At 64.4% G+C, this 112676-nt stretch carries 100 protein-coding genes, 15 pseudogenes and 1 riboswitch (1 of these 116 only partly in view); of the genes and pseudogenes, 63 read left to right on the forward strand and 52 right to left on the reverse strand.

What is annotated here, in order from left to right:
- Window positions 1-358 precede the first annotated feature (358 nt).
- The 4 genes from ACVWW1_RS23335 to ACVWW1_RS23350 form a co-directional block, all read right to left on the reverse strand.
- Window positions 359-976 (reverse strand): peptidoglycan recognition protein family protein, encoded by a 618-nt coding sequence (locus ACVWW1_RS23335; protein ID WP_456660660.1) that lies wholly within the window; start codon window positions 974-976, stop codon window positions 359-361.
- A 36-nt stretch (window positions 977-1012) separates the two neighbouring features.
- The gene (locus tag ACVWW1_RS23340; protein WP_176529353.1) at window positions 1013-2227 is read right to left on the reverse strand and encodes a GGDEF domain-containing protein; all 1215 of its coding nucleotides are present in this window, start codon (window positions 2225-2227) and stop codon (window positions 1013-1015) included.
- A gap of 629 nt (window positions 2228-2856) precedes the next feature.
- Window positions 2857-3468, reverse strand: a complete 612-nt coding sequence (locus ACVWW1_RS23345) for a LysE family translocator (RefSeq protein WP_212313278.1) — start codon at window positions 3466-3468, stop codon at window positions 2857-2859.
- 135 nt (window positions 3469-3603) lie between these two features.
- Window positions 3604-4005 (reverse strand): response regulator, encoded by a 402-nt coding sequence (locus ACVWW1_RS23350; RefSeq protein ID WP_173638463.1) that lies wholly within the window; start codon window positions 4003-4005, stop codon window positions 3604-3606.
- Between the two features lie 156 nt (window positions 4006-4161).
- Here ACVWW1_RS23350 and ACVWW1_RS23355 point away from each other — a divergent pair, with 156 nt between their 5' ends.
- A complete protein-coding gene (locus tag ACVWW1_RS23355; protein WP_456657577.1) occupies window positions 4162-5028 on the forward strand; it encodes an SDR family NAD(P)-dependent oxidoreductase in 867 nt (288 codons plus the stop codon).
- A gap of 224 nt (window positions 5029-5252) precedes the next feature.
- Here the strand turns inward: ACVWW1_RS23355 and ACVWW1_RS23360 are convergent, their stop codons facing one another.
- From ACVWW1_RS23360 to ACVWW1_RS23375, 4 genes and pseudogenes are all read right to left on the reverse strand, one after another.
- A complete protein-coding gene (locus ACVWW1_RS23360) occupies window positions 5253-6101 on the reverse strand; it encodes an FRG domain-containing protein (protein WP_456657578.1) in 849 nt (282 codons plus the stop codon).
- 151 nt (window positions 6102-6252) lie between these two features.
- Window positions 6253-7059, reverse strand: coding sequence for a lytic murein transglycosylase (locus ACVWW1_RS23365; RefSeq protein ID WP_456657579.1), 807 nt, complete (start codon window positions 7057-7059; stop codon window positions 6253-6255).
- A 55-nt stretch (window positions 7060-7114) separates the two neighbouring features.
- Window positions 7115-8058: pseudogene (locus ACVWW1_RS23370) on the reverse strand (DUF817 domain-containing protein).
- Between the two features lie 70 nt (window positions 8059-8128).
- Window positions 8129-8539 carry an ester cyclase gene (locus ACVWW1_RS23375; protein WP_456657580.1) on the reverse strand — a complete coding sequence of 137 codons (411 nt, stop codon included), beginning with the start codon at window positions 8537-8539 and terminating at the stop codon, window positions 8129-8131.
- Between the two features lie 515 nt (window positions 8540-9054).
- Between ACVWW1_RS23375 and ACVWW1_RS23380 the strand changes: the two genes are divergently transcribed.
- From ACVWW1_RS23380 to ACVWW1_RS23390, 3 genes are all read left to right on the forward strand, one after another.
- A complete protein-coding gene (locus ACVWW1_RS23380; protein WP_456657581.1) occupies window positions 9055-11709 on the forward strand; it encodes a CHAT domain-containing protein in 2655 nt (884 codons plus the stop codon).
- Window positions 11703-11891, forward strand: a complete 189-nt coding sequence (locus tag ACVWW1_RS23385) for a CHAT domain-containing protein (protein WP_456657582.1) — start codon at window positions 11703-11705, stop codon at window positions 11889-11891. The genes ACVWW1_RS23380 and ACVWW1_RS23385 overlap by 7 nt, the downstream gene beginning before the upstream one ends.
- Window positions 11892-12006: 115 nt before the next feature.
- On the forward strand, window positions 12007-12243 hold the full coding sequence (locus ACVWW1_RS23390) for a hypothetical protein (protein ID WP_092124162.1): 237 nt from the start codon (window positions 12007-12009) through the stop codon (window positions 12241-12243).
- Window positions 12244-12343: 100 nt separating this feature from the next.
- Here ACVWW1_RS23390 and rpoD read toward each other — a convergent pair whose 3' ends face one another.
- Window positions 12344-14476, reverse strand: a complete 2133-nt coding sequence (gene rpoD / locus ACVWW1_RS23395) for an RNA polymerase sigma factor RpoD (protein ID WP_092124161.1) — start codon at window positions 14474-14476, stop codon at window positions 12344-12346.
- Window positions 14477-14729: 253 nt separating this feature from the next.
- A pseudogene (gene dnaG / locus ACVWW1_RS23400) lies at window positions 14730-16752 on the reverse strand (DNA primase).
- Window positions 16753-16962: 210 nt separating this feature from the next.
- Between dnaG and ACVWW1_RS23405 the strand changes: the two are divergent.
- Window positions 16963-17517, forward strand: a complete 555-nt coding sequence (locus ACVWW1_RS23405; RefSeq protein WP_207832606.1) for a chlorite dismutase family protein — start codon at window positions 16963-16965, stop codon at window positions 17515-17517.
- 5 nt (window positions 17518-17522) lie between these two features.
- Here the strand turns inward: ACVWW1_RS23405 and ACVWW1_RS23410 are convergent, their stop codons facing one another.
- The 3 genes from ACVWW1_RS23410 to ACVWW1_RS23420 all read right to left on the reverse strand — a co-directional run bounded on the left by ACVWW1_RS23410 (window position 17523) and on the right by ACVWW1_RS23420 (window position 19789).
- On the reverse strand, window positions 17523-17921 hold the full coding sequence (locus ACVWW1_RS23410; RefSeq protein ID WP_207832608.1) for a gamma-glutamylcyclotransferase family protein: 399 nt from the start codon (window positions 17919-17921) through the stop codon (window positions 17523-17525).
- A 150-nt stretch (window positions 17922-18071) separates the two neighbouring features.
- Complete coding sequence (locus ACVWW1_RS23415) at window positions 18072-18884, reverse strand: transglutaminase-like domain-containing protein (RefSeq protein WP_456657583.1); 813 nt, start codon at window positions 18882-18884, stop codon at window positions 18072-18074.
- A 2-nt stretch (window positions 18885-18886) separates the two neighbouring features.
- Window positions 18887-19789 carry a transglutaminase family protein gene (locus ACVWW1_RS23420; protein ID WP_456657584.1) on the reverse strand — a complete coding sequence of 301 codons (903 nt, stop codon included), beginning with the start codon at window positions 19787-19789 and terminating at the stop codon, window positions 18887-18889.
- Window positions 19790-19891: 102 nt separating this feature from the next.
- Between ACVWW1_RS23420 and ACVWW1_RS23425 the strand changes: the two genes are divergently transcribed.
- Window positions 19892-20689: an N-formylglutamate amidohydrolase gene (locus ACVWW1_RS23425; RefSeq protein WP_456657585.1), complete on the forward strand. Its 798-nt coding sequence runs from the start codon at window positions 19892-19894 to the stop codon at window positions 20687-20689.
- 146 nt (window positions 20690-20835) lie between these two features.
- Here ACVWW1_RS23425 and ACVWW1_RS23430 read toward each other — a convergent pair whose 3' ends face one another.
- The 4 genes and pseudogenes from ACVWW1_RS23430 to ACVWW1_RS23445 all read right to left on the reverse strand — a co-directional run bounded on the left by ACVWW1_RS23430 (window position 20836) and on the right by ACVWW1_RS23445 (window position 22818).
- On the reverse strand, window positions 20836-21018 hold the full coding sequence (locus ACVWW1_RS23430; RefSeq protein WP_456657586.1) for a hypothetical protein: 183 nt from the start codon (window positions 21016-21018) through the stop codon (window positions 20836-20838).
- A gap of 7 nt (window positions 21019-21025) precedes the next feature.
- Window positions 21026-22116, reverse strand: a pseudogene (locus tag ACVWW1_RS23435) (PepSY-associated TM helix domain-containing protein).
- Between the two features lie 282 nt (window positions 22117-22398).
- Entirely contained in the window at window positions 22399-22575 is a 177-nt protein-coding gene (locus ACVWW1_RS23440) for a hypothetical protein (protein ID WP_176529337.1), read from the reverse strand.
- 9 nt (window positions 22576-22584) lie between these two features.
- Window positions 22585-22818 (reverse strand): DUF6894 family protein, encoded by a 234-nt coding sequence (locus ACVWW1_RS23445; RefSeq protein WP_207832620.1) that lies wholly within the window; start codon window positions 22816-22818, stop codon window positions 22585-22587.
- Between the two features lie 179 nt (window positions 22819-22997).
- On the opposite strand from ACVWW1_RS23445, the gene ACVWW1_RS23450 reads away from it, so the two are divergent.
- Genes ACVWW1_RS23450 through ACVWW1_RS23465 form a run of 4 tightly spaced genes read left to right on the forward strand, consistent with a single transcriptional unit; the run spans window position 22998 to window position 27271 of the window.
- Window positions 22998-23672 carry a TetR/AcrR family transcriptional regulator gene (locus ACVWW1_RS23450; RefSeq protein WP_207832622.1) on the forward strand — a complete coding sequence of 225 codons (675 nt, stop codon included), beginning with the start codon at window positions 22998-23000 and terminating at the stop codon, window positions 23670-23672.
- On the forward strand, window positions 23669-26350 hold the full coding sequence (locus ACVWW1_RS23455; protein WP_456657587.1) for a molybdopterin-dependent oxidoreductase: 2682 nt from the start codon (window positions 23669-23671) through the stop codon (window positions 26348-26350). The genes ACVWW1_RS23450 and ACVWW1_RS23455 overlap by 4 nt, the downstream gene beginning before the upstream one ends.
- On the forward strand, window positions 26347-26820 hold the full coding sequence (locus tag ACVWW1_RS23460; protein ID WP_456657588.1) for an FAD binding domain-containing protein: 474 nt from the start codon (window positions 26347-26349) through the stop codon (window positions 26818-26820). The genes ACVWW1_RS23455 and ACVWW1_RS23460 overlap by 4 nt, the downstream gene beginning before the upstream one ends.
- A complete protein-coding gene (locus ACVWW1_RS23465; protein ID WP_456657589.1) occupies window positions 26795-27271 on the forward strand; it encodes an FAD binding domain-containing protein in 477 nt (158 codons plus the stop codon). The genes ACVWW1_RS23460 and ACVWW1_RS23465 overlap by 26 nt, the downstream gene beginning before the upstream one ends.
- Before the next feature lie 27 nt (window positions 27272-27298).
- On the opposite strand, the gene ACVWW1_RS23470 is transcribed toward ACVWW1_RS23465, so the two are convergent.
- The 3 genes from ACVWW1_RS23470 to ACVWW1_RS23480 all read right to left on the reverse strand — a co-directional run bounded on the left by ACVWW1_RS23470 (window position 27299) and on the right by ACVWW1_RS23480 (window position 30099).
- Complete coding sequence (locus ACVWW1_RS23470; RefSeq protein WP_092126760.1) at window positions 27299-27916, reverse strand: LysE family translocator; 618 nt, start codon at window positions 27914-27916, stop codon at window positions 27299-27301.
- A 202-nt stretch (window positions 27917-28118) separates the two neighbouring features.
- Window positions 28119-28652 (reverse strand): hypothetical protein, encoded by a 534-nt coding sequence (locus tag ACVWW1_RS23475; protein WP_456657590.1) that lies wholly within the window; start codon window positions 28650-28652, stop codon window positions 28119-28121.
- A 7-nt stretch (window positions 28653-28659) separates the two neighbouring features.
- Window positions 28660-30099: an LVIVD repeat-containing protein gene (locus tag ACVWW1_RS23480; RefSeq protein WP_456657591.1), complete on the reverse strand. Its 1440-nt coding sequence runs from the start codon at window positions 30097-30099 to the stop codon at window positions 28660-28662.
- 120 nt (window positions 30100-30219) lie between these two features.
- Here ACVWW1_RS23480 and ACVWW1_RS23485 point away from each other — a divergent pair, with 120 nt between their 5' ends.
- From ACVWW1_RS23485 to ACVWW1_RS23500, 4 genes are read left to right on the forward strand one after another with little or no spacing between them, the layout of a single operon-like run.
- The gene (locus tag ACVWW1_RS23485) at window positions 30220-30534 is read left to right on the forward strand and encodes an ArsR/SmtB family transcription factor (protein WP_028333124.1); all 315 of its coding nucleotides are present in this window, start codon (window positions 30220-30222) and stop codon (window positions 30532-30534) included.
- Window positions 30527-30991 (forward strand): SRPBCC family protein, encoded by a 465-nt coding sequence (locus ACVWW1_RS23490; protein WP_456657592.1) that lies wholly within the window; start codon window positions 30527-30529, stop codon window positions 30989-30991. The genes ACVWW1_RS23485 and ACVWW1_RS23490 overlap by 8 nt, the downstream gene beginning before the upstream one ends.
- On the forward strand, window positions 30984-31451 hold the full coding sequence (locus ACVWW1_RS23495) for an SRPBCC family protein (protein WP_456657593.1): 468 nt from the start codon (window positions 30984-30986) through the stop codon (window positions 31449-31451). The genes ACVWW1_RS23490 and ACVWW1_RS23495 overlap by 8 nt, the downstream gene beginning before the upstream one ends.
- A 32-nt stretch (window positions 31452-31483) precedes the next feature.
- Entirely contained in the window at window positions 31484-31999 is a 516-nt protein-coding gene (locus tag ACVWW1_RS23500) for an SRPBCC family protein (RefSeq protein ID WP_456657594.1), read from the forward strand.
- Between the two features lie 3 nt (window positions 32000-32002).
- On the opposite strand, the gene ACVWW1_RS23505 is transcribed toward ACVWW1_RS23500, so the two are convergent.
- The 6 genes and pseudogenes from ACVWW1_RS23505 to ACVWW1_RS23530 all read right to left on the reverse strand — a co-directional run bounded on the left by ACVWW1_RS23505 (window position 32003) and on the right by ACVWW1_RS23530 (window position 37831).
- Complete coding sequence (locus ACVWW1_RS23505; RefSeq protein ID WP_456657595.1) at window positions 32003-32806, reverse strand: DUF2189 domain-containing protein; 804 nt, start codon at window positions 32804-32806, stop codon at window positions 32003-32005.
- A gap of 84 nt (window positions 32807-32890) precedes the next feature.
- Window positions 32891-34503: pseudogene (locus tag ACVWW1_RS23510) on the reverse strand (acyl-CoA synthetase).
- 56 nt (window positions 34504-34559) lie between these two features.
- The gene (locus tag ACVWW1_RS23515) at window positions 34560-36083 is read right to left on the reverse strand and encodes an FAD-dependent oxidoreductase (RefSeq protein ID WP_456657596.1); all 1524 of its coding nucleotides are present in this window, start codon (window positions 36081-36083) and stop codon (window positions 34560-34562) included.
- A gap of 49 nt (window positions 36084-36132) precedes the next feature.
- Complete coding sequence (locus ACVWW1_RS23520) at window positions 36133-36600, reverse strand: hypothetical protein (RefSeq protein ID WP_456657597.1); 468 nt, start codon at window positions 36598-36600, stop codon at window positions 36133-36135.
- 15 nt (window positions 36601-36615) lie between these two features.
- On the reverse strand, window positions 36616-37071 hold the full coding sequence (locus ACVWW1_RS23525) for a GatB/YqeY domain-containing protein (protein ID WP_456657598.1): 456 nt from the start codon (window positions 37069-37071) through the stop codon (window positions 36616-36618).
- Between the two features lie 58 nt (window positions 37072-37129).
- Entirely contained in the window at window positions 37130-37831 is a 702-nt protein-coding gene (locus ACVWW1_RS23530; RefSeq protein ID WP_207832646.1) for an alpha/beta fold hydrolase, read from the reverse strand.
- A gap of 162 nt (window positions 37832-37993) precedes the next feature.
- On the opposite strand from ACVWW1_RS23530, the gene carA reads away from it, so the two are divergent.
- The 4 genes from carA (at window position 37994) to ACVWW1_RS23550 (ending at window position 41683) form a co-directional block, all read left to right on the forward strand.
- Window positions 37994-39187, forward strand: coding sequence for a glutamine-hydrolyzing carbamoyl-phosphate synthase small subunit (gene carA, locus ACVWW1_RS23535; protein ID WP_456657599.1), 1194 nt, complete (start codon window positions 37994-37996; stop codon window positions 39185-39187).
- Between the two features lie 185 nt (window positions 39188-39372).
- On the forward strand, window positions 39373-39870 hold the full coding sequence (locus ACVWW1_RS23540) for a PaaI family thioesterase (RefSeq protein WP_456657600.1): 498 nt from the start codon (window positions 39373-39375) through the stop codon (window positions 39868-39870).
- A gap of 128 nt (window positions 39871-39998) precedes the next feature.
- Window positions 39999-41099, forward strand: coding sequence for a mandelate racemase/muconate lactonizing enzyme family protein (locus ACVWW1_RS23545; protein ID WP_456657601.1), 1101 nt, complete (start codon window positions 39999-40001; stop codon window positions 41097-41099).
- Between the two features lie 62 nt (window positions 41100-41161).
- Complete coding sequence (locus tag ACVWW1_RS23550; protein WP_456657602.1) at window positions 41162-41683, forward strand: hypothetical protein; 522 nt, start codon at window positions 41162-41164, stop codon at window positions 41681-41683.
- A 172-nt stretch (window positions 41684-41855) separates the two neighbouring features.
- On the opposite strand, the gene ACVWW1_RS23555 is transcribed toward ACVWW1_RS23550, so the two are convergent.
- Window positions 41856-42434, reverse strand: a complete 579-nt coding sequence (locus ACVWW1_RS23555; RefSeq protein WP_456657603.1) for a Dps family protein — start codon at window positions 42432-42434, stop codon at window positions 41856-41858.
- An 86-nt stretch (window positions 42435-42520) separates the two neighbouring features.
- Here ACVWW1_RS23555 and ACVWW1_RS23560 point away from each other — a divergent pair, with 86 nt between their 5' ends.
- From ACVWW1_RS23560 to ACVWW1_RS23575, 4 genes are all read left to right on the forward strand, one after another.
- Entirely contained in the window at window positions 42521-43210 is a 690-nt protein-coding gene (locus ACVWW1_RS23560; protein WP_456657604.1) for a class I SAM-dependent methyltransferase, read from the forward strand.
- 504 nt (window positions 43211-43714) lie between these two features.
- The gene (gene carB, locus ACVWW1_RS23565; protein WP_456657605.1) at window positions 43715-47179 is read left to right on the forward strand and encodes a carbamoyl-phosphate synthase large subunit; all 3465 of its coding nucleotides are present in this window, start codon (window positions 43715-43717) and stop codon (window positions 47177-47179) included.
- Window positions 47180-47376: 197 nt separating this feature from the next.
- Window positions 47377-47850 carry a transcription elongation factor GreA gene (gene greA / locus ACVWW1_RS23570; protein WP_157113323.1) on the forward strand — a complete coding sequence of 158 codons (474 nt, stop codon included), beginning with the start codon at window positions 47377-47379 and terminating at the stop codon, window positions 47848-47850.
- A 341-nt stretch (window positions 47851-48191) separates the two neighbouring features.
- Window positions 48192-48587, forward strand: a complete 396-nt coding sequence (locus tag ACVWW1_RS23575; protein ID WP_456657606.1) for a DoxX family protein — start codon at window positions 48192-48194, stop codon at window positions 48585-48587.
- A 372-nt stretch (window positions 48588-48959) separates the two neighbouring features.
- Here ACVWW1_RS23575 and ACVWW1_RS23580 read toward each other — a convergent pair whose 3' ends face one another.
- The 5 genes from ACVWW1_RS23580 to ACVWW1_RS23600 form a co-directional block, all read right to left on the reverse strand.
- On the reverse strand, window positions 48960-49490 hold the full coding sequence (locus ACVWW1_RS23580; protein ID WP_420831870.1) for a hypothetical protein: 531 nt from the start codon (window positions 49488-49490) through the stop codon (window positions 48960-48962).
- 260 nt (window positions 49491-49750) lie between these two features.
- Complete coding sequence (locus tag ACVWW1_RS23585; protein ID WP_456657607.1) at window positions 49751-49951, reverse strand: hypothetical protein; 201 nt, start codon at window positions 49949-49951, stop codon at window positions 49751-49753.
- A 180-nt stretch (window positions 49952-50131) separates the two neighbouring features.
- Window positions 50132-50716 (reverse strand): protein-S-isoprenylcysteine O-methyltransferase, encoded by a 585-nt coding sequence (locus ACVWW1_RS23590; RefSeq protein ID WP_456657608.1) that lies wholly within the window; start codon window positions 50714-50716, stop codon window positions 50132-50134.
- 198 nt (window positions 50717-50914) lie between these two features.
- On the reverse strand, window positions 50915-51457 hold the full coding sequence (locus ACVWW1_RS23595; RefSeq protein ID WP_456657609.1) for an SGNH/GDSL hydrolase family protein: 543 nt from the start codon (window positions 51455-51457) through the stop codon (window positions 50915-50917).
- A gap of 86 nt (window positions 51458-51543) precedes the next feature.
- Window positions 51544-52449: a thioesterase domain-containing protein gene (locus tag ACVWW1_RS23600; RefSeq protein WP_456657610.1), complete on the reverse strand. Its 906-nt coding sequence runs from the start codon at window positions 52447-52449 to the stop codon at window positions 51544-51546.
- A 247-nt stretch (window positions 52450-52696) separates the two neighbouring features.
- Here ACVWW1_RS23600 and ACVWW1_RS23605 point away from each other — a divergent pair, with 247 nt between their 5' ends.
- The gene (locus tag ACVWW1_RS23605; RefSeq protein WP_456657611.1) at window positions 52697-53902 is read left to right on the forward strand and encodes a hypothetical protein; all 1206 of its coding nucleotides are present in this window, start codon (window positions 52697-52699) and stop codon (window positions 53900-53902) included.
- A 114-nt stretch (window positions 53903-54016) separates the two neighbouring features.
- Here the strand turns inward: ACVWW1_RS23605 and ACVWW1_RS23610 are convergent, their stop codons facing one another.
- Window positions 54017-54496, reverse strand: a complete 480-nt coding sequence (locus ACVWW1_RS23610; RefSeq protein ID WP_092124130.1) for an Lrp/AsnC family transcriptional regulator — start codon at window positions 54494-54496, stop codon at window positions 54017-54019.
- Window positions 54497-54779: 283 nt separating this feature from the next.
- On the opposite strand from ACVWW1_RS23610, the gene trxB reads away from it, so the two are divergent.
- The 3 genes from trxB (at window position 54780) to dapA (ending at window position 58114) form a co-directional block, all read left to right on the forward strand.
- Window positions 54780-55745 carry a thioredoxin-disulfide reductase gene (gene trxB / locus ACVWW1_RS23615; protein WP_207832664.1) on the forward strand — a complete coding sequence of 322 codons (966 nt, stop codon included), beginning with the start codon at window positions 54780-54782 and terminating at the stop codon, window positions 55743-55745.
- A gap of 2 nt (window positions 55746-55747) precedes the next feature.
- The gene (locus ACVWW1_RS23620; protein WP_029081982.1) at window positions 55748-56668 is read left to right on the forward strand and encodes a LysR family transcriptional regulator; all 921 of its coding nucleotides are present in this window, start codon (window positions 55748-55750) and stop codon (window positions 56666-56668) included.
- A 531-nt stretch (window positions 56669-57199) separates the two neighbouring features.
- Window positions 57200-58114, forward strand: coding sequence for a 4-hydroxy-tetrahydrodipicolinate synthase (gene dapA, locus ACVWW1_RS23625; RefSeq protein WP_456657612.1), 915 nt, complete (start codon window positions 57200-57202; stop codon window positions 58112-58114).
- 163 nt (window positions 58115-58277) lie between these two features.
- On the opposite strand, the pseudogene ACVWW1_RS23630 reads toward dapA, so the two are convergent.
- A pseudogene (locus ACVWW1_RS23630) lies at window positions 58278-60672 on the reverse strand (heavy metal translocating P-type ATPase).
- A 65-nt stretch (window positions 60673-60737) separates the two neighbouring features.
- Between ACVWW1_RS23630 and ACVWW1_RS23635 the strand changes: the two are divergent.
- Window positions 60738-61013 (forward strand): metal-sensitive transcriptional regulator, encoded by a 276-nt coding sequence (locus ACVWW1_RS23635; protein ID WP_092124125.1) that lies wholly within the window; start codon window positions 60738-60740, stop codon window positions 61011-61013.
- 160 nt (window positions 61014-61173) lie between these two features.
- Here ACVWW1_RS23635 and ychF read toward each other — a convergent pair whose 3' ends face one another.
- From ychF to ACVWW1_RS23655, 4 genes and pseudogenes are all read right to left on the reverse strand, one after another.
- Window positions 61174-62271 (reverse strand): redox-regulated ATPase YchF, encoded by a 1098-nt coding sequence (gene ychF / locus ACVWW1_RS23640; RefSeq protein WP_456657613.1) that lies wholly within the window; start codon window positions 62269-62271, stop codon window positions 61174-61176.
- Between the two features lie 132 nt (window positions 62272-62403).
- Entirely contained in the window at window positions 62404-63009 is a 606-nt protein-coding gene (gene pth, locus ACVWW1_RS23645) for an aminoacyl-tRNA hydrolase (RefSeq protein WP_456657614.1), read from the reverse strand.
- Window positions 63010-63064: 55 nt separating this feature from the next.
- Window positions 63065-63790, reverse strand: a complete 726-nt coding sequence (locus tag ACVWW1_RS23650; RefSeq protein ID WP_176529303.1) for a 50S ribosomal protein L25/general stress protein Ctc — start codon at window positions 63788-63790, stop codon at window positions 63065-63067.
- A 342-nt stretch (window positions 63791-64132) separates the two neighbouring features.
- Window positions 64133-64397 (reverse strand): annotated as a pseudogene (locus tag ACVWW1_RS23655) (accessory factor UbiK family protein).
- Window positions 64398-64574: 177 nt separating this feature from the next.
- Between ACVWW1_RS23655 and ACVWW1_RS23660 the strand changes: the two are divergent.
- The 7 genes and pseudogenes from ACVWW1_RS23660 (at window position 64575) to ACVWW1_RS23690 (ending at window position 70811) form a co-directional block, all read left to right on the forward strand.
- Window positions 64575-65311 (forward strand): annotated as a pseudogene (locus tag ACVWW1_RS23660) (dienelactone hydrolase family protein).
- 15 nt (window positions 65312-65326) lie between these two features.
- Window positions 65327-66169 carry a prolipoprotein diacylglyceryl transferase gene (gene lgt, locus ACVWW1_RS23665; protein ID WP_456657615.1) on the forward strand — a complete coding sequence of 281 codons (843 nt, stop codon included), beginning with the start codon at window positions 65327-65329 and terminating at the stop codon, window positions 66167-66169.
- 85 nt (window positions 66170-66254) lie between these two features.
- The gene (locus ACVWW1_RS23670; RefSeq protein ID WP_173640581.1) at window positions 66255-67313 is read left to right on the forward strand and encodes a class I SAM-dependent methyltransferase; all 1059 of its coding nucleotides are present in this window, start codon (window positions 66255-66257) and stop codon (window positions 67311-67313) included.
- On the forward strand, window positions 67310-68077 hold the full coding sequence (gene pgeF / locus ACVWW1_RS23675; protein WP_456657616.1) for a peptidoglycan editing factor PgeF: 768 nt from the start codon (window positions 67310-67312) through the stop codon (window positions 68075-68077). Before ACVWW1_RS23670 ends, pgeF begins: the two co-directional genes overlap by 4 nt.
- Before the next feature lie 287 nt (window positions 68078-68364).
- Window positions 68365-68931 (forward strand): hypothetical protein, encoded by a 567-nt coding sequence (locus ACVWW1_RS23680; RefSeq protein WP_456660846.1) that lies wholly within the window; start codon window positions 68365-68367, stop codon window positions 68929-68931.
- A gap of 128 nt (window positions 68932-69059) precedes the next feature.
- Complete coding sequence (locus ACVWW1_RS23685; protein WP_456657617.1) at window positions 69060-69680, forward strand: hypothetical protein; 621 nt, start codon at window positions 69060-69062, stop codon at window positions 69678-69680.
- A 177-nt stretch (window positions 69681-69857) separates the two neighbouring features.
- The gene (locus ACVWW1_RS23690) at window positions 69858-70811 is read left to right on the forward strand and encodes a ribose-phosphate pyrophosphokinase (protein ID WP_171948021.1); all 954 of its coding nucleotides are present in this window, start codon (window positions 69858-69860) and stop codon (window positions 70809-70811) included.
- A 58-nt stretch (window positions 70812-70869) separates the two neighbouring features.
- On the opposite strand, the gene ACVWW1_RS23695 is transcribed toward ACVWW1_RS23690, so the two are convergent.
- Both ACVWW1_RS23695 and ACVWW1_RS23700 read right to left on the reverse strand, forming a co-directional pair.
- Window positions 70870-71676 (reverse strand): SDR family NAD(P)-dependent oxidoreductase, encoded by an 807-nt coding sequence (locus ACVWW1_RS23695; RefSeq protein ID WP_207832682.1) that lies wholly within the window; start codon window positions 71674-71676, stop codon window positions 70870-70872.
- Between the two features lie 109 nt (window positions 71677-71785).
- Complete coding sequence (locus tag ACVWW1_RS23700) at window positions 71786-72367, reverse strand: 6,7-dimethyl-8-ribityllumazine synthase (RefSeq protein WP_173638518.1); 582 nt, start codon at window positions 72365-72367, stop codon at window positions 71786-71788.
- Window positions 72368-72445: 78 nt separating this feature from the next.
- Window positions 72446-72600, reverse strand: a riboswitch (FMN riboswitch).
- A 444-nt stretch (window positions 72601-73044) separates the two neighbouring features.
- Here ACVWW1_RS23700 and ACVWW1_RS23705 point away from each other — a divergent pair.
- Both ACVWW1_RS23705 and proC read left to right on the forward strand, forming a co-directional pair.
- Window positions 73045-73546, forward strand: a pseudogene (locus ACVWW1_RS23705) (YbjN domain-containing protein).
- Between the two features lie 195 nt (window positions 73547-73741).
- A complete protein-coding gene (proC, locus tag ACVWW1_RS23710) occupies window positions 73742-74572 on the forward strand; it encodes a pyrroline-5-carboxylate reductase (protein ID WP_456657618.1) in 831 nt (276 codons plus the stop codon).
- Between the two features lie 171 nt (window positions 74573-74743).
- Here the strand turns inward: proC and ACVWW1_RS23715 are convergent, their stop codons facing one another.
- The 5 genes and pseudogenes from ACVWW1_RS23715 to ACVWW1_RS23735 form a co-directional block, all read right to left on the reverse strand.
- On the reverse strand, window positions 74744-75154 hold the full coding sequence (locus ACVWW1_RS23715; RefSeq protein ID WP_456657619.1) for a thioesterase family protein: 411 nt from the start codon (window positions 75152-75154) through the stop codon (window positions 74744-74746).
- A 56-nt stretch (window positions 75155-75210) separates the two neighbouring features.
- The gene (locus tag ACVWW1_RS23720; RefSeq protein ID WP_044538952.1) at window positions 75211-75414 is read right to left on the reverse strand and encodes a tautomerase family protein; all 204 of its coding nucleotides are present in this window, start codon (window positions 75412-75414) and stop codon (window positions 75211-75213) included.
- 123 nt (window positions 75415-75537) lie between these two features.
- A pseudogene (locus tag ACVWW1_RS23725) lies at window positions 75538-76227 on the reverse strand (ATP phosphoribosyltransferase regulatory subunit); the annotation flags it as partial.
- Between the two features lie 138 nt (window positions 76228-76365).
- Window positions 76366-77089: pseudogene (locus ACVWW1_RS23730) on the reverse strand (ATP phosphoribosyltransferase regulatory subunit); the annotation flags it as partial.
- A 221-nt stretch (window positions 77090-77310) separates the two neighbouring features.
- The gene (locus tag ACVWW1_RS23735) at window positions 77311-78390 is read right to left on the reverse strand and encodes a branched-chain amino acid aminotransferase (RefSeq protein ID WP_456657620.1); all 1080 of its coding nucleotides are present in this window, start codon (window positions 78388-78390) and stop codon (window positions 77311-77313) included.
- 329 nt (window positions 78391-78719) lie between these two features.
- On the opposite strand from ACVWW1_RS23735, the gene ACVWW1_RS23740 reads away from it, so the two are divergent.
- From ACVWW1_RS23740 to ACVWW1_RS23750, 3 genes are read left to right on the forward strand one after another with little or no spacing between them, the layout of a single operon-like run.
- Window positions 78720-79268: a MarR family winged helix-turn-helix transcriptional regulator gene (locus ACVWW1_RS23740; RefSeq protein ID WP_092124108.1), complete on the forward strand. Its 549-nt coding sequence runs from the start codon at window positions 78720-78722 to the stop codon at window positions 79266-79268.
- Window positions 79269-79270: 2 nt separating this feature from the next.
- Window positions 79271-79993 (forward strand): response regulator, encoded by a 723-nt coding sequence (locus ACVWW1_RS23745; RefSeq protein WP_171948219.1) that lies wholly within the window; start codon window positions 79271-79273, stop codon window positions 79991-79993.
- Window positions 79994-80002: 9 nt separating this feature from the next.
- The gene (locus ACVWW1_RS23750; protein WP_456657621.1) at window positions 80003-81388 is read left to right on the forward strand and encodes an ATP-binding protein; all 1386 of its coding nucleotides are present in this window, start codon (window positions 80003-80005) and stop codon (window positions 81386-81388) included.
- Here the strand turns inward: ACVWW1_RS23750 and ACVWW1_RS23755 are convergent, their stop codons facing one another.
- The 3 genes from ACVWW1_RS23755 to ACVWW1_RS23765 form a co-directional block, all read right to left on the reverse strand.
- Entirely contained in the window at window positions 81389-83446 is a 2058-nt protein-coding gene (locus ACVWW1_RS23755) for a TonB-dependent siderophore receptor (protein WP_456657622.1), read from the reverse strand. It abuts the gene before it with no gap.
- A gap of 902 nt (window positions 83447-84348) precedes the next feature.
- Entirely contained in the window at window positions 84349-84879 is a 531-nt protein-coding gene (locus ACVWW1_RS23760) for a DUF3617 domain-containing protein (protein ID WP_097671589.1), read from the reverse strand.
- Between the two features lie 43 nt (window positions 84880-84922).
- A complete protein-coding gene (locus ACVWW1_RS23765) occupies window positions 84923-85222 on the reverse strand; it encodes a hypothetical protein (RefSeq protein ID WP_176529291.1) in 300 nt (99 codons plus the stop codon).
- Between the two features lie 166 nt (window positions 85223-85388).
- Between ACVWW1_RS23765 and ACVWW1_RS23770 the strand changes: the two genes are divergently transcribed.
- The 4 genes from ACVWW1_RS23770 to ACVWW1_RS23785 all read left to right on the forward strand — a co-directional run bounded on the left by ACVWW1_RS23770 (window position 85389) and on the right by ACVWW1_RS23785 (window position 88158).
- Window positions 85389-85865 carry a hypothetical protein gene (locus ACVWW1_RS23770; RefSeq protein ID WP_176529290.1) on the forward strand — a complete coding sequence of 159 codons (477 nt, stop codon included), beginning with the start codon at window positions 85389-85391 and terminating at the stop codon, window positions 85863-85865.
- Between the two features lie 177 nt (window positions 85866-86042).
- A complete protein-coding gene (locus ACVWW1_RS23775; RefSeq protein WP_224924588.1) occupies window positions 86043-86666 on the forward strand; it encodes a ribonuclease T2 family protein in 624 nt (207 codons plus the stop codon).
- Between the two features lie 158 nt (window positions 86667-86824).
- Window positions 86825-87685, forward strand: a complete 861-nt coding sequence (locus tag ACVWW1_RS23780) for a 23S rRNA (adenine(2030)-N(6))-methyltransferase RlmJ (RefSeq protein ID WP_456657623.1) — start codon at window positions 86825-86827, stop codon at window positions 87683-87685.
- Between the two features lie 260 nt (window positions 87686-87945).
- Window positions 87946-88158: a cold-shock protein gene (locus ACVWW1_RS23785; protein WP_016844477.1), complete on the forward strand. Its 213-nt coding sequence runs from the start codon at window positions 87946-87948 to the stop codon at window positions 88156-88158.
- 274 nt (window positions 88159-88432) lie between these two features.
- Here ACVWW1_RS23785 and ACVWW1_RS23790 read toward each other — a convergent pair whose 3' ends face one another.
- Window positions 88433-89056, reverse strand: a complete 624-nt coding sequence (locus ACVWW1_RS23790; protein ID WP_456657624.1) for an outer membrane protein — start codon at window positions 89054-89056, stop codon at window positions 88433-88435.
- 264 nt (window positions 89057-89320) lie between these two features.
- Between ACVWW1_RS23790 and uvrC the strand changes: the two genes are divergently transcribed.
- The 7 genes and pseudogenes from uvrC to ACVWW1_RS23825 all read left to right on the forward strand — a co-directional run bounded on the left by uvrC (window position 89321) and on the right by ACVWW1_RS23825 (window position 96374).
- The gene (gene uvrC, locus ACVWW1_RS23795; RefSeq protein ID WP_456657625.1) at window positions 89321-91411 is read left to right on the forward strand and encodes an excinuclease ABC subunit UvrC; all 2091 of its coding nucleotides are present in this window, start codon (window positions 89321-89323) and stop codon (window positions 91409-91411) included.
- A gap of 192 nt (window positions 91412-91603) precedes the next feature.
- Entirely contained in the window at window positions 91604-92218 is a 615-nt protein-coding gene (pgsA, locus tag ACVWW1_RS23800) for a CDP-diacylglycerol--glycerol-3-phosphate 3-phosphatidyltransferase (protein WP_016844474.1), read from the forward strand.
- Window positions 92215-92466, forward strand: a complete 252-nt coding sequence (gene moaD, locus ACVWW1_RS23805) for a molybdopterin converting factor subunit 1 (protein WP_212313445.1) — start codon at window positions 92215-92217, stop codon at window positions 92464-92466. The genes pgsA and moaD overlap by 4 nt, the downstream gene beginning before the upstream one ends.
- 8 nt (window positions 92467-92474) lie before the next feature.
- Entirely contained in the window at window positions 92475-92942 is a 468-nt protein-coding gene (locus tag ACVWW1_RS23810) for a molybdenum cofactor biosynthesis protein MoaE (RefSeq protein ID WP_456657626.1), read from the forward strand.
- Window positions 92942-93914, forward strand: a pseudogene (gene prmB, locus ACVWW1_RS23815) (50S ribosomal protein L3 N(5)-glutamine methyltransferase). The gene ACVWW1_RS23810 and the pseudogene prmB overlap by 1 nt, the downstream one beginning before the upstream one ends.
- A 176-nt stretch (window positions 93915-94090) precedes the next feature.
- Window positions 94091-95503 (forward strand): EAL domain-containing protein, encoded by a 1413-nt coding sequence (locus ACVWW1_RS23820; RefSeq protein ID WP_456657627.1) that lies wholly within the window; start codon window positions 94091-94093, stop codon window positions 95501-95503.
- A 15-nt stretch (window positions 95504-95518) separates the two neighbouring features.
- A pseudogene (locus tag ACVWW1_RS23825) lies at window positions 95519-96374 on the forward strand (TIGR01459 family HAD-type hydrolase).
- 226 nt (window positions 96375-96600) lie between these two features.
- On the opposite strand, the gene ACVWW1_RS23830 reads toward ACVWW1_RS23825, so the two are convergent.
- Entirely contained in the window at window positions 96601-96996 is a 396-nt protein-coding gene (locus tag ACVWW1_RS23830; RefSeq protein ID WP_016844467.1) for a response regulator, read from the reverse strand.
- A 214-nt stretch (window positions 96997-97210) separates the two neighbouring features.
- Between ACVWW1_RS23830 and ACVWW1_RS23835 the strand changes: the two genes are divergently transcribed.
- The 8 genes and pseudogenes from ACVWW1_RS23835 to arfB all read left to right on the forward strand — a co-directional run bounded on the left by ACVWW1_RS23835 (window position 97211) and on the right by arfB (window position 107318).
- Complete coding sequence (locus ACVWW1_RS23835) at window positions 97211-98206, forward strand: bifunctional riboflavin kinase/FAD synthetase (protein ID WP_456657628.1); 996 nt, start codon at window positions 97211-97213, stop codon at window positions 98204-98206.
- 17 nt (window positions 98207-98223) lie between these two features.
- Window positions 98224-98752 (forward strand): annotated as a pseudogene (locus ACVWW1_RS23840) (sugar O-acetyltransferase).
- A gap of 412 nt (window positions 98753-99164) precedes the next feature.
- The gene (ileS, locus tag ACVWW1_RS23845) at window positions 99165-102179 is read left to right on the forward strand and encodes an isoleucine--tRNA ligase (RefSeq protein ID WP_456657629.1); all 3015 of its coding nucleotides are present in this window, start codon (window positions 99165-99167) and stop codon (window positions 102177-102179) included.
- A 160-nt stretch (window positions 102180-102339) separates the two neighbouring features.
- Window positions 102340-102838 (forward strand): annotated as a pseudogene (gene lspA / locus ACVWW1_RS23850) (signal peptidase II).
- Window positions 102839-102938: 100 nt separating this feature from the next.
- Window positions 102939-103670 (forward strand): hypothetical protein, encoded by a 732-nt coding sequence (locus ACVWW1_RS23855; RefSeq protein ID WP_456657630.1) that lies wholly within the window; start codon window positions 102939-102941, stop codon window positions 103668-103670.
- A gap of 149 nt (window positions 103671-103819) precedes the next feature.
- Complete coding sequence (locus tag ACVWW1_RS23860) at window positions 103820-105211, forward strand: M16 family metallopeptidase (RefSeq protein ID WP_456657631.1); 1392 nt, start codon at window positions 103820-103822, stop codon at window positions 105209-105211.
- Window positions 105212-105261: 50 nt separating this feature from the next.
- Window positions 105262-106572: a M16 family metallopeptidase gene (locus tag ACVWW1_RS23865; protein WP_456660661.1), complete on the forward strand. Its 1311-nt coding sequence runs from the start codon at window positions 105262-105264 to the stop codon at window positions 106570-106572.
- Between the two features lie 326 nt (window positions 106573-106898).
- Window positions 106899-107318: an alternative ribosome rescue aminoacyl-tRNA hydrolase ArfB gene (arfB, locus tag ACVWW1_RS23870; protein WP_456657632.1), complete on the forward strand. Its 420-nt coding sequence runs from the start codon at window positions 106899-106901 to the stop codon at window positions 107316-107318.
- Between the two features lie 160 nt (window positions 107319-107478).
- On the opposite strand, the gene ACVWW1_RS23875 is transcribed toward arfB, so the two are convergent.
- Window positions 107479-107787: a hypothetical protein gene (locus ACVWW1_RS23875; protein ID WP_207832718.1), complete on the reverse strand. Its 309-nt coding sequence runs from the start codon at window positions 107785-107787 to the stop codon at window positions 107479-107481.
- Window positions 107788-108161: 374 nt separating this feature from the next.
- Here ACVWW1_RS23875 and ACVWW1_RS23880 point away from each other — a divergent pair.
- The 4 genes and pseudogenes from ACVWW1_RS23880 to ACVWW1_RS23895 all read left to right on the forward strand — a co-directional run bounded on the left by ACVWW1_RS23880 (window position 108162) and on the right by ACVWW1_RS23895 (window position 111069).
- Window positions 108162-108498 (forward strand): annotated as a pseudogene (locus ACVWW1_RS23880) (c-type cytochrome).
- Window positions 108499-108894: a VOC family protein gene (locus ACVWW1_RS23885; protein WP_456657633.1), complete on the forward strand. Its 396-nt coding sequence runs from the start codon at window positions 108499-108501 to the stop codon at window positions 108892-108894.
- A 33-nt stretch (window positions 108895-108927) separates the two neighbouring features.
- Window positions 108928-109476: a gluconate 2-dehydrogenase subunit 3 family protein gene (locus ACVWW1_RS23890; RefSeq protein ID WP_456657634.1), complete on the forward strand. Its 549-nt coding sequence runs from the start codon at window positions 108928-108930 to the stop codon at window positions 109474-109476.
- A 24-nt stretch (window positions 109477-109500) separates the two neighbouring features.
- On the forward strand, window positions 109501-111069 hold the full coding sequence (locus ACVWW1_RS23895; RefSeq protein ID WP_456657635.1) for a GMC family oxidoreductase: 1569 nt from the start codon (window positions 109501-109503) through the stop codon (window positions 111067-111069).
- Between the two features lie 78 nt (window positions 111070-111147).
- Here the strand turns inward: ACVWW1_RS23895 and ACVWW1_RS23900 are convergent, their stop codons facing one another.
- Window positions 111148-111471 carry a ribbon-helix-helix domain-containing protein gene (locus ACVWW1_RS23900; RefSeq protein WP_176529268.1) on the reverse strand — a complete coding sequence of 108 codons (324 nt, stop codon included), beginning with the start codon at window positions 111469-111471 and terminating at the stop codon, window positions 111148-111150.
- 232 nt (window positions 111472-111703) lie between these two features.
- On the opposite strand from ACVWW1_RS23900, the gene mutL reads away from it, so the two are divergent.
- A protein-coding gene (gene mutL / locus ACVWW1_RS23905) for a DNA mismatch repair endonuclease MutL (protein ID WP_456657636.1) crosses the window boundary here: on the forward strand, window positions 111704-112676 show its 5' portion. It continues 845 nt past the right edge of the window; the window shows 973 of its 1818 coding nt (coding positions 1-973); its start codon is at window positions 111704-111706; its stop codon lies off the right edge, out of view.

Below are 112676 nucleotides of genomic sequence, written 5' to 3' on the forward strand. Positions count from 1 at the left end.
TTAGTCCGGCCGCGAGTCCAGCGCCCCAGCCACCACCACGCCACGCTTGGGCCGGTGATGGGGCCACCAAGGCAGAGACACCGATGGTGGCAGCGGTCACTAACGCCAATGCTGCTTTCTTCATTTCCGAAGCCTCCGTTGTTCCCGGAACTTCAACCGACAATCCAGCGATAGTTTCCTCCGACCGCCGTTGGCGGAACGGTTTCCGCGAAATTTAATACTGATGAACGGCTTGGGAAAGCAAAACCACGGCGTCCCAATGTCCGTGTCGGGGTCACAAGGCGACATCCCCGCGGTCTAGACCGCGTGTCCGCTTCGTCCCCGAAGCGGGCGTCCCGGATTTTAATGAGCACGCGCCCTATTCTCCCCACTCCCGCGCCATGGTCGCGAGCGCGCAGCCTTCGCAATAGCGGGCGTCCTTGAAGTCGATCCAGTTGTGCGCGTAGACGCGCTCCAGCGGGATGCCGTAACGCGCGCGCAGCAGCTTCACCAGCACCCGCCAGGCGGCGATCTGTGCCTCGGTCGGGCCCCTCGTGACATCGGGAAAATTGCCGGCGAACTCGACGCCGATCGAGGTGTCCTTGTTCACCTGGCGATAGGTCTTGCTGTTGTCGATGTACTTGTTGTCGTTGCGGTCGGCGCCATCGGTATGGGTTGGGACCAGATTGTCGGCGATCGCCCAATAGACCGTGCCGTCGGTTTCGACCCAAACCATCACGCCGCGGCGGGTCGGGTTCCTGTGCTGCTCGGCGGCGCCATTTCGTGCCGAGCCGGCCGGGCCTTCGGTCTGGTGGACGATGATGTTGCGCCACGGATGGGATTTGGCGACTTCGCCCCAAGGCGACAACCACACCATCTTCAACCCGGGAATCTCGGGCGTACCCTGCGATCGCGCGATCGCTGCAAGATCGGTTTCGGCCGATACGGCGGAGGACAGCACGAGCGCAAGGAGTGCGGTGAGCAGGCGAGGCATCATCACGGAGAGATCCAGTGTGGCCCCTCGCTAGCACGCTCAGGCGCGCTTGCGCAGGGTCTCCTCCACGAGAGCGACCATCTCGGACGGCAGCTTCGGCTCATAGGTCGCGTAGCCGTTCTTGCCGCCCTTCTTGGCGTCGTAGAGCGCATGGTCGGCGGCGGCGACCAGGCGGTCGGGATGCAGGCCGATCTCGCGGGTCCATTGCGCAACGCCGATCGAGACCGCGATCGGAATGTCATTGCCGGTGCACTGCTCGGCGTCGGCGCGACAGACTTCCAGCACGCGGCGGGCAATCATGGCGCCCTCGCGCAGCGTCGAGGACGGCAGCACGATGCAGAACTCGTCGCCGCCGGTGCGGGCCAGCATGTCGCCCGGGCGGAGCCTCGTCTGCGCCATCAGCGTGAAGTGCTGCAGGCAGGCGTCGCCGGCGGCATGGCCATGGGTGTCGTTGATGCCCTTGAAGCCGTCGAGGTCGATCACCAACAGCGCGAACGCCTCGCCGTTGCGGTCGGAGCGCGCGCATTCCTCGGTCAGCCGCTGCAACAGATGGCGGCGGTTGCCGACGCCGGTGAGATCGTCGAGCAGCGCGAGGTCGGCGACCTCGTTGCGCAGCCGGTCGATCGCCATCAGCAGGAAGCCGAAATTGAGCGCCATCGACAGGAACACCATCAGCAGGATCACCAGCGACTGGCTCGCACTGAAGCGAACGAAGGAGAACTCGCCGGGCTGCAGCAAGGCGCCGACGAGGCGCAGCGCATAGATGCCGATCAGCACCGAGGCGACGATGCCGGCAAGGCGCGCGCCGGGGCTGACGCGGCCGTTCTCGGGCGACAGCAACAGCTTCAGCGTCAACGCAAACGGCATGACCTGGGCGACGGTGTAGACCAGGATGCGCATCGGCATGCTGTTATAGGCAAAGATGAAGAAGCCGAGGCCGGCGCAGGCGAATACGGTCGACAGCGCGGTGCTGCGCCAGCCGACCGGCTTGCCGTAGAAGCGCTCGATGCCCATCGCGGCAAGGCCGGCGGCGAACACCATCAGCGTCCCTGCCGCAAGCAGCGGCAGAAGCGAGTCCGTCATCATCACGCGGAGCATCGCGCAGGCGGCGCCGGCGGACGCGACGAAGGTGGACGCGGTCCAGAACCGCGCCGCACCGAAAGCTGGATAGCTGCGCGCGACATAGGCCCAGATCAGGCCGAGCGCGAGAAAATTGATAACGAATACCGTCCAAAGCGTCGGAACGCTCAACATCGCCCCTGTTCGAGACCCGTATCGGCCTCGCCTCTCCTGAAATGACCGTCCGCCCCTGGGGCGTTTCTCCCAATGGCAATCCCCGTTGCCTTGCGGGACAGGATGCGGCCGCGCCGCTTAACGGACTCTCACCCGCCACGCGCCAATCCGCGCTGTGGTTTTGAATTGATGAAGATCGGCGCACCGGCCGTTTGCGCGTCGTTAAGCATGACGGATGCGACGCCGCCGCGACACGTGACACGCGCACACTGACGAAAAACTGGCGAAAACACGTAACAGCTGTGGATAACACGATGACAGTGCAGTGACAGCACGCGGCAGCAGCCTCCGAATCTGCTGAGTTTGATACTGAGGATGTTGCGAGGCTGGCCCTCCGCCAAGCATGCCTCGGAGTCGCGTTCAATCCATTAAACCCTGAGAGGATACTATGGCTAAGAAAGCGAAGAAGGCGAAGAAGGCGAAAAAGGCCACCAAGAAGAAGGCCGCCAAGAAGTAACCAATTTCTCGCCCGGGTAGCGGCTCATGCCCTGCCCGGGCACCCGATCCAGACCATCCAGGCAGGGACGCAAGGCAGCAGGCGCAAAGCCTGCTTTTTTATTGCCTGCCGCAAGGCGCGAGGCAATGCGAACTCAGCGCTCCGCGAAGGCGAGCTTGGCGCCGAGCAGGGCAAAGCCCGCGGCAAAGCTGCGCCGCAGCCAGGCCATCACCTTCGGGCGGGTGATGACGCGGTCGCGCACCGACGCCGCGAACAGCCCGTAGACTGCGAACACCGCAAAGGTCATCGCCATGAACACACCGCTGAGCTCGACCATCCGCGCCAGCGGGTGGGGTTCGTCGACGGCGATGAACTGCGGCAGGAAGGCCAGGAAGAAGATCGACAGCTTTGGATTGAGGATGTTGATCAGGATCGCGGTCACGATCACCCGCCCGCTCGAGCGCGGCTTGATCTCGGTGTCGACGGCGAGCGCGCCGCGCTCGCGCAGCGCCTGCCAGGCCATATAGAGCAGATAGACCACGCCGCCCCATTTCAGCGCCGCGAACGCCATCGCGCTGGTGTGCAGGATGGCGGCAAGGCCGAGCATCGCCGCGATCATCTGCGGCACGATCCCGAGCGTGCAGCCGAACGCCGCCGCCACGCTCGCGCGCGAGCCTCGGGTCAGCGCCACCGCCAGGGTGTAGAGCACGCCGGTGCCGGGCGAGGCGACCACGATCAGGGTGGTCAGCAGGAAGGACCAGGTCATTTCAAAATCCCCAGGGACATCAGCCGCCAATATCACGTCCCGCCCCCGGGGCGGAAGCAGCCACCGGCTGGCGGCTCCTCCCCCGCGCTGACAACTCTGTTATGAGGGCCCTGGGCTTGTCAGGACCTGGTCTTGTCAGAACCTGCGGACCCCACCGCCCGACAGCGCCGACGCCTTCGTCTCGGCGACGCGGATCACGTCCAGCGGCGCCCAGGGTTTTGCCCAGAACGTCGCGCCGTCAGGCAGGCGCTGCCGCAGCGGCTTGCCCGAGGTCACGATCACATCGAGATCGGGGCTGTAAATCTTGGCGACATAGGCGAGCTCGACGCCGGTCATGTTTCCGGCCAACTCGACATCCGTCAACATCAACACGACACTGTCGCCGTTGCTCCGCAGCACCAATTCCGCGGCCTCCGCGCTCTCGCAGGAGATGACCTCGAACTCGCTCTCCTCGAGCAGCAATTCGATCATCTGGCGCTGCATAGGGTCGTCTTCGACAACCAGGGCCTTCGCACGACAGGGTCTCGATTGTCCCATGGCTGGGCCTCCCTTGGGTTGAATGCCTCGGTTTGAGAGTGTGACGAGGGTCAAACACCTGGGCGCTGGATAGTTCGGTTCCAATCTGAAAAAATGGGGAAACCCGCCGTGTTCCTCACGGCTCCCGCCCCCTCGTTGAGATGGAGCTGACCTGACATGACCGCGATCTCTGGATCTGCCGCCGCCGTAACCGGGGCCGCCAGCGGCATCGGCCGCGCGCTCGCGCATGAACTGGCGCTGCGCGGTTGCGATCTGGCGATCGCCGACCGCGACGAGGCCGGCCTGCAGGCCGCCGCCGCCGAGATCGCCAAGGCGAGCCCGCGCAAGGTCACGGTGCATCGCCTCGATGTCAGCGAGCCCGGGCAGATCACGGCATTTGCCGAGGCCGCCAGTGCCGCCCATCCCGGGCTCAACATCGTGGTCAACAATGCGGGCGTCGCGCTGCTCGGCCAGTTCGACGAGATCGAGCAGGCGCAGATGGAGTGGCTGTTCAACATCAATTTCTGGGCCGTGGTGCACGGCAGCCGCGCCTTCCTGCCGCTGCTTTCGCGGCAGCGCGAGGCGCATATCGTCAACATCTCCTCGATCTTCGGCATTCTCGCGCCGCCCGGCCAGAGTGCCTACTGCGCGGCCAAGTTCGCGGTGCGCGGCTTCTCGGAAAGCCTGCGCCACGAGCTTGCGGTGGCGAATAGCCCGGTGCGGCTCTCCGTCGTGCATCCCGGCGGCGTCGCCACCAACATCGCGCGCAACTCGCGCACCGGCGCCGGCATCACCGACAATGCCCGCCGATCCGAAGCGATCGAGCGTTTCGACGCGCTGGCCAGGACCACGCCGACCGCAGCCGCGCAGCGCATCATCGCCGGCATCGAGAAGAACCAGCCGCGCATCTTGATCGGCAAGGACGCCCGCTTCATGGACCTGCTGCAACGCTTCCGCCCCGCGACCTACTGGAAGGTGATGCAGCGGCTGATGGAGAAGACGGCGGCGCGGCGGCTGGCGCGCGAGGCGGCGAGGGCCGGTTGAATGTGCGGCGGCGCGGCGTGAGGCCCTGCAGCGCAGACGCGGCACACACCCGTCGTCCCAGCGAACTCATCAGATCCGTCATCCTTGAGGTGCGAGCGCAGCGAGCCTCGAAGGATGCACGGCCCGACCGGTGGCCGTCGACCCTTCGAGACGGCCGCTGCGCGGCCTCCTCAGGGTGACGGTGATTCATCTTCAACGCTGTGCTAATCCGCCCAACGCATACCTTACCCTTCCAACTGCTTCTTCACCCCGAGCGCCAGCCGAAACAGCGGATCGCTTCGCTCCGACGGATAGAGCGCGCTCTTCGTGAACTGCGGGAAATTGTCGTTCTTCCAGAACGACGCCGGCGCGAACAAGAATTTTGCGACCAGCCGCCGGCCGAAATCCATCTCGTAGGGGAAATAGTTCTCCTTCTGCTCGGTGCCGGACATTTCAGGATATTCGCCGAGCAGATAGCCCTCCTGGATATGCGGCCGCACCGCCGCCGGCGGGCAGACGCTGGAGAGCCGCACGATCTGCAGGCCGGCCTCGGCGCTCGCGGTGATCGCGCCGCTGAGGTTCGGCACGCCGAGCACATAGAGGAAGGCGGTGCCGGTCTCCGCCAGCGACGCAAACGACGCCGCGATCCGGATCGAATGGGTGACGTCGAGCAGCGGCGTGGTGCAGACCTCGTAATGCTGCAGGATCGACCAGCGCAGGATGCGATGCCGTTTCAGCCGCTCCAGCCCGAGCAGCTTTGCTTTCGCGTATTCCGCAATCAGGATCTGCTCGGCGCGGGCCAGCGCCGCGAACCGCGACGCCAGCGTCGCGCGGTCCGGATTGCCGCGGCCGGCCCGGAACAGCGTCGGCTTCAGCGACGAGTTGCGCTTGACGTTCCTGAAATCGGCGCCCTGGCCGCGAAACAGCAGCACATGGTCGCGGTTGAGGAATTGCAACTCGGCGATCTTGGTCGCGAGCTCGAGATAGGAGCCAACGCGATGGCCCGGCCCCTCCCGCACCGCCGCGTTCTTCGCGATCTGGCATCCGCGGCGGTCAAAGAACGACCAGATTTTTTGGCTGCCGATGGTTTCCATGGGACGTCACTCATTCTCAACTCGTCATTCCGGGGCAGCCCGCAGGGCTGAGCCCGGAATCCATTCCACCACGGATTTTGCGGCCCGATGGATTCCGGGTTCTCGCTTCGCGAGCCCCGGAATGACGGGTGGAGTTAACCGCAGCTCCTCGTCACCGTCCCACGAGCTGATCGGCAAAGTACCCGATGGTCTTGCGATAGATCACCGCCCTGTTCCACTCGCGCATCGCCTCGAAATTCGCGCTGCCTTCGCCATAGGGCGCGCCCATCTTGAAGCCGTTCGAGTGCAAGAGATTCGCGGTCGAGGCCAGCACGTCCGGCACCGAGTGGCGCAGATCGACATGGCCGTCGCCGTCGAAATCGACGCCATACTTGATGTAGGACGACGGCAGGAATTGCGTCTGGCCGATCTCGCCGGCATAGGCACCGATCATGTCGTTGAGCCTGAGGTCGCCGCGTTGCAGGATCTTGAGCGCGGCGAGCAGCTCGCCCTGGAACAGGTCGGTGCGGCGGCAATCATGCGCCAGCGTGGCCAGCACGCGGAACACCGGCAGCTTGCCCATGTCGCCCTTGCCGAAATCGGTCTCCAGCCCCCAGATCGCGACCAGGATCTGGCGCGGCACGCCGTATTGCTGCTCGATCTTCGAGAGCAGCGCGGCGTGCCGCTGCAACATGGCGCGGCCACCATTGATGCGCCCGGCGCCAACGCGGGTTGCGACATACTGCTCGAAGGTCTTGTTGAAGGTGTAGCGCTGCCGCCGGTCGAAGGCGAGCACCCCGCCGTCCTGCTGCACACCGCCGAGCGCCTGCGAGATCACGTCCTGCTGGATGCCGGCGCTGGCTGCCTCCTGCGAGAACGACTGGACGAAGGCCGGAAAACTGCCGCCGCAGCGGGCGGCATAGGAGGGGGTGGCAAGCAGCAAGGCGCCGAATACAACCGCCAAACGACACCTGAGCATGCAACAATCCCTCCTGCTTCGAATGGCCGATCATGCCACGGAGCAAACGAAGCAGTCAAAGCATCGGCACCGACGCTTGACCGGTGACCTCGTCGTCCCGCCGCCGCACGCCGGCACCCGCATTCTCGAATCTCCACTTCCGCGGCGGATTGACCAGGCTGACCAGCGTGTAGCTGATGATCAGAAGCAGGAACCAGGAGCCGAGCTTGTCGATCGAGACCATCGACCAGCCGAGCCGCTGCGACGATAGAGCCAGGTTTTGGTGAAGGTGCCAATGTTCTCGGTGAACCAGATGAACAGCGCCACCAGCACGAGGCCGAGCAGCAGCGGCATCGAGCGGTAGCTGGTCCAGACCTTGAAATGGACGCTGGCGCGGCCGAACAGCCAGATCGCCCAGCCGAACAGCAGCCAGCGCAGGTCGATGACGTAGTGATGGCTGAAGAAGTTGACATAGATCGCGACGCTGAGGACGATCAGGCCGAGGCGGCGCGGATGCTGCGAGAAGCGGAAATCGAACAGTCGCCAGCAGCGGCAGATGTAGCTGCCGATGCAGGAATACATGAAGCCCGAGAACAGCGGCACGCCGCCGATATGGAAGATGCTGGACTCCGGATAGATCCAGGATCCGACCGAGGTCTTGAAAATCTCCATCGCCGTGCCGACGACATGGTAGATCAGGACGACCCTGGCCTCCTCCCATGTCTCGAGCTTTCCTGCCAGTAGCGCGGCCTGAACGGCGAGCATGCAGAGAAACAGGAAATCGTAGCGCGAAAGCGCCGCGTCCGGCGGATAGAAGCGCCAGGCGCTGATCATCAGCGCCACCGCGATGCTGCCGAACAGGCAGGCCCAGGCCTGCTTCACGCCGAAGCGCAGGAATTCGTAGAGACCCGCGGTCCAGCGGCGCTGGGCCATGAACAGGCCGAGGCGATGCTCGCCGGTGATGAAGCGGCGAGGCGGCCAGTTGGCCGCGGCGCTCGCGATCGGTCTGACTGGTGTCAGCTTGTGATGCACGCCGCGGACGATGGCCGTGGATCACGGTCGCAGCGCGGCGGAGTTGTGCAGATTTCCCTCAATCCCTGAGCTGGCGCTCCAGATCGACGAAGTCGATTTCGGCCCAGCGCTCGGAGATCCTGCCGTCGTGAATCCGCCAGAACGTCATGCCGCGGAATTCGACGTGGCGGCCGGTCGGGGCAATGCCGCGCCACGGGCTACGGTGCCGGCCGCGCCAGACGAAGCGGCCGGCGACGATGTCGCGCTCGGCCACCAGGCATTCCGCCACCGCCGACATGTCGGCGAACGTCTCGTGCATGGCCGTCGCATGCGCGATCACTTCATCCGCGCTCATCCGCTTGCCGGCGGCATGGTCGAAGAAGTCGGACGCCAGCTGCGCGCGGATCGCATCGGGATCGAGACGATTGGTCACGGCGTCGCAATGCGCGAGCACCAGCGCCTTGTTGGCGTCGAGGGTGGCGTTGGACATCGGCGGGGCGCCTTCAATCAAAGTAAAAGTTGCAGAAAAGGAAGGATGCGCCTCATACGCGAATCGAACCGGACGGTGCAAGTGACGATGGTCAGCAAAACCTCAGCTTTCGACCGGCGCGCGTTTCTATTCCGAAGCGAAAGGCGGTCGCCGGCAACGTGCGGCGACTTGCGCGCGGGCTGCCGCTCCCGGAGCCAGCCCGATGCGTACAGCATAACCAGCCGGCATGCCGGCGGTAACATCATCCGATGGCTTGACCATGCCGGTGGCATGCAAGCGGCGGTGCACGGCATGGCGGCGGAGCAATTCGAGGCGCGATGCGTGAACGCCGGAGGCGCTGGCGGCGACCAAGAAGCACGAGTTCGGCTCGCCGGTTCCGCGCCACGCGCGACCGGCCGCCGTGTCTTGTTCATGCAAAGGCGCGCCGCTAAAGCGTCGTGGGCCTGATGCGACGAAGCCGTCATTTGCGAGGAACGCGATCCGATGACGGACGACACGATGAGGATGTGCCATCGATGATGATCACCGGGGGGTTCGTACGTGCGCGCAGGGTTGCCGCATCGCTCAGTATCATCCTCGTGTTCGGCGCTGTTCTGATCGGACCGATCGACACCGCCGCAGCGCAGGACACCCGCGCCAAGCGCACGCCGGCGCAAGGCGCCGGCAGCACGCAGGCGATCGCCGTGCAGATGAAGAACGCCATTGCGCTGACGCGCGGCGGCAAGTTCGACGCGGGCTATGCACAGCTGCTTACGGCACTGGATGCGGCGGACAAGCTCGACGACGCGCAGTTCGTCATGGAGCAATATTTCGACGCGACAGCCACGCTGCGCGCGGTGAAACGCGATGACCTCGCCGAGAAGCTGTTCGTGCGGGCGTTCCAGGGCAAGGCTGCCGCGCAATCGCCGCCCGGCAATGCCGATGTGCTCCTGATGTACGCGATCCTCATATCCGACCACGCCAGGATCGCGGAGGCGGTCCCGCTCTACATGAAAGCGATCGCGGCCTTCAACGCCTATTGGGGCGAAGGCTCCGAGGAATCGCTGATCGCGAGCGACAAGCTCGCGGTGGCGCTGTCGGCCAACGGCTCGGCGGCGTCGGCGACCAATATCGGCCGGCGCAATTTCGAGCGCGCGGAAAAGGCGCTGGGGCCCGACCACCGCACCACCTGGAAGCTCGCCAACAATTATGCCGACATGCTGCGCGAGATCGGCGCGCCGGCGAAGGCGCTCGAGCTCGATCTGTTCGCGATCGAGAAGCGCGCCAAACATTACGGCGAGAACCATCTCAATACGCTGGTGACGGTCAACAACGCCGGACAGGATTTTCTCAATCTCGGCCGCTTCGACGACGCCCGCCGCTACTTCCGCCGGCATCGCGCGATCGCGACGGTGCTTGCGCCGAAGGATCCGAGCTTCGCCGGCCAGGCCGATGCGTGGCTGTTCTACACCGACATGCTCGCCACCGGCGACGCCGCGATGCCGCAAGCCGACCTGGAGCGGCTGGAGGCGATCGTCGCCAATGAGGAGAATTTTGCGGACTTCCTGCGCATCAAGGCCGCGGTGCTGGCCGCCGGCCAGCGCGAGCAGCGCGGCGAACCCGACAAGGGCATGCGGCTGCGCGAGACCGCGTTTGCGATTTCGACCCGCGCCTTCACCGCGCAGCATCCGCTCAGCTTCGAGATCAAGCTCGGCATCGCGGTGGCGCTGATCGCGACCGATCCGAACCGCGCGGTGCGCGCGTTCACCGCGCTCGACCGCGAGATGTTCGACTGGATGAAGCGCGAGGTCGGCACATCAGGCGATCGCGCCGTCGCGGAGGCAATCCGCGCCCATGCCGACCATCTGCTGTTCGCGTTCGGCCGCTTCGCCACCTCCGCCGGATCGTCGGTGGCACAGCCAGCCTTTGCCGCCGCCGTGCTGCGCTGGAAGACGCTCGGCGGCGGCGACGCCACGGCGCTGCGCCAGCTCGAGACGCAAATGGCGGGCAAGGACGAGGAGACCGCGGCGCTGCTGCGCGCGGCGCTGCGGCTCAACGGCGAGAAGCAGGAGCTGTTCTCCTCGGGCAATATCGACGACTGGGCGAGGTCCGTGTGGCAGCGGCAGGACGCGACCGAGAAGGCGCTGAACAAGCGGCTCGATGCGATCGGCGTGAAGCTGCCGCAGGACCCGATCCGCCCCTCGCAGCTGCTCGCGCCTGACGAAGCCGTCATCAACTACTTCATCACGCGGCAATGGAAGGCGGACCGCCAGTCGAAGCAGCCGCTGGCGGCGACCGTGCTTTACGCCATCGTCGAGACCGCAACGAGCGAGCCGCGCGTGATCGATCTCGGCGATCCCGGCCGGATGGTCGACACCGGCGTGCGGACCGAGATCGCGCGGTTGCGTGCGACGCAGGCCGCCGCGCCGGATCGCGATGCCAAGGCAGCAGACGACAAGGTGCCCGACGACAAGGCGCTCGACAGCAAAGGCCGCTTCCAGAACCTCCGCGCGCGGCTGTTCGCGCCGCTGGAGCCTGTCCTGAAGGACAAGACCACGCTCTATGTGGTGCCGGACGGCTTCCTGTTTGCCGTGCCGTTCTCGCTGCTGCCCGGCGCCGACGGCGGGCTGCTCGAGGACAGGTACACCATCCGGATGCTGACCAGCCCCGAAGCGCTGATCGCAATCCATGCGCGCGAGACGCTCGACCGGACGGGCGCGATGCTGCTCGCCGGCGGCCTCGAATACGGCCAGCCCGGGCCGATGCCCCTGCCCGGCACGAAGGCCGAGATCGAGGCGATCGCCAAGCTCGCCCGCGCGCGCGGCGCGCCGGTCGAGATGCTGACCGGGCGCGGCGTCAGCGAAGCTGTGCTGCGCGAGGCGATCGGCAAGGCCCGCATTGCGCATCTGGCGACCCACGGCTTCTATCACGACAGCACGGCGTCCGGCCTCGACACGCTCTGGCAAAGCGGCATCGTGCTGTCCGGCGCCGGCGACAGCCGGTGGCCGCTGCGCGACGACAAGGACGGCTATCTCTATGCGTTCGAGGTGATGGACTGGGACCTGTCCGGCCTCGATCTGCTGGTGCTCTCGGCCTGCGAGACCGGCCGCGGTGACGAGAGTTTTGTCAGCGGCCTGCGCGGCCTGCCGACCGCGCTCGGCATCGCCGGCGCCCGCCGCGCGCGATGCTGACGCTGTGGCCGGTCGCCGACGAGGGCACCGCCAACTTCACCGTCCGCTTTTATGAGCACCTGGCGGAGGGCCTGACCTATTCGGATGCGCTGCGCCAGACCCGGCGCGATGCGCGCGACGGCAAGGTCGCGGGCGCCAGGGACGCGAGCGTGTGGGCGGCGTTCGTGCTGTTCGAGGGCTGAGGCATCGCCCCGCCTTGCGCAAGGGCCGTACGCCGCCGAATCATGCAGGGCAGATCGGCACGAGCGGCAGGTAATTTGCTTTGACAGCGGCGGCCTGATCGGAGACAAGCCGCCCATGCCGAAAAAACCCGGGACCAATCCCAAAGGCGAATTTGCCTTCTTCAACGTCTTCTATGAAGACGGCTCGCAGCGCTCGAACCGCCGCGTGCCCTCGGAGCTGCTGGGCGGCCTGGACGGCGACGAGCCGGCGCGCGCCTTCCTGCGCGAGCAGGACCGCGAGATCGCCGAAAAGGGCGGCCGCCCGCCGCTCGAGATCAAGACCATCGAGCGCGTCGGCGCCAAGAAGAAGTAGCGCGCGCGGACAGATTGCCTCATCATAACGAAAAACGGCGGGCCTAGGCCCGCCGTTTTTGTTTCGATGGATTGCCGGGTCAAGCCCGGCAATGACGACATTAGTTGTCGAGGAACGACCGCAGCTTCCGCGACCGTGACGGGTGCTTCAGCTTGCGCAGCGCCTTGGCTTCGATCTGGCGGATGCGCTCGCGGGTGACCGAGAACTGCTGGCCGACTTCTTCCAGCGTGTGGTCGGTGTTCATGCCGATGCCGAAGCGCATGCGCAGCACGCGCTCCTCGCGCGGGGTGAGCGAGGCCAGCACGCGCGTCGTGGTTTCGCGCAGGTTCGATTGGATCGCGGCGTCGATCGGCAGGATCGCGTTCTTGTCCTCGATGAAATCGCCGAGATGCGAATCCTCCTCGTCACCAACAGGAGTTTCGAGCGACAGCGGCTCCTTGGCGATCTTCAGGACCTTGCGGACCTTCTCCAGCGGCATGCCGAGCTTCTCGGCGAGCTCTTCCGGGGTCGGCTCGCGGCCGATCTCGTTCAGCATCTGGCGCGAGGTGCGGACGATCTTGTTGATCGTCTCGATCATGTGCACGGGGATGCGGATGGTGCGGGCCTGGTCGGCGATCGAGCGGGTGATCGCCTGCCGGATCCACCAGGTGGCGTAGGTCGAGAACTTGTAGCCGCGGCGATATTCGAACTTATCGACCGCCTTCATCAGGCCGATATTGCCTTCCTGGATCAGGTCGAGGAATTGCAGGCCGCGGTTGGTGTACTTCTTGGCGATCGAGATCACGAGACGGAGGTTGGCTTCCACCATCTCCTTCTTGGCCTGACGGGCCTCGCGCTCGCCCTTCTGCACACCGTGCACGATCTTGCGGAATTCGCCGATCTCGAGCCCGGTGAGCGCCGCCAGCGACTGGATCTCGTGGCGCAGGTCCTTGATGCGGTCCTTCTCGTGATGGACGAAGTTCTTCCAGCCCTTGGCCGACAGCTTGGAGACGCGGTTGAGCCAGCGGGGGTCGAGCTCCGAGCCCTGGTAGTTGCGCAGGAAGTCCTCGCGCGCGACGCCGTGGCTGTCGCCGAGGCGCAGCAGGCGGCCCTCGAACGAGACCAGCTTCTTGTTGATGTCGTAGAGCTGCTCGACCAGCGAATCGATGCGGGCCTGGTTGAGGCGCAGCGACTTCACCTCGACGATGATCTCGTCCTTCAGCTTCTTGTACTTGCGCTCCTGCGAGGGCGACAGCGACTCGCTCTGCAGCTGGTTGGCGATGTCCTGCTCCTGCAGGCGGCGCAGCTTCTTGTATTCGGACGCGATCTTGTCGAAAGTCTCGACCACCTTCGGCTTCAGCTCGGCCTCGATGGCGGCGAGCGACATCTGGTTCTCGAACTCGTCGTCGTCCATGTCGGACTCGGCGGCGGCTTCGGCCGGATCCTTCTCCTCAACGCCGGCTTCGCCACCGGCGGGCGCGGCGCGGAACGGGGTCGGCGCCGGCGGCGCTGCGGGCGGCGCGACATGGGCCGGCGCGCCGGCCTGCACATCGCCGCCATTGCCTTCAGCGGCGGCGCCCTCGGCGCCGTTGTTGCCGATCAGGTTCGGATTGATGCCGCCCTTCGACTCGGGGCCGGCATAGGTGGCTTCGAGATCGATGATGTCGCGAAGGAAGATCTTTCCTTCGTTGAGCTCGTCGCGCCAGATAATGATGGCCTGGAAGGTCAGCGGGCTTTCGCAGAGGCCCGCGATCATCGCCTCGCGGCCGGCCTCGATGCGTTTTGCAATGGCGATTTCGCCCTCGCGGGAGAGCAATTCCACCGTGCCCATCTCGCGCAGATACATGCGCACCGGATCGTCGGTGCGCTCGCCCGGCTCCGACTTCTTGACCTCGGTGACGGCCTTCTGCGTGACCTCGACGAGCTCGTTGTCGGTCTCGTCGTCGCCGTCGTCCTTCTCGTCCTCGCCTTCGCTGTCATCCGCCTCGGTGACGTTGATGCCCATGTCCGAGAGCATCGACATGATGTCTTCGATCTGTTCGGGCGAGGTCGTGTCGGAGGGCAGCACTTCGTTGAGCTGATCGAAGGTCACGAAGCCGCGCTTCTTGGCCTGCTTGATCATCTTCTTCACCGCGGCATCCGACAGGTCGAGCAACGGCGACGGCGCGTCAGCGGCATCCTTCTCAGGAGCATCCGCTGCCTTGTCGTCTTTTTCCTTGTCCTTAACCTGCAGCGTCTTTGCCTTGGTGGCCATTCACTAAGCTCCCGAAACGCGGTCATGCCAGATGGCGCCACGCACGCGCATCCGCACGAAATCTAGATTTACTCTCTCGACGCACAAAGGGCGGCGCACACTATCGCCACCCCTGTCATCCGTCTCGACGGTTTCCATCTTGAAATAGCCGCGAGGCTATTAAGTTTCGCTTAACCCTGTTTTTGCAGCCAAACCATGGATTTGGCGAGTCTTTTTGCGGGTGCGGCCAGCGCCGTCCGCAGCATTTTTGTTATCAGACATTACGCTGGAACCGGCCCGATAATTCGCCGAACCCTTCAATCAGGGCTTCGGTCCCGTCGGCTTCTGCCATCCGGGCCTGGATATCCTGCAACCATGCCAGATTGGCCTCGCTTGAGTCTTCAGCCAAAGCCGCTTCCGCATCTTTTCTTTCCCTAAGTAAGGCGTGGGTTTTCTGATGCAAGGCAACGAGTTGACGCCAGGTCGATAAAACATCCTCGCGCGCGGCGCCGATCTGCGCCCCCCACACCGCCTGGGTTGTGATCGCCCGCTCAACCCTTTGAAGAATATGCGATAATCCGCCCGCCTCGAGGTCGGAACGCATCTTCTCGGCCTGCTCCTCGACGTCAGGGGAATGGTGATGGTCGTGGGCAAAGGCGGCAATGATGGCAGCCCGCAGCTTGTGGGCCTCGGGATGGGCGAGCTCCAGCGCCGCCACCTCCTCGAGATGGTCGTGCAGCAGCCAGGGGTGATTGATCAGGGATTGCAGGATCAGCGCCTCGCGGCTCGAGATCGCGCTGCGCTGGCCGCGCATGATCGGGCTGTTGGCCAGTTGCTGGCTCGCGGCCTGATAGGGGCCCCGTGAAAACCAGGGGTTGGCACCGCCCTTGGCGCCGAACCGGCCGGCTTGGCGACCTTGGCCCGGGCCGCGCGGGGCAAACTGGCGGGGTGATTCGCCACCGCGGCCACCGCCGAAATTGCCCCTGTTGCCGTAGCCGCCGCGGCCGTAACCGCCGCGTCCCCCCTCCGGGGCAAAGTTGCGTTGCAGCCGCTCCTGCAGGTCCTGCCGGTAATAGCGGCGCACCACCTCGTCGCGGATGCCATTGGTGAGCTCGCCGATCCGCGCCTCCAATGCTGCGCGGCGCTCGGGGGTGTCGAAATTGCCGCCCTCGATCTCGCGCGACCAGATCATTTCGGCGAGCGGCCTCGCGGCGCCGATCACATCTTCGATCGCGCCGCGGCCGCCGGAGCGCGCGAGATCGTCGGGGTCCTGCCCTTCCGGCAGCAGCGCAATACGCAGGCTCTTTCCCGGCTTGAGCTGGGGCAAGGCAAGGTCGGCGGCGCGATAGGCGGCCTTCTGGCCGGCGCGGTCGCCATCGAAGCAGAGGATCGGCTCGTCCACCATCTTCCAGAGCAGCGCCAGCTGGTTCTCGGTCAGCGCGGTGCCGAGCGGCGCGACGGCGCCGGGAAAGCCCGAGGTGACCATGGCGATGACGTCGACATAGCCCTCGACGACGATCAGCTGCGCGCCGACATGCGCGGCCTGGCGCGCGGTGAACAGGTTGTAGAGATTGTCGCCCTTGTGAAACAGCGGGGTTTCCGGCGAGTTCAGATACTTGGCCGGAACGTCCTTCTCCAGCGCGCGGCCGCCGAACGCGATGACGCGGCCGCGGCCATCCGTGATCGGGAACATGACGCGGTCGCGGAAGCGATCGAACGGCACCGGCTTGTCCTCGCCGGACACCAGAAGCCCTGCCTCCACCATGTCTTCGGTGGAGATGCCCTGCGCGCCGAGATGCTCCTTCAGCGCAAAGCGATCCGGCGGCGCATAGCCCATCCGGAACTGGAGCTGGGTCGCCGACGAGATGCTGCGGTCGGCGAGATAGCCGCGCGCCTTGGCGCCGCCTCGCGAGGCCAGCGTGTCGGCGAAGAACTTTGTCGCCAGTTCCATCACGTCGTGCAGGGTGCGGCGATGCTGCTCGTGGCGCGCCGCATCGGGCGTTACGGCCGGCAGCGGGACACCCGCCATCGCGGCGAGACGTTCCACCGCCTCGGGGAAAGTCACGCCCTCGGTCTTCATCAGGAAGTCGAAGATGTTGCCGTTCAGCCCGGACGAGAAGTCGAACCAGGCCTGCTTCTGGTCGTTGACGAAGAACGACGGCGTCTTCTCCTGCTGGAACGGCGACAGCCCCTTCCACTCCCGCCCGGCCTTCTTGAGCTTGACGCGCCTGCCCACGACTTCCGAGACACGGAAGCCGGGCGCGCAGCTCATCGAGGAATTCGGGCGTGAAACGCATCAGGGTGATTCTGGGCTCGGGCGGCGAATCGCGGACAACCGGTTAGCCATATAGCGGCTCGGCCGGGCATGCCGAACAATGTGGGGCTTTTCCGGGCTATTCACAGGCCTGGTCCGTCACGGCTCCGTCGAGCGGGCTACCCCCGAATCCACGGTGGAGAGCCTGCACGGCAAGCTTGCCCCCTCCCCGCTTCCGGGATTGGATAGCGCCATGTTCACGACATTCAGGGGCGGACAGAGCGGCGGCTGGACGGTCACCTCCATCACGCGGGTGAAGGGCGAGACGCTGCCGAAGGTCGCGGCGCTGTCGATCGTTGCGAGCGACTCGATCGCGCTGCCGCTGTTGCCGGCGCAGACCTCCTGGCGGCTCGCCGGCGTTGCCAGCTATCTGCGCTACACCGAGAAGGAAGAGCGCGAGAAGCTTGCCGCCGTGCAGGCCGGGCTCGGCCGCAGCGAGGCAACGCACGCGGCGCTGATCCCGATCAGAAAATCTGCGGCATGGTGGGAGCTGACGCAGCAGGAGCGCCGCGAGATCTTCGAGGACAAGTCGCACCATATCGCCGGCACCTTGAAATTCCTCCCCGCCATCGCCCGCCAGCTGTTTCACGCCCGCGACCTTGGCATGCCCTTCGACTTCCTGACCTGGTTCGAATTCGCCCCCGAGCATGTCGCCCTGTTCGACGAGCTGGTCGGCATGCTGCGCGCGACCGAGGAATGGAGCTATGTCGAGCGCGAGGTCGACATCCGGGTCGAGCGGGAAGTGTGAAGCAGTCAGTGCTCGAGGAATTTTCCTGACGCGATCCGCGGCAGCTCGGTGACCGGCCAATTGTAAAGATAGGTCCACGCCTCGCTCACGCTGCCGTCGGCGAGCGTGACAGCAAGCATCTCGCGGACATATTCGGTCGGCGGTGGAAAGCCTTCACCGCAGGCTTCGTACATGTCGAATTCGCGCAGCATGGCTTCGCGCTCGCGCAAGCGGAACATTTCACCGTGCACGATGTCGGCGGGATCGTCCGATACGACCAGGCCCGGATAGTGCTTCACCAGGTAGAGCCGGCCGCGACACTGCGCCGGCCCGAGGAATTCGGCGTTGCCTGCGAGCAGCTTCGCCATCGGATGGTCGAAGCCGCGCATCAGCGTGCCGTAGACGAAGAGAAGGTCGGAGATCATCAGAACTTGTACAGCCGTCATTGCGAGGAGCGAAGCGACGAAGCAATCCATACCGCGCTTTCAGCTCGCGGCTCAATGGATTGCTTCGCGGAGCCTGTCATCGGGCGCGCATTCGCGCGACCCGTTGGCTCGCAATGACGAGAGACCTACTCAAGCCGCCACCACCTCGTCGGTCACCACGACGAACTTCGTCAGCGTCATGCGGCCGAAGCTCGTGGTGAGCGCGACGTCGGCAGCGTCGCGGCCGGTCGCCATCAGGATGCGGCCGATCCGCGGCGTGTTGTGGCGGGCATCGAAGGTGTACCACTGGCCCGACAGATAGACCTCGAACCAGCCGGAAAAATCCATCGGCGCGGGATCAGGCGGGACACCGATGTCGCCGAGATAGCCGGTGCAGTAGCGCGCCGGAATACCCATGCAGCGGCAGAAGGTGAGCGCCAGATGCGCGAAGTCGCGGCAGACGCCGGCGCGGCCTTCGTAGACGTCATGCGCCGACTTCATGTGATGGGCGTGCTCGTAGCCGAACGTCACATGGTGGTGCACGAAGTCTGTGATCGCCTGCACCCGCGCCCACCCCTGCGGCGTGTTGCCGAACAGCGACCAGGCGACATCGGTTAGCTTGTCGGTCTCGCAATAGCGGCTCGGCATCAGATAGAGCAGCATGTCATCAGGCAATTGCTCGATCGGAACCTGCTGTGCCGCCGGATTGACGACATCGGGCAGCCCGGAATCCCGCACCAGCGCGCTGCCGCGGAAGGTGACACCACCGGCAGGGGCGACCAGACGCCCGCAGACATTGCCAAAGCCGTCGCGATAGAGGCCGATCGGGACATTCGGCTCGGCTGCAATGCTCTCGGTGCCGACGATATCGGCGTAGCGTGACGGATGGATCGACAGCATGATCACCATCGGGGTCGGCTGCGGAGCTGTGTAGGTGATCTCGAAGCCGACCTTGATCTGCATCGTCAGGCCGTCTCCCGCTCCGCCGCATTCTCGCCGACCGACACGACCTTGATGTCGATATCCAGGTCCAGAAAGGCATCGGTCGGGCCGAGATAGACGCCGTGCAGCGGGATCGCCTGGCGGGGATCGCGCGCGACAGCGACGCGGATCAGATCGCGCGTGCCGACGATGCCGTTGGTCGGATCGAACTCGATCCAGCCGGCGCTCGGCAGATAGACCTGCACCCAGGCATGGGTCGAGCCACCGCCGACATAGCCATGCGCGCTGTCGGTGGGCATGGCGAGATAGCCGGAGACGAAGCGCGCGGCGATGCCGAGCCGGCGCAGCGCCTCGATCATGAACAGCGCATAGTCGCGGCAGGTCCCGGACTGCGTCCGCAGCGTATCGAGCGGATGCTGGGTGCCATGCTCAAAGCGCTTGCGATAGCTGAACGCCTCACGGATGCCGTGCGTCATGTCGCTCAGGATCTTGAACGTCAGGGTCGGGGCCTCGACATCGAGAAAGCGCCGCGCCCAGGCCGACAGCTCGCCGTTCGGGTCGCCATATTGCGGCGTGATGAACTGCTGCAGGTCGGGGAATTCCTCATCGTCGTAGAGGAACGGATAGAAGTAGGCGGCGTCGTCCGGCGTCAGCGCGAACCTCTCGGCCGGATTGTGATCCACCGTCGCGGTCGAGACAAACGACAGCGTGTCGGCGCGCTCGTCGAAGGTGGCGATCGCGACGCTGTTGCCGAACACGTCGTGGATCCAGCGCAGCGACATCGGCTGCGGGTCGATCACAAGTGCGCTGTCGAGCACCCGCAGATCATGGCCGTCGCGGGGGCGCAGCATGATGCGGTGTTCGCCGAACGCCACCGGGCGCGCATAGCGATAAACGGTCTTGTGATGGATAGTCAGGAGCGGCATCTTCAAACAATCATCGTGATTTGGGCCGCTAAATCTATAGAGAATGCTGCTTGATTCCAAACCAGCATGCCCCTTGAATAGGCAAAGTTGAGGAAAAAGCCCGTGAATCACGCCGGTGGCCCGTTCTTTCTGCTGACAAACACCGATGTTTCACCGGTTCTTGAACATAATCCTGGCGGCCGCTCGCCGTTCCTTCTGACTTGCGATCATTATGGCAGGCTGATTCCCTCCCCGCTCGGCGACCTCGGCCTGCCCGAAAGCGAGCTCGTCCGGCACATCGCCTGGGACATCGGCATCGCCGGCGTCGCAACCCAGCTCTCCGACCTGCTCGGCGCGCACCTGATCGCGCAGCGCTACTCGCGGCTCGTGATCGACTGCAATCGTCCGCCGCATGTCGCAGGCGCGGTACCACTGATCAGCGAAGCCACCACCGTTCCCGGCAATGAGGGTCTGTCGCGCGAAGCCGCCGAGATACGCCGCGCGCAGATCTTCGATCCCTATCACCAGCGCATCGACGAGATCATCGACGAACGTACGCGTCAGGGCATTCCGACGGTGCTGGTGTCGTTGCACAGCTTCACGCCGGTCTACGCCGGCATCGCGCGTCCCTGGCACATCGGCACGCTTTATCACCGCGACAAGGCGCTGCCGCCGCTGCTGCTGAAGCATCTGCGCAGCGAGGGCGATCTCGTGGTCGGCGACAACGAGCCCTATGCGGTCAGCGACGAGACCGACTACACGATCCCCGTGCATGGCGAAAAGCGCGGCCTGATGAATTCCGGCATCGAGATCCGCCAGGACCTGATCTCCGACCAGGCCGGCGAGACGGCATGGGCCGAGCGGCTGGCGCGCATCCTCGGCGAGATCGAGACGACACTGCGCGCGGAAGCGCGGGTCTAGCGCGTCGAACGCAGCAGCTGGTCGTCCGTCCGGACAGGCGTCTTGAGACGTCGCGGACGAAGCCGCCGCTTCTTCATCGAGCGCGCGACAGTCGTCTTGAGCCGGACCTAGCCGCCCATCGTCGAACCGCGATCCAGCCAGCCTGATCAATTCGGTCGGCGCAGCCAGATGAACAGCAGATAGAGCAGCACGGGCAGGCCGAGCGCCACCCAGGAGACGGCATCCCACCAGCCGTCGCCGACCAGCGCGCTGATCAATCCCACCGTGCTCACGATCGCGATGACGAGCGGGGCGGCGAAGATCTCGGTCAATGAACGATGTGCGACCATGCTGATGTCACGACGTGAGCGCGGGGTTGTCGATGGACGCGGCGTTGGCGATGGCGCGTTCCTGGCTGACGCCCGCCTTGCGCCGGCGCATCCACAAATACACGCCGGTGACGAGGATGAAGATGGTGAGGATGTCGAGCAGCGCCCAGACGATCTTGAGCGGCATGCCGCCGTAGTCGCCGAAATGCAGCGGCTGTGAGACGTAAAGCGTCGACACATACCAGGGCATATCGCGGCTGTCGGTCAGTGTCCCGGTTTCCGCATCGATGAGCGCGGGCTTCAGCAGCCGCGAGGTCAGCGGCGTATCGCCGTGCAGGAACACCGCGTAGTGGCTCTTGCTGCTGAACAGGGTCCCCGGGAATGCGACGAAGCTCGGCGTCATTCCAGGCACCGCGTGCCTCGCAACCTCAACGGCCCCGTTCAGCGAGGTCAGCTTCGACGGCACCGGCCGGTCCTTGTATTGCGTGGTCATCTCGGCGAGCTGGCCGAATTGCCACATCTTGAGGACGAGGTCCGCCCAGGTGTTGATGACGCCGGTGAAGCCGACCACAAGCGTCCAGGCCACCAGCAGGATGCCGGCGAGATTGTGGACGTCGAGCCAGCGCACGACGCGGGTCCGCTGCGCACGGTAGGCGCCGAAGCGCAGCTTCCGCATCGACGGCGCGTAGACGACGATGCCGGAAATGATATCGCGACGCAGAACAGGATCCCCATCAATCCAAGGAACAGCTTGCCGGGCAGGCCCGCGAACATGTCGGTGTGGAGCTTCAGCATGATGTAGGTGAAGCGGCCGGTCACGTCGGGGGAATCGAGATAGGCACCGGTATGCGTATCCATCCGGATCAGGAGGTTGTTGGTCGGATCGGCGTCGATCGTCGGACCAACGCTGACCCACATCGCGCCGGGCTCGTCGCGATCCCAGATCAGGAAGTGAGGCACCTTGCCCGGCGCGCGCGCGAGCGCGTTGGCGAGCAGATGATCCAGATCGGCCGGCGGCGTGCCTGCGGGCGCCTCGGTCGGCTTGACCTGGCTGTGCAGGAGATCGTCGATCTCGTCATGGAAGATCAGCGGCAGGCCGGTGATGCACAGCAGCAGCATGAACAATGTGCAGATCAGGCTGGTCCATTTGTGGACGGCGCCCCATCGCCGCAGGGATTTGGTCGTCGCAGTCAACTTCGCTACCTAATTACCAGTCTTCATTCTTGCCGTCACTAACACGATGAACGAAGCGTGCAGTCGCGCGGCGATTAGAACCCGTCCAGTGTTGGACTTATCGTCGGTCGTGTTGCGATCACGCAACGAGAGCGTCCGCGAACTGCGACGATGCGTCTCGGCCTTCAGCGCAATTTCCTGGGATCGTTCTAAATTGGATCTCCGCGTTCAGCCGGCTGACGCGGCGTGGATGGGATGCTTCGCACGCCATTTGGGGCCCGGCCCGCGCATGTAGTGCAGCTCGGGCCGGTAGGGATCGCGCATTCGCGCGATCAAATTCTGCCAGCCGGTCGCGAGCGTGTTCAGGCCGCGGCGCAGAGGTAGCAATGACTGCAGCGACAGCATGGCTTCCTCTCAGTGCGGTTTGCCGAGAACGGATGCGAAGGACAGGATGACGATCTCCTCGCCGGCCTCGTCGCTGACATGCACCGCCCAGTCACGCCAATCTTCCAGGCTGGCGGTTGCGACCAGCGATCGCATCATGCAGGTCGCCGCCTCGCAGGCCTCGGCGAGGCCCGTCACCGAGGTGCCGCGGCGATCCATCAACACGCCACGTGTATTCGAGCAGTGGAAATAGACCTGCGTCATGTCCGTATCCTCGTAAGCTCCGGGCGATCGGGCTCGCCCTTGCATGACGAAGCTTTACGCGGGCAGCGCGCGACGATCCGTGATGCGGCTCACACAAGCGCGAGACGGCCGCCAGGCCGCGCCGCCGCCCTCACCAAATCGCGATTTGACAGTTCTCCTATATTTGTCAAAATCGTCAAATGGGACCGAAAACCCGCATCCTCGATGCCACCATGCTGGTATTCCGCCGGCACGGCTTTCGCCGCTCCTCGATCGAGCAGGTCGCCGAGGCGGCCGGCCTGACGCGGCAGGCGCTCTATCATCATTTCGAATCCAAGGAAGCGCTGTTCCGCGCCGTGATCGAGCGCATGCATGAGTCCGCGATCGCGGCCGAGGAGATTGCGGTTGCCGAGGCAGAGGCGGCGGGCGGCAATCTCGGCGACATTCTTGCCGCGGGCATGACCGCGCGGATGTCGACCATGATCGCGTCGCTGGACGGCTCGCCGCATCTCGAGGAATTGTATTCCGAGCACCTCGTGCATGCGCGCGATCTCTATCAGACCTACGCCGCGCGCTATGCGGAGCGCATGGTCGCGACGATTTCGAAGATCGTTCGGAAGCAGCAGCTTGCGCTGCCGCAGGAGCTCTCGCCCGCCGAATTCGCGCGGCTGGTCGAAATGTCAGTGTACGCATCGAAGTCGCAGTATCCGGCGATGCACCCGGCGGATGCGTTCCTGAAAGACATGGCCATGATGGTACGAACGCTCTGCGCGGGCGCCTTGCCAAAATCCTCGCCGAAATCCGGGAAGCTGCCCGTCAAGAAGGCGGCAATCAAGGACAAGCCGGCACGCCGCAAGACAGGAGGACGTCCATGAACACGACGACCATCAATGGCCGCGTTGAATCGCTGCCCGATGATCCCGATGCGCTCTTGATCGACATCGTGCGCGACCAGCTCAAGCTCACCGGCACCAAGCTCGTGTGCGGTGCCGGCGTCTGCGGCGCCTGCACGGTGCTGGTCGACGGCGCGCCGGTCGCAAGCTGCCTGATGCCGGCGCACGCCGCGGCCGGCAAAGCGGTGACGACGGTGGAGGCCATCGGCGCCGCTGGGCTGCATCCGGTGCAGAAGGCGTTCATGGCGCATGACGCCCTGCAATGCGGCTTCTGCACGCCGGGCTTCATCGTGGAGGCGACCGCGTTCTGCGACCGCTGGCGCGCGACCAGGGGAACGGTCGTGCCGTCACGCGAGGAGATCGGCGCGGCGCTGTCGGGCCATCTCTGCCGCTGCGGCGCCTATGACGGGATCTTCCGTGCGGTGGCGGATGCCTGCGCCGGCCGCTTCGACGGCGACAATGTCACAGCGCCCCGGATCGAGGCGCGCGACAAGGTGACGGGCGCGGCAAAGTACACCGTCGACATCAAGCATGACGGCCAGCTCGAAGGCCTGATCCTGCGCTCGCGCGAGGCGCATGCCCGCATCACCGCGCTCGATCTGGCACCGGCGCGTGCGCTCGCCGGTGTCGCCGCGGTGTCGCTGCTCGGCGACGATCGTATCGTGCGCTATGTCGGCGAGCCGATTGCGGCGGTCGCCGCAAAGGACCGCAGGACCGCGCTGGCCGCGCTGGCTGCGATCAAGCTGACCAGCGAACGGCTGCCCGCGGTGGTCGGGCTCGACGCCGGGCGCAAGGACGGCGCGCCTGTGGTGTTCGACAAAGCGAGCCGCAAGCGGGCAGGCAACGTTTCGGAGGCGGCCGGCGGGCCGGCGCCATGGAAGCAGAACATCCGCGGACCGACTGCGGTGTTCTCGAAGCGCGCCAAGAAGGCCCGCAACTGGGTCGACGAGGCGCGCCAGGCCAACAACCGTCTGCTCGTCGAGGCCACCTTCCGCACCGCCACGCAACAGCACGCGTGCCTCGAGCCGCATGCCGCGGTAGCGCGCTTCGACGGCGACCGGCTGACCTTGCACGCCTCGACCCAGCAGGTGTTTCACCTGAAGGAGCAGATCGCAAAGCGCTACAAGCTCGATCACGACAAGGTCCGCGTGATCGCCGATCACGTCGGCGGCGGCTTCGGATCGAAGGCGAGCCTGGGCATCGAGACCATCGCCGCGATCGAGCTCGCGCGGGAGGCGAAAGCGCCAGTGAGAGTCGCCTACGATCGGCAGGAGGAGCTGTCCGTCGCCGGCTATCGTCCGGCCGCGGAGCTGAAGGTCGCGCTGCTCCCGTCCGAGCAGGGCGGCCTGAAGGCGCTCTCGGTCACCGCGCACGCCGATACGGGCGCTGCGACCAACTCGACTATCGCGGGCCTGGCACGGCTGATCTATCCGGCCGAGGCGAAGGATCTTTCGGATTTCGACGTCATCAGCAATCTGCCGCCCGGCGCGGCCTTCCGCGGCCCCGGCGGTCCGCCGATGGCATTCGCGGTCGAGCAGTCGATCGACGAGGCCGCGCTGCGGCTCAACGTCGACCCGATCGCCCTGCGCAAGCGCTGGGATCCCGATCCCAACCGCCAGCGGCTCTACGACTGGGCATCCGGGCTCGAGATCTGGCGCAACCGGAAACGGGCGCAGAATGGACGCTATCGCCGCGGCATCGGCGTGGCGACCGGCTACTGGCTCTATCTCTGGCAGCCCAATGTGAAGGTCGAGGTCGCGGTCAAGGCCGGCCGCATCGTCGCCAGCACTGCGACGCAGGATATCGGCACGGGCACCCGCAGCGTGCTCGCCGACACGATCGCCCGCGAGTTCGATCTCGAACCGGCTGACATCGACGTGCGGATCGGCGATTCGTCGCTGCCAGAGGGGCCGGGCTCCGGCGGCAGCCGCGTCACCGCCTCGGTGATGCCGCCGACGCTGCAGGCGGTGCGGAAGCTGAAGGCCGCGATCCTCGAGCAGGCGACAAGAAAGCCCGTGCCCGGCTCGAACGCGCCCTGGCGCGAGCTGATCGCGCGCTCGCCCGACATCGCCGTGACGGAGGCGCGCGGCGAGGACGGCAAGAACACCGCGCCCGGCATCCGCTCGCCGCTGCGCGAAGTCGGCCTGATGGGCATGGTGTTCGGCTGGATGATGCGCCGCTTCTCGAACATCGCGGTCGGCGCCGGCGTGCCGAGCTCGGTGCAGGTGATCGAGGTGGAGGTCGACACCTGGCTCGGCCATGTCCGCGTGCTCAACGTGCACACCGGCATCGCGGTCGGCAAGATCGCAGCGCCGGCGCTGGCGCGCAGCCAGGCCTGCGGCGCGGTGATCCAGGGCCTCGGCTACGCGCTCTACGAAGCGCGCGAGCTTGATCCGACCAGCGGCGACGTCCTGACCGCGGGAATGGAGGATTATCGCATCCCTGGTATCGCCGACACGCCGGAGATCGATGTCCATTTCGACGAAGCCGGCTTCGACCATGTGCTCGGCAACAGCGTCGGTATCGGCGAGGCGTCGACGGTGCCGACCTCGGCCGCCGTCGCCAACGCGATCCACGACGCGATCGGCGTCCGCCTCACCGAGATTCCGATCCGGCCCGACCGCATCGTCGCCGCGCTGAAAGGGAGGGATGCCGCATGAGTGCCGCAACCGCAGACGTCATCACCGCACCCGAATTCCGCGCCGCCGGCACCGATCTGTCGGAGCGCCGCCGCAGCGGCCTGTCATGCGGATCGATCATCGATCTCACCGCCAGTCCCGATACGATCGGGATCGCGTGGGGTGCGGACGGCGCTGCGCGCATCGGCGCCCTCACCGCAATCGCTGCGATCGCATCCGACGCGCGGCTCGCGCAGGCCTATCCCGGCATCGTCGCGGCCGCGCAGGGCCTCGCCACGCCGCAGATCCGGCACATGGCGACGCTCGGCGGAAACCTCGCCCAGCGTTCGCGCTGCTGGTACTTCCGCAATCCGCAGATCGCCTGTCTCAAGAAGGGCGGGCTCCGACTGTCCGGCGCGAGCAGGAAATCATCTCTATCACGTCGCGTTCGATCTCGGCCCCTGCGTGGCGCCGCATCCGTCGACCATGGCGATGGCACTGCTGGCCTATGATGCGAAGGTCATCACGGACCGACGCAACGGGCTGTCGATCACCGACCTGCTCGGCGACGGCAGCAACGGCACCGCCGACAATCTGCTCGCATCGGGCGAACGGATCGAACGGATCGAGCTCCCTGCCCCGCTGGCCGGCGAGCGCGCACTCTACAAGCGCGCCATCAGCCGCTCGTATGCGGAATGGCCGCTGGTCGAGGTCTGCGTGCGGGCCGTGTTATCCGGCGGCACGTTCCAGCAAGTCCACATCACCGCCGGCGGCATCGCCCCGGTCCCGCTGCGTCTTGTGGCAAGCGCTGCGGCGCTGCAGGGGAAGCCGGCCAACGCGTCGACCATCGCACAGGCCGCCGAGCTGGCAACATCGGGGGCCAAGCCGCTGACGATGACCGGATACAAGCTCGACCTGCTGACGGGCCTCGTCCGCGACGTGGTCGAGCGGATCGCCGTGTAGCGCTGCAGCGGTTTCGGGCGTGCCTGATTACCGCGCGCGGGTGAGCGCCAGCCAGATGCCGCCGCCGATCATGAAGCCGCCGGAGATGCGCGACATCAGCCGGGTCCGCTCCTTGGAGAAGAACTTTCGGGCGCGGCCGGCCGCCAGCGCGTAGGCGGCGTCGGTCAGCACGGCGGTCGCCATGAAGGTGACGCCGAGCAGCGCCACCTGCGGAATGTGCGGCTTGTCCATGTCCATGAACTGCGGAATGAAGGCGCCGAAGAACACCAGCACCTTCGGGTTCGAGAGCAGCACCAGAAAGCCCTGCAGGAAGAAGCCGCCGCGCGGCGGTGGTGGCCGGTCGTCGGTGCCGACGCCCTCGACCGGCGAGCGGATCAGCTTGATGCCGAGCCAGACCAGATAGGCGGCGCCGGCAAAGCGCACCCAGTCGAACCAGTAGCCCATCGTCGCCATCAGCGAGGTCAGCCCGACCGCTACGATGCCGATCACGATCGCGAGCCCGACCTGCGCGCCCAGCACATTGGTGAGCGCGGCGCGCGTGCCGTAGCGCAGCCCGTTGGCGATCACCATCGTAACGATCGGACCGGGCAACAGCGCCAGCGCGATGCAGGCGGCGACGAAGGCGAAATAGGCTTGCAGGGACATGGGGAATTCTCTGAGTTGAGTTCGAATTATGCACGTAGAAACTGACAGAGGAAACCGGTTCTTGCTCATTTCTGTCATACTCCGCGAAAGCGGGGTATCCAGTACGCCGCGGCTTATCCGCAATGCATCGGCGCCTCTGGAATACTGGGTCACCCGCTTTCGCGGGTGACGACAGCATTTTCGGACGCACGAGATCAGCTTCTCAACGACCTTCCATCGCGGCCGTCATCCACGCTCCGATCTCTCGCGACTCCAGAAATTTCAACGTCGCGCGCTGCACCCGCCCGGCGTCGCCCCTGCCCTGCGCCGCCACCGTCATGAGATCGCAGCGGTGCGACACTGCGATGCCGATCGCAGTGCGGCTTCCGTCGAGATCATAGGCCCTGATCCGCCCCGGCATGCCGGTGACATCGACGACATCACCGGCCTTCAGCGGCACAAATCGCGGACTGATCATGTCGACATCGGAAACGCGATCGACCTCGTCGTCATCGGCGACGCCGCTGTCGCAATTGCAGAAACCAAGCTTCGGCCGGAGATAGACCTCGACGTCGGTGCCGCACTCGGCCGTGCCGCAGTGGAAGGCGCGGCCGGCCGGCCAGCCGTCACGCGGAAACGGCCAGGCGATCTCGCGCCATTGCGCGGGGCGCGGCGGCGCCATCTCGTAGCCGGCTACGGCCGACAGGCCGCCGAGCGCCAGGAACATCGCCACGATGACCGGCCATGAGCGCGTCATCGCCGGCTCACGGCAGACCGGCGACGGCCCGCGCCGCGCCGGTCAGTTCCAGAATGTGCAGGCCGGTGTTGGCGCGGTCGACCGCGTAGATGTAGCCGCGCTCGTCGGTCTCAACATTGTTGGTCTGGATTGCGACTTTGCAGCGGTCCTTGCCGTCGATCGTGACACAGCGCTTGTCGGTCGCCGCTGTGATGGCGGGAATGAAGTACCCGACTTCCCTGGGGTGATAGGGATCGCGGATATCGAGCGCGCGGACGCCGGCGTTGAAGAAGGCGATGAAGGCGAGCTTCTTGTAATAGATCGGCGCCATGCTCTCGTTCGACGAATGCGAGCCGAACCGGCCGCCGCGCTCGCAGAACGCGCCGGAGGCCTCGGGCACCGTATAGCTCGAGATCAGCATCGGCCGCGCCTCGGTGGTGACGTCGGCGAACCACACCATCTGCCGCGCCTCGCCGCATTCGTTCTGGATCGCCTCGTCGACGATCATCACGATATCGCGGCTCTTGCCGTCCTTGTCATTGGCGAATTCCGCGATCGGTATGTCCGGCATCGGGAATACCGTGTGCGCGCCGTTCATCGCCGACAGCGGCATCCGCGCGATCTCGGGGAATTTCAGATTGTCCGGCGTCGGCTCCTTCGGCCCGTTCAATAGCTTCTCGCGATCAACGATCTGCAGGAAGCCGCCCTTGTCGGTGCCGTAGCCGAAATAGACGCGGTTGCTCTTCGGCCCGGTCGAGATCGGCCCGTGCAGTTCGGTCGGCACCGCACCGGTCGCGCCCGGCTCTTGCCCCGGCAGTCCGAAATCCCTGATCTTCTTTGGCTGCGCCGGATCGGAGAGATCATAGATTTGCGTCATGCGCCGGGTGCGCCAGTCCGGCGCGCCCGACACCAGGAAGGCGATGCCGCTCTCGCATTCCCAGAAGTTCTTGTGCGTGTCCTTCAGCCCGCCGATCCGGGTGACGAGCACGGGATTGGCGGGATCGGCCACGTTCCAGATCTCATGCGCCTCGCTGCCGAAGGTGCGCAGCATGTAGACCGCGTTGCGATCGCCCTTCGGCAGATCCTTGCCGTCGCAGATCCGCACCATCTGCGCACCGCCGGATTCGTATTTGCCTTCCTGTCCGGGAATGTGCCGCAGATATTTCGGATGCGCGGGATCGGTGACGTCGACGATCGAGGTGCCGTTCGGCTCGGCCTTGCCGGTCATCGGATTGATTGGATCGGGAATGTCGTCGGTGCCGCCGTGATGGCCGATATAGGCGATCCATCTGTCGCCCTGGTGATGGATGGTCGGCTGATAGGCGCTGCGTGCCTGCAAGTCGTTGGTTCCAACCAGCCGCATGTTGGAGGCTTCGGGCGAGTCGCCGATCTTCTGCTGGGCGCTCGCAACATTTGCGAGCAGGACAAGAAGAAACGTGCAGCAAACTGCCGTAACGCGACCGCCCATGCGGATCACCCCGAGTTCCACGCCAATCTGCGTTGGCTGCGCGGGACGCTAGCACGGCGATACCAGCGCCCAAACACACGCTCTTGACATGCAACCATTTGGTTGCCTATTATCCGACCCATGGATGAAGTCTTCAAAGCCCTCGCGGATGCCTCACGGCGGACGCTGCTTGACCGGCTTCACGATCAGAACGGGCAGACGCTCGGCGAGCTCTGCGATGGTCTCGACATGACGCGTCAGGCCGTCACCAAGCACCTTGTGATTCTCGAGGAGGCCAACCTCGTCACCACGATCAGGCATGGCCGCGAGAAGCTGCATTACCTCAACCCTGTTCCGATCCATCAGATCGGCGAGCGGTGGATCAGGAAGTTCGAGCGCGGGAAGCTCGCCGCGCTCAGCGAATTGAAAAGACAATTGGAGAAGCGTGATGAGTAAGCCGGACTACGTCTACGTCACCTATATCGAGACCACGGCCGAGAAGCTGTGGCATGCGCTGACATCGAGCGACTTCACCGAACGCTTCTGGTTCGGCTATCGCGTCAGCTCGGACTGGAAGGTCGGCTCGCCCTATTGTTTGATCAAGGACGGCAGCCGCAGCGTGCAAGGCGAGGTGCTGATCGCCGATCCGCCGAACAGGCTCGCCTACAGCTGGGACGTGGTGAAGGAAGGCGCCGCGCGCGAACAGGTCTCGCGCGTGACCTTCGACATCGAACCGCACGGCGGGGTCGTCAAGCTGACCGTGACGCACGACAATCTCGGTCCGAAGACGCTGCGCGACATCTCCGGCGGCTGGCCGATGGTCATTGCAAGCCTGAAGAGCTTCCTGGAGACCGGACGCGAACTGCCGGCCGAGCTGCTGACGAGCGGCGCAAAGGAGAGCTGCAATGCCTAAGCCCGAATTCGTCTACGTGACCTATATCGAAACCACGCCGGACAGATTGTGGGACGCGCTGACCAGCAGTAGCTTCACGCGGCAGTACTGGTTCGACACCGAGCTGAAATCGGACTGGAAGGTCGGCTCGCCGCTCGCGCTGGTGATGGGCGGCAAGACCACCGATACCGGCGAGATCCTCGAGGCCGACCGGCCGCGGCGCCTCGCCTACACCTTCAAGCACGTGCTCGACGAAGACATGCGCAAGGAGCCGGCGACCAAAGTGGTCTTCACGCTCGAGCCCCATGGCAAGATCGTGAAGCTGACCGTGACCCATGAGGGCTTCGGCGCCGGCAGCAAGCTGCTCGACGGCATTTCCAAGGGCTGGCCGGCGATCCTGTCCGCGCTCAAGAGCCTGCTCGAGACCGGCAAGGCGGTCACAATCCCGCCTGCCGCGCTCGGGATCGACGGCTTCGAATGACGATGAAAATCTATCGACGGGTGCGTACAGACATGAACATCGAGAAATTCAAGCCGGCGATCGTCTATGCGATCTACATTGCAGCCACACCCGAGAAGGTATGGCAGGCATTGACCCAGGCCGAGTTGAGCCGGCAATATTTCTCCGGCAACGCGGTCGAGGTCGACCTTCGCGTTGGCGGCGCCTACATCGTGCGCACGCCCGACGGCGCGCTGCACATCTCCGGCGAGGTGATCGAGTGCGATCCGCTGAAGCGGCTGACCGTCAGCTTCAACGTCAACTGGCCGCAGCTCGTCGAAAAGCTCGGGCCGACGCTCGTGACCTACGAGATCGAGCCAGCCGGCGACGGCGTGAAGCTGACCTTGCTGCAATCGCATGACCGCCCGATCAGCGACGACATCCTGGCCGGCGGCCGCACCGGCTGGCCGGCGATCCTCTCCAGCCTGAAGAGCCTCGTGGAGACCGGCAAAGCCATGGTGATCCCGATGCAGCCGCCGCAGCGCATGATGGCCGCGCTGAAGGAACTGGGAATCCCGATGCCGTCGTGAAGATCACTCCCTGCGCAGCATCGGATCGGCAAAGGAACCGACCGGGACCACGACGCGACGGTAGAGATGCCAGGTCGTGTGGCCCAGCACCGGAATCGTCACGAGCAGGCCCAGGAAATACGGGATCGCCGAGACAATCAATAGCACGACGATCACCGCCGCCCACCCAATCATGGGCAGCGGGCTCGTCACGACGGCACGCACGCTCGTGATCATGGCGGTGACGAAGTCGACCTCCCGATCCAGCAGCAGCGGGAACGATATCACGGTCAGCGAGAACAGAATCAGCGACAGCGCCGCCCCGTCGGCATTGCCGATGGCAAGGAACAAGAGGCCCTCATTGGTGGTCAGCACCACCGTCAGGAATTCGCGGAAGCTGGAAAAGGAAACGTTGAGCCCGAGCAGCAGCGCGAGCAGCAGCCTCACCTGATACATCCAGATCACGAACACAAACAGCGTGACGAACGCCATCCAGCCGATTTCACCACGCGAGCGCAGCTTCGACCAGATCACGCCGAGCGAAATCGGCTCGCCCGCTTCGCGGCGCCTGCTGATCTCGTAAAGACCGATCGCAACGAACGGGCCGATCAGCGCAAACCCCGCCGCGAGCGGATAGGCCAGATAGACCATGCCGAGCGCGGTCAGGCACAGCAGGATCGCATTGCCGCCGAGCGTGTAGATCGCACCGAACATCAGTCCGTAGAGCGGCACGGCCTGGAAATCGCGCAGCCCCTGCCCCAGCGCCTCCGCGATATCAGCCACGCGGATCTTGCGCACCACCGGATCGAGCTTGCCAGATATCGACATCAGCCTTGCCGCGAATGATTGAGCGGGCATCGATGCAGGCGATGGCGAGTGCTGCATTGACGCTGATCAATATTGTGTCGCGGCCTACCCCAGCGCCCGCAGTTCCCGCCGCAGCACCTTGCCCGTCGCCGTCATCGGCAGGCTGTCGGCGAACTGCACGAAGCGCGGATATTCGTGGGCGGCGAGCTGCACCTTGACGAACTCCTGGATCTCGCGCGCCAGCGCGTCACTCGGCGCATAGCCCGGCCGCAGCACGATCCAGGCCTTGATCGATTCGGTGCGGATCGGATCGGGGATGCCGACCACCGCCGACATCGCGACCGCCGGATGCTTCATCAGCGTGTGCTCGATCTCGGACGGGCCGACGCGATAGCCGGCCGTGGTGATGACGTCGTCCTCGCGCGGCTGACGTACCAGAAATAGCCGTCGTCATCCTGGACGCCGAGATCGCCGGTCAGCAGGAATTCGCCGGCGTATTTCTTGCGCGTCGCTTCCGGATTGCGCCAATACTCGATCATGGTGCAGGGGCACGGCTGGCGTACGCCGATGATGCCGCGCTGGCCCCGCGGCAATTCCTCGCCGTTGTCGTTGACGATGCGGACGTCGAAGCCCGGCGTGGCGCGGCCCATCGAGCCCGGACGGATCGGAAACAGATTGGAGTTGCTGCCGATCACGAGGTTGCATTCGGTCTGCCCGAACACCTCATGGGCATCGATGCCGAAGGTCTCGCGCACCCAGCCCAGAAGCTCACCGCCGAGCGACTCGCCGCCGGTGAAGATGCTGCGCAGCTTGACGCCGGAATTTTTCACATTGGCCTGCCGCATCAGCTTCAGCGCGGTCGGCGGCAGGAACACGTTGCGGATGCCAAGGTCGGCCATCATCTGCATCGCCGCCTGCGGCTCGAACTTGCGCGCGCGGTGACCGACCATCGGGATGCCGTGGTACCAGAACGCGAACAGGCCGTTGATCAGCCCGCCGATCCAGGCCCAGTCGGCCGGCGTCCACATCAGGTCGCCGGGTCGCGGCAGGAAGTTGTGGCACATCTCGACATTGGGCAGATGGCCGAGCACGACGCGGTGCGCATGCAGCGCGCCCTTCGGATTGCCGGTGGTGCCCGAGGTGTAGATGATCAATGCAGGATCGTCGGCCGACGTGTCGACGGTCGCGAATTCCAGTGATGCCGACTTGATCGCGTTCCAGAATGACTTCGTACCGGCCGGCGTCTTATCGCCGACGATGTAGACGCTCTTCAGCTCGGGCAGGCGATCGCGGATCTTGGCGATCTTCTCCCAGCCGGCCTCATCGGTGATGACGGCTTTCGCCGCGGAGTTCGACAGGCGGAATTCGAGCGCGTCCGCGCCGAACAGCGCAAACAGCGGGATCGAGATCATGGCGCCACGGAACGCCGCGAGATGCGCGACCGGCAGCTCAAGCGATTGCGACAGGAACACCGCGACACGGTCGCCGCGCACCAGGCCGTCGGCGGTCAGCACGTTGGCGAAGCGGCGCGAGGCGTCTGCGACCTCGTCGAACGAGGTGCGCGTGGTGCCGCCATCCTCGTCGACATAGACCAGCGCAAGCCGGCCCGAGCCGTCGGCATGGCGGTCGCAGCAGGCCGTCGCCATGTTGAAGCGCGCGGGAACGTCCCAGCGGAAGTTGCTGTAGAGCTCGTCGTAGGTTTTGGCTTCCTGAAGCATGGCTACAGAGTAGACGATTGCGGTCGGACCACAAACCCCTCCTTGAGGGAAAGGGGTCAGGCTGCCGCCCGCTGCATTGCGATCTCGGCCTCAAGGCTTTCGCGGTCGCGATAGATCGACGCGACCGCGAGCACGCGCCCGCGGTGCTTGTAGCGGAGCACGCAATCCCTGGCGGCGATGCTGCCGTCCACCGCGATCTCGTCCCACTGCTCGGCGTGGCCGACATAGTTGATCGGGACGTCGTAATGCTGGCTCCAGAAGAACGGCACCGCATCGAACACCTCGCGCTGCCCGAGCATATTCCGCGCGGCGGTCTGGCCCTGGCGCTCGGCCACCACCCAGTGCTCGACACGGATATTCTCGCCGCTGTGCGGATCGGGCCAGCGCGCGATATCGCCGGCCGCGTAGATGCCGGGAACGCTGGTCTCGAGATGGGCGTCCACTTTCACGCCGCGATCGATTGCGAGCCCAGCTCCTTCCGCCAGCGCCAGCCGCGGCTTCACGCCGACACCGACCACGACGAGATCGGCATCGAGCACGAGCCCGCTCTTCAGCTGTGCGCGCTTGCCCTCGATCGCGGTCACGGTGTCGCCAAGGTGAAAGACGACGCCATGCTCCTCGTGCAGCGCGCGGACGAAATCGCCCATCTCAGGCCCGAGCACGCGCTCCAGCGGCCGCTGTTCCAGCCCGACCACGTGAACCTCGATCTCCCGCGCGCGCAGCGAGGCCGCAACCTCGAGCCCGATGAAGCTCGCGCCGATCACAACCGCGCGGCGGGCTCCGCTGGCCGAGGCGATGATCGCGCGGCAATCGTCGAGAGTGCGCAGCACGTGAACGTGGGGCTGATCCGCGCCCGGGATCGGCAGCCGTAGCGTCTCCGCGCCGGTCGCCAGCAGCAGCCGGTCATAGCTGAGCGCCTCGCCGCCGGCGAGCATGACGTTGCGGCGGCCGGTGTCGATCGACTTGACCTCGGTCCTGAGCCTGAGATCGACCGCCGCGTCGGCATAGAAATCGTCCGGCTTCAGCGGCAGCCAGTCTTCCGGCGCGCTGCCGGCGAGGAAATCCTTCGACAGGTTCGGCCGGTCCACCGGCGGCGCGGCCTCGCCGCTGAGCATGACGATGCTGCCGCGATAATCCTGCCGTCGCAGCATCTCGGCGGCGGCAAACCCTGCCGCGCCTCCGCCGACGATCACGATCCTGCCGGGGTGTGCATCGACCGGGCCCTTGACGCGGGGCTTCGGCTGCTCGCGCTTCTCGCGCACGACGATGCGATCGCCGTCTCGCTCGACCTTCCAGACGGCAAGCGCGTTGAAGGCGGGCGCTGCGACCGCTTCACCGGTGCGAACGTCGAAACACGCATGATGCCAGGGGCAATGCACGGTCTCGCCCCCCACCAGGCCCTCGGCGAGCGGGCCGTGGTAATGGCTGCAATGCGCGTCGATGGCGAAGATATCCGCCTCCGAACGCACCAGCAGCACGTCCTCGTCGCCGACATGGCCGAGCAACATCGTGCCCGGGAAGTCGGAGAGTGCCACGCCTTGTGTCAGATCCGGACCGGAAGGAGCTTGCTGATCGGCCATGGCCTATCTCCATTTTTTCCAGCACGTCACCCCGAGGGCACCGCCCTCATCAGCTTCCCTGCATGTAGCGGACCGGGTTCTCCTGATCCGCCTTGAAGATCTCGGCGGCCTCGGCGAACAGCGCCGCAACGGCAGGCGCCTTCAGATCAACAAACGCCTCGAAGCTGAAATTGTTGCCGCCCGCGCGCAATTCGCCGAGCTTGCCGGCATAGCAGGACACCAGCGGCTTGCCGCCACGGGTCACCGCGACATAGACGCTGATGTAGTTCTTCTGCAGCGCCACCCCGATCACGGGCCAGACAGCCGTCTTGCCGGACTTGATCGCGTAGCGAAACTGACCATAGCCGATCATGTTCATGCGCATGCCGGCCTCACCGGCCGGCGTGCCCGCATGAAAGTGCCGCTTGAGCCAAGGCGCGGCCTTTCGCATCACTGCATGCAATTGTTCGAGATCCGCGGTCCGGCCGGGATCGAAGGCGAGGTAGGCTTCCAGACTGTCCGCAGCGACACGAAACATCGGAAGCCTCCGCCGCTATCCCGCGAGCGCCGCCTTCACCAGGCCGCTGGCCTTGCCGAAATCCATCTGGCCGGCGTATTTCGCCTTCAGGGCGCCGATCACCTTGCCCATGTCCTTGATCCCTGCCGCATTGGTCTCGGCGATAACAGCCGCGATCGCGCCCTTCACGTCGTCGTCGGACATCTGCTTCGGCAGGTACGCCGAGATCACGGCAATCTCCTCGCGCTCCTGGGCGGCGAGCTCGGCACGGCCGCCCTTGTCGTAGAGCTCGACCGATTCCTGGCGCTGCTTGATCATCTTCTGCAGGACGCTCAGAAGGTCGGCATCGGACAGTGGCGGCTTGCCCTGCCCGCGCGCGTCGATGTCGGCGTTCTTGATGGTCGAATTGACCATGCGCAGCGTGGAGAGCTTGCGCTCGTCCTTCGCCTTCATCGCTTCCTTGACCGCCGTATTGATGTCGTCGCGCAGCATCCTGATGTCCTTAAGCCGGTAATGCCTTCATGTAGGCAGTTTGGGACGACTGGACAACCTAGTTCCTGAGCCATTCAACCAGCGCATCGGCGCAGGCCTGCGGCTGCTCCAGTTGGGGCAGGTGACCGCAATTGGCGAGCACCACGAGCTTGGCCCCGGGGATGCCGTTGGCCATCTCGTCCGACAGTGCGTTCGGCACGGTGTTGTCGGTATCCGACGTCAGCACCAGGGTCGGGCACTTGATCCAGGCCATGCTCGGCCGCGAATCCGGCCGGCTGAGCACGGCGTTCTGCTGGCGGATGAAGGCCTCGGCGCCGACGTCCTCGCTCATGTCGTCGACGATCCGGCGCAGGCTTGCATCGCCCTGCCGCGACGGATGCACGAAGCCCGGAAACAGCTCGTCGACCACGCTCCGGTACTGACCGTTTTTGGCACGCTCGATCATGCCGCGGCGGCGCGCGGTTGCTTCCGGGGTGTCAGCCCTCGCCTGGGTGCTCATCAGCGCCAGTTTCGCCACCCGCTCGGGGGCCTGGCGCATGATCTCGAAGGCGATGTAGCCGCCCATCGAATGTCCGGCGAGGGCAAAGCGCGGCGGCGCCTCGGCCAGGATCCGGCGGGCGATCGCCCCCATATTGTCGTCCCTGACATGGTTGGCGACCGTGACCGGCCCGCACCGCCACAGCGCCGGGATGACCGGGGCAAAGATCCGCGGTGAGCAGATGAGGCCCGGGACGAGCAGGATCGGCATCGTATTGTCCATGCGGGGAGCTCCGGACCGGGTCATTTTCGGCAAGTAAACGGCCGCTTCAAGGAACTTTAGATTAAAAGGCGGCTACGGCCTGTCAAATCGGCCGGTATTGCCGTGTGAATCCGTGCCCTTTCGCTTTGACGCCGCAGGGTGCGGCGACTATTTAAAGGGCTCATGACAACCCCCGAAAACGCTCCCGCCTGGCCGGACCACAAACCGACCGCGCTCCTTGTGCTCGCCGATGGTACCGTGCTGGAAGGCTTCGGTCTCGGCGCGGAAGGCCACGCCGTCGGCGAGGTCTGCTTCAACACCGCGATGACCGGCTATGAGGAGATCCTCACCGATCCGTCCTATGCCGGCCAGATCATCACCTTCACCTTCCCGCATATCGGCAACGTCGGTACCAACGAGGAAGACATCGAGACGGTGAACATGGCCGCGACGCCAGGCGCGCGCGGCGTGATCCTGCGCTCGGCGATCACCGATCCCTCGAATTACCGTGCCACCCGCCACCTCGACCAGTGGTTGAAGGCGCGCGGCATCATCGGCCTGTCCGGCATCGATACCCGCGCGCTGACCGCGCTGATCCGCTCCAAGGGCATGCCCAACGCCGTGATCGCGCACGCCAGGAGCGGCGAGTTCGACCTGCACGGCCTGAAGGAAGAGGCCCGCGAATGGCCGGGCCTCGAGGGCATGGACCTGGTGCCGATGGTCACCTCCGGCCAGCGCTTCACCTGGGATGAGACCCCCTGGGAGTGGGGCAAGGGTTTTGGCCAGCAGACCGCGCCGGAGTTCAACGTGGTCGCGATCGACTACGGCATCAAGCGCAATATCCTGCGCCTGCTCGCCGGTGTCGGCGCCAAGGTGACGGTGGTGCCGGCGACGACGGCGGCCGAGGACATCCTGGCGATGAAGCCGGACGGCGTGTTCCTGTCGAACGGCCCCGGCGATCCCGCCGCGACCGGCAAATATGCCGTGCCGGTCATCCAGAAGGTGATCGCTTCGGGGACGCCGACCTTCGGCATCTGCCTCGGCCATCAGATGCTCGGCCTCGCCGTCGGCGCCAAGACCATGAAGATGCATCAGGGCCATCACGGCGCCAACCATCCGGTCAAGGACGAGACCACCGGCAAGGTCGAGATCACCTCGATGAACCACGGCTTCGCGGTGGACCAGGCGACGCTGCCCGCTGGTGCGACCCAGACCCATATCTCGCTGTTCGACGGCTCCAATTGCGGCATCGCGCTCGAGGGCAAGCCGGTGTTCTCGGTGCAGTACCACCCCGAGGCCTCGCCCGGCCCGCGCGACTCGCACTATCTGTTCCAGCGTTTCGCCGATCTGATGCGGAAGAAGAAGAGCGCAGCGTAAGATACTCTGCAGGCCATGTCCAAGATCGTCATGCCCGGGCTTGTCCCGGGCATCCACGTTTTTGGCGCCCAAGACGTGGATGGCCGGGACAAGCCCGGCCATGACGGCGTTCTATGTTTCCGACCGCAGTGGCAAGATGAGGTGTTCTCTATGACGACCACAATAGAAACACGGGACATGCCGACATGACCGACAGCGCCACCCCAAAGCCCGCATATGGCGTCTCCTCGATCGAGGTGATGGCGTCGATGCCGGGGCTCGACTTCGTGCGCGGCATCTTCGCCCGCACCTTGCCGGAGCCGCCGATCATGGAAAACGTCGAGCCGTTCGACTGCACCGCCGAGCCGGGTCATGTGGTGATCCATAGCATCCCCGGCCTGCGCCACTACAACCCGATCGGCTCGGTGCATGGCGGCTATGTCGCGATCCTGCTCGATTCCGCGATCGCGCTCGCGGTGCAGACCACACTGCCAAAAGGTTCGGGCTACACCACGCTGGAGTTCAAGATCTCCTTTGTCCGCGGCATGAGCCGGGACACCGGCAAGATCCGCACCGAGGGCCGGGTGCTCAACGCCGGCCGTCGCGCTGCGACCGCCGAAGGCCGCATCACCGATGGGAACGGCAAGCTGATCGCGCATGCGACGACGACCTGCATGGTGTTCGAGCTACCCAAAAACACCTGAAGGCAATCGCGTCCTGACGCATTGGAGGCATGACGAAGCGCGCTGGATTGGCGGCTGCGCTCTGTGATTGAGTTTCCCTGTCCGAGATCAGGCTACATGATCCGGCCCGGAAGGAAGGGAAAAGCCCGATGACCTCAGCCAATCCAGACATGACCATCCGCGACATCCGCGTGACGATGCTGCGGCTGCCCTGGGCCGACGACCGCTGGCTGAAGGGCGCAGCGCTGGGCGCGACGCGCGATATCCTGATCTGCGACGTCGAGACATCCGGCGGCATCACCGGCATGGGCTATCTGTTCGTGTTCCGCCCGGCGATGCAGTCGATCGCGGCCTGTCTGGACGAGTGCATCATCCCGCGCGTCATCGGCAAGGATGCCACCGCGATCGAGGCGATCTGGCGCGATCTGTGGACCGCGACGATGACCTATGGCCGCGGCGGCATCGCCGCGATGGCGATGTCGGCGCTCGACATCGCGCTGTGGGATGCGGTGGGAAAACGCGCCGGCCTGCCGCTGCACCGGCTGTGGGGGCACTATCGCTCGGAGATCCCGATCTATGGTTCCGGCTGCTTCCGTGGCGCCGGCGGCGACGGGATGATCGAGAAGGCGCTGCATTTCGTCAAGCAGGGCTACAAGGCGATCAAGATGCAGGTCGCGCACGTTCACACGCCCGCGCAGGATCTCGACAACGTGCGCCGCATGCGCGAGGCGCTCGGGCCCGACATCGACATCATGATCGATGTCAACATGGGCTGGAGCGCCGATGTCGCCATCGAGATGGGGCGCAAGTTCGAGAAGTACGATATCTACTGGCTCGAGGAGCCGGTGCCTGCCGATGATTTCGCCGGCTATCAGCGCATCGCGGCAGCGCTCGACATGCGCGTCGTCGGCGGCGAGACGCATTTCACGCGCTACGATCTGCGGCCGTTCTTTCTCAATCCCTGCCTGCCGATCCTGCAGCCCGACCCGATGCGCGGCGGCATGACCGACCTGCGCAAGATCGCGGCGCTTGCGGACACGTTCGGCATCACCATCGCGCCGCATCTGTTTCCCGAGCTCAATGTGCACCTCTTGGCTTCGATCCCGAACGGCATCTGGTGCGAGAACATGGCCCTGATCGACGACCTCTGGATCGATCCGCCGGAGATTGCCAATGGCATGATCACCGTGCCGGAGCGGCCGGGGCATGGGCTCAAATTCAAGGATGAGGTGCTGAAGTTCAAGATCTAGCGGGAACGGTTTCCGGACCGACGGTTTGATATCACCACCCCTCGCAACGCTGGAGAGCCGCCATGCCGGTGGTGAGTAAGGATGCCGAACCCCAGACCTTCGTCTTTCAGGATGACGGCCTGGTGCCAAACAATCCGATGCCGTTCCTGGTCTACAAAGGCGCGATCAACGTCGGCAAAAATCCCGAGGCCACGATCGAGCAGCTGTTCGGCGACAACGGCTGGGGCGCGATGTGGCGCAACGGCGTCTACGACTTCGCGCATTATCACGCCACCGTGCACGAGGTGCTGGGCGTCGCGCGCGGCAGCGCACGCGTGCAGTTCGGCGGCGAACGCGGGCGTGGGCTGGAGATCGCCGCCGGCGACGTCGCGATCCTGCCGGCCGGCACCGGGCATCAATGCCTGTCGGCAAGCGGCGATTTCAGCGTGGTCGGCGCCTATCCGCCGGGCCCGCCGATGGACCTGCAACGGCCGACGCCGGAGAACCACCTCAAGGCGCTGAAGACTATCCCGCTGGTGGCGATCCCCGCCACCGATCCCGTGATGGGCAAGGATGGGCCGCTGATGCGGCTGTGGAAGCGATAGGAATTGGCCTGCACCGGTGCCGCTTCCCTTCTCCCCTTGTGGGAGAAGGTGGCTCGCATCGACGGATGCGAGCCGGATGAGGGGTCTGTCTCCGCGGATAGAACCCCTCACCCGGCTTCATCTCGCTCCGCTCGATTGCGCCACCCTCTCCCACAAGGGGAGAGGGTGAAACTCAGGCCGCGTTGCTGCCTTCCTGGCGGCTTGCCTCGAACAGGAACCAGGTGCGGCGCTCGGTCTCGTCGATGAAGGTTTCGAGCAGGCCGGCGGTGCCGGAATCCTCGTGGTCGTCGGCGAGCTTGTGCGCCTTGCGCATCGCCGCCGCCATGTGCTTGTTGTCTTGCATCAACTCGCGCAGCATTTCGCGCGGCGGGACAAAGTCCTCGTCATTGTCCTTGATGGTCTGATGCTTGGCGATGTCGCTGATCGACCTCAGCGTCGCGCCGCCGAGCTTACGCACCCGCTCGGCGAGTTGGTCGGTGGTCGCGAAGATCGCGTCCGACTGCTCGTCCAGCAACAAATGGTAATCATGGAAATGCCGGCCGCTGACGTGCCAGTGAAAATTCTTGGTCTTCAGGTAGAGCGCGAAGGCGTCCGCCAGAAGCGTGTTGAGCGATGCCGAGATCGTATCCACCGCAGCCTGCGGGAGATCGTTCGGCGTGTCGAGATCGGGCGAGATCTTGTCAGTCTTAGCGTCACTCTTGGCTTTGCTCACGTTGGACCTTCCTGTTAGGAACCCCGTATTTCGGCGCATTGAACATTGGCCGCCGGACCGCTAACGCATCATCAGCCCACCTGTTCCTGGAAGTCAGGAACCCGTTCTGCCGGATACCAAGCGCGATGGATGAATGGATCGACTATTACGATTCCACGCATACGATCTATGCCAGCCGACTGCACCGCGACCTGCATTTCCAGGTCATCGCAAACGACATCATCGGCTACATCACCTCGCCCGACGCCGTGGTGCTGGACTATGCCTGCGGTGAGGCCCTGTCGGCGGCGAAGGTCGCCAATGCCTGCGCTCAGCTCTATCTGGCGGAGCCGGCGCCCGGCGTGCGCGGCCGCCTGGTCGCGCGCTTCGCATACGACACCCGGATTCGCGTCCGCTCGCTCGATGAGCTGAAGAACATGGCGGCGGATTCGATCGACCTCGTGGTGATGAACTCGGTGGCGCAATACATGACGCCGCAGGAGCTCGACTCCGCGTTCGACGTGATCCACCGCCTGCTGAAACCCTCGGGCCGTTTCGTGCTCGGCGATATCCTGCGGCCGGAAGTCGGCATGGCCAGGGACGTCATCGCGCTGCTGCGCTTTGCGGCGACCCATGGCTTCCTGCGCGATGCCTTGATCGGGCTCGCCTCGACCGCACTGTCCGATTACCGGCAGCTGCGCACCAGGATCGGACTGCAGCGCTACCGCGAGGACGAGATGATCGCGAAGCTCGTCGCCGCGGGCTTTGACGCCACGCGCGCGCCGCGCAACATCGGGCACAATCCGTGGCGGATGACGTTCGTGGCGCGCCACTGATCAGAGGTTGCGGAAAATATTAAGGTTAACCAAAAGTAAACGTAGCGACCGCTGAAATAATCAGCAATGATCCACTCGGCCCGGTGGCGGAAGCGTCGACGCGGCAGTGGTGCAACACTGTTTATCCTGGTTCAACTCCAGGCCGGGCCTCCACGCTTCGCCCTGACGGGCTCGCGTGGCGCAGCCACGCAGGACCGGCGGTGCAGAGCGTGTCCGGCGTAGCTTGAGCGTAGCGAACGCGTAGACGGACTGGGCAGCGAGCGCAGCCGGGCCTCAGCAGTCACCCCCGCGCCCCAATCGCCCCCCCCCCTCGAATGAGGGATTTCCCCCAGAATCGCAGTTGATTGGGCGTTTTTGGGGGTTTCGCAGGTGCGGAAACTGGTCTAAAGACCACCCGCGCGCGAGGGATCGCGCTTCCGGCGCTACAAGATGTAGCGCATGGCTCGAGGGACGCGCGGGACGCGCGCCCTTTTTTTGTGCCCAAATTCCAGTCCGCGAGAGCTGATGCCCAAAAGAACCGACATCTCCACCATCCTGATCATCGGCGCCGGTCCCATCGTGATCGGCCAAGCCTGCGAATTCGACTATTCCGGCACGCAGGCGGTGAAGGCTCTGAAGGAAGAGGGTTACCGCGTCGTCCTCGTCAATTCCAATCCGGCCACCATCATGACCGATCCGGAACTGGCGGACGCGACCTATATCGAACCGATCACCCCCGAGATCGTCGGCAAGATCATCGAGAAAGAGCGCAACGTCATCCGGGGCGGCTTTGCGCTGTTGCCGACCATGGGCGGCCAGACCGCGCTGAACTGCGCACTCTCGTTGCGCCGGCAGGGCACCCTCGACAAGTTCGACGTCGAGATGATCGGCGCCACCGCTGACGCCATCGACAAGGCCGAGGACCGCCAGCTGTTCCGCGAGGCCATGACCAAGATCGGGCTGGAGACGCCAAAATCGCGGCTCGCCAACGCCTCCGCGCTGAAGAAGTCCTACCGCGACAAATATCTTGCCGAGCGGGAGAAGCTGTCCGGCGAGGCGCTGGAAGAACTCGAGCGGCAGTGGACGCTTGGCGAGAACGAACGCCGCAAACGCTATCAGGAGCACGCGTTCGGCGAGGCGCTCATGGCGCTGTCGGAGATCGGCTTGCCCGCGATCATCCGGCCCTCCTTCACGATGGGCGGCACCGGCGGCGGCATTGCCTACAACAAGGAAGAGTTCCTCGACATCATCGAGCGCGGGCTCGACGCCTCGCCGACCAACGAGGTGCTGATCGAGGAAAGCGTGCTCGGCTGGAAAGAGTACGAGATGGAGGTGGTGCGCGATAAAAAGGACAATTGCATCATCATCTGCTCGATCGAGAACCTCGATCCGATGGGCGTGCATACCGGCGATTCCATCACCATCGCGCCGGCGCTGACGCTGACCGACAAGGAATACCAGGTCATGCGCGACGCCTCGCTGGCGGTGCTGCGCGAGATCGGGGTCGAGACCGGCGGCTCCAACGTCCAGTTCGGTATCAACCCCGTCGACGGCCGCATGGTCGTGATCGAGATGAATCCGCGCGTGTCGCGCTCGTCGGCGCTGGCGTCGAAAGCCACCGGCTTCCCGATCGCAAAGGTCGCGGCCAAGCTCGCGGTCGGCTACACGCTCGACGAGATAGCCAACGACATCACCGGCGGCGCCACCCCCGCCTCGTTCGAGCCGACGATCGATTACGTCGTCACGAAAATTCCGCGCTTTGCGTTCGAGAAATTCCCCGGCGCATCCTCGACGCTGACCACGTCGATGAAGTCGGTCGGCGAGGTGATGGCGATCGGCCGCACCTTCCAGGAGAGCCTACAGAAGGCCCTGCGCGGGCTCGAGACCGGCCTGACCGGCCTCGACGAAATCGAGATCGACGGGCTCGGCCGCGGCGACGACAAGAACGCGATCCGCGCCGCGCTCGGCACCCCGACGCCGAACCGCATCCTGCAGGTCGCGCAAGCGATGCGGCTCGGCTGGACCGACGAGGAGATCTTCAACTCCTGCAAGATCGACCCCTGGTTCCTGGCGGAGATGCGCGCCATCGTCGAGATGGAGGACAAGGTCCGCCGCAACGGCCTGCCGCCGAACGCGTTCGCAATGCGGACGCTGAAGGCGATGGGCTTCTCCGATGCGCGGCTCGCCGTGCTCACGGAAACCACCGAAGCCGACGTCACTGCCAAGCGCCACGCGCTCGGGGTGCGCCCGGTGTTCAAGCGCATCGACACCTGCGCGGCCGAGTTCGCTTCGCCCACCGCCTACATGTATTCGACCTATGAGCGGCCGTTCGCGGGCGAACTGGCCGACGAGAGCGCGCCATCGGACCGCAAGAAGGTGATCATTCTCGGCGGCGGGCCGAATCGCATCGGCCAGGGTATCGAGTTCGACTATTGCTGCTGCCACGCCTGCTTCGCGCTCGAGGATGCCGGCTACGAGACCATCATGGTCAACTGCAATCCGGAAACGGTGTCGACCGACTACGACACCGCGAACCGGCTGTATTTCGAACCGCTCACCGCCGAAGACGTGCTGGAGATCATCGCGACCGAACGCAAGAACGGCACACTGCACGGCGTGATCGTGCAGTTCGGCGGACAGACCCCGCTGAAGCTTGCCCGCGCCCTCGAAGCCGCCGAAGTGCCGATCCTCGGCACCTCGCCGGATGCGATCGACCTCGCCGAGGACCGCGACCGCTTCAAGCGAGTGCTCGACAAGCTCCGCCTCAAGCAGCCGAAGAACGGCATCGCCTATTCGGTCGAGCAGGCGCGGCTGGTGGCCGCCGATCTCGATTTGCCGCTGGTGGTGCGTCCGTCCTACGTGCTGGGCGGCCGCGCGATGCAGATCATCCGCGAGGAGACCCAGCTCAACGATTACCTGCTCGGCACCCTGCCCGAGCTGGTGCCCGCCGATGTCAAAGCACGCTACCCGAACGACAAGACCGGGCAGATCAACACCGTGCTCGGCAAGAACCCGCTGCTGTTCGACCGCTATCTGTCCGATGCGACCGAAGTCGACGTCGACTGCCTCTGCGACGGCAAGGACACCTTCATCGTCGGCATCATGGAGCATATCGAGGAAGCCGGCATCCATTCCGGCGACTCCGCCTGCTCGCTGCCGCCGCATTCGCTCGACGCGAAGACCATCGAGGAGCTGGAGCGGCAGACCCGCGAGCTCGCGCTCGGCCTCGACGTGGTCGGCCTGATGAACGTGCAATACGCCATCAAGGACGGCGAGATTTACGTGCTCGAGGTCAACCCGCGCGCGTCCCGCACCGTGCCGTTCGTCGCCAAGGTGATCGGCATGCCGGTCGCCAAGATCGCGGCGCGGATCATGGCCGGTGAAAAGCTCGCCGACTTCAAGCTGAAGAAGAAGAAGCTCGGCCATGTTGGCGTGAAGGAATCGGTGTTCCCGTTCGCGCGTTTCCCCGGCGTCGACACCGTGCTCGGACCGGAGATGCGTTCGACCGGCGAAGTAATGGGCATCGACCGCTCGTTCGAGGTGGCATTCGCGAAGAGCCAGCTCGGCGGCGGCACGCGCGTGCCGCGGCAGGGCACGGTGTTCGTCTCGGTGCGTGGCGACGACAAGATGCGTATCGCGGATGCGGTGCGGCTGTTGCACTCGCTCGGCTTCAAGGTGATGGCAACCTCGGGCACGCAACGCTATCTCAGCGATCACGGCGTGCCGACGGAAAAGGTGAACAAGGTGCTCGAAGGCCGTCCGCACATCGTCGACGCCATCACCAACGGCGACGTCCAGCTGGTCTTCAATACCACCGAAGGTCCGCAGGCCCTGGCGGACAGCCGTTCGCTGCGGCGGGCTGCCCTCTTGCATAAAGTGCCATATTACACCACTCTTTCAGGCGCGGTGGCGGCCGCGCGGGGGATCCGGGCCTATCGGGACGGGGACCTTGAGGTCCGCACGCTTCAGAGTTACTTTTCCGAAAGCTGACCGCTGCCCGGGCTTAAGGCCCGAAGCGGTCAATTAGCCGAATGGCTGGAACTCACCGCGCGATTGGATGTTGTCACGGCCCTTAGCGGGGCCGAAAATCACTGGGCTTCCGGGCGCATTCGCGTCCTGATTCCTGCGTTAGCTGAACTGGATATTCGTGCACGGCCGCCGGCCGCGCACGATGAAGGACGAAGATGATGGATAAGGTTCCGATGACCGCGGGCGGATACGCCGCGCTGACGGACGAGCTCAAGAAGCGACAGTCGGAGGATCGTCCGCGCATCATCGAACACATTGCGGAAGCGCGTTCGCATGGCGACCTCTCGGAGAACGCCGAGTATCACGCCGCCAAGGAAGAGCAGTCGCACAACGAGGGTCGCATCGCCGAGCTCGAGGACAAGCTCGCGCGCGCCGACATCATCGACATTTCGAAACTGTCCGGCGACACCATCAAGTTCGGCGCGACCGTAACGCTGATCGACGAGGACACCGAGAAGAAGGCGGTCTGGCAGATCGTCGGCGAGGTCGAGGCCGACGCCAAGAAAGGCCGCATCTCCATCACCTCGCCGCTTGCACGCGCGCTGATCGGCAAGAAAAAGGGCACCACCGTCGAAGTGATGGCGCCGGGCGGCGCCAAGGCCTACGAGATCACCAAGGTCGAGTGGCGGTAGTTACCTTGACGTGACTGGTGCAAAAAAGCCGCGTCCCGCACGCGGCTTTTTTTATACCCCGCGTCTGACAGCAATTTGAGTGGAGAGCGCGTGCGCGGCGTACTAGTGAGGCCGTGACATGGTTATGCAGTATAATCATATCGGGGGACGGAGTTCGAGCTGGTGATTGCGTCGCAACACGCATCGCGGCGCGTCACCGTGCCACTGCCTCATTCTCTCGCAACTGCCATCGAGCGAGGAATGATTGCAGGCGCAAGGTGTTGACGCCACACTCCGGTGGCGAACACCGTGTGTTTCTGCTTCATGCAACGTTCCAGCGTGTCAAAGAGGGGTAACTGACAATGGACCAGACGTTTTCCAAGTTTCAGCCGGTGGCACTCAGCCTGTTTCGGTTCATCACCGGACTGCTGCTGTTTCAGTTCGGCGTCGCCAAGCTCCTCAAATTTCCCCCCGGGACAATGTTCGAGAAAGTCGAACTGTTCTCATTGATCGGAGCTGCCGGCACACTCGAATTGGTCCTGGGCGGGCTGCTGATGATCGGCCTGTTCTCGCGAATCGTGGCCTTCGTCTTGGCGGGCGAAATGGCTTTCGCCTACTTCATCGGCCACTTCCCCAAGGGCTTTTATCCGCTGCTCAACAACGGCAGTCTGGCGATCGCGCTCTGCTTTGCCTGCCTGTATCTCGCGACCTCGGGCCCCGGCCCGATCAGCGTCGACGCTGCGATGGGCAGGAAGTAACAACGCTGAGCCCGTCCCGTTCAACCGGGACGGGCTCTTCACGGCTGCGCCACAACGACAGCGGCAATCCGTCGAACAATGCAAGAATAGTCAGGAGAGCCTGAGGGCGCTGTCCGAGCGCGATGGGACCACCCCGAAGCGCGTTGCAAAGATCGAAGAAGCGCGGTCCGCTGGACGGATCTCCTACCGGCCCAAAAAGGGCGCCTGAAGCCCGTTACGTCCTGCGGGTCAGTTGCGGGCTCGAATTTGCATTCCGCACCGGTTCGCATTGGGTGGCCAATGCAACCATCTGCCCCTTCATCTGAGTAGGCTCAGCAGCGTTCCCGGTAGCGGCTTTGCCCAATTTCAGCCGCAAGGTCCTTGGCGAGAAAACTAACGATCCGAAGCGAGTTGCACCGTTTGGCGCCCGCCGTTGATCTCTTTCAGCTGGTTTACGTATTCCTCAGGCTTCATCAAATGGAATGGGGCCTTCAAGCCCATGAAGCTGGCAATACGGCCAATAAAGGCCGTGCAATTGGTCGTTTCCGCATTCCAGAGCGGCGAGGTGGCCTGAAGGTGCTTAATATACGCAAAAACCTTCTTCGCGTCGGCCTCACTCAGGTACACGCGATAGTTGGCCGTCAAGTACTGCTCGTCAAGGTCGCCGTAGCTTGCTCCGGTCTCGGAGGGCACCCATGTCAGATGTCCCAGCACGTAGGGCAGGACGTCGCCCGCTGGGTGCAGCCCCGCAACTTCGACCTGTTTCTCGCTTGTCTTGCCGTACCAGACAAACGCATGCCCATATGACGCCGCCGTGCGGGCACGAAAGTCCACGTAATACGGCCCTTTGGCCGTTGACCTCCGAACCGGTTTGACGTCTCCTCCAGAAGCGGAAGCGCTCGGTCCAGCAACGGCGGCTGCCACAACCGATCTTGACGACGGTTTGCGCAGCTTGTCCTGCTGCAGCGGCGCTTGATCCGTTTGTGCAGCCAATTGCTGCGCATAACCGATACCGGCTTCAAAAGTCACGGAAGCCACAACGACGCCAACACCGACAAGCAACCGCAGGCCGCATCGTTTCCGATTGAATTCTGGCACCTTCAGACCCTCACAAGGGCAAGACATCTCCCCGAGCGCCGCCTTCAGCAAAGCTGAAGGTGTGCGCTGCCAGGGCGATCCCCGAACTAACCCTTCGTTACGATCGGAGCCGGAGCTTTTCCAACCGGGTACTTGCCGACCGGGTACTTGCCAACCGGGTACTTGCCGATCGGCATCTTGCCAACCGGAGCGTTTTCCGTGACCGGCTGCGGATGTGGCAGGTCGGCTGCGCTGGCGGCAGCCATGAAACCAAAAGTCGCAACTCCAACAACCAGAAATTTTAACATCGTGATCTCCGAGATGGATAGCGTGAGTGGGAGCACCTTACCCTCTATCGGCTACGGCGCAATTAACGCTGTATCGAGGCTCGTGCTTGTGCGGTCATTTCTTTGCAGGATGTGACAAAAACGACACGGAATGATTGCTTTGCGTGCAGGGCCCGGCGAGACCGACCTCGTATCGCCGGCTCAGAGCAGCCTCGGCATAATGCGTCCGGTCCGAGCCATATACTCGCGATACTCGTTGCCGAACGTTTCCAGCATCATCTGTTCTTCTCTGGCAAGCCGCCCGAAAAACAATGTCCCAAATCCGATCAGGCCAGCGAAACCGGCGACCAAATTCGGCAAGAGCAATGCCTGGGCGGCAGCCCAGAGCCAGAATGCGGAATACATGGGGTGGCGAATTTTTCGATAGATCCCGTCGGTGATCAGGTGATGATTTTCCCGCACGTCGAGACTTACCGACCAGTTCCGACCAAGAGCGCGATGGGTCAGCCGGAACATGATCAGCGCTGCAATCGCCAGGAGAACGCCCAGCCAGGCTTGAGCTGGCCGGAAGACGTACGATGCGAAATGAGGTGCGGCTGTTGCGATGTAGACGAACGGCACAATGCCGAGACCGGTGAGCGATATCAGCAGCAGGGTGTTTTCGCGAGCACCCCGGGCGCTCCGCAAGACCCTTTCACGGCGAGCACGACGCGCGTATCTGTAGCGGATGAGATACCAACCGACCGCCATCATGATAAACACGAACTTGGCAATGTCAGGCGTCATCGTGGGCCCAGGGCTCGTTTCGCTGGCGCGTCATCTCTGCCGACCATTGAAAGGGCGCCAACCTTAGCGAGCGTTAGAGATTTGACCTAAACTGATCCACAGATCAGCATGAAGCAATCATACAGGGCTTGCAGGTTGTTTCCACTGATAAGTTGGCCGTGCGACCGCTCGAATCCAAGGCGGAGGCGTCGCTGGGCTCTATCTCGCCTGCGGCGAGGCCGCGATGGCTCTCCGGTCTATCATCGCCAACACTCGCGGGAGTAACTGCGACGCTATGAAAGCATGGCCGTCAGCCGTGAGGTGAATGAAGTCAAAAGCGTAATACTGCGGAGGAATCTCTTCGTCGTACACGATCACTTTGATGGCGCGATCACGCAACCGCCGCTCCATCGCGGCGATGTTGGCCGCCCGCTGCTCCTTCGTAACCAGGAAACGCCTGTCGTTGCCTCCAGGCTGCAAGATTACGATGTCGGTTCCCCTTGGCACATCGCTATCAATGCGCTTGAGCATGCCGGCCGTGGTATCGAAGGGAACACCAGCATTGACGACGTTCGCATTGACGCCCTTCCCTTTCAGCAGCACCTCTAACTTGGCCGGGTAGGCACCTTGCTTTCCGACGTACCAGCCTTGCGTATTGCTTGCGCCGACCGCCACGATATGAATCGGTTTTGTGAAGGCGGCGCACACGGTCGCCAGGATACACAAGGCCATAGCGACCGAGAATTTTCTGAACGGCGTCACCGACTGCCTCCGGCCTGAAGTGCTAGAGAGAACAATACGAACACCGGGCCCCGACAGAGACGTGACCTAAAGCCTTACATGCAGTGTCAAACCCCAACTCCAGCTGCCTTCTGGGCGTCATGCGAGGAATTGGTTGAAGCTCCGGCCGCAGGCAAATCCGAGTTCGAAGGATTCTGGCGTTGTCGTGGGCGCGCGACAGCGAGCCCGATTGCCCTGATCTTTCGTATCACCAGGCTATGCAACGCCGCGCTTTTATCGATGTTGAAGTGGTCGACGTTTACATCGCGGACATAGAAGTTTGTAAGCTCGCCGCGGAAGCCGGGGCCGCGGCTTATTCGAGCGCTTTCATGCTTGTACAGATTCAAAACCCTTGCGACATTAGCCGTCGCCGCATGAGGCGACGTTCCGTCGAATGGGACAACTAAAGCGACCGGCACGCCCATCTGGCCGAGGTACTCTGCCATCGACATCACGGCATCCGCACCAAGAGAGTGCCCCACCAGTATAATGGGTCCACGCTGGCCCGCTCGATAGTTCGCGATAATTTCGTCGGCAACGCCTCTCCACTGGGCGTGATTGGCGACAACCGCGGCGATGCCGGCCGCGCGCAGCTGGACGGCAAGGTCGTCCATGCCCAAAGAGAAGACATTCAACAATCCGCGAAACAAGTAGACGTGCGCCGCGGAGGAATGCAGCCGAGCGGGCGAACCGGTCGATCTCAGTGCAACGGTTATTGCGGGGCGAGCCTGCGCAGCGTTGTTCAAATGCAAGCTGCTTGCAAAAAGAACCGTGAAGACGGCGCATACCCGGGCCGCGCTGTCACATAATCTTTTCATTTCAATATCCCTCGCCCACCTCAAGTCCAGTCGCATTAAACCAGACCTACGAATCGTGACAATCAAGAGCGAGTTCGAAATGCGTGTTGAGGCGCGCAATTGGTTTACTGTCGCGGATTTGCCACATGGAAAAACGATCGAGCCACGACCGTTCATGACCTTCCGGCGGTCAATTGGCTTCCACTATGGGAGGGTCCTCTGTACTTTTTGATCGAGGCCAACTCAAAGGGTGTCGCCTCGCGGAGGGAGTGGTAATTTAATAAGGTCGAAAGCCGCACCATCCATGTCGGCTACACCAAGGCTTCGGAATCAGCGTCGCAAGAGTTCCGGGGTAACTTATCTATGCGGTCCAGTTTTCGGGAACCGGTGGCAACCAACGTCCATAACGATTTCGAGTTGCTTGATGATTCAACGACGGCACGTCTTCCACATTGGCGGTTACGATCCAATCACCCCCGAAGAGCAGGTCGAGCGCTTGCGCCGCTCGCTGTCGAGCTTCGAAAAGGTTTGGGGCGCCTCTTCACGACTGTCGGAAATCTCGAACACATCTGCAATCAATGCTTCGTGCGACCTGGAAGCATGGGGACCAAACTGGAAAACCGACACCACCTTCGAGATGCTGCGCTGGGACGATCTCATCCGGCGCGATTCGGGAGTTAGGCTGGTGCCTCGCCTCGTTCAGTCCCTGAAAGCGCTATTCAACTTCATCCTTACCGGAACTCTATTCAGATATGCGGTCGCAAGCTGGAAATATGCTCTCTTCTTTGTCTTTCCATATTGCTGTTTGCTGTTGATTGCATGCTGCGGCGTTGGGCTGTCATATCTGCTTGTCAGGCTCATACCCGCTACATTCTGGCTTGAACAATTGCTGCTTGGTGTTTTTCTATCGCTTGCCATCTTCATCAGCTCGATGCTCTGGCTTGGACCCAAGCGTCGGATAAACCACATCCTTGATGATGCCATTTTCTCCTACCAGTTTCTTTACGGGCAAAAAGGCGAGCTTGATAAGCGCCTCGGCGATTTTGCGGCCTTGATGTTGAGAACAGCTCGGGCCGCAGATGTTGATGAAATTCTGATTGTTGGCCATTCCCTTGGCGCCGCGCTCTCGATAGCGGCGGTCGCGCGCGCGCTGAAGCTGGATCCTCTGCTTGCAACGCACGGACCGAAGCTATGCATTCTCACAGTGGGCGCCACGATTCCCAAATTCTCATTGCATCCGATGGGCGGCCAGATACGGGAAGCCGCACAACTTGTGGCCGGAACGTCTGCCATCGACTGGGTCGAGTACCAGGCACGAGATGACGCAATCAGCTTCTATCGCTTCGATCCCGTCACGCTGAAACGCACCAGTCGAGACTATTCAGGTGAGCACCCGAAGATTCGGCGCGTCCAAATACATTCAATGATCGATCCGGTCCGCTTCAGACGCCATCGATTCAACTTCATGCAAATTCACTATCAGTTTCTAATGGGAAACGATCAGCGCTCGGTTTACGACTATTGCATGATTACTTGTGGCCCGCTCTCGTTCAACGTCGCGACTTCACCGTCCGGGGCCGTTGGACTATTCGAGGCAAACGGTTCGGTGATGACAGCCCGAGGTTGCTGAGAAGACCCTTCACCAAGCTCAAACATGGTGCGTTGGCACCAGACGTCAGACGCGTAGTTGCGCACCCCCGCTTCGATGCCGGCGCATCGCCCCGAAATGACGCGCCGCCGCGCGCTATCCGGCAGCCTTGAGATCCAGCGGCACCGCGGCTTCGTATTTCGAATTGTGCAGCACCAGCGACGTCCTGACGTTGCGCACATGCGGCGCGGCTGTCAGGTGGGTGACGAAATCCTGGAAGGTCGCCATGTCCGGAGCGACGCATTTGAGGATGAAATCGACTTCGCCGGACAGCATCCAGCATTCCCGCACCAACGGCTCGGCGCGCACGAAGTTCTCGAAGGCGCGGAGATCGGCGTCGGCCTGGCTCGACAAATGCACCGAGGCGAACACCGTGACGTCGTAGCCGAGGCGGCGCGGATCGAGCAGGCCGCGGTAGCCCTGGATGTAGCCCTCCTCCTCCAGCGCCCGGACCCTGCGCAGGCAGGGCGGCGGCGAGATCCCGACGCGTTTGGCGAGCTCCACATTGGTGATTCGGCCATCGGCCTGGATCTCGGCGAGGATTTTGAGGTCGATCTCGTCAAGGTTCTTCGACACGCGACTTGGGTTCCCTCAGGGTTCGGAAGGTTTGGCAGGTCTGCCGGCAACTCTCATAGCGCAGCCGGCCGGCATTGCGCAATTTTATTGCGCGTGCAGCGCACGATTTCGCGAATGTGACTTCAGTTCCGGGGAAAAATCGCTGCCATGGATTGCAAATCTTGCATAGCTTCCCAGATATCCTAGACTTGGATTTGACACTTTTGGCGCCGCCGTGACGCGTTTCCGGGGCGCTTCCCGCACAAGTCCTTGATCAAAATCCCCAAAACAGAGGGATCTCACAATGCCCGCGCCTACCCATGCCAAGGTCGTCATCATCGGGTCCGGCCCCGCCGGTTACACCGCAGCGATCTACGCGGCGCGCGCGATGCTCGAACCGATCCTGATCCAGGGCATTCAGCCGGGCGGGCAGCTCACCATCACCACCGACGTCGAGAACTATCCGGGCTTCGCCGACGTGATCCAAGGCCCCTGGCTGATGGAGCAGATGGAGAAGCAGGCGGCCCATGTCGGCACCAAGCTCGTCACCGATCTCGTCAACAAGCTGGAACTCGGCCAACGCCCGTTTCGTCTGACCTGCGATTCCGGCGACGTCTATCTCGCCGAGACCGTCATCCTCGCCACCGGCGCCCAGGCGCGCTGGCTCGGGCTGCCCTCGGAAGAGAAATTCCAGGGCGGCGGCGTATCGGCCTGCGCGACCTGCGACGGCTTCTTCTACCGCGGCAAGGACGTCGTGGTGGTCGGCGGCGGCAACACCGCGGTCGAGGAAGCGCTGTATCTGACCAATCACGCCTCGCAGGTCACCATCGTGCATCGCCGCGATCATTTCCGCGCCGAGCGCATCCTGCAGGAGCGGCTGTTCAAGCATCCCAAGATCAAGGTGGTGTGGGACTCCGCGATCGACGAGATCTGCGGGTCGGAGAACCCGAACAAGGTCACGCATGTGCGGCTGAAGAACGTCAAGACCGGTGCGCTGACCGACCTCAAGACCGACGGCGTCTTCATCGCGATCGGCCATGCGCCGGCGACGGAGCTCGTCAAAGGCCAGATCAAGCTGAAACCGTCGGGCTATGTCGAGGTGGCGCCGAACTCCACGGCGACCTCGGTGCCCGGCCTGTTCGCCGCCGGCGACGTGGCGGATGAAACCTTTCGGCAGGCGGTCACCGCCGCCGGCCTCGGCTGCATGGCAGCGCTCGAGGCCGAACGCTTCATTGCTCTTCGCGCGAGCGATCGCGCAGCGGCGGAATAATCATGGCACGATCTCGCGACGGATTTACGGATATGGATTGGGACAAGCTGAAGGTCTTTCACGCGGCGGCGGAGGCTGGCAGCTTCACGCATGCCGGCGAGCAGCTCGGCCTGTCGCAATCGGCGGTCTCCCGCCAGGTCAGCGCACTGGAGCAGGAGCTCTCGGTGTCGCTGTTTCACCGCCATGCCCGCGGCCTGATCCTCACCGAGCAGGGCGACCTGCTGTTCCGTACCGCGCATGACGTCTTCATGCAGTTGCAGGCGGCGCGCGCAAAGCTCACCGACAGCCGCGAGCGGCCGAGCGGCGATCTCAAGATCACGACACCGCCGGCGCTCGGCATCAACTGGCTCATCCCGCGGCTCGACGAGTTCGTCGCGCTCTATCCGGACATCCGGATCTCGCTGATCGTCACCGACGAGGACCTCGACCTGTCGATGCGCGAGGCCGACGTCGCGATCCGCACCCGCAAGCCGACCCAGCCGGACCTCATCCAGCGCAAGCTGTTCTCGATCGGCTTCCATGCCTATTGCTCGCCGGAATACATCAAGCGCTTCGGCACGCCGAGGACGCTTGATGATCTCGACTCGCACCGCATCATCATGCTCGGCGACTCGCAGGTGCCGCCGCATCTGCAGAACCGCAGCTGGCTGATCGATGCAGGCCGCAACGGCTCCGGTCCGCGCGAACCCTACTTCAAGGTCAACAACATCCTTGGCCTGGTGCGCGCCTGCCAGCAGGGCCTCGGCATCGCCGCGTTGCCGGACTATCTGGTCGAACAGAACAACCTCGTGCAGCTGTTCGGCGAGTCCGACTCGATCGCGCTCGACACCTACTTCGTCTATCCGGAAGAGCTGAAAACGGTGGCCCGGGTGCAGGTGTTCCGCGACTTCGTGGTCAGCAAGGCGCAGCGCTGGCCGTCCTGATTAAGCCGCCCTTATAGGGCTGGTTTATAGGCTTTCCGCGCTGCCCCAAGAGGCCCCCTGAATCTCCGCATGACTGACATGCGACCTGGATAGTTGCTGCGGGGCGTCGATGGGGATCATAGTGTTTACACGCTGAGCGGTCGCGTCGCGCATATGTCCCCCTCCTCCAGTGGCGCGGAAGTTCAGTAATCCCTCTTGGAAGGTGATTGTGTCGGCCTCACGTGGCCAATACCTTAAGCCGGGCTCACTCGAGCCCGGCTTTTTTTCATCTCGATGTCTTTCATGTCATGCTCGAACGTGCCGCACGTCACGGTCAGCATGTGGATTGACAACAACCTCGCAGCGCAGCATCATTATCCAATGATCACGACTTCGTGCGCCGTTCTGTCGTCGAAAAAAGCTCCCCTTCCGGGGACACGAGATCGCGCGCGATAAGATCACCTTCGCATTCAACCGATCCTGAAACCCCGCCGCCTGGACGGGGTTTTTTGTTGGTCCCGTCTCCGGCTTTGCCCCCTTAGGAGATGGAACATGACTGAGCTACACCAGCAATTGCAGGGCCTCTGGCTGCCCTTGATCACGCCGTTCCGCGAAGGCGAACTCGACGTCACCTCGCTGCGCCGCCTCGTCCGGCACTATGCCAGCAGCCCCGTCGACGGCTTCATCCTCGGCGCAACCTCCGGTGAAGGCATGGCGCTCAGCACCGATGAGCTGGAGGGTCTGGTCAGCGTCGTGCTCGACGAGCTTAGTGCCAACTCCCGCCATTTGCCGGTCTGCCTCGGGCTCTCCGGCGCCTCGACTGCCAGGATGAAGGATGCGCTGGATGATACGGCCGACTGGCCGATCAACGGCTACCTGATCGCGAGCCCCTATTACATCAGGCCCTCGCAACGCGGGCTCGTGCAGCACTTCAACGCGCTGGCCGATCACGCATCGTGGCCGATCGTACTCTACAACATTCCGTATCGCACAGCGGTGAACCTGACCAACGAGACGCTGCTGGCGCTCGCGGAACATCCCAACATCGCCGGCATGAAGGATTGCTGCGCCGACCGTGCGCAGTCGATCGACTTCCTCAACCGCCGGCCCGCCGGCTTCCGCGTGCTGACCGGCGAGGACGCGCAGACATTCGATGCGCTCGCGGACGGCGCCGACGGCGCGATCCTGCTCTCCGCGCATCTCGAAACCAACACCTTCGCTTCGATCCGCACGCTGCTGAAGCAGGGCAAGCGCGAGGCGGCGCTCGCGGCGTGGCAAAGCGTCGTCGGCCTGACCCGGCTGTTGTTCGCTGAACCGAGCCCGGCGCCGGCCAAGCACTGGCTGTGGCGGCAGGGGCTGATCGACAGCCCCGAGGTGCGGCTGCCGATGGTCGAAGTGAGCGAGGATCTCGCGACCTGGCTCGATGCCGAGATGGAGCGGCGCGCGCAGCTTCTGCTGCCGGCGTGATCGCTTTTCTCCCTCTCCCCGCTCTTGCGGGGAGAGGGTTGGGGTAAGGGGCCGCTTCCGCAATATCGGAGGGAGATGGATTCGCTGGGCGTCCCCCTCACCCGGATCGCATCTTACGATGCGATCCGACCTCTCCCCGCAAGCGGGGCGAGGTAAGAGACGCCTAATCCAGCTTCACCCGCGACAGCCGCAACGCGTTGCCGATCACGCTGACCGAGGACAGCGCCATCGCGGCAGCGCCGACCATCGGCGACAGCAGGATGCCGAACAGCGGATACAGCACGCCGGCCGCGATCGGCACCCCGGCGGCATTGTAGACGAAGGCGAACGCCAGGTTCTGGCGGATGTTGCGCATGGTCGCGACCGACAATCGCCGCGCCCGGACCAGGCCCGTCAGGTCGCCGGTGAGCAGCGTGATGCCGGCGCTCTCGATCGCGACATCGGTGCCGCCGCCCATCGCAATGCCGACATCGGCAGCCGCCAGTGCCGGCGCGTCATTGACGCCATCGCCCGCCATCGCGACGGTGCGGCCCTCGCCGCGCAGCCGCTGCACGACCTCGCTCTTGCGCTCCGGCAGCACGCCGGCCTCGACCTCGTCGATGCCGAGTGTCTTTGCCACCGCGCGCGCCGTGGTCTCATTGTCGCCGGTCAGCATCACGATGCGCAAGCCCTCGGCGCGCAGCGCCTGCAGCGCATTCGCTGCCGACGGCTTGACCGGATCGGCGATCGCGATCACGCCCGCGGCGAGGCCATCGACCGCGACATAGATCGCCGTCGCGCCATCGCGGCGCGCGGCCTCGGCGGCCTGATCCAGCGCTGATGTTACGATCTTCAACTCACCCATCAGCACCGCATTGCCGAGCGCAACCTGCCTGCCTTCGACCGTTCCGGTCGCGCCCTTGCCGGAGGGCGAGGCAAAGTTGCTGACGGCCGCCGATGCCAGCTTGCGCTCCCTGGCGGACGCGATGATCGCCTGCGCCAGCGGATGCTCGCTGCCCTGCTCGACGCTGGCGGCAAGGCGCAGCAGATCGCTCTCGTCGAACCCTTCGGCCGCGATAATGCGCACGACCTTCGGCTTGCCCTCGGTGAGCGTGCCGGTCTTGTCGATGACCAGCGTGTCGATCGCTTCCATCCGCTCCAGCGCCTGCGCGTCGCGGATCAGGATGCCGGAATGCGCGCCACGGCCGACGCCGACCATGATCGACATCGGCGTTGCCAGTCCCAGCGCGCAGGGACAGGCGATGATCAGCACCGTGACGGCGGCAACTAGCGCGAAGGTCAGGCGCGGCTCGGGGCCGAACACCGTCCAGGCGATGAAGGCGAGCGCGGCAGCGGCGATCACTGCCGGCACGAACCAGCCGGCGACGCGGTCGGCGAGCCGCTGGATCGGCGCGCGCGAGCGCTGCGCCTTCGCCACCATGTCGACGATCCGCGCCAGCATGGTGTCGCGACCGACCTTCTCGGCACGCATCACGAGGCCACCGCTCCGGTTGACGGTGCCGCCGATCACCCTCTCGCCTTCCGCCTTCGCGACCGGCATCGACTCGCCCGTGACCATGGACTCATCGATGACGGCGCTGCCCTCGATGACGACGCCCATCGACCGGCACCTTCTCGCCAGGGCGCACACGCAGGCGGTCGCCGACCTTGATCGCGTCGATGTCGATGTCCTCGTCACCGTGATCGGTGATACGCCGCGCGGTCTTGGGCGCGAGGCCGAGCAGCGCGCGGATCGCGCCCGATGTCTGCGCGCGGGCGCGCAATTCCAGCACCTGGCCGAGCAGCACCAGCACCGTGATCACGGCCGCCGCCTCGAAATACACCGCGACCGCACCATGCATGTCGCGGAACGCCGGCGGGAACAGCTGCGGCGCCAGCGTTGCGACCACGCTGTAGAGATAGGCGACGCCGACGCCCATGGCGATCAGCGTAAACATGTTGAGATTGCGCGTGACCACCGACTGCCAGCCGCGCACGAAGAACGGCGCGCCGGCCCACAGCACGACCGGCGTCGCCAGCACGAACGAGATCCAGTTCGACCAGTGCTGGGGCACCAGGTGCATCAGCCCGAGATGGCTGCCCATCTCGAGCACGAACACAGGCAGCGTCAGCGCGAGCGCGATCCAGAACCGCCTGACCATATCGATCAATTCGGGATCCGGCCCATCGTCGAGCGAGATCTGCTCCGGCTCGAGCGCCATGCCGCAGATCGGGCAGCTGGCGGGACCGACCTGGCGCACCTCAGGATGCATCGGGCAGGTGTAGATCGTGCCGGCCGGCATTGGCGGCTCGGGCGCGCGCGGCTTGAGGTACTTGTCCGGCTCGGCCTCGAAACGCTCGCGGCAGCGGCCGCTGCAGAACAGATACTCCTCGCCTCGGTAGCTGAAGCGGTGCTTGGCGGTCGTCGGATTGACCTTCATGCCGCAGACCGGATCGATCGCGAACGCTGCTTCCGCCGGCACGGCGTCGTGATCATGCTTGCCGCCGCAGCAGGACTGCGTAGCCGCGCCATGATGGTGATGATCCGCGTGCGAATGATTGTGCTCTGTGTGCGCCACGAGACTCTTCCCGGCCGGTATCCCGGCCTCTTGATTTGTATACCCTAGGGGGGTATATGAGACCTATGAGAGACGAGGTCAAGACATCCTGCTTAAAACGGCTCAAACGGATCGAGGGTCAGATCCGCGGGTTGGCCGCCATGGTCGAGGAAGACCGCTACTGCATCGACGTGGTGACGCAGATCGCGGCCGCGCGCGCGGCGCTACGCCGCGTCGAGGAAGAGGTCCTGCGCGATCATGTCGCCCATTGCGTCGAGCATGCGATCTCGTCCGGCGACAAGGCCGACCAGCGGCGCAAGATCGCCGAGCTGATGGATGTGATCGGTCGCGCGGACCGGTGAGCTGGAAGCAACTCCTATCAGGGTCGCTTCACCTCGCCCGCTCACGATGGAGTCGGGAGCGTTACCGCATATTCAGTGTCGTCCCGGCGAAAGCCGGGACGACGTGGAGATAGAGCGGTGCTTAATTCGCTGCCGCCGCGCGCACGGCTGAACAGTGCGCTCAGGTATTGAAGCGGAAGTGCATGACGTCGCCGTCGGCGACGACGTAGTCCTTGCCTTCGAGCCGCAGCTTGCCGGCGTCGCGCGCGCCGGCTTCGCCGTTGCCGGCGACATAATCCTCATACGCGATGGTCTCGGCGCGGATGAAGCCCTTCTCGAAATCGGTATGGATCACGCCGGCGGCGGCGGGCGCCTTGGTGCCGCGGTCGATCGTCCAGGCGCGCGCTTCCTTCGGGCCGACCGTGAAATAGGTGATGAGGTCGAGCAGCTGGTAGCCGGCGCGGATCAGCCGATCGAGCCCGGCCTCTTCGAGGCCCAGCGTCTCCAGGAACTCGGCGCGCTCGGCGCGCGACAGCGTCGCGATCTCGGATTCGATCTTGGCCGAGATCACCACCGCGACCGCGCCTTCCTTCTTGGCTTGCTCGAACACCGCCTTGGAGAAATTGTTGCCGTCCTTGGCCGAGCCTTCCTCGACGTTGCAGACATAGAGCACGGGCTTCGAGGTCAGCAGCCCGAGCATGCGGAAGGCGCGCTCCTCTTCCGGCTTGCGCTCGAGCGCACGCGCCGGCTTGCCGTCGCGCAGCAGCACCAGCGCGCGGTTGACGAGCTCGAGCTGCTCCTTGGCTTCCTTGTCGTTGCCCTTGGCCTTCTTCGAGAGGTTGTCGACGCGCTTCTCGAGGCTGTCGAGGTCGGACAGCATCAGCTCGGTCTCGATGGTCTCGATGTCGGCGAGCGGCGCGATCTTGCCTTCGACATGGGTGATGTCGGAGTCCTCGAAGCAGCGCACCACATGGGCGATCGCGTCGACCTCGCGGATGTTGGCGAGGAACTGGTTGCCGAGGCCTTCGCCCTGCGACGCGCCGCGCACCAGGCCTGCGATATCGACGAAGGTCAGCCGGGTCGGGATGATCTGGGCGGATTTCGCGACCGCTGCGAGCTTCTCCAGCCGCGGATCGGGCACCGCCACCTCACCGACATTCGGCTCGATGGTGCAGAACGGATAGTTCGCCGCCTGGGCGGCCGCCGTCTCGGTCAGCGCATTGAACAGCGTCGACTTGCCGACGTTCGGCAGCCCGACGATCCCGCATTTGAATCCCATGTTTGTCCCGATCTCTCGCGCGCTCACGCTGCACGGTTGAATTGACTGAGGTCGTCATACGCGGGCTTGACCCGCGTATCCATCCCACCTGGAAAAGTGGATCGCCGGGTCGAGCCCGGCGCTGACGGGGGTCTAGTTCGGCCCCTCGTCCTTGTTGTCGAAAAATCCCTTGGCCTGCATCGTCAGATGCACCTTGTTGGCGAACGAGGCGTCATGTCCCGCAGCCAGCAGGCCGGCATTGTCGGCAACGGCCTGGCACAAGGCCTCCACCCACGCCCGGTCGCTCTTGGCGAAGTCCGACAGCACGTGGCTGTGCACGAGCTCCTTGACGCCGGGATGACCGATCCCGAGCCGCACCCGTCGATATTCGTTGCCGATATGCGCGGAGATCGAGCGCAGGCCGTTATGGCCGGCGATCCCGCCGCCGATCTTGACCCGCACCTTGGCGGGCGGCAGTTCGAGCTCGTCCTGGAACACGGTGATGTCGGCGGGGGCGAGCTTGAAGAAGTTCGCCGCTTCCTGCACCGCGCGCCCGGACTCGTTCATGTAAGTGGTCGGCTTCAACAGCACGACCTTCTCACGATCGACCACGCCTTCGGAGGTCTCGCCCTGAAAGCGACGGCGCCATGGTGCGAAACCATGACGCCGTGCAATCTCGTCGACCGCCAGAAAACCGATATTGTGCCGGTTGCTGGCGTATTTCGCGCCAGGATTACCGAGACCGACAAAAAGGCGCATGGCGCGGCATCCCACGTCGGCGCGCCATCAGACGATCGCGCGCCGACCTGATCGATTACTTCTTCTTGTCGCCACCGCCAGCGGGAGCCTTGGCACCCGCGGCCGGAGCCGCAGCACCGGCAGCCGGAGCCGCCGCAGCGGCCGGAGCTGCAGCACCCGCGGCCGGAGCAGCGCCACCAGCAGCCGCCGCAGCTGCGGCCTTCTGCTCTTCGGCGTAGCCGGACGGCGGCACGATTGTGACCAGCGTCGCGTCCTCGCGGGTCAGCGACTTCACGCCCTTGGGCAGCGTGACCTCGGAGAGATGCAGCGAGTAGCTGATCTCGAGGCTGCCGACGTCGACTTCGATGTATTGCGGAATGTTGTCGACCGCGCACTCGAGGTCGAGCGCGTGGGTGACGATGTTCACGGTGCCGCCGCGCTTGATGCCGGGGGCGGTTTCCGCGTTCACGACGTGCAGCGGCACGCTGACGCGGATGGTCGCGCCTTCGCCGAGCCGCATGAAGTCGACATGGAGCGGGAAGTCCTTCACCGGGTCGAGGTGGAAGTCGCGCGGAATCACGCGGTGCTTCTTGCCCTCGAGGTCGATGTCATAGATCGTGGTCAGGAACCGGCCCGCCAGGATACGCTGGCGCAGTTCACGATCGTCGACCGAGATGGTGACGGGGGGCTGGTTGTCTCCGTAGATCACTCCGGGAACTCTCCCGGCGCGACGCTCTGCCCGGGCGGCCCCCTTGCCGCTCTTCGGACGCGCGGTCGCCTTCAATTCCTTGACGGTCGCCATAGCGTTAAGTCCTTGTATTTAAAAAGTTAAAGGCCGCAGCGCGGCCCATGCTCAGGTCCACAGCAAGCCTCCAGGGGTGCGGGGGCCGCGGACGTGGCGGGCTTTTAGCCCCAAAGGGCCGAAATGACAAGGAAATGAAGGGATTTTTCTCACCCTCGCTTTCCCACCCTCCCCTGGAGGGGGAGGGTCGGACCGCATGCAGCGAAGCGGAATGCGGGCCGGGGTGGGGTGATCTCTCAATACGAGCAGAACTCGGGTGGAGGGACCTTCACCCCACCCCGGCTCAAATTTCGCTGCGCTCAATTGTGAGCCGACCCTCCCCCTCCAGGGGAGGGTAAAGAATCAGGTCGCTCCGCCTACCCCGAGCTTGGCTTCCAGCGCGGCGATCCTCGCCTTCAGCGCCTCGTTCTCCTCGCGCGGCCAGGCGGGCCATATCCTTGACCGCGTCGAATTCCTCGCGCTTGACCACATCGAGGTCGCGCAGGATCCGTTCGGCCTGGTTGCGCATGACCGTGTCGACCTCACGCTTGACGCCCTGGGCTGCGCCCGCGGCATCGTTCATCAGACGGCCGATCTCATCGAAAAACCGGTTGCTGGTCTGGGTCATCTGGCAAAACTCTCCGCGTTCACTGAATCGCCAGAAGACAATGGCGATCCCCGCCATCCGGTTCAAGTCCGCCGCGAATGGCAGACCTCCCGGGAGCTTGCCTTGTCATGCTCCGGTTTCCTTGCAATCGTATGAACTCACAACAGAAATCGCACACATAACGCGAGCAGAAACGCCATGATCGAGCAGACCGTCGAGATCCCGACCAAGGACGGCAAGACGACCACCTTCATCACCCATCCCGAGCGCGGCGGCCCCTTCCCTGTCGTCATCTTCTATATGGACGCGCCGGCGATCCGCGAGGAGCTACGCGACATGGCGCGCCGGCTCGGCACGTCAGGCTACTACGTGATGCTGCCCAACATGTATTACCGCGCCGGCGTGATGGAGCTCGGCCCGATCAATCCCGATCCGGAATCGCCCGAGCGCAAACGGATGTTTCAGCTGATGCAGTCGCTCAACATCCCGCTGGTCATGGAAGACACCAAGGGCCTGCTCGCCTACGCCGAGACGCAGAAGGCCGCCAACACCGAGATCATCGGCACCGTCGGCTATTGCATGAGCGGCCGCTATGCGGTGAACGCGGCGACGCATTTCGGCGATCGCGTCAAGGCCGCCGCGTCGGTCTACGGCACGCATCTGGCGACCGATCAGCCCGACAGCCCGCATCTTGCCGCGCAAAAGACCAAGGCCGAACTCTATTTCGCCTGCGCCGAGACCGATATCTACGCGCCACAGGAAATCATCGAGCAAGTGAAGGCCGGCATGAAGGGATCGAACAACGAGGTCGAGATCTATCCCGGCACCCATCACACGGCTTTGCGTTCCCCAAGCGTCCGGTCTATGACCGCGACGCCGCCGAACGCCATTGGGAGCGGCTGCTGGCGCTCTACCGCCGCAACCTCGTGAGCTGAGTCTCAAGACACACGATGCCGTTTCTGCTGATCGACTTTCCGGTATTCAACCCCGTCGCGCTCGCGCTCGGGCCGATCGTGATCCGCTGGTATGCGCTGGCCTATATCGTCGGCATCGTGCTGGGCTGGATCTATGCGCGCTCGCTGATCAAGAAGGAGCGGCTGTGGGGCGGTCCGGCGCCGATCACGCTGCCGCAGCTCGACGATTTCATCCTCTGGGTCACGATCGGCATCATCGTCGGCGGCCGCACCGGCTACGTGCTGTTCTACAACCTGCCCTTCTTCATCGCGCACCCGTCCGAGATCCTGGAATTGTGGAAAGGCGGCATGTCGTTCCACGGCGGCTTCCTCGGCTGCGTCGCCGCAGTGATGCTGTTTGCCCGCCGCAACAACATCCCGATCCTGTCGCTCGGCGACATCACCACCGCGGTCGCGCCGATCGGGCTGTTCCTCGGCCGGCTCGCCAATTTCATCAACAGCGAATTGTGGGGCCGTCACGCCGATCCAAGCCTGCCCTGGGCCATGATCTTCCCCAATGGCGGACCGCTGCCGCGCCATCCGAGCCAGCTCTATGAGGCAGGCCTTGAGGGCATCGTGCTGTTCACTGCGCTGGCGATCATGATCCGGATGGGAGCTCTGAAGCGGCCCGGCCTGATCCTCGGCAGCTTCATTGCGATCTACGGCATTGCCCGGATCATTGGCGAGCATTTCAGGGAGCCCGATCCGCAGCTCGGATTCCTGTGGGGCGGATTAACCATGGGCATGCTGCTGTCGGTGCCAATGATCATCGTGGGCGCGATCCTCGTCACGGCCGCCGTTCGCCGCAGGGCGAACGGGCCGGCGCCGAGTTCAACGTAGAGCGAGTGCAATCCAAGGAAGGCCGTGAGCGAACCCTCCCACACTGCTGGATGAGATCAGGAAGCTGATCAAGCTGTCCGGGCCGATGCCGGTCTGGCGCTACATGGAATTGTGCCTGATGCATCCGCGCTACGGCTACTATCTGTCGCGCGATCCGCTCGGCCGCGACGGCGATTTCACCACGGCGCCCGAGGTCAGCCAGATGTTCGGCGAACTGCTCGGGCTGTGGAGCGCCTCGATCTGGCGCGCGATCGGGTCGCCGGACACGCTCCGCCTGATCGAGCTCGGGCCCGGCCGCGGCACCATGATGTCGGACGCGCTGCGTGCGCTGCGCGTGTTGCCGCCGCTCTACCAGTCGCTCAGCATCCACCTCGTCGAGGTCAATCCGGTGCTGCGCGAGAAGCAGCACGCCACGCTGACCGGCGTGCGCAACGTCACCTGGCACGACAGCATCGACGACGTGCCGGAGGGACCGGCGGTGATTCTCGCCAACGAATATTTCGACGTGCTGCCGATCCACCAGATGGTCCGCCGCGAGACCGGCTGGCACGAGCGCACGGTCGGGATGGATGCCAACGGCAACCTGTATTTCGCGCCCGCCGCCGAGCCGACACCGCACTTCGAGGTGCTGTTGCCGCCGCTGGTGCGCGCCGCCCCGCTCGGCGCGGTGTTCGAATGGCGGCCTGACAGCGAGATCATGAAGCTCGCGACGCGCCTGCGCGACCAGGACGGCGCCGCGCTGATCATCGACTACGGCCATCTGCGCAGCGACGCCGGCGACACCTTCCAGGCGATCGCGCGCCACAGCTTCGCCGACCCGCTGAAGAACCCGGGACAGGCCGACGTGACGGCGCATGTCGATTTCCAGGCCCTGGCGCGGGCCGCCGAGGATGTCGGCGCGCGCGTCCACGGGCCGGCGACGCAGGGCGACTTCCTCAAGCGCCTCGGCGTCGAGGCCCGTGCCGCCGGATTGATGGCGAAAGCCTCACCCGAGGTCTCCGCCGACATTGCCGGCGCGCTGAAGCGCCTGACCGATTCCGGACGCGGCGGGATGGGCTCGATGTTCAAGGTCATGGCCATCTCCGACCCGCGACTCACCTCGATCGCTGGCCTCAGCGATCAGCCTGACGAGACCGAACAATGACATTGGGATCACCGCTGCTGTCGGCCATTCCGGGCCTGCGCCATGCCTTCTTCTCGCGTGAGGGCGGCGTCTCAGAGGGTATCTATGCCGGCCTCAATGGCGGGCTCGGCTCGCACGACGATCCGGCCAAGGTCGCGGAGAACCGGCGGCGGATGGCCGACCAGCTCGGCGTGCCGTCCGACCACCTGATCAGCGTGCACCAGGTGCACTCGCCTGACGTCGTGGCCGTGACCGGACCATGGAATGGCGCCGTGCGCCCGAAGGCGGACGCGCTCGTCACGCGCACCGAAGGGCTTGCGATCTCGGTCACGACGGCCGACTGCGGCCCGATCCTGTTCGTCGATCCCCATGCGCGGGTGATCGGCGCGGCGCATGCCGGCTGGAAGGGCGCGCTGACCGGCGTGCTGGAATCGACCATCGATGCGATGGAGAAACTCGGCGCCGAGCGCGGCGGCATCGTCGCCGCCATCGGCCCGCTGATCCGCAAGGAATCCTACGAGGTCGGAAACGAATTCGTCGAGCGCTTCATCGAGGCCGATGCGGAGAACGGGATGTTCTTCCTGCCCGCCGAACGCGACGCCCACGCGATGTTCGATCTCCCGGCCTTCATCCGGATGCGCCTGGAAAATGCCGGCGTGCTGATGATCGACGATCTCGGCATCGACACTTACTCCGACGAGCGCTGCTTCAGCTACCGCCGCTCCGTGCACCGCAAGGAAGGCGATTACGGCCGGCTCGTTCACGCCATCGCGCTGGAAGGCTGACGCCGGGCGTCCTCATCATTTTTGGCCGCACCGCGAGCGGCTATCGCGTCTTCACCGACGACGAACTGGTTCGCCTCGACCTGATCCGCTGCCTGCGCGATGCGGGGCTCGGTCTCGACGCGATCAGGGAGGTCCTGACCAAGGAGCTCTCTCTGGTCGAGGCGCTGAAGCTTCGCCTCGAGACGTTGGAAGCGGAGATCGCGGCACAGCGCCGCGTCGCTTCGGCGCTACGGGCTGCGTTGCGTTCACCGCAACTCACCGAAGCAGACTTGAGGAGATTCCTGACCATGACGCAGCTATCCCGCACCGAGCGCCGTAACGTCGTCGAACGCTTTTTCGAGAAGGTGTCCGACGGCATCAACATCAATCGGGATTGGGTACGGCAGATGATCGAGACGACGGTGCCCGAATTGCCCGACGATCCGACACCCGAGCAATGCGATGCCTGGATCGAGCTGTCCGCGATCCTCAACGATCCCGGCTTCATCGCCAACATGAGATCCAACGCCAGCGATGTCTGGGATCGCGACGCCTTCGATCCGGAAGCCCACCGAATTGCCAGCGAAGCCATTCTGCGCGAGGCCACGCTGGCGATCGACAGCGGGCTCGAGCCGACGTCGGAGGTCGGCAACACATTGGCACGCCAGTGGCTGGCGACATCGGCGCGCCTGATGGGGCAACAGCCCGACCTCAACTTCCGCAACTGGCTCCGCACCAAATATGCGCAACACGATCCCCGCGCGATCCGCTATTGGGAACTTGTCGCCATCATGCGAGGCCAGTCGCCGGACAGCAGCCCGAACCGGCAATGGGCATGGATCGTCGACGCCATGCGGCATCATCTAGCTGACTGAGTCAGGAATTGGACCAGGGATTGCGCAAGGAATTTGGTCCGCTCCTCAACGCGGCCGACCTGATCGGTTAAGTGCTGTGGCCGTCCTGCCCTAGACGTTAAGCCGTTTTAACGATATCGCAGGACGCAATGAGGGAAGCGTCAAACCACCAGTTTCAAACTGGGACAGTCGTGCGTGCCGCGATCGCCGCCACATGGCTGGCGATTGGCTGCGCACTTGGCGGATGCGCGGCCGGCGGCAACGTGGCCGACTCCTACGCCATGGCGACGCCGGCGAGCGGCGGCGCCACCGTCGCATTCGAATCGATCGACGGTCCGCCGCCCCAGGTCTTCGACCGCATGGTCGGTGTGCTCGACAGCGAATCCAAGCTGCGCAGCCTGTCGATCGTGTCGCGCCAGGGCACCGCGGCCTATCGCGTGCGCAGCTATCTCTCGGCGCAGGTGGTGCGCGGCCGCACCATGATCGCGTGGGTGTGGGACGTCTACGACAGCAGCCAGCAACGGGTGCTCCGACTCTCCGGCACAGAGCCCGCCGGTAAGGCCGGCCGCGACGCCTGGGCCGCCGCGGACGATCTGGTGCTGCGCAAGATCGCCCAGGCCGGCCTCAGCGGCCTGTCCAGCATGATCAATGGCGGCCCGGCGGATGGCCCGGCGCCCGCCGCCGCACCGGAGCTCCGTGGGCCGGCGATGGTCAGCGCCCCGGCCCTCGCCGCGCCCGAGACCGTGGCACTCAGCTATTCCGCCAACTAACCCCCGGAATCTCCCGGGGAAAGGCTTTTTTGCCCAGGAAAACGTGGGCCGAAGCGCCTAATGGGTTGCCAGCGGCGGCGCCTCCCTGATATTCCCTCGCGCACCGAAAACCCGCCGGTTCTGTAAGGACTTGAGATGCTGAACGTCGTATCCAGCAAGGCGCGGGGGGAAGCATCGATGTCGGCAAAGAACGGATCAATCAAGCTCGTCGCCGGCAACTCCAATCCTGCGCTGGCGCAGGACATCGCTAAGGGACTTGGCATCGAACTGACCAAGGCCGTGGTCCGGCGCTTCGCCGACATGGAGATCTTCGTCGAGATCCAGGAGAACGTCCGCGGGTCGGACATGTTCATCATTCAGTCGACGTCGTATCCGGCCAACGACAATCTGATGGAGCTTCTGATCATCACCGACGCGCTGCGCCGTTCCTCGGCGCGCCGCATCACCGCGGTGGTGCCCTATTTCGGCTACGCCAGGCAGGATCGCAGGTCCGGCTCGCGTACGCCGATCTCGGCCAAGCTCGTCGCCAACCTGATCTCGCACTCCGGCGTCGATCGCGTCATGACGCTCGACCTGCACGCCGGCCAGATCCAGGGCTTCTTCGACATCCCGACCGACAATCTGTTCGCGGCGCCCCTGATGGTGCGCGATATCCGTGAGAAGTTCGACCTCGCCAAGGTGATGGTGGTGTCGCCCGACGTCGGCGGCGTGGCGCGTGCCCGCGGCCTCGCCAAGCGCATCAACACCCCGCTTGCGATCGTCGACAAGCGCCGCGAGCGCCCCGGTGAGTCCGAGGTGATGAACGTGATCGGCGACGTCGCCGGCTACAACTGCATCCTGGTCGACGACATCGTCGACTCCGGCGGCACGCTGGTGAACGCGGCCGAGGCGCTGATCGCGCACGGCGCCAAGGAAGTCTCGGCCTACATCACCCACGGCGTGCTGTCCGGCGGCGCCGCCGCGCGGATTGCCTCGTCGCGGCTGAAGGAGCTGGTCATCACCGACTCGATCCTGCCGACCGAAGCCGTCAACAAGGCGCCGAACATTCGCCAGATCTCGATCGCCGGCCTGATTGCCGAAGCGATCGGCCGCACCGCGGCGGAAGAGTCGGTCTCCAGCCTGTTCGATTGAATGTGTCGTCCCGGCTCAAGGCCGGGACGACACCGAGTTTGCGGCAGCGGCCACCAACTCAAAACCCCGGTCGCGGCACGTGGCTCATCAGCGTCCGCGCATAGCCGCCGTCGACGATGATCTCCTCACCATTGACGTATGACGCGCGGTCGCTCGCCAGGAACAGGGTCGCATCCGCCATGTCCTGCGGCGCGCCGATCCGGCGCATCGGCACCACGGCGGTGCGCCGCTCGGTGACCCCGGGCGTGTCGTAGAAGGCCTGGCTCATCGGCGTGACGACAAGGCCCGGGCTGACCACATTGCTGCGGATGCCGTGCGGCCCCCATTCAGCGGAGAGTTGCTGCGAGAGCATCACGACGGCGGCCTTGCTGACGCTGTAGGCGCCGCTCTGCCCCTGCGCATTGCTGGCGGCGATCGAGGCGACGTGGATGAGACTGCCGCGTCCGGCCTTGCGCATCTGGCGGCCGAACGCCTGCGCGCAGATGAAATAGCCGGTAAGATTGACCGCCAGCACCGCGTTCCATTCGGCGAGCGGCAGCGTATCGAGCCCGCCGGGGCGCAACACCGCCGCGGTGTTGACGAGGATGTCGCTGGGGCCAAGCGTTCGCGCGACGGCATCGGCCGCAGCCGCGACGTTGTCCTCGCTGGTCGTGTCGCAGCTCGCGACGAGATGACCATCGCCGAACTCGCGAAGCTTTGCCTTGGTCTCCGCAAGCCCGCGCTCGTCGCGATCGAGCGCGGCGACCCTGGCGCCGGCGCGCGCGAAACTGACCGCGGTGGCGCGGCCGATGCCGCCGCCTCCGCCGGTGACGACGGCAACGCGGCCCGACAGGCCGAGCCAGTCGGAAGATTGTTGTTCGGTCATGGGGCGCCTCCCGCGCGTTCTGATTATGCCGGCAAGCATAACCGAACGCGCTGGCTGCGACAGCGATCCCGGCACGCATGCCGGAATCGCTTTTGCGTCGGGCCTTGAACTAGCCGGGTATTCCCGCCGCGACCTGGCCGCGCAGACGTTCCAGGCTGAGCAACGTGTTGGCGCAGGCCTCCGCGACCTCGATCCCCTTGATGACGAAGTGCTTGCGGAAGAAGTCGTAATGCACCTCGGTCTCGTGGAATTGCTGCGGCGTCAGCACCGCCGAGAACACCGGCACCTCGGTGCGCAACTGCACATCCATCAGCGCCTTGATCACGGTGTCGGCGACGAATTCGTGGCGGTAGATGCCGCCATCGACCACGAGACCGGCCGCGACGATCGCGGTGTAGCGGCGGGTCTTCGCCAGCAGTTGCGCGTGCAGCGGGATCTCGAACGAGCCCGGCACCTCGAACACATCGACATTGGTGATGTGGCGCGCCTCGATCTCCTTCAGGAAGGAGATGCGGCACTCTTCCACCACATCGCGATGCCAGGACGACTGCACGAAGGCAACGCGCTGCGGCTTGGCGAAGTGCGGATGCTCCGGCGCCGGCGGACGAGCCGGCGTATCGGGAAGGCTTTCTGCTTGGGAGGTCTGGACTTGAGAAGCTTGAAGGTCTTGGTCTTGCAACATCTGATTCATGGCTTTCCTCTTTCAGGACCAGAATCAGGGCACACGGACAACGACACAAGCCCACGCGAAAATCGCGTTGGCTGCCGCAACCGTTCTCTTTCATCCGGACTGTAACCGTCGGCTTCGGAATTGCACCGAATCTGCTGACCCTTCCTCCGGCTTCGCGGAAGAAGGCGCTCGCGGGCTTGGGCTCATCACCCTTTACCGCCGGTGGGGATTTTCACCCCGCCCTGAGAACATCGGCACGCCCGGGATGGACGTGCCTGAGGCGAAATATGACCAAACCGCGACAGCTGGGCAAGCACCTTTGGCATGGGGAAACGGCATGTCCCCATGAGCGCGCTGCGGCCCTTGCAGAGAGAAGTGAGCGCCCGAAAGGCTGATTCACGCGTGCGGCGAGGCGCCCGCAAATGGTTAATAAATCGTTACGCGAACGCCTAGATTCCGAATTGTTCGCAAAATCACAAGTGTGGCGGAGATCAGCTGTGGACGATGCGCGCTTTGGCTGTGGACGGACTCGGCGTGCGGTTGCGCGGATTCCGCAAATCACATCACTTCATCGGCGTCAGGTCCAGGGGCATCCGGAAGCCCGGTCAAGGAACTGCACTCGGCCACGACGCAGTATGTCGCAAGTGCCGGCTTCCGTGTGCGTATCAAGCGATCATAAGAACAAGGTCCGAGACGGCATGTCCCTCCTCGAAAGCATTATCGATTCCCGGAACAACCCGCTTGCGGTGGTCGAGGATATCGCCACTGACAACAACTGGGCGTTCGAGCGTTCCGGCGAAGATGAGGTGACGATTGTCTCCAAGGGAGACTGGATCGATTATCAGCTCTCCTTCACCTGGATGGGGAGAGATCGAGGCGCTGCATCTTGCATGCGCCTTCGACATGAAGATGCCGCAGGCGCGGCTCGCCGAAGTGCAGCGGCTGGTCGCCGCGATCAACGAGCAATTGTGGGTCGGCCATTTTGACCTGTGGACCCACACCGGCATGGTGATGCATCGCCAGGCGCTGGTGCTGCCCGGCGGCCTCACCGCCTCCACCGCACAATGCGAGGCCATGGTGGTCAACGCGATCCACGCCTGCGAGCGCTACTATCCGGCGTTCCAGTTCGTGGTGTGGGCCGGCAAGTCGACCGCCGAGGCGATGGCCGCGGCGATGTTCGATACCGAGGGCGAGGCGTAGGGTTTCGCCCGGCCTTTCCACACCTTCAGCGTCGTCCCTGCGGAAGCAGGGACCCATACTCCGCGGCGTCAGTGGTCGCGCATACTGCTTGTCGCCCGCCCCTCGGTTCACTAGAACCGCCTGTGGTTATGGGTCCCTGCTCCCGTGCGCAATTGCGCACTAGGCAGGGACGACACAGAGTTTGTGGAGCCACCCGTGAACACATCCAGCAACGCATTGACGAACACTTCCGGCATCATCGCGCTTGCGGGCGCGGGCAAGATGGGCGGCGCAATGCTGACCGGCTGGCTCGCGCAGGGCCTCTCGCCCAAGCATGTCGCGGTGATCGATCCACATCTTTCGCCGGAGATTTCCGCACTTGCCGCGAAGGGCGTGCGGCTCAATCCGCAGGCGACGGATCTTGGCACGGTCGACACGCTGGTCGTCGCGGTGAAGCCGCAATCGTTCCGCGACGCCGGCGCCGCGCTGAGGTTGTTGGTCGGCCCGTCGACACTCGTGGTCTCGATCATGGCCGGCACGACGATGTCAGCGCTGGAAGAGGTGGTCGGCGGCGCGGTGGTGCGCGCGATGCCGAACACGCCGGCGGCGATCGGCCGCGGCATCACGGTCGCGGTGCCGTCAAAGCGCGTCACCGCCGCGCAGCGCGCCATGACGGATGCGCTGCTGAAAGCGACCGGGCTGGTCGAATGGGTCGACGATGAGAACCTGATGGACGCGGTGACCGCGGTCTCCGGCTCAGGGCCGGCCTATGTGTTCCTGCTCGCCGAGGAGCTCGCCCGCGCCGGTGTCGCGGCCGGCCTGCCCGAGCAGCTCGCGACCACGCTGGCGCGCGCAACCGTCGCCGGCTCCGGCGAGTTGCTGCATCGCTCCGATCTGCCGTCGGCGACGCTGCGGCAGAATGTCACCTCGCCCGGCGGCACCACGGCGGCCGCGCTCGAGGTGCTGATGGCGAGCGACGGCATGCAGCCGCTGATGACCCGCGCGATCGCTGCGGCGACGCGACGCTCGAAGGAATTGGCGAAGTAACACTTTAACAAACCCGTCACCCCCGCGCAAAGGCTTCGCCTTTGTCGCTGGAGGTGCGAGCGCAAGCGAGCCTCGAAGGGTGCACGGCCCGTGGCCCATCCTTCGAGACGCGCTGCGCGCTCCTCAGGATGACGCCCGAACAAGTGGATTCGGCCGCGCCAACACCTTCATCTACTGCGCTTGGCCCGAGGTCCTGCCGAGCCGCCTGTTGAAGCTCTCGACATTGATCAGGCCGCGGGCGTGACGGCCTTCGCCGAGCTTGCGCGTGCCTTCAAAGGCCTCGACCGCGAAGCGGATCACGCGACGTTCGACCGCGATCACCTTTGCGGTGGTCCGTACGGTAGCGCCGACAAGCGCGGCGGCGAGATGGCGGATATCGACCTCGGTACCGACCGTGACCCAGCCGGGCTGCAGCGCATCGCGGATGGCATCACCCGACGCCATCTCCATTTCGAGGATCATCATCGGCGTCGCGTAGACCATCGGCATGCCGGGCACGAAATGCCCGACCGTACGCTCCGGCGGCACCACGAGCATGCGTTCAGCGCTCATGCCGATCTTGATGAAGTCGCGTGCGTCCATTAGCGCCTCAAAAGACCGTCGTCCCTGCGAAAGCAGGGACGACGAAGTGAATGTAGTTATTTCTTCGCGGCGGCGGCGCGCTCGACGAAGGTCTTGCCGCCCTTCATCTTGTGATGCAGCGGCGCTTCGTTGATCTGGATCACGACGGCATCGGCATCGACGCCAAGGTTTTTCACCAGCGCCTGGGTGATGTCGCGCATCATGCCGGCCTTCTGCTCGTCGGTGCGGCCGGCGGCCATGCTCACGGTGATCTCAGGCATTGTTGCTCTCCCTCTTGTTGTCGTCATGGCCGGCTTGTCCCGACCATTCACGTCGCATCCATCAAACAAGAGGTGGGTGCCGGGCACAAGGCAGGTCATCGGTCGCTGAGCGAATGGCTATCCCTACCTTAAGTCATGCCAATTCAGAAGCTTCCGAACTTCCTCAACTAATAACGCCTCCGCAACTTTGACCTGCAATTGCGCCTGCTTTTGCAAATACTCGTCTCGATCCTTCTCAATGGTTGCAAGATGCGCACCAAGAATGAGATTCTTAATGATGACCTGCGGTCCGGCAGGATCATTCTTTTCATCTGAACCTTGGATAATTACGCAGGGCGAATTGCGACGATCGGCATATTTGAGCTGGTTGCCCATGTTCTTGGGATTACCGAGATAAAGCTCGGCACGGATATTTGCGTTGCGTAGGTCCGCGACCATTTTCTGGTAGTCGGCGACACGATCGCGATCGAACACGGTCACGACGACGGGTCCGAACTCGGGGCGTGTCTCGAGCTTACCGAGCATCGTCAGCGCGGCCTGCAAGCGCGAGACGCCGATCGAGAAACCGGTGGCAGGCACCGGCTCGCCGCGGAAGCGCGACACGAGCCCGTCATAGCGGCCGCCGCCACCGACCGAGCCGAACCGCACCGGGCGGCCTTTCTCGTCCTTGGTGTCGAGCAGCAGCTCAACCTCGTAGACCGGGCCGGTATAGTATTCGAGGCCGCGGACGACTGAGGGGTCGATAACAATTCGACTTTGATCATAGCCTGCGGCGGCAACTAGTTCCTTGATTTGCGATAGCTCCGCGATCCCCTCGAGGCCCAATCGATTGCCGCCGACAACTGATTCAAAATTCGCGATGGTCACGTCATTCGATGAGTACTCGCTCTTGGAACCAGATCCACGCTCGCCCCAACCAGTAAAGTTGACGACGCTGGATATTCCATCGTCGGAGAGGCCGGCTCCCTTGGTAAAATCGCCCTTGCCCTCTTCGCCGCCATCCCATCGGCCAGGGCCTAGTAGCTTCGCCACTTCATCGAGTGGAAATTTGTCCAGCTTGTCTATCGCCCGCAGCACCGTAAGCCGGCGTCCTGCGTTCTCCTCACCGCCGAGGCCGATACTTTCCATCAGGCCGTCGAGCACCTTGCGGTTGTTCACCTTGACGACATAGGAGCCGCGCGGAATGCCGAGCGCTTCCATCGTGTCGGCCGCCATCATGCAAATCTCGGCGTCGGCCGCCGGCGTCGCCGAGCCGACCGTATCGGCGTCGAACTGCATGAACTGGCGGAAGCGGGCCGGGACCCGGCTTCTCGTTGCGGAAGACATAGCCGAAGCGATAGGACCGATAGGGCTTAGGCAGCGCGTCGAAATTTTCCGCGACATAGCGCGCCAGCGGCGCGGTCAGGTCGTAGCGCAGCGAGATCCACTGCTCGTCATCGTCCTGGAACGAGAACACGCCCTCGTTGGGCCGGTCCTGGTCGGGCAGGAATTTGCCGAGCGCATCGGTATATTCCATCGCCGGCGTCTCCACCGGCTCGAAGCCGTAGAGCTCGTACACGGCGCGGATCTTCTCGACCATCGCCCGCGTGGCATTGATCGCGGCCGGGCCGCGATCTTCCAGCCCGCGCGGCAGGCGCGCCTTCAGTTTCTGGGGTTTTTTGGGTTTCTCGGCCATGTCATACGTCGGCTGCAAGTCAGTATTGACTTCAAGGCCGGGTTATCAGGCAGGGCTCTGTGCCGCAAGCGTCTGGCGCCTTCTTAACTCGCCCCGCTTGCGGGGAGAGGTCGGAATTCAAGCAAAGCTTGAATTCCGGGTGAGGGGGGCTCTCCAAACATCCCGGTGCGGATAAGGCCGTCACCCCACCCTCCAAGAGCGAGCGATGGAGCGTACCTGACTTACGCGACGTTCCTGATCCAGTTATGCGGGTCGTTGGTGCGACCGTACTGGATGTCGACCAGCTTCTTGCGCAGGCCCATCGCGACCGGGCCGGCGACGCCGCCGCCGATCTGGAAGTCGCCGCTCGCCGAGCACACCTTGCCGATCGGCGAAATGACGGCCGCGGTGCCGCAGGCGAAGGCTTCCTTCAGCTTGCCGCTGGCGGCGTCGGCACGCCACTGCTGGATCGTGTAGGGCTCCTCGCGCACGCGCGTGCCGGTATCCTTGGCAAGCGCGATGATCGAGTCGCGGGTGATGCCGGGCAGGATGGTGCCGAGCGGCGGCGTCAGCAGCGAGCCGTCGTCGAACGCGAAGAAGATGTTCATGCCACCGAGTTCCTCGATGTAGCGGCGCTCGACAGCGTCGAGGAACACGACCTGGTCGCAGCCGCGCTCGATCGCCTCGGCCTGCGCGCGCAGGCTTGCGGCATAGTTGCCGCCGCACTTGACGGCGCCGGTGCCGCCGATTGCGGCACGCGTGTAATTCTCCGACACCCAGATCGACACCGGCGCGGGACCGCCCTTGAAATAGGAGCCGACCGGCGATGCGATGACGGAGAAGATGTATTCCGCCGATGGCTTCACGCCGAGGAAGACCTCGCTCGCGATCATGAAGGGTCGCAGATAGAGGCTGCCCTCGCCGCCCGGGATCCAGGCGCGATCGATCCGCACCAACTGCTCGACCGCCTCGATGAACACCTCTTCGGGCAGCGGCGCCATCGCCATGCGCTCGGCCGAATCGTGGAAGCGCCGGGCATTGGCGTCGGGACGGAACAGGTTCACACCGCCATCGTCGCGCCTGTAGGCCTTGAGACCTTCGAAAATCTCCTGGGCGTAGTGCAGCACCGCGCCGGCCGGATCGAGCGGAAAATTCGCGCGTGCCTCGACGCGGGCGCTGTGCCACCCCTTGCCCTGGCTGTAGCGGACGATCGCCATGTGGTCGGTAAAGACGCGGCCGAAGCCCGGGTCCACGAGCTTCGCCGCGCGATCCTTGTCGGACGTGGGATTCGGCGAAGGCTGGATGTCGAATTTCAAAGTCATTTTTCTTGCTTTCCGCTGTCGGAACCGGCGCCATACCGGGCATCGGCCTGTTTCCCCGGAGCCTCCCGGCTCGGCTGGTGCGAACTTCACCACCGTCGGCAACCCGGCCGGCTTCCATCGCCAACATGCCGTTCAGACATGCTTTTGCGGAGTGCTGAAGTCCAGTATGTTTGCCGAAATGCCGCTCGACAATCGCACGGTAGTCCAATTTGCGGCCCAAACCGCCTCACAGGCTTTTTCAGGCCGCCTCAAACGCTGTCGGGGACGAAGCGACCTAATGTTTCGTCGTGACAGGCAGTTTTGTAACATTGAACCCAAGATACGTCAATATGACTGACATAAATTTCTCAGGCATGGCTGCCAAGCCCGATTCGCAGGGAGATGATCACGCTCCTGCGGCGGGCGGCCGCGACCTCCGCTGGGACATCATCGAGCTCTTGTTCTTCGCCTACCGCGACTTTGTCGGCGACGCCGACCAGGAACTGGAGGCGTTCGGCTTCGGCCGCGCCCACCACCGCGTCATCCACTTTGTCACCCGCTATCCCGGCCTGAAGGTCGCCGACCTGCTCGACGTCCTGCGCATCACCAAGCAGTCGCTCGGACGCGTGCTCAAGCAGCTGCTGGACGAAGGCTACATCGTGCAGAAGACCGGCAACAACGACCGCCGGCAGCGCCTGCTCTACGCAACGCCGAAGGGCGAGGCGCTGGTCGCCAAGCTCGCAGGGTTGCAGACCGACCGCATCAACCGCGCGATCGCCGGCATCGATCCGGCTGGCGTCGAGACGGTTCGGCAATTCCTCCGCGCGATGATCGACCGCGACGATCCCGACAAGGTGCTCGAAGCGATCTTCGGCGGCGGCAGAAAAACAAGGGAGTGAACCTGGTGCAGGCTGCAACTCTGGTGCGCACGCCGGTCGAGCCGGCCGACGATGCGCCGCATCTCCTGCTGGTCGATGACGACCGGCGCATTCGCGACCTGTTGTCGCGCTTTCTCTCCGGCGAAGGCTATCGCGTCACGACGGCCATGAGCGCCACCGACGCGCGCGCCAAGCTGCTCGGGCTGCATTTCGACCTGCTCATCCTCGACGTGATGATGCCCGGCGAGAACGGCTTCGACCTCGCTCGCTTCATCCGCACCTCCTCGACGGTGCCGATCATCATGCTGACCGCCCGCCATGAGGCGGAAGCCCGCATCGAGGGCCTGCAGATCGGCGCCGACGACTATGTCGCCAAGCCGTTCGAGCCCCGCGAGCTGGTGCTGCGCATCGGCAATATCCTCAAGCGCACCGCGCCGCCGCAAGTCACGGTGGTCGAGCAGATCGCGTTCGGCCCCTACATCTTCCACATCGAGCGCAGCGAGCTGCGCCAGGGGGAGGAGATCATCCACCTCACCGACCGCGAGCGCGAGATGCTGCGTATCCTCGCAAGCGCACCCGGCGAGACCGTGCCGCGCGGCGAACTGACCAGCGGCGGCACCGTCAACGAGCGCGCGGTCGACGTCCAGATCAACCGCCTGCGCCGCAAGATCGAGCACGATCCCGCTAATCCGCTGTTCCTGCAGGCGGTACGCGGCATCGGCTATCGCCTGGTCGCCTCGCCGTAAGATGCAGCCATGAGCACGCTCGACACCGGCCTGACCCTGATCAAGAACGCCTCGCAGCGCGTCTCGAAGGCGAACGGCTGGATGGGCAATGCGTTCAAGAGCTGGATGCCGACCGGCCTCTATGCGCGCGCGCTGCTGATCATGATCGTGCCGATGGTGATCCTGCAGACCGTGGTCGCGTTCGTGTTCATGGAGCGGCACTGGAACACGGTGACGCGGCGCCTGTCGGCCGCGGTGGTCTCCGACATCGCGGCGCTGATCGACGTCTACAAGAGCTATCCGCAGGACAAGGACCGCGCGCAGCTGCGCCGCATCGCCCAGAAGCTGCAGCTCGTGGTCGACTTCCTCCCCGCCGGCGACATGCCGCCGCCGGGGCCGAAGCCGTTCTTCTCGCTGCTCGACCAGACCCTGTCGGTGCAGCTCGGCCGCCAGATCAGCCGTCCGTTCTGGATCGACACGGTCGGCAAGTCCAACCTGGTCGAGATCCGCGTCCAGCTCGACGATTCCGTGATGCGCATCTTCGCCCAGCGCAGCGCGGCCTACGCCTCCAACTCGGAGATCTTCATCTTCTGGATGGTCGGCACCTCGTCGATCCTGCTGATCGTCGCCGTGCTGTTCCTGCGCAACCAGATCAAGCCGATCCTCAGACTGGCCGATGCCGCCGAAAGCTTCGGCAAGGGCCGCGAGGCACCGAACTTCCGGCCGCGCGGCGCGCGCGAGGTGCGGCGCGCGGCACAGGCCTTCATCGAGATGAAGGAGCGCGTCGAGCGTTCGATCGAGCAGCGCACCGCGATGCTCGCCGGTGTGTCGCATGATTTGCGTACCATCCTGACCCGCTTCAAGCTCGAACTCGCCTTGATCGGCGAAGGCCCCGAGATCGACGCGATGCGCAAGGACGTCGACGAGATGTCGATGATGCTGGAGGATTACCTTGCCTTCGCGCGCGGCGATTCCGGCGAGGTCGCGCAGCCGACCGACATGGCTATGGCGCTGGAGGAATTGCGCAGCGACGCCGAACGCCACGGCCACACCGCGACCGTCGCGTTCCACGGCCTGCCCGTCGTCACGGTGAAACCGGCCTCGTTCAAGCGCTGCCTCGCCAACCTCGTCTCCAACGCGGCGCGCCACGCCAACACGATCTCGATCACCGGCCAGCGCGACCATCGCTATCTCAACATCACCGTCGACGACGACGGCCCCGGCATCCCCGCCGACATGCGCGAGGAAGTGTTCAAGCCCTTCCTGCGGCTCGACGACGCCCGCAACCAGGACGAAGGCGGCAGCGGCCTCGGACTTGCGATCGCGCGCGACATCGCCCGCTCGCATGGCGGCGACATCATGCTCGGCGAAAGCCCGATGGGCGGCCTGCGCGCGGCGGTGCGGGTGCCGGTGTAGCTACCAGCGGTAAGACAAGGTGCCGATCACCTGACGCCGCTCGCCGGCATAGCAGTAGCCGGACTGGCAGGTCTGGTAATGCGTGTCGAACAGATTGGTCGCGTTCAAGCGCATGGTAGCTCCGAGGAATCGCCGATCCAGCTTGCCGAGATCGTAGTCGATCACGGCATCGAACAACGTTCTCGCCGCATTCTGGAACGTGTTCTGGTCGTTGCCGAAGTTGGTCCCGATGTAACGGACTCCGAGACCAAGCCCGAGCCCTTCGACGGGGACGCCGGACTGGAACGTGTATTTGCCGAAGGCGGCGAAGGAGTTCCTCGGAATGCCGGAGAGCTCATTGCCGGTCGTGTCGGGATTGCCCTGCGTGATCGCGACGTTGAGATGGGTGTAGGCCGCGGTGAGATCAAATCCCTGCTTGAGCGCCAGCTTCGCCTCGAGCTCCACGCCCTTCGATTCGACTTGCCCGGTTGCCGCCTGGAACGCCATGTTGTTCGGATCGGTGCGCAGCACGTTGTCCTGCGTGATGTCGAACACCGCGGCAGTCAACAGCACCGGCACCTGCGGCATCTGGTACTTGATGCCGATCTCCTTCTGCTCGCCGGTGGTCGGCTTGAACGGCGATCCCGATGCGTCGACGCCGACCTGCGGGGCGAATGCCGTCGCGTAGCTGACATAGGGCGCAACGCCATTGTCGAAGACGTAAGCGAGGCCCGCGCGGCCCGTGAAGGCGGTCGCCTTCTGCGTTGACGGCACGCCGTCCAGGCCTGCGGTCGTCGTCTGCGAGACCCAGCTCTGGCGCCCATTGAGCGTCAGAATGAAGCCGCCGAGCCTGGCCTGCTCCTGCGCATAGACCCCGACCTCGTCGGTCGACTGCTTGTTAAAAATCGAGAATGCCGGCGACGCGATCGCCTGGGCACCGTAATTCATCGTCAGCAGATTGAGATCGGGAGCCGGCCCGTAGCCGATCTTGTCGTTGTAGTAGGAGTGGCCGTAGTCGACGCCGAACAGCGCCGTGTTCTTGATCGCGCCGAGCATGAACTTGGCTTCGGCCTGGTTGTCGAGCGTCAAGGTATTGAAGCTATCCAGGATCCGCCAGGCGGACCGCGACGCGAGATTGGTGCTGCTGTCGATGGAATCGATCTGGGTGTATTTGGCGTCGGTGTCGACCTGATAGAAGCGGAAGTTCTGCCGCACCGTCCAGACGTCGTCGACATTGTGCTCGAACGCGTAGCCGATACGATATTGTTTCTGATCCATGGCGCTGAAGGCCGGATCATTCGAGTAGATGTTGGTCAATTGTCCGTCGGGCGTGCGGAAGTTGCCGATGCTCGCGGCGGTTCGGTTGCTTTGATATTCGCTGAGGATCGTGAAGGACGTATCGACGTCCGGCCGCCAGGTCAGCGCAGGCGCGATATAGGTCCGATCGTCGTCGTTGCCGGGATACCAGGTCTTCGCGTCACGGAGCAAACCCGTCAGCCGGTAGTACAGCTGATCACTGCCGGGCACCGGACCACCAATGTCAAAGCTGCCCTGGTAACGGTCGTAGGTGCCACCCTGCAGCTCTACCTCACCGAACGATGTCAGCGGCGGCCGCTTGGTGGTGACGTCCACGATGCCGCCCGGCGAGCCGAGGCCATAGAGGCCCGAGGCCGGGCCGCGCAGGATCGACACGCTGTCGAGACCGTAAGGTTCGATCTTGGGAATGGCGAAGTTGCCGCCGCCCTGGCGCAGGCCGTCGCGATAGATCCCCGTATAGGTCGCATCGAAGCCGCGGATGTAGAAACTATCGAACCGGGGATCATAGCCGAACGCCGTGGTCGTGACGCCGGGCGTGTAATTGACGGCGTCCTTGAGCGTCTGAACGTTACGATCCCTGAGCTCCTTTTGCGTGACGACCGAAAGCGACTGCGGCGTCTCGATCAGCGCGGTGTTGGTCTTGGTGCCGACCGTGCTGCCGGTCGCAACGTAGCCGGTCGTCGTACCGATCGTGCCGGCAGCGCCTTGCGACCGCGGAGCCTGGGTCTGAGCGGGCGCCGCAGCAGCACGGCGTCGGCTCACCACGGTGGTGCGCGAAGATCTGGTGTTCCGACTTGAAGCGACGGCGCTACGTTTCCTTGCAGCGCCAGGTTCATCCACGGTTACGGCTGGAAGCACGCTGACATTGTTCTGCGGAGCGCTGGTTTGTGCCTGAGCGCTGGCGACGTTTGCATCCATCGACACAAGCATGACCGAACCGAGAAACACTGCGTTGATCGCAGCCGTTGATGCAAGCAAGCTGCGCTTGCTCCGCGACGAAGCCATTCCCACCAAGCAATCCCCACACTTCCCCAGGCTGATCTTGATCGAGCCGCGCGCTCGTCATTGAGTGGGCTCGATTGGGGCGGACTTCTATCGGCGGGATGAGCGAGACTCCACACGCGCAAAATAGAATCCATTGAAGCGCGCGATGCACGACACTGGAACGATTCAAGATGCGCAACACTGGAGCGATTCAAAAAGACATGTTGTCGCAGCAAATTTTTCAGCGCGAGGAATTCGCTGCACGTCCTCGCTCTCTCAGAGAGTCTCGCGTGCGAGGCACGCAGCGATCATTCAATGATGTTGATGTCGCCCTGCAATGCCGTCGTGTATTGCGCGTGGCCGCGACCAACACCGGACATCATGTTCGACATCCAATCTATTGAAGGTGAGAGGCCGGCGTGCGCCGAGACGGCGCTTGGCGTCAACCGTCGGCGACAGTGGTAAAGCGAATACGCTGGCATGACGGAGTTGGCGCACGCGGCCCAACGACATCATTGCAAGACAGGTCGCACGAACGCACGCGCAATGACGGGCAGCGCAAAGCCGCTTGGCAGTCTTGGCGCGGGCTCGCTGCAATGATGGTGGTGCAAAACGTCACGCCCTCTCAACATGAGAGAGGGCGTGCTCTGGGCGCGCGGCGGCAAGCGAAGGCGCTGCGCCTATTTCTGCTTGGGCAGGAGGCCCTTCAGCTTTTCCATATCCTTGACGTTCATCTTCATGCCACCGGGCATGATGATGTCACCGGGCTTCTGGTCGCTCTTGCAGGCGCCGAGCCATTTCGCCTCGATGGTCATCGTGGTGTCGCGGGAGCCGGCCGCGCCGCCTTCCGCGTGCGAGGTGCTCTTGACCGTGTAGGCGGAATTGAAATCGCCGACGATCTCGGCATGGCTCTTCATCGACATGCCGGCGACGCTGCACACGCTGTCGCTGACATAGCCGGTCGCGGTCTTCTGGATGTCCTGCTTGGAGCAGACTTCCTTGGCCATCGGCGAGGCCGCCGCGCTCATCTCCTTGTCGGTGGTCTCGTCGGTGCAGTGCTGCATGGTGATTTCCGGCATCGGCCCGCCGGTGCGCACCATTTTCATCTCCCACAGACCGGCCTTGCGGATCGGCAGGTCGACGGCGCTCGCGGCACCAGTGGACAGGACAAGGCAAACAGCAGAACCAAGCAAGGCAAGCTGTCGGGTCATGCGGTGAGCTCCCGGCTGAACGATCGAAGGATCTGGAGTGCGCTCAGTAGAGCGTGCGCACCGGCCTCTGGGCCGAACCGTAGGGCACCCAGCGGCAGGCGAACGAGATGTAGCCACCCGGGTAGCGCTGCATCGCAAGGAACTTGACCACCTTGCCGTAGGAAGCGCAGTGATCGACGGCGAGCTGCCGCGCGTCGGTCTGGGCCGCCAGCGTATAGGCGATGATACCGCCGGTATCATTGCCCTTGAACGGCGGCACCGGCTGCATCCAGTCGGCTCGCGCCGGACCAACGGCCAGCATCCCGCAAACGGCAACCAGGCACGCGGCCAATTTCCTTCGCATCGCAGACTCCATTTCGCTTGTGACCAACATAGAGTGCGCCGGCGACCATGGAAAGAACGAGCCGGCTGCTTGAGGTGGACTTCTCCGCAGGTGTTGCCGCGCTGCACTTGACCTTGCCGGGGCTTCACGGCACCGTCCGCCGCATCTGATCATCGGGTGGATTCCCATGTGCAACCTGTTCAACTCCCCCAATAAACTCAGCCACACGCTTGGCCTCGGCGCCGCGCTCGTGGTCGGCCTTCTGGCGTTCGGGGGCACGGCTCAGGCCGCCAATCCGTTCGAATTGAATTTCTGGCTGTCCGGACCGCGCTATGACGGCAATGTGGCCCCCTGCGAGAGGGCCCTGGCGACCATCAGCGATCAATTCCATGAGAAAGAAGCCACCTTCTGGAATTCGCCGCTCGTGATCACCGGCTTCAGCCGGATCCACGAAACCGCGTTCCGCCCCTGGCAGTCCGACAACATTCCGCGCCGCTATTGCTCGGGAGACGCGGTGTTGAGCGACGGCAAAGTGCGCAAGGTGCACTATTCGATCATCGAGGATGGCGGCTTTGCCGGCACCAACCAGGGCGTCGATTGGTGCGTCGCCGGGCTGGACCGCAACTGGGCCTATAACCCGTCCTGCAAGGCCGCCCGGCCCTGATCTCCGACCAGATTGCTGAAGCAGAAGCCGCCGCCGTCCAGACGGCGGCTTTTTGTTCTTGAAATGTTCTAGTGGCCTGCTAGGCTCTGAATGGTCGCGTGAGGGGAGCGTTTGATGCTTCGGTTGGTCGCAATTTCCCGATTTCTGATTTCAATTGCCTTTGTTCTGTGTGGTGCGATGGGGGCCTCGGCCCAGGATCGCCGGCAGAATGCGCCCGGCGAGTTCGATTTCTATGTGCTGTCGCTGTCGTGGTCGCCCTCGTTCTGCGAGGCGGCGAGCGAGCGCGGCAACAACGGCCGCGGTACGCAGGCGCAGTGCGGCGGACGGCCGTACTCGTTCGTGGTGCACGGGCTGTGGCCTCAGTATGAGCGGGGCTTTCCGGAATACTGCCAGCGGCCCTCGCCCCGCCTCGCCCGCAACATCATGACCTCGATGCTCGACCTGATGCCGGCGCCCGGGCTGATCTACAACGAGTGGGACAAGCACGGCACCTGCTCCGGCCTCGGCGAACGGGCCTATTTCGAAGCCATCCGCAAGGCCCGCGCCGCGGTGAAGATCCCCGAGGAATTCCTGCAATTGACGGAGCCGAAGACGATCGCGCCCGACGAGCTGGAGACGGCGTTCATCAAGGCCAATCCGGGGCTCAGCAACTCCGCGATCTCGGTGACCTGCGACAGCAAGCGGCTCAGCGAGGTGCGGATCTGCCTCAGCAAGGATCTGCAATTCCGTTCCTGCGAGGAAATTGATCGCCGCGCCTGCCGCCGCGATGAGGTGCTGATGCCGCCGGTTCGCGGCGGCTGAAGTCTCGTCAGCGTCAGGGCCGGGCAAACGCGTTGTCGCGCCGAGTGTCCCGGCCATGGACGCCATCACGAAACCAGCGAGATAAGGCATAGATGCCCGGGACAGGCCGGGCATGACGCAGTACAACATGCGCACCCTCTGGAGCGCAGCGTCATCGCATGAACTATCGTCACGCCTTTCATGCCGGCAGCTTTGCCGACGTCATCAAGCACATCGTGCTGGTGCGCATGCTCACCTACCTGCAGGAGAAGCAGGCGCCGTTCCGCGTCATCGACACCCATGCCGGCGCTGGCCTCTATGATTTGACGTCGAGCGAAGCGCAGCGCGGCGGCGAATGGCTGACCGGCATCGCGCGGCTGATGCAGGCACGACTGTCCGACAAGGCGATGCCGCTGATCGCGCCCTATCTCGACATCGTCAGGGCATTCAATCCGAGAGGCGAGTTGAAAGCCTATCCCGGCTCGCCGTTGATCGCGCGGGCGCTGCTGCGTCCGCAAGACCGTATGACGGCCTGCGAGATCGAGCCCGTGGCGCGCAAGCAATTGATCGATGCATTGCGACGCGATGCGCAGGCGCGCGTCGTCGATCTCGACGGCTGGATGGCACTGCCCGCATTCGTGCCGCCGAACGAACGGCGCGGCCTGGTGCTGATCGATCCGCCATTCGAAGCGAAGGACGAGTTCGAGCGGCTGGCGAGTGCCTTCACCGAAGCGTTCGCGAAGTGGCCGACCGGCACGTATCTTTTGTGGTACCCCGTAAAAACCCGGAGAGCTACCGACGAGCTCGCGCGCAGCGTGGCAGCAGCAGCAGCAAGCAGTCGGCCCGCGGGCAAATGCTTGCGTTTGGAATTCAGTGTGGCGCCGCAAGAAACCGGCGCAGGCCTCGTTTCCACCGGGCTTTTGATGGTGAATCCGCCGTGGACGCTGGCGGGCGAGCTGAAGATCATCCTGCCCGAACTCGAGAGACCGCTTGGTCAAGGCGGCGCCGGACGCTTCAGACTCGAAACGCCTAAACCTTGATCGGTAGCACCCACTGAAAAGTTCTATTTGAGCATAGGCAACGCGCGCGGAACCGTATTATGCTCATCCTGTTACGACTGGCTTTACGTTCCGCTTCCGCGAATGGTTGCGGCGGAGTGACAAGGCCGAAATAAAATCCAGGCAGACCGGCGGCGTGACGCCGGCCTGTTCAGGTGGCCAAGCTTCCGACAAGCGAATGTCGGTCAACCGCTACGCGGCGTGCGCGTAGCGGTGGAGCAATACGGGGGAGGAGTTTCCCGATGGCCATGACTGGGACAGTCAAGTTCTTCAACGGAGAGCGTGGCTATGGCTTCATCAAGCCTGATGATGGCGGCCGCGATGTGTTCGTTCACATCACAGCTGTCGAGCGTGCAGGCTTGAAGGACCTGACTGAAGGACAGCGCATTACGTTCGAGGTTGAACCCGACAAGAAGGGCAAGGGCCCGAAGGCGGTCAACCTGGTGGTTTCATGACGAGCGCGCGCGTGCGTGGCTCGTGATGAACGGCGAATGAAGCGTTGCGTGTGAGTTGACTGCCGGGCGCGTGGCTCGCGCTCGCTGCACGACCACCTGCATGATGCGGACGCGATTGGCGGTGCCCGCATATCGGGTGCGTGCGGCTCACCGACTGGATTCGCGGACGCTGCCGCGCGCACGCTCCATGCGTCATGTCCAAGCGATCAGCACAAAAGAAAAACCCGGCCGCGCGAGGCGCGGCCGGGAGTTGATGTCAGACGTTTTCTTGTTCTCAGAAGTGATAGTTGATGCCGGCGCGAACCAGGCTGAAGCTGTAGCCGTTCGGCGCGCCGCCGGTGATCGTGAAGTTGCTGTTGGCGAGATCGACGTAGAGATATTCGATCTTGGCGCTCCAGTTCGGGGCAAAGCCCATTTCGGCGCCGGCGCCGACTGCGAAGCCCGCATTGGTATGCGACTCCGATATGCCGAAGGTCTCGCCGCGCAGTTCGCCGAAGGCGAGACCGCCGGTCGCGTAGAACAGCACGTTGTTGACCGCATAGCCGGCGCGGCCGCGCACCGTGCCGAACCACGGGTTGGAGAACTTCCAGGGCGCGAACCGATCGTCGGCGGTGGTGCCCTGGATATCGGCCTCGATGCCGAACACCCACGGAGAGCCGTTCTGGAAATTGTAGCCGGCTTGCACGCCGCCGACGAAACCGGACGGCTTGGTCGGGTTGTTCTCGACCGAACCCCAGCCGTAGCCGACGTTGCCGCCGAGATAGGGGCCGGCCCAACTGTAGGCATTGAGCGGCTGATAGACGGTATAGGGCGAGCCGTAGTTGAGATCGGCCGCCGCCGCCGAGGTCGTCCAGCCTGCGACGATCAGTGCCAGCGCACGCGCAACAAACCGGGTCATGGGTACTCTCCACACGCAACTGCCGCAGCCCGCAGGCCCAGGGCCGGCGTGGTTACGGAATTCCACTTTTTTCGCTAAGGTTTATCGAGAGTTTTAAGTTAAAGGGTTGTTAAGCCCGGTTAGCGGCCCGCTCATCAGTCTTAAAAATGTGTTACCGACCCGTCCCGGCCGGCCGCGCTGGGCCAGTAACGCCCTGCAATCGGGGTTGTTTTCCTGCGCCGCCAGCGCTGGCGACCGGTCGCTCAAGCGCTTAATTTACGGCCCATGGTTCACGATTCTCCCGAGCGTCCGACGCCGGCCCCCAAGGCTGATCCCAAGGCGCGGCGCAGTCCAAAGTCCGATCTGCCTCAGGACGACCTGACGCTCGACACGAGCGACGTCGATCCGGAAACCTCCGCCACCGAGGAGGAGGATGACGCGCGTCTTCCCGAGGCATCGGAGGACGCCGCCGAGACAATCGCCGAGAGGACGCTCTCGATCGGGCATGAGGCGATCGAGAACGCGGTCCGCCTCGCCCCGACCTCGCCCGGCGTCTACCGCATGCTCAACGCCGCCAACGACGTGCTCTATGTCGGCAAGGCGAAGAACGTCAAAAAGCGGCTGTCGTCCTATGCGCGGGCCAACGCGCCGCTGCCGGCGCGCATCCTGCGCATGATCGCGGCGACCACGCATGTCGAGATCGTCTCGACCATGACCGAGACCGAGGCGCTGCTGCTCGAAGCCAATCTGATCAAGCAGCTCCGGCCGCGCTTCAATGTGCAGCTGCGCGACGACAAGTCGTTTCCCTATATTCTGATCACCGGCGACCATTGGGCGCCGCAGATTCTCAAGCATCGCGGCGCGCAGTCGCGGCCCGGACGCTATTTCGGCCCGTTCGCCAACGCCGGCGCGGTCAACCGCACCATCACGGCGCTGCAGCGCGCGTTCCTGATCCGCTCCTGCACCGACGGCTTCTTCGAGAGCCGCAGCCGGCCCTGCCTGCTCTATCAGATCAAGCGCTGCGCCGGCCCCTGCACGCGCGAGATCGATTTCCCCGGCTATGGCGAGCTGGTGCGCGAGGCGACCGAATTCCTCTCCGGCCGCAGCCACGCCGTGAAGCAATTGCTCGCGGCCGAGATGGAGAAGGCCTCCGGCGAGCTCGAGTTCGAGACCGCGGCGCTGTACCGCGACCGCCTCGCGGCACTGTCGGCGATCCAGTCGCAGCAGGGCATCAACCCGCGCACGGTCGAAGAGGCCGATGTGTTCGCGATCCACCAGGAAGGCGGCTATTCCTGCGTCGAGGTGTTCTTCTTCCGCACCGGCCAGAACTGGGGCAATCGCGCCTATTTCCCACGCGCGGAAAAGAGCTTCACGCCCGAGGAGGTGCTGTCCTCATTCCTTGCGCAATTCTACGACGACAAGCCGCCGCCGAAGCTGATCCTGCTGTCGCACGAGATCGAGGAAAGCGCATTGCTCGCCGACGCGCTGTCGGTGAAGGCCGGATCCAAGGTCGAGGTCTCCGTGCCCAAGCGCGGCGAGAAGAAGGAGCTGATCGGCCACGCGCTCACCAACGCGCGCGAGGCGCTCGGCCGCAAGCTCGCCGATACCGCGACGCAAAGCCGGCTGCTGGAGGGCATGGTCACGACGCTCGGCCTGCCGCATACGCCCAAGCGCATCGAGGTCTACGACAACAGCCACATCCAGGGCACCAACGCAGTCGGCGCGATGATCGTGGCGGGACCCGACGGGTTCATGAAGAACCAGTACCGCAAATTCAACATCAAGTCCGAAGGGCTGACGCCCGGCGACGATTACGGGATGATGCGCGAGGTGCTGGAGCGCCGCTTCAAGCGGCTGCTGAAGCCGCCGGAGGGCGAAGCCAGCAAGGCAAAAGACAAGGCGGACGACGACTCGTTCCCGCAATGGCCCGATCTCGTCATCATCGACGGCGGCCGCGGCCAGCTCAACGCGGTCCGGGAGATTTTTCAGACCCTCGGGCTGACCCAGGTCTCGCTGATGGCGGTGGCCAAGGGGCCGGAGCGCGATGCGGGGCGCGAAACCCTGTTCATGCCGGACCGCGAGGCCATCAAGCTGGAGCCGCGCGACCCGGTGCTCTATTTCATCCAGCGGCTGCGCGACGAGGCCCATCGCTTCGTGATCGGCTCGCACCGCAAGCTGCGCAAAAAGGACATCCGCGAGGCCGGGTTGCAGGAGATCCCGGGCATCGGCCCGTCGCGCAAACGTGCCTTGCTGCACCACTTCGGAACGCTCAAGGAGATCGAGCGGGCCTCGATCACCGACCTCGGCAAGGTTCCCGGCGTCAGCGCCGAGAGTGCCCGCAAGATTTTCGAGTTTTTCCACGCCCAGCCGGGTTAAACCAAAGGCGAGTCATCAGGGCGTCGCCTGCGACAGGGCATCTAGGGCATGATGCGGAAAAGTGGCAGGCAACGTTCTGAAAAGATCATGCATAAACAAGGGGCTAAGGTGCCATGACGATTCAGCCTAATCTCGCCGTACTTTGGCGCTCGCACGGTTGACCTTCTGGCTTCAGCGGTATTGGTAGAACGGATGAACATCGCGACGACCCGGGGACAGACCAAGACCATGTCCCTCCCGAATATCCTGACCTACGCCCGGATCGCCGCGATCCCGGTGGTGATCGGCTGCGTCTACTGGCAATCGATCCTGGACGGCCCGTTGTGGCTGCGCTGGGTGGCGCTGGCCGTGTTCATTGCGGCCGGGATCACCGACTATCTCGACGGCTATTACGCCCGGATGTGGGACCAGCAGTCCGCCTTCGGCCGGATGCTCGATCCGATCGCCGACAAGCTCCTGGTGGCCTCCAGCCTGCTGATGCTGGCCGCCGACAATTCGATCCATGGCTGGACGCTGTGGGCAGCGATCGTGATCTTGTGCCGCGAGATCCTGGTCTCGGGCCTGCGCGAATACCTCGCGGGGCTGCGGGTCAGCGTTCCCGTCACCAAGCTTGCGAAATGGAAGACCACGATCCAGCTGGTGGCGATCGGCTTTCTGATTGCGGGCGAAGCGGGCGAGCAGGTCTTCCCGGCGACGACCCTGATCGGCATCGTGCTGCTGTGGATGTCGGCGATCTTCACGATCTACACCGGCTGGGATTACTTCCGTGCCGGCATCCATCATCTCATCAAGGAGGATGAGGGATGAAGCTGAAATATTTCGCCTGGGTGCGTGAACGCATCGGCAAGACCGAAGAGATCGTCGAGCCGCCAGCCGAGGTGCGCACCGTCGGCGAGCTGATCGGCTGGCTTGCCGCGCGCGACGACGGCTACGCCCATGCTTTCGAGAAGCCGACGGTGATCCGCGCCGCGATCGACCATGCCCATGTCAAACCGGATGCTGCGATCTCCGGCGCCCGCGAGATCGCATTCTTTCCGCCGATGACCGGCGGTTAGATCTTCCTATGGCTATCGCAGCGACCATCCGGATCCAGGAAGCCGACTTCGACGTCGCGCAGGAGATCGCCGGCCTAAGCAAGGGCCGCACCGATGTCGGCGCGGTCGTCAGCTTCAGCGGCATCTGCCGCGGCAGCGAACAGGGCGAGCCGATCGCCGCGCTGACGCTCGAACATTACCCTGGCATGGCGGAGGCCGAGATTGCGCGCCATGCCGACGAGGCCATGGCGCGCTGGCCGTTGCAGGGCCTCACCATCATCCACCGCTTCGGCCGCATCGCGCCGGGCGAGAACATCGTGCTGGTCGTGACCGCCTCGGCGCACCGGCAGGCGGCGTTCGAGGCAGCCGAGTTCCTGATGGACTATCTCAAGACCAACGCACCGTTCTGGAAGCGTGAGGAAAGCGCGCGCGGCACGAGCTGGATCGAGGCGCAGGACCATGACGACGCGGCCGCCGCGCGCTGGACCAAATCCTGATGGCGAAGCGCAGCAAAGTGCCGGCCAGGCGCAGCCCCGCCGCGCCGAAAGCGCCCAAGAAGGCGCCGAAGGTCAGTGCCGGCGAGCTTCACACCCTGTTCGATTTCCTGCGCTATGCGGTCAGCCGCTTCAATGCGGCCAAGCTCGTGTTCGCGCACGGGACCACCGATCCGGTGGCGGAAGCCGCGTTCCTGATCTGCGAGACGCTGCATTTGCATCCCGACCAGTTCGAGACCTTCGCGACCGCGCGCGTCACGATTTGCCGAAGGCAAGCTGATCCTCGACCTGATCGAGCGGCGGATCGCGACGCGAAAGCCGGCCGCCTATCTCGTCAACAAGGTCTATATGCGCGGCCTGCCGTTCTATGTCGACGAGCGCACCATCGTGCCGCGCTCCTTCATCGGCGAATTGCTGGATTCGCATTTCGGCGGTGACGATGACGGCACCTCGCTGATCGGCGATCCCGAGCAGGTCGAAAGCGTGCTCGACCTCTGCACCGGCTCCGGCTGCCTTGCGATCCTGGCCGCACGGCATTTCGCGAACGCTGCGGTCGACGCGGTGGATATCTCAAAGGATGCGCTCGAAGTCGCCGCGCGCAACGTCGCCGACCATGGTCTCGACGACCGCCTGACGCTGCATCGCGGCGACCTGTTCAAGCCGCTCGGCGACCGGCGCTACGATCTCATCATCTCGAACCCGCCCTATGTCGATGCCGAGGGCATGGCCGCGCTGCCGCGCGAATGCCGCGCCGAGCCGAAGATCGCATTCGACGGCGGCGCTGACGGGCTCGATATCGTCCGCCGCCTGCTCGATGAGGCCAAGCGGCATCTGACCCCGCAAGGCGGTCTGCTCTGCGAGATCGGCCGCGGCCGCGACAATCTCGAGGCCGCCTATCCCAACCTGCCGCTGCTCTGGCTCGACACCGAGGACTCCGAGGGCGAGGTGTTCTGGATCGCTGCCGCCGACCTCTGACGGACGCGCCGCCGTCGGCTCCGGTCGATTACGGAGCCCGACTTCGAGGCCGACCAGGACGAAGCGAAAATCGTGTGCAGTTCCAGCCGGTTCCGAAGATCGCAGGCCCGTCGAATCAACAATGGTGCTAAGCTTGCGCTCCGGGGACATTCGGAGAGAGGGCGCGGGCGCGCGACATGATTCGCATTTCGACGATCTTCATCGCCATCTGCATGGTGCTGGTCGCAGCCTCGCTGGGCTTCGTCCTGTATTCGGTGGCGGGCATCAGCGGATCGGAATCGGCGATCGTGGCGCTCACCGCCCTCACCTGCCTGATCCTCTACAACGCCGTGTCGATGCGGTTGCGCGACCGCAGCGATGTCGGCGGCCAGATCGCGGATCTGTCGCGCGGCACCGCCGACCTCGCCCGTCAGGTCGCCGAATTCGGCCGCCGGCTGGCCGCGGTCGAAGGCCGCGTCGCCTCGGCGAACTCCACCGGCGCCGACCGGATCCAGGGCATGGCCGGCGAGATCAACGAACTTGGCGGCCTGGTGCGGCAGCTTGCGGCGTCCGTCGCCCATCATGAGGATTTGCTGACGGCAGCTCCCGTGGCACAGCCGGTCGCCTCGCCGCGCGACGATCTGCTGCAGCCCGTCCCGCCGGCTCCGACCGCCGTGTTTGCGCCCCCGCCGCCGGCTGCGCCGCCATCGGCGATCTCACGCAGCCAGACCCAGCTCATTGCCGCGGTCAGGCACGCCATCGACGAGAACCGCCTCGACATCTACCTGCAGCCGATGGTGACGCTGCCGCAGCGCAAGGTGCGCTACTACGAGGCGGTGACGCGGCTGCGCGACGAGCGCGACCAGGTCCTTGCCGCCGACGATTTCATTGAGGCGGCCGAGGTCGGCGGCCTGATCGGCCGCATCGACCACATGGTGATGCTTCGCTGCGTTCAGGTGCTGCGCCGCCTGATGATCCGCAGCAAGGATGTCGGCGTGTTCTGCAACGTCTCGGCGGCGACGCTGTCCAGCCCGCAGCACTTCACCCAGTGTCTCGACTTCCTCGAGGCCAACCGCGCGCTGGCCCCATCCTTCGTGCTCGAGTTCAAGCAGGCCACCTTCCGCAATCTCGGCCCGGTCGAAAGCGAGAATCTCGCGGCGCTGTCGCAGCGCGGCTACCGGTTCTCGATCGACCACGTCAGCGACCTCCACCTCGAGCCGCGCGAGCTCGCCGATCGCGGCGTCCGTTTCATCAAGGTGCCGGCCGCGCTGCTGCTCGACGCCAGGCAGAGCGCGACCAGCGATATCGATCCCTCCGATCTGTCCGACCTGCTCGGCCGCTACGGCATCGACCTGATCGCCGAACGGATCGAGGGCGAGCGCTCGGTGGTCGACCTGCTCGACTACGATGTCCGGTTCGGCCAGGGCTTCCTGTTCGCGCCGCCGCGGCCGTTGCGGCCGGAAGGGGCATCTGCTACCGCCGAGGCTCCGCAGACCAAGCCTCAGGACCTCAATGGCGCCGGCACTTCCGCACCCGTCTCCAGCCCCGCAGCGCCACCGCGCACAACCGGCAGCGCCGCGCTGGCGCGCCGCGCGCTCGGGCCCAACTGACCGGCGGTTCGCATCATGACATCGCTGCGTTTCGTGGAGCGGCTGGGCGACCTCACGGACGGCGTCGACGTCGTGCTGTCGGACATCTGGGGCGTCGTGCACAACGGGCTCGAATCCTTTCCCGAGGCCTGCGAGGCGCTGCACACGTTCCGCCAGCAGGGCGGCACCGTCATCCTGATCACCAACGCGCCGCGTCCGGCCCGATTCCGTGCAGCGCCAGCTGCGCAAGCTCGGCGTCGCCGACGAGACCTATGACGCGATCGTCTCCTCGGGCGACCTGACCCGCCACTTCGTGGCCGATCATCCCGGTCAGAAAATATTCTGGATCGGCCCGGAGCGCGACAGCTCGATCCATCGCGGCCTCGACGCCACCTTGGTCCCGCTGGAGCAGGCCGACTACATCATCTGCACCGGACTGTTCGACGACGAGACCGAATCCGCCGAGGATTATCGCGACACGCTGCTCAAGGCGCTCGAGCGCAAGCTGACGCTGGTCTGCGCCAATCCGGACATCGTGGTCGAGCGCGGCGACCGGCTGATCTATTGCGCCGGCGCGGTTGCCGAACTCTATCGCGAGCTCGGCGGCGAAGCGGTCTTCTACGGCAAGCCGCACCGGCCGATCTACGAGCGCGCCATGGCGCTGGCCGCCGAGCGCCGCGGGCGTCCGACCGAACTCAGCCGCGTGCTCGCGATCGGCGATTCCGTGCGCACCGACCTCACCGGCGCCCACGGCTTCGGCATCGATCTCCTGTTCGTCACCCGCGGCATCCATTCCGAGCAGTTCGAGGGCATCGAGCAGCTCGACCCCGCCTCGGTGAAGGAATTGTTCGGCCATCCGCCCCGCGCGCTGATGCGCGAGCTGAAGTGGTAACGGCCAACTCCGCACGCTACCAAAAAATCGAAAACAACCCCATGCAAAGTAGCCCACGGCGCGCGGTGTTCGACCAGTCGCCTTGACACGTCGGGCAACTCAGGGGCATTCTTCCAATATTCCGAAATCGCGCGCGCGTCCGCTCGCCTCACTTTCAACCCCAAAGACGCAAATGCCCGGGACACCCCGGGCATAGCGTGAATTTCAGTTGATGCGATGTCGGGCGCTACGCGGTCGCCATGTCCGGGAAGACCGCCTCGATCTTGGTCTTCAGCGTCGCCGCGTTGAACGGCTTGACGATGTAGTTGTTCACGCCGGCCTTCTTGGCCGCAATCACGTTCTCGGTCTTGGATTCCGCCGTGATCATGATGAAGGGCGTGGTCGCGAGATTGGGATCGGCGCGGACTTCCTTGAGCAGGTCGTAGCCGGTCATCGGCTCCATATTCCAGTCGGAAATCACCAGGCCGTACTTCTTGCCGCGCATCTTGTTGAGCGCCGCAGAGCCATCGGAGGCATCGTCGATATTCTCGAATCCAAGCTGCTTGAGAAGATTCCGGATGATGCGGATCATGGTGCTGTAATCATCAACCACCAGAACCGGCATGGACAAATCAACCGCCATCTTTCCCCCCAAAACCACTAACGCAACTTGGCTTCTGCACGAACGCAGCTTTCCGCCAACGACTAACAGCAGCCGTTAAACAGCGCGTTAACCGGCTGAATCCGGATTGTTACGGATTTGACGCGATTTTCGCTATGCTTGACTTCCACGCCGCCGCCGCGTCACGGTCCGGCCCGCAACAATCATGCTTAAGAATCCTTGAAGAATCCCTGACATGAGCACCGGCTTTACCGTTATCCGCGACAACACGCCCGAAAGCGCCATTCCGAAGGGTGCCGTGGTCGCAATGGGAAATTTCGACGGCGTCCATCTCGGTCACCGCGCCGTGATCGGCGCGGCGCTCGCGATGGGCAAGTCGCACGGCGTGCCCTCGCTCGCCGTGACCTTCGAACCGCATCCGCGCAGTTTCTTCAGCCCGAACACCCCGCAATTCCGTCTCACGGACGAGACCAACAAGCTGCGGCTGCTCGCGGCCACCGGGCTCGCGGGCGCCGTCGTCATGACCTTCGATAAGGCGCGCGCCGGGACCACGGCACAGGACTTCATTCACCATGACCTGATCGGCCGGCTCGGCATCAGCGGGATTGCGGTCGGCTACGACTTCCATTTCGGCAAGGGCCGGGTCGGCTCGCCGAGTCTCTTGGTCAGCGAAGCGCCACGGCTCGGCATCGAGGTCGATGTGCAGGCCCATGTCGACATCGAGGAGCGCCCGGTCTCCTCCAGCGCCATCCGCATGGCGCTCGCCGAAGGCCAGGTCGACGATGCCACCACGATGCTGGGCGGCCCCTGGTTCGTGACCGGCAAGGTGATCCATGGCGAGAAGCGCGGCCGCGACCTCGGTTACCCGACGGCCAACATCCGCCTCGACAAGCATTGCGGCTTGAAGCACGGCATCTATGCGGTGCGGGTCGGCAAGGCCCAGAGCAAGGACAAAGGAAACGACAGGGTGCGGTTCGACGGTGTCGCAAGCTTCGGACGCCGGCCGACCTTCGACAACGGCGCCCCGCTGCTCGAAGTGTTCCTGTTCGACTTCAAGGGCGATCTCTACGACACGGTGCTCGATGTCGCCTTCATCAGTTTTATTCGCGAAGAGCTGAAATTCGACACCATCGAGGCGTTGATACGCCAGATGGATGACGACAGCGCCAGGGCGCGCGCGGCATTGGCCGCAGCGCCGGACGCGTTCCCGCAGCTCGGAGTGATTGGTTGAAGACAGAGAAAGAGAAAATGCTGGCGGGCGAACTCTATCGCCCCGATGCCGAGCTCGCCGCCGACCATACCGCGGCGGAACATTGGATGGCGCGCTACAACGCATCAGGCGCATCGTCCGCAGCCGAGTTGCACGCCCTGCTCTCCGCGCGCTTCCGCAAGGTCGGCAAGGACGCCGTGATCCGGCCGCCGTTCTTCTGCGACTACGGCAGCAATATCAGCCTTGGCGACGGCGTGTTCCTCAACTTCAATTGCGTCATCCTCGACGTCGTCGAGGTCGTGATCGGCGATCGCACCCAGATCGGGCCCGCGGTGCAGATCTATACCGCCGACCACCCGCGCGACGCCGCGACCCGGCGCGCCGGGCTTGAATTCGGCCGCCCGATCCGGATCGGCAGCGACGTCTGGATTGGCGGCGGTGCCATCATCCTGCCCGGCGTTGCGATCGGCGACGGCGCCCTGGTCGGGGCCGGCAGCGTGGTGACGCGGGACGTCGCCCCCCGGCGCGATCGTGGCGGGAAATCCGGCCCGGCCGCGGCCGGCCTAGTTGGGTTAGATCAGTTTGACAGCGGGTTCGGTCCACCTCTCCCCGGTGGGGAGAGGTCGGCGCGCAGCGCCGGGTGAGGGCTTCTGCTCTCTCGCTAGACCGCACCCCCTCACCCGATTTGCTGCGCAAATCGACCTCTCCCAAGGGAGAGGTGGCACCTCCGCCGCCGCTCCAGCTCAGCCTAGATCCATCCCGTTCCAGGGGCGGTCCCGCGGAACGATCCTCAGGCAACCGGGGCTTTGCGATTTCCTTGGCTGGCTGCTATGGAAACCCCATGTTTTCGCGGCGCATCATACGGATTAGCGGCCCGGCTTCCGCCTGAGCCTGAAGGCTCGGCGCAAGACCGGGACTTCGTCGTTTCACCCGCGATTGATCGCGTTTCCGCGCCCGCACCTGCCAAATCAGAGCATTTATGTCCGACAAGCCGCAAAAGACCGACGCCCAAAAGACTGACGCCAGGGACTATTCCAAGACCCTTTACCTGCCGCAGACGGAATTCCCGATGCGCGCCGGCCTGCCCCAGCGCGAGCCGGAAATCCTGAAATACTGGAACGACATCGGCCTCTACGACAGGCTCCGCCGGGAAGCCGAGGGCCGTGCCAAATTCGTGCTGCATGACGGTCCGCCCTACGCCAACGGCAACATCCATATCGGCCATGCGCTGAACAAGATCCTCAAGGACGTCGTGACCAAGAGCCAGCAGATGCTCGGCTTCGACTCCAACTACGTGCCGGGCTGGGATTGCCACGGCCTGCCGATCGAATGGAAGATCGAGGAGGAGAACTACCGCTCCAAGGGCAAGCAGAAGCCCGACTTCCGCGACTCCGTCGCGATGGTCGCGTTCCGCAGGGAATGCCGCGCCTATGCGACGCACTGGATCAACGTGCAGCGCGAGGAGTTCAAGCGGCTCGGCATCATCGGCGACTGGGATCATCCCTATCAGACGATGAGCTATCCGGCCGAGGCGCAGATCGCCCGCGAGCTGATGAAGTTCGCCGCCAACGGCACGCTGTACCGCGGCTCCAAGCCGGTGATGTGGAGCGTGGTCGAGAAGACCGCGCTTGCCGAAGCCGAGGTCGAATACGAGGACTACACCTCCGACATGGTGTGGGTGAAATTCCCGGTCACCTCGCCGGCGCATGGCGCGCTGGCCCATGCCTCGGTGGTGATCTGGACCACCACACCGTGGACGCTGCCCGGCAACCGGGCGATCTCGTTCTCGCCGAAGATCGCCTACGGCCTTTACAAGGTAACCGACGCGCCCGCGGACAATTGGGCGAGGACCGGCGATCTCCTGATCCTGGCCGATGCGCTCGCCGCGGAAGTGTTCAAGCAGGCGCGCGTCACGTCCTATGAGAAGGTCCGCGATATTCCCGGCGACACGCTGGACGCCGTGGAATGCGCCCATCCGCTGCGCGGCTTCGGCGGCGGCTACGAATTCACCGTGCCGCTGCTATCAGGCGAACACGTCACCGACGACACCGGCACCGGCTTCGTGCACACCGCGCCGAGCCACGGCCGCGAGGACTTCGACGTCTGGACGGCCAACACCCGCGAGCTCGATGCGCGCGGCATCCCGACCGCGATCCCCTACACGGTCGATGAGAACGGCGCCTACACCGCGCAGGCGCCGGGCTTCACCGGCAAGCGCGTTCTCACCGACAAGGGCGAGAAGGGCGATGCCAACGAGGCGGTGATCAAGGCGCTGATCGAGGCCGGCAAGCTCTTGGCGCGCGGCCGCCTCAAGCATCAATATCCGCATTCCTGGCGCTCCAAGAAGCCGGTGATCTTCCGCAACACGCCGCAATGGTTCATCGCGATGGACAAGCCCATCGCGGAAAACGGCCATGCGATGAAGGGCGACACGCTGCGCGCCCGCGCGCTGCACGCGATCTCGGTCACGCAATGGGTGCCGCCGGCCGGCGAGAACCGCATCAACGGCATGATCGCCAACCGCCCCGACTGGGTGATCTCGCGCCAGCGCGCCTGGGGCGTGCCGATCGCCGTGTTCGTGCGCGAGAACAGCGACGGCTCGGCCGAGATCCTGCAGGACGAGGTCGTCAACCAGCGCATCACCGAGGCGTTCATGGAGGAAGGCGCCGACGCCTGGTACATGGACGGCGCCCGCGAGCGCTTCCTCGGGAGCCGCGCGTCGGAGAACTGGAAGAAGGTCGACGACATCTGCGACGTCTGGTTCGATTCCGGCTCCACGCACGCCTTCGTGCTGGAAGACCGCCAGAACTTCCCGCAGCTCGGCAACATCGTCCGCAAGATCGATGGCGGCAATGACACCGTGATGTATCTGGAAGGAAGCGACCAGCATCGCGGCTGGTTCCACTCTTCGCTGCTGGAAAGCGCCGGCACGCGCGGGCGCGCGCCGTACGACATCGTGCTGACCCACGGCTTCACGCTCGACGAGAACGGCCGCAAGATGTCGAAGTCGCTCGGCAACACCGTCGAGCCGCAGAAGGTGATCAAGGATTCCGGCGCGGATATCCTGCGCCTGTGGGTCTGCGCCACCGACTACGCCGACGACCAGCGCATCGGGCCGGAGATCCTGAAAAACACCATCGAGACCTATCGCAAGTTGCGCAACTCGATCCGCTGGATGCTCGGCACGCTGCACCATTTCAAGCCGAGCGAGAAGGTCGCCTTTGCCGAGATGCCCGAACTCGAGCGGCTGATGCTGCACGAACTGGCCGGCCACACCGAGACCATCCGCAAGGCCTATGCCGCGTTCGACTACAAGACCGTGGTGGCAAGCCTCGCGGCCTTCATGAACTCCGAGCTGTCGGCGTTCTACTTCGACATCCGCAAGGACACGCTGTATTGCGACCCGCCGTCCTCGGTGGCGCGCAAGGCGGCGCTGACCACGATCGACCTGCTGTGCGACGCGATCCTGAAATGGCTGGCGCCGATCCTGAGCTTCACCACCGACGAAGCCTGGCGGATGTACCGGCCAAACGCCGAGCCCTCGGTGCATCTCACGCTGTTCCCCGAAGGTCTCGAGCAGTTCCGCGACGATGCCCTCGCCGCGAAGTGGGAGACGATCCGCAACGTCCGCCGCGTCGTCACCGGTGCGCTCGAGCTCGAGCGCGCCGCCAAGCGGATCGGCTCGTCGCTCGAGGCCTCGCCGGCGATCTACATCGCTGACCGACAGATGCTGGCCACGTTGTTCGACATCGATCTCGCCGAGGTCTGCATCACCTCGAATTACGAGGTGCGCGAGGGCGAGGCGCCGGCCACAGCCTTCCGCCTCGATGCCGTGCCCGGTGTCGCCGTGGTGGTCGAGAAGGCGGTCGGCACCAAATGCGCGCGCTCGTGGAAGATCCTGCCGACGATCGGCGAGGATCCCGACTATCCCGACGTCTCGCCGCGCGACGCCCAAGCGCTGCGCGAATGGAAGGCGCTGGGGGTCTCGGCCTAGCCGTCGTCCCTGCCTGGTGCGCAATTGCGCACGGGAGCAGGGACCCAACCACCGCTGTCTAGAATGGACTGAGGTTGATGACTCCCTGTCATTCAAACAACACCCGGCACGGCGTATGGGTCCCGGCTTTCGCCGGGACGACACCTTTGATGGGGTGCCGATGACCCCTCCCGTTCGCGCCGGTGTGCTGGCGGCGGTCATCACCCTGATCGCCGACCAGGCCTCCAAGCTCTGGCTGCTCCACGTCCTCGACATCGCGCACCACGCCCCTGTGACGGTGACGCCGTTCTTCGACCTGGTGCTGGCCTGGAATCCCGGCATCAGCTTCGGCTGGTTTCAGAGCGAGACCCCGGCGGCCCAGATCCTGCTGATGGTGATCAAGGCCGCTGCCGTGATCGCGCTGGCGATCTGGATGGCGCGGTCGCGGACCTGGCTTGCGACAGTATCGCTCGGCCTGATCATCGGCGGTGCGATCGGGAACGGGATCGACCGCTTCGCCTATGGTGCGGTGGTCGATTTTGCCCTTGTTTCACGTCGAGATCGCCGGAAAAAACTATAATTGGTACATCTTCAACCTCGCCGATGTGGCGATCGTTGCTGGCGTGGCGGCCCTATTGTATGATTCCGTCATGGGGACCCCCGCCGTAAAAGCGCCCTGATCCCGGCCGATACGAGCCGGTCGGCGGCCGACCTGCACCCAGCGGAACTGAGCGCTAAGCCAGTGATCGCTTTGGCGAATTTTGAGATGGGAATAGCGCGATGCGCAACACCAAAGTCCGCGGTTACCTGATCGAGACGTCCCGGCTGCCTCTGATGCGCGGCCTGCGTCTGGCGTTCGTTGCGGCCGGGATCGGCCTGGTGATGACGGCAGGCCCGGTGCGTGCCGGCGACGATGACGATGACGGCGATGACGGCCTGACCTTCGAAGAACGGATCATCGACAATCTCATGACCGGGCTCGGCGCCAAGAGCGCCGCCAGCAAGGGCATCGACTATCGCGAGCGCTCGCCGCTGGTGGTGCCGCCGAAGCTCGACCTGCCGCCGCCTGCCACAGCCGCCCAGGTCAACGCGCCGAACTGGCCGAAGGACCCTGACGTCGCGGCGCGCAAGGCTGCGATCGCGGCGCGCAAGAAGGAAGTCAAGAAGGAGCCGTGGCAATCAGCGGTGGCGTTGACGCCGGCCGAGATCGAGGCGGGCCGCAAGCAGCAGACTGCCACCGAGGGACGCAAGGAGCCGCTTGAGCCGGGTACGAACACCAATCCGTCGCTGATGCCGAGCCAGCTCGGTTACAACGGCGGCCTGCTCGGCCTCTTCAAGGGGAACAGCAGCGAGTCGAAGCCGTTCACCGGCGAGCCGACGCGCGACTCCCTGACCGAGCCCCCTCCGGGCTACCAGACGCCGTCTTCAGGCTTTGCCTATGGCACAGGCCCGATGAAGCCGAAGGTGAACGAGGGCCAGTACGACGTCATGACCGGAAAACCGATACAGTGACGCTTGGCCTGTTTGGGCGAAGGCTGACATGAGCAAAGCTTAATGCGGGGGGACGTCCGTCTCTCCGCTTCGTGACGACTGGCACGGACTGCACCGTGTACGATGGCGTCTTTCATGCCCGGCCATCTGTCCAGGCTTCCATAAGGACCATGATGCCCTCACGCCGATCGATTGCCCTGTTCGCTGCCGCCTTTGTTTCAACCATCCCGCTGTCGGGCACCAGCCTCCGCGCCCAGACCACCGTCACCTCGGAACGCCCCGCGAGCTTCACGCTCGACAACGGCCTGCAGGTCGTGGTGATCCCGGATCACCGCACGCCGGTCGTGACGCAGATGATCTGGTACAAGGTCGGCTCCGCCGACGAGACGCCGGGCAAATCGGGCCTCGCGCATTTCCTCGAGCACCTGATGTTCAAGGGCACCGCCAAGCATCCCGCCGGCGAGTTCTCGCAGACCGTGCTGCGCATCGGCGGCAACGAGAACGCCTTCACCTCCAACGACTACACCGGCTATTTTCAGCGCGTGCCGCGCGAGCAGCTGCCCACCATGATGGAGTTCGAGGCCGATCGCATGACCGGCCTGATCCTGAAGGACGAGAATGTGCTGCCCGAGCGCGACGTCGTGCTCGAGGAGTTCAACATGCGGGTTGCCAACAACCCGGATGCGCGGCTCACCGAGCAGATCATGGCTGCGCTCTATCTCAACCATCCCTATGGCCGGCCGGTAATCGGCTGGCACCAGGAGATCGAGAAGCTCGACCGCGAGGATGCGCTCGCCTTCTACCGCCGCTTCTATGCGCCGAACAACGCGATCCTGGTCATCGCCGGCGATGTCGACGTCAAGGACATCCGCCCGCTGGTCGAGAAGAATTTCGGCCCGATCCCGGCGCAACGTGCGATCCCCGAGAAGCGGGTCCGGCCGCAGGAGCCGACACCGGCCGCGCCGCGCACCGTGACGCTGTCGGATCCCCGCGTCGAACAGCCGAACCTGCGCCGCTACTATCTGGTGCCGTCCGCGACCACAGCGGCGGCGGGCGAGAGCCAGGCGCTCGATGTGCTCGCGCAATTGATGGGCGGCGGCGCCAACTCCTACCTCTATCGCTCGCTGGTGATCGACAAGGGCCTCGCGATCTCGGCCGGCGCCGGCTACCAGGGCACCGCGCTCGATCCGTCGCAATTCTCGATCTCGGTAACGCCCAAGGCTGGCGTCGAGTTCGCGCAGATCGAGGACGCGATCGACAAGGTGATCGCCGATCTTGCGCAGAACCCCGCACGCGCCGAGGATCTCGAACGGGTCAAGACCCAGCTGATCGCCGAGGCGATCTACGCCCAGGACAACCAGGCGACGCTGGCGCGCTGGTATGGCGGCGCGCTGACCACCGGCCTCAGCATCGACGACATCAGGAGCTGGCCGGATCGTATCCGCGCGGTGACCGCCGAGCAGGTGCGCACTGCTGCCGCCACCTGGCTCGACAAGAAGCGGTCGGTGACCGGCTATCTGATCAAGGATACTGCGCCGAAACGCGAGGAGAAGCGCTCGTGATCTATTCACTCACTCGCCGTGCGGCGCTGATCGGCGGCGCCTGCGCCGCGATGCTGACGCTGACCTCGGCGCCCTCGCAGGCCGCGGCCAAGATCCAGCGGCTGGTGTCGCCCGGCGGCATCGAAGCCTGGTTCGTGCAGGACGCCACCGTGCCGCTGATCGCGATGGAATATTCCTTCGCCGGCGGCGCCAGCCAGGATCCGCCCGGCAAGCCCGGCGTCGGCAATCTGGTCGCCGACCTGCTCGACGAGGGCTCCGGCGATCTCGATTCCAAGACCTATCATGAGCGGCTCGAGCGCCGCGCCATCGAGCTCAGCTTCCAGTCCAACCGCGATCAGTTCCGCGGCTCGCTGCGCATGCTCAAGGACAACAAAGACGAAGCCTACGACCTGTTGCGGATGGCGCTGACCTCGGCGCGGTTCGAGCCGAAGGACGTCGAACGTATCCGTGCCCAGGTGATCTCGAACCTGCGCCGCGAATCGACCAATCCGTCTTCGCTGTCCGGCCGCAAGTTCCTCGAGCTCGCCTTCGGCGACCATCCCTATGGCAGGACGGCGACCGGCACGCTGGAGAGCGTGCCGACCATCGAGATTGCCGATCTGAAGGACTATGTCCGCCGCATCATCGCCAAGGACACGCTGCGGATCGCGGTGGTCGGCGATGTCGATCCCGATACGCTCGGCAAGCTCCTGGACAAGACCTTTGGCGGCCTGCCGGCCAAGGCCGAACTGACGGCGATTCCCGACGTCGTGGCGACCAAGCCGCCGCAGCGCGCCTTTGTCCCGCTCGACGTGCCGCAGACCGTCGTCACCTTCGGCGGCCCCGGCATCAACAGGCACGACCCGGACTTCATGGCCGCCTATGTGGTGAACCACATTCTCGGCGGCGGCGGGCTGTCGTCGCGGCTGTACAAGGAAGTGCGCGAAAAGCGCGGGCTGGCCTATTCGATCTATGAGGCGCTGCTCTGGATGGATCACTCCGCGCTGTTCATCGGCAACACCGGCACCCGCGCCGACCGCGCCGGCGAGACCGTCGATGCGATCGAGGCGGAGATCCGCCGCATCGCCGAGGAAGGTCCGACGCAGCAGGAGCTCGACGAGGCGAAGTCCTATCTGAAGGGCTCGCAGATGCTGGCGCTCGACACCTCCTCCAAGCTCGCGCAGGCGATGCTGCAATACCAGCTCGACAAGCTGCCGATCGACTACATCGAGAAGCGCAGCGCCATCGTCGATGCGGTGACGCTCGACGACGTCAAGCGGGTCTCCAAGAGGCTGTGGGGCAACGGCCTGCTCACCGTGATCGTCGGCCGCGCCCCGCAGGCGGCGGCGCAGCCGGCATCGGCGCCGCCGAAGGCGAACTGAGGCGGTTACGCGCGCGTCCGCTTCGTCATACTCACCACCGTTGTGGCCACCCCTCTCCCCGCCCTCCCCTCCGCAAGGGGGGAGGGAGCCTAAGAGGCGTGCTCACCTCACGTCGCGTCTTAGCAGTCGTTTGAGACGCTTGAGATAGCGCAAGGGACGCGCGGGCGGTTGGGCTCCCTCCCCCCTTGCGAGGGAGGGTTGGGGAGAGGGGTGAGCCACGCACTCCGACCGTGGTCGCGACCAGCGCTGCATCAACACCGCCCAAGCACGCCCAGCGCAAACCCGCTATCCTGCGGCCGCCGATTCTTCCCTCCATGGGTGATGTCATGCTGCGGTTGTCCCGCGACCTTACGATCGACGAGAACGACATTGAGATCGTCTTTGTCCGTGCCTCCGGTCCGGGCGGGCAGAATGTCAACAAGGTCTCGACCGCAGCCCAGCTTCGCTTCGACACGAACAAGATCGCGCTGCCGCCGGACGCGGGGCAGCGGCTGGCGCGGCTCGCCGGCAGCCGCATGACCAAGGACGGCGTGATTGTGATCCAGGCCTTTCGTTTCCGCACCCAGGAGCGCAATCGCGCGGACGCGATCGAGCGGCTGTTTGAGATGCTGAAGGAAGCGATGGTGCGGCCGACACCGCGGCGGCCGACCAGGCCGACGCTCGGCTCAAAGAAGCGCCGGCTCGAAGGCAAGAAACGCCGCAGCGACATCAAGGCCGGCCGCGGCAGTCAACGTTTCGACGATTAGAGCGTTTTCGAGCGAAGTGGATCCCCGGTTCGCGTGAAGAAAACGCGTCAAAACCAGAATCTAGCGCCCCGTTCCGATTCAATCGGAACGGAAAAGGCTTTTGGGGAGCACCGGACGCAGCGCAGGCACGGCGCTGCATCCGGGATCCGATCATCGCGGATCAGTACTTCTTGGTTGCAGGCGCCATCTCGGAACCGCCAGACTTCGGCGTCGTCGCGTGGCCGCTGCCGACCGTTCCCTTGTTGCCCGACTTGGCGCTGGTGCCGCTCTTTTGCGTCGGCGAAGTCGGCTGCGCCGCCATTTCCTCATCGCCGCTGCCGGACATGCCGCCACCCTGCTGCATGGTCCCACTGCCTTGTGCGCCGCCGCGAAGCTGGGTGCCCGGTGCAGCCGCCCCCTGGGCCAGGACGGGGCCGGCCATCGCGGCCGTAATGGCAAGGGCGAGCACGCTGGTCTTTGCAAACGTCATCTATTTCTCCAGGACTTTGATTGACGATGGACGGAGCGGCGCAGGTGTGCGCCGTTTGCAGCGCCGACCCTGAACCCCATCGCGCGAGATTGAATTTTCCGCAAACGGCGCACGCGCAATGCAAGCGGCGTCGTGTGGTGATCGTGCAGGGATTTCGCGGCCATTTCGCGGATTTGTCGTCCGCATATGCGGCAACGATCGGTTCCGCGCCAGATCGCCGCCCAGCTTTGTTCTGCTGTGAAACAGCCCGCTACTACCAACGGCCGATTTCAGCCTCCTACAGTCAGCGCACAGAGGCGGTGATGTATATGACAAAGCTGCGCGCGAGGTGGACGTTGGCGCTGGGATTTTGCAGCGCGATGTTTGCAGTGCAAATGACGTCTGCGCAAATACCGTTGCCTGCCGCCAAGCCGCCCGAACGGGGCGACGCTGTTCAAGCAGCAATGCGCGACCTGCCACACGACCAACATTTCGGATCCGGTCCGGCAAGGACCGTCGCTCTACAAGGTCGTCGGCCGCCATGCCGGCAAGGCTGACGGCTTCAAATATTCCGCGGGCTTCGCCGGAGCGGATTTCGTCTGGGACGACGCAAGGCTCGATGCCTGGCTGACCAATCCGCAAGAGGTGATCCCAGGCGCCGTGATGGCCTACCGGCAGGCCAAGCCGGAAACCCGCGCCATGATCATCGCCTATCTGAAGGAGCTGAACTGAATGGCGAAACCCGTGCATTCGATGATCCGCGTGTTCGACGAGGCCAAGGCGCTCGACTTCTACAAGCGCGCGTTCGGGCTCGAGATCGCGGACAATCTGCGATTTCCCGACTTCGCGCTGATCTATCTGCGCCATCCCTCCTCGCCCTTCGAGGTCGAGCTCACGGTCAATTTCGACCGCAAGGAGCCCTACACGCTCGGCGACGGCTACGGCCATCTCGCTGTCGTCGTCGATGACCTCGATGCCGAGCATGCGCGTTTCGAGAAGGAGAAACTGTCGCCCGGGCCGCTGCGCGACTTCCAGCATGACGGCAAGACGCTGGCGCGTTTCTTCTTCGTCTCCGATCCCGACGGCTACAAGATCGAGGTGATCCAGCGCGGCGGGCGCTTCGGCTAATCCAATTGCAAAATAAAATTACGGAGGAAACCCATGAGAGAAATCGATCGACGCAGCAAATATGACCGGCGTGTGTTCCTCAAAGGCGCGGCTGCTACCGCACCGGCGGTCGCGATTGCGACATCGACCGGGCTTGGCATCACCGATGCGTGGGCCGATGAGGCGGGCACGCTGACGCCGGCCACGATGAAGACGCTGCTGAAGGTGGCGCGCGACATCTATCCGCACGATTTCCTCGGCGACAGCTACTACATCACCGCAGTGAAGCCGTGGGATGACAAGGCCGCCAAGGATCCAGCGGTGAAATCACTGATCAATGAGGGCGTCGCGAGACTCGATCAGGCGGCCAACGACCGCCACAAGATGCCTTATGTCCAGGTCGCCTGGGAGAACGATCGCGTCGCGTTGCTGCAGCAGATCGAGCAAAGCGCGTTCTTCCAGAAGATCCGCGGCGACCTCATCGTCTCGCTCTACAACAACAAGGAGGTGTGGCCGCGGTTCGGCTACGAGGGCTCCTCCGCCGAGCATGGTGGTTACATCAAGCGCGGCTTCGCCGACATCGACTGGCTGCCGAAGGCTTGAACGGACAACGCCCAGGAGGACACAATGGCAAAATTCGATCTGAATGACAGCGGCGTTGTCGTGATCGTCGGCTCCGGTGCCGGCGGCGGAACGCTCGGCAATGAGCTGGCGCAGAAGGGCGTCAAGGTCGTGATCCTCGAAGCCGGACCGCGCATCGAGAACCAGGACTTCATCAACGATGAATGGGACAGCTTCACGCAGCTCGCCTGGTCCGACGCGCGCTCGACCTCAGGAAGCTGGCGCGTCCACCAGGATTTTCCGGGCCTTCCGGCCTGGATCGTGAAGGCGGTCGGCGGCTCGACCACGCATTGGGCCGGCGCCTCGCTGCGCTTCGACGAGCACGAGTTCAAGATCAAGTCGGCCTATGGCGGCATCCCCGGCGCCAACCTGCTGGACTGGCCGATCACGCTCGCCGAGATGGAGCCTTGGTACGCCAAGGCCGAGGACAAGATGGGCGTCACCCGCACCAACGGCATCCCCGGGCTGCCTGGCAACAATAACTTCAAGGTGATGGAGGCCGGCGCCAAGAAGCTCGGCTACAAGGAAGTGCACACCGGGCGGATGGCGATCAACAGCGAGCCGCGCGACGGCCGCGGCTCCTGCCAGCAGATCGGCTTTTGCTTCCAGGGCTGCAAGTCGGGCGCCAAATGGTCGACGCTTTACACCGAGATCCCGAAGGGCGAAGCCACCGGAAATCTCGAAGTGCGCCCCGGCAGCATGGTGATCAAGATCGAGCATGACCAGTCCGGCAAGGTCATCGGCGTGGTCTATGCCGATGCGACCGGCGCGATGCAGCGCCAGAAGGCCCGCGTGGTTGCGGTCGCCGGCAACTCGATCGAGAGCCCGAGGCTCTTGCTCAACAGCGCCTCCAGCATGTTCCCGGACGGGCTCGCCAATTCGTCGGGCCAGGTCGGCCGCAACTATATGCGGCACATGACCGGCAGCGTGTATGCGAGCTTCGAAAAATCCGTGCACATGTATCGCGGCACCACGATGGCCGGCATCATCCGCGACGAGGCGAAGAACAATCCGAGCCGCGGCTTCGTCGGCGGCTACGAGATGGAGACGCTGTCGCTCGGCCTGCCCTTCATGGCGGCGTTCCTCAATCCCGGCGCCTGGGGACGCAGCTTCACCAGCGCGATCGAGGGCTATCCGCGGATGGCCGGCATGTGGCTGGTCGGCGAGGACATGCCGCAGGAGACCAACCGTGTCACGCTGGATCCGAAGATCAAGGACAAGTTCGGCATGCCGGTCGCAAGCGTGCATTTCGACGATCATCCGAACGACGTCGCGATGCGCGATCACGCCTACAAGCAGGGCGCCGCGGTCTATGAGGCGGTCGGCGCCACCGTGACCTATCCGACGCCGCCCTATCCCTCGACCCACAACATGGGCACCAACCGGATGAGCGAGAAGCCGCGCGATGGCGTGGTCAACAAGTTCGGCCAGACCCACGACATCAAGAACCTGTTCGTCTCCGACGGCAGCCAGTTCACGAGCGGAGCGGCGTGCAACCCGACGCTGACGATCGTGTCACTGGCGATCCGGCAGGCCGACACGATCGCCGGCGCAATGCAGCGCAAGGAGATCTAGGGTCCCTCTAACTGAAGCGGCCCTTGTCCAATTCGGACAAAGGCCGCTTTTCTTTTGCGCAACGGATGGGCGGAAATTCTATTCCGCCGCATCCATGATCGCCGCAGCCGCCGGACGATAGTCCGGGACGACAGCCGGCGCATTGGCCTTGGCGCGGTAAATCAGGCAGGAGCAGCGCAGCAGCGAGGCAAAATTGTTCACCTCGCCATGATGGTCGAGCACCTCGTTGTGCAGGGTGGTGAGGAACTTGGCCAAGGTCATGCCTTCCTTGGCCGCGATTTCCTCCAGCGTATCCCAGAACGACATTTCCAGCCGGATCGAGGTGCAATGGCCGTCGATCCGCAACGAACGGGTCTGCGATTCATAGTCACGCTGCGGCTGGTGCGCGAAAAGATGGCACATGGCGTTCCTCCGGCGAGAACTTATAATTTTTCTAAACGATATACCTGTGCGTGCAGCCCCACAATCGCGACGTAGGGGGTAACGGACCGGACGCCGAAGACGAGCGTCTTCAAGGCGATAGGCCGGAATCATCCCCAACGTGCGGCCGATGGGCCCAGCCCTCCCATGCATTTGCCGGCGCGGCGACTTATAGTAACCGCAAGCCTCGAATCGCTTTCCCAACGTTCAACCCATGCCCGTCCGCCAGCTTCCCGAACAGCTCGTCAACCGCATCGCCGCCGGCGAAGTGGTCGAACGCCCTGCGAGCGTCGTCAAGGAACTGGTCGAGAACGCAATCGACGCCGGCGCGAGCCGGATCGACGTATTCACCGACGGCGGCGGGCGGCGGCGGATCGGCATCACCGACGACGGCGGCGGCATGACGCGCACCGACCTCGCGCTTGCGGTCGATCGCCACGCCACCTCCAAGCTCGACGACGAGGACCTCTTGCGCATCCGCACGCTCGGGTTCCGCGGCGAGGCGCTGCCGTCGATCGGCGCGGTCGCGAAGCTCGGCATCACCACGCGCCATGCCAGCGAACCGCATGCCTGGTCGCTGGCGGTCGAGGGCGGCGAGAAGTCGGAGGTCATGCCGGCTGCGCTCGGGCAGGGCACCCGCGTCGAGGTCAACGAACTCTTCTACGCAACGCCGGCGCGGCTGAAATTCCTCAAGACCGACCGCACCGAGGCGGAGGCGATCCGCGAGGTGGTGCGGCGCCTCGGCATGGCGCGCCCCGACATCGCCTTCACGCTGGCCGGCGAAGAGCGTGCTCCGGTCACCTGGGCCGCCGCGCTGCCCGGCGCGGCCGGCCGGCTGACCCGGCTCGGCGATATCCTGGGCGCGGATTTCCGAGCCAGCGCGATCGAGGTCCGATCCGAGCGCGAAGGCGTCGTGGTCGAGGGCTTTGCCGCCGCGCCGTCGCTGACCCGCGCCAACGCGCTCGGGCAATATCTGTTCGTCAACGGCCGCCCGGTGCGCGACAAGCTGATCCTCGGCGCGGTGCGCGCGGCCTATTCCGACTATCTGCCGCGCGACCGCCATCCGGTCGTGGCGCTGTTCGTGACCTGCGACCCGCAACAGGTCGACGCCAATGTGCATCCGGCCAAGACCGAGGTGCGCTTTCGCAATGCCGGCCTGGTGCGCGCGCTGATCGTGCACGCTCTGA

The organism is Bradyrhizobium sp. JR3.5 (assembly GCF_054057015.1).

Excerpts from the sequence above, each read along its gene's own strand:
- ACVWW1_RS23520 (WP_456657597.1), bottom strand. The coding sequence starts at position 36,600 with ATGTTTCGTGTCGCTGCGGACAGTCTGGAAGCCTACCTCGCCTTCGAT.
- pgeF (WP_456657616.1), top strand. The coding sequence starts at position 67,310 with ATGACATTGGGATCACCGCTGCTGTCGGCCATTCCGGGCCTGCGCCAT.
- ACVWW1_RS23385 (WP_456657582.1), top strand. The coding sequence starts at position 11,703 with ATGCTGACGCTGTGGCCGGTCGCCGACGAGGGCACCGCCAACTTCACC.
- ACVWW1_RS23355 (WP_456657577.1), top strand. The coding sequence starts at position 4,162 with ATGACCGCGATCTCTGGATCTGCCGCCGCCGTAACCGGGGCCGCCAGC.
- ACVWW1_RS23750 (WP_456657621.1), top strand. The coding sequence starts at position 80,003 with ATGAGCACGCTCGACACCGGCCTGACCCTGATCAAGAACGCCTCGCAG.
- ACVWW1_RS23415 (WP_456657583.1), bottom strand. The coding sequence starts at position 18,884 with ATGCAGATCAAGGTCGGCTTCGAGATCACCTACACAGCTCCGCAGCCG.
- ACVWW1_RS23365 (WP_456657579.1), bottom strand. The coding sequence starts at position 7,059 with ATGCTCAGGTGTCGTTTGGCGGTTGTATTCGGCGCCTTGCTGCTTGCC.
- ACVWW1_RS23340 (WP_176529353.1), bottom strand. The coding sequence starts at position 2,227 with ATGTTGAGCGTTCCGACGCTTTGGACGGTATTCGTTATCAATTTTCTC.
- ACVWW1_RS23775 (WP_224924588.1), top strand. The coding sequence starts at position 86,043 with ATGGGGGCCTCGGCCCAGGATCGCCGGCAGAATGCGCCCGGCGAGTTC.
- ACVWW1_RS23605 (WP_456657611.1), top strand. The coding sequence starts at position 52,697 with ATGATTCAACGACGGCACGTCTTCCACATTGGCGGTTACGATCCAATC.
- ACVWW1_RS23720 (WP_044538952.1), bottom strand. The coding sequence starts at position 75,414 with ATGCCTGAGATCACCGTGAGCATGGCCGCCGGCCGCACCGACGAGCAG.
- ACVWW1_RS23740 (WP_092124108.1), top strand. The coding sequence starts at position 78,720 with ATGACTGACATAAATTTCTCAGGCATGGCTGCCAAGCCCGATTCGCAG.
- pgsA (WP_016844474.1), top strand. The coding sequence starts at position 91,604 with ATGAACATCGCGACGACCCGGGGACAGACCAAGACCATGTCCCTCCCG.
- carB (WP_456657605.1), top strand. The coding sequence starts at position 43,715 with ATGCCCAAAAGAACCGACATCTCCACCATCCTGATCATCGGCGCCGGT.
- ACVWW1_RS23445 (WP_207832620.1), bottom strand. The coding sequence starts at position 22,818 with ATGACGCAGGTCTATTTCCACTGCTCGAATACACGTGGCGTGTTGATG.
- ACVWW1_RS23810 (WP_456657626.1), top strand. The coding sequence starts at position 92,475 with ATGGCTATCGCAGCGACCATCCGGATCCAGGAAGCCGACTTCGACGTC.
- ACVWW1_RS23550 (WP_456657602.1), top strand. The coding sequence starts at position 41,162 with ATGCCGGTGGTGAGTAAGGATGCCGAACCCCAGACCTTCGTCTTTCAG.
- ACVWW1_RS23335 (WP_456660660.1), bottom strand. The coding sequence starts at position 976 with ATGATGCCTCGCCTGCTCACCGCACTCCTTGCGCTCGTGCTGTCCTCC.
- trxB (WP_207832664.1), top strand. The coding sequence starts at position 54,780 with ATGCCCGCGCCTACCCATGCCAAGGTCGTCATCATCGGGTCCGGCCCC.
- greA (WP_157113323.1), top strand. The coding sequence starts at position 47,377 with ATGGATAAGGTTCCGATGACCGCGGGCGGATACGCCGCGCTGACGGAC.
- ACVWW1_RS23670 (WP_173640581.1), top strand. The coding sequence starts at position 66,255 with ATGCCGGTCTGGCGCTACATGGAATTGTGCCTGATGCATCCGCGCTAC.
- pth (WP_456657614.1), bottom strand. The coding sequence starts at position 63,009 with ATGCGCCTTTTTGTCGGTCTCGGTAATCCTGGCGCGAAATACGCCAGC.
- dapA (WP_456657612.1), top strand. The coding sequence starts at position 57,200 with ATGACTGAGCTACACCAGCAATTGCAGGGCCTCTGGCTGCCCTTGATC.
- ACVWW1_RS23485 (WP_028333124.1), top strand. The coding sequence starts at position 30,220 with ATGGATGAAGTCTTCAAAGCCCTCGCGGATGCCTCACGGCGGACGCTG.
- ACVWW1_RS23620 (WP_029081982.1), top strand. The coding sequence starts at position 55,748 with ATGGCACGATCTCGCGACGGATTTACGGATATGGATTGGGACAAGCTG.
- ACVWW1_RS23500 (WP_456657594.1), top strand. The coding sequence starts at position 31,484 with ATGAACATCGAGAAATTCAAGCCGGCGATCGTCTATGCGATCTACATT.
- ACVWW1_RS23700 (WP_173638518.1), bottom strand. The coding sequence starts at position 72,367 with ATGAATCAGATGTTGCAAGACCAAGACCTTCAAGCTTCTCAAGTCCAG.
- ACVWW1_RS23525 (WP_456657598.1), bottom strand. The coding sequence starts at position 37,071 with ATGCTGCGCGACGACATCAATACGGCGGTCAAGGAAGCGATGAAGGCG.
- ACVWW1_RS23765 (WP_176529291.1), bottom strand. The coding sequence starts at position 85,222 with ATGCGAAGGAAATTGGCCGCGTGCCTGGTTGCCGTTTGCGGGATGCTG.
- ACVWW1_RS23505 (WP_456657595.1), bottom strand. The coding sequence starts at position 32,806 with ATGTCGATATCTGGCAAGCTCGATCCGGTGGTGCGCAAGATCCGCGTG.
- arfB (WP_456657632.1), top strand. The coding sequence starts at position 106,899 with ATGCTGCGGTTGTCCCGCGACCTTACGATCGACGAGAACGACATTGAG.
- ACVWW1_RS23590 (WP_456657608.1), bottom strand. The coding sequence starts at position 50,716 with ATGACGCCTGACATTGCCAAGTTCGTGTTTATCATGATGGCGGTCGGT.
- ACVWW1_RS23650 (WP_176529303.1), bottom strand. The coding sequence starts at position 63,790 with ATGGCGACCGTCAAGGAATTGAAGGCGACCGCGCGTCCGAAGAGCGGC.
- ACVWW1_RS23715 (WP_456657619.1), bottom strand. The coding sequence starts at position 75,154 with ATGGACGCACGCGACTTCATCAAGATCGGCATGAGCGCTGAACGCATG.
- ACVWW1_RS23890 (WP_456657634.1), top strand. The coding sequence starts at position 108,928 with ATGAGAGAAATCGATCGACGCAGCAAATATGACCGGCGTGTGTTCCTC.
- ACVWW1_RS23465 (WP_456657589.1), top strand. The coding sequence starts at position 26,795 with ATGGCGATGGCACTGCTGGCCTATGATGCGAAGGTCATCACGGACCGA.
- uvrC (WP_456657625.1), top strand. The coding sequence starts at position 89,321 with ATGGTTCACGATTCTCCCGAGCGTCCGACGCCGGCCCCCAAGGCTGAT.
- ACVWW1_RS23450 (WP_207832622.1), top strand. The coding sequence starts at position 22,998 with ATGGGACCGAAAACCCGCATCCTCGATGCCACCATGCTGGTATTCCGC.
- ACVWW1_RS23430 (WP_456657586.1), bottom strand. The coding sequence starts at position 21,018 with ATGGTCGCACATCGTTCATTGACCGAGATCTTCGCCGCCCCGCTCGTC.
- ileS (WP_456657629.1), top strand. The coding sequence starts at position 99,165 with ATGTCCGACAAGCCGCAAAAGACCGACGCCCAAAAGACTGACGCCAGG.
- ACVWW1_RS23575 (WP_456657606.1), top strand. The coding sequence starts at position 48,192 with ATGGACCAGACGTTTTCCAAGTTTCAGCCGGTGGCACTCAGCCTGTTT.
- ACVWW1_RS23530 (WP_207832646.1), bottom strand. The coding sequence starts at position 37,831 with ATGGACAATACGATGCCGATCCTGCTCGTCCCGGGCCTCATCTGCTCA.
- ACVWW1_RS23860 (WP_456657631.1), top strand. The coding sequence starts at position 103,820 with ATGATGCCCTCACGCCGATCGATTGCCCTGTTCGCTGCCGCCTTTGTT.
- ACVWW1_RS23380 (WP_456657581.1), top strand. The coding sequence starts at position 9,055 with ATGATGATCACCGGGGGGTTCGTACGTGCGCGCAGGGTTGCCGCATCG.
- ACVWW1_RS23475 (WP_456657590.1), bottom strand. The coding sequence starts at position 28,652 with ATGACGCGCTCATGGCCGGTCATCGTGGCGATGTTCCTGGCGCTCGGC.
- ACVWW1_RS23345 (WP_212313278.1), bottom strand. The coding sequence starts at position 3,468 with ATGACCTGGTCCTTCCTGCTGACCACCCTGATCGTGGTCGCCTCGCCC.
- ACVWW1_RS23835 (WP_456657628.1), top strand. The coding sequence starts at position 97,211 with ATGAGCACCGGCTTTACCGTTATCCGCGACAACACGCCCGAAAGCGCC.
- ACVWW1_RS23830 (WP_016844467.1), bottom strand. The coding sequence starts at position 96,996 with ATGGCGGTTGATTTGTCCATGCCGGTTCTGGTGGTTGATGATTACAGC.
- ACVWW1_RS23785 (WP_016844477.1), top strand. The coding sequence starts at position 87,946 with ATGGCCATGACTGGGACAGTCAAGTTCTTCAACGGAGAGCGTGGCTAT.
- ACVWW1_RS23600 (WP_456657610.1), bottom strand. The coding sequence starts at position 52,449 with ATGAACGGTCGTGGCTCGATCGTTTTTCCATGTGGCAAATCCGCGACA.
- ACVWW1_RS23885 (WP_456657633.1), top strand. The coding sequence starts at position 108,499 with ATGGCGAAACCCGTGCATTCGATGATCCGCGTGTTCGACGAGGCCAAG.
- ACVWW1_RS23495 (WP_456657593.1), top strand. The coding sequence starts at position 30,984 with ATGCCTAAGCCCGAATTCGTCTACGTGACCTATATCGAAACCACGCCG.
- ACVWW1_RS23790 (WP_456657624.1), bottom strand. The coding sequence starts at position 89,056 with ATGACCCGGTTTGTTGCGCGTGCGCTGGCACTGATCGTCGCAGGCTGG.
- ACVWW1_RS23695 (WP_207832682.1), bottom strand. The coding sequence starts at position 71,676 with ATGACCGAACAACAATCTTCCGACTGGCTCGGCCTGTCGGGCCGCGTT.
- ACVWW1_RS23635 (WP_092124125.1), top strand. The coding sequence starts at position 60,738 with ATGAGAGACGAGGTCAAGACATCCTGCTTAAAACGGCTCAAACGGATC.
- ACVWW1_RS23440 (WP_176529337.1), bottom strand. The coding sequence starts at position 22,575 with ATGCTGTCGCTGCAGTCATTGCTACCTCTGCGCCGCGGCCTGAACACG.
- ACVWW1_RS23680 (WP_456660846.1), top strand. The coding sequence starts at position 68,365 with ATGACGCAGCTATCCCGCACCGAGCGCCGTAACGTCGTCGAACGCTTT.
- ACVWW1_RS23540 (WP_456657600.1), top strand. The coding sequence starts at position 39,373 with ATGACCGACAGCGCCACCCCAAAGCCCGCATATGGCGTCTCCTCGATC.
- ACVWW1_RS23900 (WP_176529268.1), bottom strand. The coding sequence starts at position 111,471 with ATGTGCCATCTTTTCGCGCACCAGCCGCAGCGTGACTATGAATCGCAG.
- ACVWW1_RS23460 (WP_456657588.1), top strand. The coding sequence starts at position 26,347 with ATGAGTGCCGCAACCGCAGACGTCATCACCGCACCCGAATTCCGCGCC.
- ACVWW1_RS23455 (WP_456657587.1), top strand. The coding sequence starts at position 23,669 with ATGAACACGACGACCATCAATGGCCGCGTTGAATCGCTGCCCGATGAT.
- ACVWW1_RS23865 (WP_456660661.1), top strand. The coding sequence starts at position 105,262 with ATGCTGACGCTGACCTCGGCGCCCTCGCAGGCCGCGGCCAAGATCCAG.
- ACVWW1_RS23545 (WP_456657601.1), top strand. The coding sequence starts at position 39,999 with ATGACCTCAGCCAATCCAGACATGACCATCCGCGACATCCGCGTGACG.
- ACVWW1_RS23560 (WP_456657604.1), top strand. The coding sequence starts at position 42,521 with ATGGATGAATGGATCGACTATTACGATTCCACGCATACGATCTATGCC.
- ACVWW1_RS23780 (WP_456657623.1), top strand. The coding sequence starts at position 86,825 with ATGAACTATCGTCACGCCTTTCATGCCGGCAGCTTTGCCGACGTCATC.
- rpoD (WP_092124161.1), bottom strand. The coding sequence starts at position 14,476 with ATGGCCACCAAGGCAAAGACGCTGCAGGTTAAGGACAAGGAAAAAGAC.
- ACVWW1_RS23490 (WP_456657592.1), top strand. The coding sequence starts at position 30,527 with ATGAGTAAGCCGGACTACGTCTACGTCACCTATATCGAGACCACGGCC.
- ACVWW1_RS23470 (WP_092126760.1), bottom strand. The coding sequence starts at position 27,916 with ATGTCCCTGCAAGCCTATTTCGCCTTCGTCGCCGCCTGCATCGCGCTG.
- carA (WP_456657599.1), top strand. The coding sequence starts at position 37,994 with ATGACAACCCCCGAAAACGCTCCCGCCTGGCCGGACCACAAACCGACC.
- ACVWW1_RS23685 (WP_456657617.1), top strand. The coding sequence starts at position 69,060 with ATGAGGGAAGCGTCAAACCACCAGTTTCAAACTGGGACAGTCGTGCGT.
- ACVWW1_RS23350 (WP_173638463.1), bottom strand. The coding sequence starts at position 4,005 with ATGGGACAATCGAGACCCTGTCGTGCGAAGGCCCTGGTTGTCGAAGAC.
- ychF (WP_456657613.1), bottom strand. The coding sequence starts at position 62,271 with ATGGGATTCAAATGCGGGATCGTCGGGCTGCCGAACGTCGGCAAGTCG.
- ACVWW1_RS23690 (WP_171948021.1), top strand. The coding sequence starts at position 69,858 with ATGTCGGCAAAGAACGGATCAATCAAGCTCGTCGCCGGCAACTCCAAT.
- ACVWW1_RS23770 (WP_176529290.1), top strand. The coding sequence starts at position 85,389 with ATGTGCAACCTGTTCAACTCCCCCAATAAACTCAGCCACACGCTTGGC.
- ACVWW1_RS23360 (WP_456657578.1), bottom strand. The coding sequence starts at position 6,101 with ATGGAAACCATCGGCAGCCAAAAAATCTGGTCGTTCTTTGACCGCCGC.
- ACVWW1_RS23585 (WP_456657607.1), bottom strand. The coding sequence starts at position 49,951 with ATGTTAAAATTTCTGGTTGTTGGAGTTGCGACTTTTGGTTTCATGGCT.
- ACVWW1_RS23855 (WP_456657630.1), top strand. The coding sequence starts at position 102,939 with ATGCGCAACACCAAAGTCCGCGGTTACCTGATCGAGACGTCCCGGCTG.
- ACVWW1_RS23735 (WP_456657620.1), bottom strand. The coding sequence starts at position 78,390 with ATGACTTTGAAATTCGACATCCAGCCTTCGCCGAATCCCACGTCCGAC.
- ACVWW1_RS23410 (WP_207832608.1), bottom strand. The coding sequence starts at position 17,921 with ATGATCTCCGACCTTCTCTTCGTCTACGGCACGCTGATGCGCGGCTTC.
- ACVWW1_RS23875 (WP_207832718.1), bottom strand. The coding sequence starts at position 107,787 with ATGACGTTTGCAAAGACCAGCGTGCTCGCCCTTGCCATTACGGCCGCG.
- lgt (WP_456657615.1), top strand. The coding sequence starts at position 65,327 with ATGCCGTTTCTGCTGATCGACTTTCCGGTATTCAACCCCGTCGCGCTC.
- ACVWW1_RS23405 (WP_207832606.1), top strand. The coding sequence starts at position 16,963 with ATGTTCACGACATTCAGGGGCGGACAGAGCGGCGGCTGGACGGTCACC.
- ACVWW1_RS23895 (WP_456657635.1), top strand. The coding sequence starts at position 109,501 with ATGGCAAAATTCGATCTGAATGACAGCGGCGTTGTCGTGATCGTCGGC.
- ACVWW1_RS23555 (WP_456657603.1), bottom strand. The coding sequence starts at position 42,434 with ATGCGCCGAAATACGGGGTTCCTAACAGGAAGGTCCAACGTGAGCAAA.
- ACVWW1_RS23390 (WP_092124162.1), top strand. The coding sequence starts at position 12,007 with ATGCCGAAAAAACCCGGGACCAATCCCAAAGGCGAATTTGCCTTCTTC.
- ACVWW1_RS23820 (WP_456657627.1), top strand. The coding sequence starts at position 94,091 with ATGATTCGCATTTCGACGATCTTCATCGCCATCTGCATGGTGCTGGTC.
- ACVWW1_RS23480 (WP_456657591.1), bottom strand. The coding sequence starts at position 30,099 with ATGGGCGGTCGCGTTACGGCAGTTTGCTGCACGTTTCTTCTTGTCCTG.
- moaD (WP_212313445.1), top strand. The coding sequence starts at position 92,215 with ATGAAGCTGAAATATTTCGCCTGGGTGCGTGAACGCATCGGCAAGACC.
- ACVWW1_RS23515 (WP_456657596.1), bottom strand. The coding sequence starts at position 36,083 with ATGGCCGATCAGCAAGCTCCTTCCGGTCCGGATCTGACACAAGGCGTG.
- ACVWW1_RS23760 (WP_097671589.1), bottom strand. The coding sequence starts at position 84,879 with ATGACCCGACAGCTTGCCTTGCTTGGTTCTGCTGTTTGCCTTGTCCTG.
- ACVWW1_RS23420 (WP_456657584.1), bottom strand. The coding sequence starts at position 19,789 with ATGCCGCTCCTGACTATCCATCACAAGACCGTTTATCGCTATGCGCGC.
- ACVWW1_RS23375 (WP_456657580.1), bottom strand. The coding sequence starts at position 8,539 with ATGTCCAACGCCACCCTCGACGCCAACAAGGCGCTGGTGCTCGCGCAT.